This is a genomic window from Alitiscatomonas aceti (genome assembly GCF_025567195.1).
In the GTDB taxonomy this organism is placed as follows: domain Bacteria; phylum Bacillota; class Clostridia; order Lachnospirales; family Lachnospiraceae; genus Alitiscatomonas; species Alitiscatomonas aceti.
Window position 1 is genome coordinate 1 of record NZ_JAOQJF010000001.1, and the last position, 115,343, is coordinate 115,343.

The window sequence follows — 115,343 nt, forward strand, 5'->3', positions numbered from 1 at the left end:
CAAAACCCCCTTTTTCTTTTTATCATACCAGAAAAAGGGGATTTGTTCACAATTTATTTACTCATGCGTTTGTCCTGGGACTAAATCGTATCTTCTTCCTGGTTTTCCGCCTTTTTTCTCAAAAGCTCCTCCAGGAAGAGCTTTTCCTTTTTGGAGAGCACCGCTTCCTCCAAAAGCTCCGGCCTCCGTTCCAGGGTCCGGATAATGGACTGCTCCCGTCTCCATTTTTCAATATTGGCATGATGGCCAGAAAGAAGGATCTCCGGCACCTTTTTTCCCATAAATTCCTCGGGACGGCTGTACTGGGGATATTCCAGGAGATTATCGTGGAAGGATTCAAACTCCGCCGAAACGTCGTTATTTAAAACGCCGGGCACCAGCCTGGAAATACAGTCGATCATCATCATGGCCGGCAGCTCGCCGCCGGTGAGCACATAATCTCCCGCAGAAAGATAATCGGTGGCGATCATTTCCAGGACCCGCTCATCCACGCCCTCATAATGGCCGCAGAGAAAAACCAGCTCCTCTTCCTTTGCCAGTTCCTCGGCGATCTTCTGGGTAAAGGTCCGTCCCTGGGGCGTCATGTAAACCACCCGGGGCCTGTGGCCGATGCGGTCGCAGAGTGCCGTATAGGCGCGGTAAATGGGCTCCGCCTGCATGACCATTCCGGCGCCTCCGCCGTAAGGGTAGTCGTCCACCTTTCCGTGGCGCTCCAGGGTGTAATCACGGATGTTGATGGCCTCAAAGGCCAGAAGCCCATTGGAGGCGGCCCGTCCCAGGATACTGGTATTTAACCCGTTCATGACCATTTCCGGAAACAATGTCATTACATGAAAATTCATGGTCTTCCTCCATTACAGATCCAGGAGGCCGTCCAGCACATGGACCAGCATCTCCTGTTTTTCCAGATCCACGTTTAAGATGCAGTCTTTAATGGCCGGCAGGAGAAGCTCCTTTCCGTTCTCCATTTTTACGCAGTACACGTCGTTGGCCCCGGTCTGGAGCACATCCGTAAGAGTACCCAGGACCACCCCTTCATCTGTTACGGCTGTAAGGCCAATGAGGTCAGCAATGAAGTTTTCGTCCGGCGCAAGCTCCACTGCCTGGTCCCTGGTGATCAGAAGATCCCTCTGACGCCACATCTCCACGTCATTCTTATTGTCAAACCCCTTGAATTTTAAAATGACCATGTTTTTAAAAAATTTCACATGCTCGATCTCCAAGGGTATTTTTTCTTTTCCTGTGTCCATGAGGACGTGTTTTAATGTCTTGAAACGGCTGTTATCGTCCGTAGTAGGGAATACCTTCACTTCTCCCCGGACACCGTGAGCCGATGTGATCACACCGACGCGAAGCAGATTTTCCATTGTTCCATCCTTTCAAAAGCGGAACCGGCGCACAGCGGCCCATGTCCCTGGCGCGCGGTCCGCAGTCGTACAAAAAAGACTGTGATCAAATTTCTCTGACCCCAGTCTTTTATGAACGTTACTGAATCTCAACCATAACCTTCTTTTCCAGTCTGGAAGATGCGGCCTTGACAACGGAGCGGATGGCCTTTGCGATCCTTCCCTGCTTGCCGATGACCTTTCCCATGTCAGAAGGAGCAACCTTGAGCTCGATGACTAATTCGTCGTCGTTCTCAGATTCTGTAACCACAACCTCGTCTGGATTATCAACCAGTGCTTTGGCGATAACTTCAACCAGTTCCTTCATGAAAACACCTCACATTACTGGGTGATGCCGGCTGCCTTTAAGAGCTTGCCAACGGTCTCAGTCGGCTGTGCGCCTGTTGCTAACCACTTCTTAGCTGCTTCCTCGTTGAATTTGATGGTGCTGGGCTCAGTGTTGGGATCGTAGATACCAACCTCCTCGATAAATCTTCCATCTCTCGGGGAGCGGGAATCTGCAACTACGACTCTATAAAAAGGAGCCTTCTTCTGACCCATTCTTCTTAATCTCATCTTTACTGCCATTGTACTTTTACCTCCATGATTATTTAAAAAAGTTTTTATAAGCCATGCATAAAATGCATCTGCTGTCGTTTCTGCGGGCTAAAACGGCATCTTGAATTTGCCCATCATGCCCGAAAGTCCTCCCAGCCCGCCTTTGCGCCTGCCGCCCATCATACCGGGAAGCTGCTTCATCAGCTTTTTGGACTGTTCAAACTGCTTGACGATCCGGTTGACCTCGGCCACCTCCACGCCTGCTCCCCTGGCGATCCTCTGCTTCCTGGAAGGATTTAAGATCGACGGGTTGGCGCGCTCCTCCTTTGTCATAGAAAGGATAATGGCCTCCACACGGTCCATGGATTTCTCGTCTATATCAACATTTCCCTTCAGCTGGGACATTCCGGGCATCATATTCAGGATGCTGCCCATACCGCCCATCTTTTTGATCTGGTTCATCTGATCCAGGAAATCGTTGAAATCAAATTCGGCTTTGCGGAGCTTCTGGCTCATTTCCTTTGCCTTCTCTTCGCTCACCTCAAACTCGGCTTTTTCGATCAGGGAAAGGATATCGCCCATTCCCAGGATCCTGGAAGCCATCCGGTCGGGATAAAACTGTTCCAGGTCGGAAAGCTTTTCTCCCATACCCACATACAGGATGGGGCGGCCTGTGACAGAGCGGATCGAAAGCGCCGCGCCGCCTCTGGTGTCGCCGTCCAGCTTTGTGAGGATCACGCCGTCAACACCGATCTTATCATTGAAGCTTCCGGCCACATTGACTGCGTCCTGGCCCGTCATGGCGTCGACCACAAGAACGGTCTGATCCACATGGACCGCTTCCTTGATCTGGACAAGCTCCTCCATCATGGCCTCATCGATCTGAAGCCGTCCGGCCGTATCCAGGAATACCAGGTTACAGCCTTCTTTTTTTGCATGCTCCACCGCTGCTTTTGCGATATTCACCGGAGAATTGTTCTCTCCCATGGAGAATACGGGAACACCCACCTTTTCACCGTTGACCTGCAGCTGCTTAATGGCTGCCGGGCGGTAGATATCACAGGCCGCCAGCATGGGATTCCTTCCTTTGGCCTTGAATTTTCCCGCCAGCTTTGCGGTGGTGGTCGTCTTACCAGCACCCTGGAGACCGATCATCATGATCACGGTGATCTCATTCTGGGGCTTTAAGGCGATCTCAGTGGTTTCGGAGCCCATAAGTTTCACAAGCTCCTCGTTTACGATCTTTATCACCATCTGTCCCGGAGTCAGGCTTGTAAGAACATCCTGTCCCACTGCCCGTTCCTGTACAGAACTGATGAACTGTTTTACGACTTTAAAACTTACATCCGCCTCCAGAAGCGCCATTTTCACTTCCTTCAGTGCGGTCTTTACATCGGCTTCGGTTAAACGCCCTTTGCCTCTTAAGTTTTTAAAGACATTCTGCAATTTATCGGCTAAGCTTTCAAATGCCATTTAACCTCTCCCTTTATGGTCACAGCTGTCCGATCTCCTCAGAGATCGCTTCAATCCTGTCGATCAGGCTCATATCGCCGTTTTTCTTATACGTACCGGCCAGCGTTTTGATTTCTTCTACCATCCGCTTCGTCTGGTTGAACTTTTCCACCATTCTGAGCTTTTCCTCATAACCGGCCAGGATCCGGTCGCACCGTTTGATGAGATCGTGAACTCCCTGGCGGCTGATCCCCTGTTCCTCGGCGATCTCACTCAAAGACATATCGTTAAAGACCACGTCCTCGTATATGTGCCGCTGGTGGTCCGTCAGGAGCTCTCCATAGAAATCATACAGCAGGCCCTGTTCCACAATTTTTTCCATATCAGGTCACCTCGCATATGATACTATAAAATGCAGGGGCTGTCAAGGGTTTTTTCTTGACACACAAAAAAATATCATAACCGCCCAGCCATGCATCCTCCTGTCCGGATCTTTGCATGACTGAACGGTCACAGATTATTTTTTCCCATCCTTCCCCGCAAACCGGTTCATAAAAAAATCTGTGAAGGCGGCCAGCTCCTCCGCCTGCTCCACATACACATACAGCTTCTCATCCTCCAGCCAGTCGTAGGCGTTGATGCCGATATACCCTTTCTTATCCGGATAAATGATGAATGCATCCGTCGGATATTTATTCCGGTAGGCCTTAAGGATCTCTGACCGGCGGTACAAGACCGGAGTGCCGCAGCCGGAAAGATCCGGTACTGTGGGAACTACCGCGATGGTCTGGCTGTCCTCGTTCCAGCCGACGATCAGATTCCCGATCTTTGTCCGGCTTCCATGGACGAATCCGTAATTGAACCGGCTTACATCCTCCGTATACCCAAAGATCAGCCGGTAAGCATCTCCGTTTTCCACTGCCTGGTTAAAGAGAAGGCGCATCTTTTCTGCATTCTTCCTGCTCTTTTCCATGTCGATCTCCGGTCCCTTAAACAGCTTGCTGAAAAATCCCATAATAGTTTCCTCCTGAATTCAGATGTTTTATATGAAGCTGCCGGATCTGTCCGCAGCGCCATAAACAAGATTCCCTCTCACGCTTAAATAAGAATACGATTTATTTTTTGTTTTTATTTTATTTAAAAGAAGACCCGTCTGGATATCATGCCGGAACACCGTATCCAAACGGGTCGTCAGACTTCTCTCCCTTATATTGAAGAACTGTTTTTCATAGCCTCCAGGGCATCTGTAATGGCTTCGATCTGGAACTCGACCGTCTCGTCCATCGCTTCAGGGACAAAAAACGGAAGCGTATGGGGGACTGCCCTTCGTATGACCATGGCCGTCAGGCTCAGATTCGTAAACAGGCTGATCCGTTCTGTACTGGAGGCAATCCCAAAGCATTCCAGGATCTGTCCAAAAAGACGGCGCTGTTTCTCGCGGAAGATCTGGCAGTTCTCCCCGGAGAGCCGCTTAAAAATCTGCTGCTGCTCCTCGATCGTCAATACGGCGATCCCCTTTTTTTCTCCATAACAGCAGTCATGAAGGAATTTCCAGACCCCCTCCCGCCAGCTCAGGCCAGGATCGTTCATCAGCTTCCGCGCGTATTCAAGGACCCTCGGCTGCTGCAGGTACAGGGCCTCAACGATCAGATCCTCCTTGGCCGGAAAGAAGGAATAAAAAAATGTGCGTGAAATGCCGACTTTTTTATAGATCTGTTCCACAGTCGTATGCTGGATCCCCTGTCTGGACATCAGCTCAAGCCCAGTCTTCACCAGCTCGCTCCTGATCCGCTGCCGGTCCTCTTCCGAATATGCGACCTTCGGCATCTCACCCCACCTCCCGGAAATAATAAAAACTCTTTCATAGATTTATTCTTATCTTATCATATGAACCGTTCCGCTACAAGCATAAAATTTCCACTGACCCTAAAAAGACGGAAGCCCATTACATCACCCTTCCTAACGCCAGCCGGAAAACCAGAAGCAGGCCCGCCTGGGCGGCAAGGACAGCGGCCAGTACATACATGACCGTCCGGTCAAAAAATCCACTGGCCAGAAATCCCAGATACAGGAGGAGGAACATGGCATATCCGGAATACGCCCAGCTCCTAAGTCCCAGGAGCCGGTTTCTCTCATCACACTCCTCCACCCTTCTCTTCTTTAACGCTGCCTCATCCTTCAGATATCTCCGGTTCTTCCAGACGGATGCAGCCCCTCCGGCCATAAAGCCGATCCCGATCCAGGTATAAAATTCCTGGATAAAGCTGTCTCCAGCCACAGTCCCAGAATTTCCATAAAACCATGCGGCCGCCACTGAAAGAAGACCCAGCACCGCCGCAGTCTTTCCCACCAGGATCCGCAGCCTGCACCTTTTTTCAAAATCCACCGGTTCTTCCATAAATAATGCTTTCAGCTTCATGTGCTATTCCTCCTCGTCAAATAAAAAAATGTCTTCAATGGTACAGGAAAAATATCTGGCCAGCTTGTGGGCCAGCACCAGGGAGGCATTATATTTTCCATTTTCCAGGGAAATGATGGTCTGCCTGGTGACTCCCACCGCTTCCGCCAGATCCTCCTGGCGGATCTTCCTCTCCTTCCGCAGCTCCTGGATCCGGTTTCTCATGTGCACCTCATCCCTTCGTGATAAATATGTAATGTTTGCTTTACATTTGTACTATAAATCAGAAATTCAAAAATGTCAAGTTAGTTTTACATGTATTTTTTGCACGAGAGTTTACATAATAATATTATGTAAACTACAATCATGAAACATCTGTCATCGCATCAGCCGCAGGCCATTCTGACCCTCCCAGGATCTGCGGCGCCCCAGGCTTGCCTTTTTTCCCAAATCGGGTATAATGAAAGAAAACAGATGTGGGGCAAAAGGATTTTTGACCTTCTGACCCTGGTATCGAAAATACAGATAAAAGGAGCCAGAGTATGGAATATAATATGATCTGCGGAAAACGCCAGCTGGAATTTATGAAACAGTTTGATTATATCCGGGAAGCCGGAACCGATGGTGAAGAAAAGGCCGCCCTGGAGATCCAGAGGGAGCTTAAGAGCTTTGGCGTGGACAGCCGCCTGGAAGAATTTGAGATCGATACGTGGAGGATCCTTAAAGCTGAATTCACTGTGACGGAACCCTTTGAAAAAACATATACAGTGGCTGGATACGGCCGCTGCGGCAGCACTCCGGCGGATGGGATCGAGGCCCCGTTCCTGTACGCGGAAAACGGCGATGATATTAATCTTTCCCAGGCAAAGGGAAAGATCGTCCTGGTAAACAACCCTGTCAATAAAGATATGTATAAGAAGCTGGTCCATGCAGGGGCTGCCGCCTTCCTCTCCATCACCGGAACTCCCATCGACGAAGGCCCGGACCGCCTCCTCTATACACGGGGAGTACCCAAAATGGAAGAGACTCCCATCCAGGGGCTGGTGATCCATCACCGGGATGCCATGGAGCTGGTAGAGGCCGGAGCCTGCCGCGCCCGGCTGACCTTACTGCAGGAGCCAGAAAAAGCCGTTTCCCACAACGTGATCGCGCGGATCCAGGGAACGGAGGTCCCGGATGAGATCCTGACCTTGACTGCGCACTACGACTCTGTTCCCCAGGGCCCCGGAGCCTACGACAACATGGCCGCCTGTGCCATCATCCTGGAGCTGTGCCGGTACTTTAAGGCCCATACACCCCGCCGTACCCTGGAGTTCATCTGGTTCGGAGCCGAGGAAAAGGGACTTTTAGGCAGCCGGAACTATACGGAGGTCCATAAAGAGGAGCTGAAGCAACACTGTTTCAATATGAATGTGGATCTGGCCGGACAGCTGGTGGGAGGAACCGTCATTGGCGTCACTGGCGATCCCTCCATCTGCTCCATGATTGAATATATGGCCCATGAAACAGGTATCGGAATGGTCACAAGAAATGCCATCTGGGGCAGCGACTCCAACACCTTTGCCTGGAACGGCGTACCGGCCATGACTTTAAACCGCGACGGCTTCGGAATGCATACCCGCCACGATATCGTGGACTATATCTCCCCCTGGTCCCTGGAACGGAGCGCAAGGCTTCTGGGACATATCGCAGAAAGCCTTGGAAATATTCCGGTCATTCCATTTAAACGGGAGATCCCCGAAACCTTCATGAAGGAGCTGGACCGTTATTTCGGCAGATAATACATACTGCGGCCAGCCCCGGAGATAAACCGATAAAAAAGCCTTCCGTCTTTCCCGTTATGGAAAAAGCCGGAAGGCTTTTTAAACATTAAATTTTATTCCGCCAGCTCCTTTAAGGCCTTCACTGCCGCGTCGATCTCCTCTTCCGTATTAAACCAGGAAAAAGAAAAACGTACCATGCCCTGGTCCACGGTTCCCATGGACTGATGCATTAAGGGCGCACAGTGAGCGCCGGGACGGGTGGAGATCCCGTATTCAAAGGAAAGCTCGTCGCTGACTTCAGAGGAATCATACGTTCCCAGGTTCAAGGCCACCACCGCAGCCCTCTGATCTGTGGAAAAATCCCCATAAAGCTTAAGACCCGGAATATCCTTTATCCCATCCAGGAAGCGGCGCATGAGACCGATCTCCTTTTTATGGATCGTATCTGTACCTGTTTCCTTAAGGAAGCCCAGGGCCGCATGGAGCCCGGCCACTCCGTGGCCATTTAAGGTTCCAGCCTCTAAGGCTGTGGGCATCTCGTGGGGATGCTCCTTCAGATAGGTGTGGATCCCGCTCCCGCCGGATTTCAGCGGCCGTACCGTAATTCCCGGCCGCACGCAGATCCCGCCGGTCCCCTGGGGGCCGTACAGCCCCTTGTGGCCTGTAAAGCACACCACGTCGATGTTCATGGCCTGCATATCGATGGGGAGAACTCCTGCTGTCTGGGAGGCGTCCACCACAAAAAGCAGTCCATGGTCCTTACAGAACCTTCCCAGATACATAAGGTCATTGGCATTTCCGGTCAGATTGGACGCATGGGTACATACCAGGGCCTTTGTATTTTCTTTAAGAAAACTCTCCAGAAGGTCTGTTCTCAGCCGTCCCTTTTCGTCACAGGGAACGAAGGACACCTGGCATCCCTTTTCCTCCAGACGGTATAAAGGCCTCAGCACTGAATTGTGCTCCATGACTGTGGAGATGATATGGTCGCCCGGATCAAAAAGACCCAGAATCGCCGTATTCAATGCCTCCGTGGAGTTTAATGTAAAGGCCACCTGTCTGGGATCCCCCAGGTTAAAAAGCTCCGAGAGCATTTCTCTCGTTTCGTAGATCAGCCTGGAGGCATCCAGGGACGCTTCATGGGCCCCCCGGCCGGAATTTCCCATATGCCTCATGGCGTTTACCACCGCGTCGATCACACAATCCGGCTTCTGCATGGTAGTCGCCGCATTATCCATATAAATTCCCATAGTATCACCCCTTTCCCATCTCTAATATAACAGCTCTGCCATATCCTCACATTCAATGGAGCATTCCTTTAAGAATGTCTCCATATCCGCCCGGTCAGCCGGGACTGTACACCAGGCCAGGCCGCACCCGGCCGAAAGCTCCCTGGGTACAGGGATCATACGGCCGGATCTGCCCGTCTCCTTGCATGCCTTTTCAAAGGCAATGGCGTCGGAGGTGGTGTGAAATGTGATGATCAGTTTCCATTCTTTTTGTCTCATGTTACCGTCTCTTTCTGAAAGATCCGTCCTTACTGGATGATGAGCTCAAATCCATCGCCTGTTTCCGTCACAGTCACGGTCTTTCCCTGGCTCCTGGCAAATTTCTCCACGTTAGCCTTGGAATGAGGCTCTGTCACCAGGACCTTTACCGTATCGTTTCCATGACTCTTTAAGGCAGCCTGGGTCAGCATCACCGGCTCCGGACAGGATAAACCTCTTGCATCTACTTCGTACATAATGATTCCTCTTTTCTCTGCAATTAATTCTTTTTATTCTTCGGCATAAATCCGATGATGAACAGGATCACGATACATGCGATCACAGCCACCTGGCCGTTGATCCCCGGACCGCCTGCCACTGCCGGAGCGTCTGCGGTTGCTGCAGCTGCAGCAACGCCTGCCAGTCCGAAGTTATGGCAGAAAGCGGCTCCAACAAAAAGACCTAAGAAGGTCACTGCGGAATCGGAGGACCCCTGGCCTGCCAGCACCAGCTGTCTTAAGGGGCATCCGCCTGCCAGAACAGCAGCAAATCCCACGGCGTACATGCCAAGGATATTCCAGATATGCTGGGCATGGGCCACCGGCTGTCCTGTAAAGGACAGGTTAAAGTTTCCTGTGGCGATGTTGTAGATCACCATAACCACGAAAATACCGCCTACGATGGTCAGAAGATCATAATTCTTCATTAAGATGATATCGCGGACACACCCTGCAAAGCAGCTTCTGCACTTCTGGGCGATGGCTCCGAATAAAAGGCCACCGATGAGTGCGATAAACACCGGTGCGTGCATGCTTCCGGGCCCCTTTTCACTGCTGACGAACAGTGTTGTGGTCAGGCTTAAAACAAAGAGCACCACCATGGCGATGGGAAGGATCGTGCCGGAGGCTTTATCCACCGTATAGGCTCTTCCCAGAGAGAAGCCGCGCTTTAAGGCCAGGGTCCCTGTAAATACTCCGGCCACAAAGCCGATCAGGGCCACATAGGCGTTCAGATCGCCGGCAGCCATACGGAGCACCATACGCAGCGGGCAGCCTAAGAATGCCAGGGAGCCGATCATCATGATCATACCCAGCACAAAACGCACCATGGGGGAGGAGCCGGCCGTGGACCGGTATTCCTTTGTGACAACAGCGATCAGAAATGCGCCGCAGATAATACCGATGATCTCCGGACGCACGTACTGGACAACAGCTGCCTGGTGGAGCTTCATGGCTCCGGCTGTGTCACGGATAAAGCAGGCGATACACATGGCCATGTTCTTGGGATTTCCCATATAGGCCAGGACTGCTGCTATGGCTCCCAGGAGCACGCCTGAAAGCGCCAGCGTCTTTTTGTTTGCAGTTAAGTTCATACTTACTACCCCTTTTCTGTTTTGTAGATTATGGACAAAAAATATAGAATTTTCATCCATCTCACTTAAGTTTATCAAACCAGACAGGGGAAGTCTAATTAAAAATATTATTCCAGAGAATCGATTGTATAGCTTTTTTCTATGGAAGAACGGACAGCCCTAGAGCTGCCCGTCCTCATGAAGCTCCCTGGATGCCTTTTCCCGGACGAATTCCAGGAAATGCTCCGCAATGGGAGATAAGCAGGCCCCTTTGTTGTGGGCCAGATAAAAACAGCGTTTTTTCTCCAGGCCGCGGATGCGGAAATAGCGGATATTATCCTGCTCCGCCGTCCGCTTGATGACCTGCTCGGACACGATGGAAACGCCCAGGCCTCGGCTTACCACCTGCTTGATGGCTGCCGGATTGCTCATACGGGCGATCACATCCACGTTTTTAAACACAGGCTTCCCATAAACCAGGGCCTTTTCCATCTCCTGCCGGGTCCCAGATCCGTCCTCCCGCATGATGAAGGGTTCATTGATGAACAGCTCCACCGGGATGGCCTCTCCATTCTGGTAGATCCGGTATACGTCCGTGTCAGGAGTGATGAGTACCATCTCATCGTAGAACACAGGCTCAAAGCACAGGCCGCTGTTTCCCTTGTAGCCGGTAAAGCCCAGCTCCCCCCGCTGGTTCATGAGGTTCTCATTGACCAGCCGGCTGTCAGACTGCTCCACATAAAACCTTACCCGCGGGAAGAGCTCATGGAACTCTTCCATGACCTGGGGAAGATAAAAATACCCGGGAATGGAGGAGGTCTGGATCTCCAGGATCCCGTCCAGGTCCTCCTTCAGATTCTTCATGGACATAACGGCCCTGGATCTGGTATTCAGAAGCTCCACCGCATAAGAGTAGAACTCATGGCCGTGGGGGGTCAGGCTGATCTCCCGGCCAGACCGGTTCAAAAGCCGTACTCCCAGCTCATTTTCCAGGTTGCTCACATGGGTACTGATGGTAGGCTGGGTTAAAAACGTAGCGTCAGCCGCCTTGGAAAAACTTTTGTATTTTGCAGCATTTACAAATGCCTCCAGCTGTCTGAACTCCATAACGTCTCCTTATTTCAGCAGAACACGCACGTCGCCCTGGAGCTTTGTGATCTTCTGCTGGTCCAGATGATCCAGGATCAGCAGCACATACTTTCTGGACGTACCTAACATATCCCGGAATTCTGCCAGGGACATGGTATCGTGGGATGCAAAATACCCCCTCAGAAGCTCCATGGCCTTTTCATAGTGATCCTTGTAAAGATAAGCACCTGGGTTCAGCTTCACCAGCGTGCCGTCCTTAAACAGGTCAGAAAGCACCTGCTTTGCCTGTTTTTTATCCTTAAACTGAGCCATGACCTCATCCGTGGACGGAGCCTCAAAGCCGGCCGCCGCATACGTCTTTATCATGGTCTGGCGCATATCGGAATGCTCGTCAGAATACTGGGCAGAGAAGCCAGCCGCCGCCACCGTGCTGCTGGAAGCGCTGATGATCCCGCGCTTTAACAGCTCGTTTAAGAGCACATCGCCTTTTTTGGCCTCCTTCAGATAAAAGCTTTCCAGGATCCGGCTCTTGAACTCTTCCTTTTCCATTCCGGCTGCAATGGGATTGGCCTGGTGGAAGGCTGTCAGCATCTCTGTGGTCTTTCCTGTGACCCGTTCCCAGAAATCCTTGTGGAAGAAGTTTCCATCGTTTAAGGAAAGGGCCTTCTTCTGCTTTTTCAGCTTCTCCAGCCGTTCCTCTGTCTCCCTATCCGTCCAGTTGAGCTTGGCTGCCAGCCGATGGACCGACGGGAAGCGGATGCTCTCCTCCTTCAGGACCAGCTCCAGCACTTCCTCGTCCGTTCCCGTCTCGCGGATGGCCAGGGCATTGATAAGCTCCTCCTGATGGCGCTTGTGCTTTCCAGGACAGGCATCCAGGATGATGCCTCCGCCAAAGGTCTCCACCGGAGAATAGAACCGGATGATGAACCGGTCGGTGCGCTTGACGGCCAATGGCTCGTCAAACCGGAGCTGCACAAAGGCGCTCTCGCCTGCACCGATGGAATCCTTATCTAAAAGCACCGCCTTGGCAATGGTCTGGGCAGATCCATAGTTAAAGTGGATCCGGTCCCCATTCTTTAAAAGCCGGTCCGTGGTCTTAAAAAGACTGATCTTCACATCCAGGAACGTGCTGTTGGTAAGGCTTCCGGGAGCCGCCAGGACTTCTCCCCGGCTCAGCTCTTCTTTTTTTATGTTGGACAGATTGATGGCTGTACGCTGTCCGGCATAGGCAGCCTCTTCCTTGGAACCATGGCTCTGGATCCCGCGAATCTTAAGGATCCGCTCTTCCGGATAGACCATGACCTCTTCTCCGGCCTGGCAGCTCCCTTCCAGAAGGGTTCCAGTCACCACTGTACCGAAGCCCTCCATGGTGAATACCCGGTCAATGGGCAGCCGGAACAGCTCCGGCTCACTGCGGCGCATCCCCACGGAGCGGACCTTATCCAGGATCATCTTCTTTAATACGTCGATGTTCTGGCCGGTGAAGGCAGAAACACGGATCCGGTCAGCGTTTTCCAGGAAGCTTCCCTCCACCAGCTCGGAAACGTCCTCCTCCACCATTTCAGCCCAGTCCTCATCCACCAGGTCTGCCTTGGTAAATACAATGATGCCCTGGCGGATATGAAGCATCTTTAAGATTTCAAAGTGCTCCACGGTCTGGGGCATGACACCCTCATCCAGAGCGATCACCAGAAGCACCAGGTCGATGCCTCCGATGCCCGCCAGCATGTTTTTAACAAATTTTTCGTGGCCCGGCACGTCGATGATGCCGATGTGAAGCCCCTCGTCATTGGGAAGGTTGGCGAATCCCAGCTCAATGGTGATCCCCCTCTTCTGCTCTTCCCTCAGCCTGTCGGTCTGGATCCCTGTCAGCGCCTTGATAAGACACGTTTTTCCATGATCCACATGACCGGAAGTTCCTACAATGACGTTCTGCATTCAGCTGTCACTCTCCTTAATTTACTCCTGCCTGGGCAGCCGCAAATAAAACAGCGCTGGCAGCAGTCTCGATTTCCTCTTCTTTTATGGTCCTTACAGAAAGGAGCACCTTATCGTGGGCTACCCGGACGATCACCGGCGTCTCAGCCCTTCTGAACAGCCGTTCCAGCCGCTCTGCCGGTACTGTATCAGAGGCAATGGAAACGGCGATGCCGTTTAAGCGGACTGTGGGTGCGGAGCCGCCGCCCACCTGGTCCTTACAGGGCTCGGAGCCCAGGGTAAATGCGTCTGTCCTAACCTTGATGGCTTCGATGAGCCGGTCGGCCTTATTCTGAAGCTCTTCCCCGGAAACAGTGATCATCTGGAGCACCGGTATGGTCTTCTTTGCGTTCTCCATATCCAGATATTCAAAGAATGTGGCCTCCATGGCTGCCAGGGTCATCTTATCCACACGGAAGGCCCGGGCCAGAGGATGCTTCTTCATTCTATCAATATATTCCTTTTTACCGATGAGGATGCCGCCCTGGGGGCCTCCCAGAAGCTTGTCGCCGGAGAAAAGCACCACGTCTGCCCCGTCGTTCACCGCATCCAGGACTGTGGGCTCATCCACGCCGTAGCGGGTCAGATCGGCCATGAGACCGCTTCCCATGTCGTAGATCACAGGAAGGTTCATTTCCTTACCCAGATCTACCATTTCCTTCAGGGTCACCTCCTGGGTGAAGCCCAGGATCCGGTAGTTGCTTGTATGGACCTTCATTAACGCGCCGGTCTTTTCCGGATCATAGGCGTTCCGGTAATCCGACGGCCTCGTCTTATTGGTGGTCCCCACCTCTTTTAAATGGGCGCCGCTCTGCTCCATGATCTCCGGGATCCGGAAGGAGCCGCCAATCTCCACCAGCTCGCCTCTGGATGTGATGACTTCCTTTCCAAAGGCCATGGCAGAAAGGCACAGCATGGTGGCTGCCGCATTGTTGTTGACTACCATGGCAGCCTCTGCTCCCGTGATCTTTGCAATAATCTTCTCCACATGGTCGTGGCGCAGGCCCCTGGCTCCCTTTTTCAGGTCGTATTCCAGATTGGAATAAGAATCAGCCACAGCCGTAACGCTTTCCACTGCAGCCCTGCACAGATTGGAGCGGCCCAGGTTGGTGTGGAGCACAACGCCGGTGGCGTTGATCAGCGTCCTTAAGTTTCTCTTTTTCTTTCCTGTGATCCGGTCGCAGATCTCTGCGATCAGTTCATCCTTTTCGGGGGTGTCCTCTCTTTCTCCGGAAAGGATCTCCCTTCTCAGCTCATCAATGATCTCCCTTGCAGCGTCCACCACAACGGATCTGGGCGTGGATTCCATAAAAAAAACGAGCTGCTCATCCAGTAGCAACTCGTCTATTTTAGGAAGACCACGCAGTAATAACTGCCTGTTATCCATAATAATATTCCTCCTACTTCGATGAATCGAAAAAACGGAGGAGGTGGGAATCGAACCCACCCGAAGGGCTCCTAACCCTTCACAACGGTTTTGAAGACCGCGAGGCACACCAGCAACCTATCTACCTCCAAATTCACATCGCATGACTTGTTTATAATAGCACAGCGTCCTGCATTTGTCAAGGCGAATTTTGTAAATTTTTTATACAAAACATATAATTTCCCCGAAACAGGGAGACAGACAGTCTCTCCGCCTGTCTCCCGATCCGGGCATCCGGTCATTTAGCCAACATAACCGGCATTCTTTAAGATCTCGTAAGCCTTGTCCTTCTTGTCTGCAGCCATCAGAACGATCGGGCCAGTACAGCCCATACCGCTTTCTGCGTAGATTCCCTCTTTCCAGAGTGCCTGTACAGCGTCTTCCAGGTCCATAACCTCGATACCCGGAATCTGTGCAGTACAGATCTCCTTGGGGGGAGCTGTTACAGCTGCAGCCGGAGCTGCTTCTTTCTTTCCAGCATTCTTTAACTCGTCGATGATCGCCTCAAAGCCGGCCTTCTTTGCTTTTGCAAATTCGTCGTCTGCGATCTTCTTCCAGTTATGCTTTACAAGATTTGTGGCAAACTCCATAGCCCCTGCGATCACAGGAGCGCCGGAAGCACGGGAAACGATCATAATCAGACGATCATAACCATCGCCGATGCCCGGACCGTAGCCAAAGCCCAGGGACTCATAGCTTCCGCCAGTGGTATATGCAGAGAAGATCTTCATCATGAGGTTTCCTGTTAAGGAGTCCATAACCATGATATCCGGAGTTCCGGCTAACAGGTCGTTGCCTCTCATGACGATTCCGCCGTCTGCACGGGCAGATTCTGCGAAATTGATATCATATCCCTGCTCTTTTAATTTTAACAGAGCCTTTTCTGTCTGTCTTGCACCGTCGATGTTGGCAATACCAACCGTCGGATTCTCGATCCCGTCTGCCTTTGCGGCGATGATGCCGTAAATGGCATTCTTTACCATACCAGCGATACGGTCTGTATCAGACGTACCTGTGGTGGTGGCAAGATACATGGGCTTTCCAATGCCGGGGGTAATTACCTTACCAACGGTGGAAACGCCGATGGGGAATGGGTAGTGCATGGTAACTGCAGCGTCGATCTCACCGGAATCCAGAAGCTTTTCCATCTCTTTGTGGATGTCTTCTCCCTCGATGAGACGGGCGTCTAAGCCCTTGTACGCAGCCAGCTCCATGGCTCTCTTAATATTGTCTTCTCCATGCTCACTGCCTTCGGAGGCAAAGCCGATCACCGGCTTTTTGCCGTACTGTCCTGTTTCCAGGGCATCCGCAACTTCCAGGAAGGTATCTGCAATGAGCGTCTTAATTCTCTTATCTGACATAACGCACCTGTCCTTTCTGTTTACGGATTATTCTTCAGAGCCAAGAAGGCCGTTGGCAAACTCACGCATTGCCTGACCGATCATAGCTTTTACCTTAGCCTCATCAAAGCCAGCCTCACCGCCGTTGGCAGCAGAGCCGTCGTTGGCCTGTACAACGAAGGAAACACCGTCGAACAGGTTTGTCATTCTACCAAGGAAAAGGCTTCCCTTACCGATGATCATGGCACGCTTTGTCTCACCTGCGAGAACTTCCTCGCGGAGCGGTCCGATATACGGAACACCAGACGGGATGTGACCCTGTGTGGGAGCCCAGCCGGTCATACCGTGCTCTTTTACGAAGTTAGCGATATCGGTTCTTGCGATCTGGCCCTTCTTAACAGCAAGAGCAGCGATCATCTTATAGTTTGCTTCCGGAACATCGCCAGCGCCAGCCGGTTTTGTGATATCCGGGTTCTGCATCTCCGGAGAGTATTTATCGATATCAGTCATAAGGAGACCTGCGCGCTCTAACGGATCTGCCACCAGGGAGCCGATTACGTTCTGCGGAGCGGAACCTGTTCCGATGGTATGTCTTCCGATGATATCGGTGCGGATCTGCGGGCTTACGCCGTCGTCTGCGCTTACAAGAACAGAGAAGCCTGCGATGGCATCCTCAAGGATCGGAAGGCCTTTCTTCACATGGTCTTTACCGTTCATACCAAGCTTTGCAGTACATCCGCCAGCAGTTACAACAACGTTCTTGAAGGTTCCTGCCTTAACAAGAGCAGCAGCATGCAGCATAGCATGAGCCGGTCCGGCACAGAAGCCACGAACGTCAGAACCAGTTGCGTTGGTGTAGCCTGCGATCTCAGCAGCAGCCTTGGCGAAGTTTCCGCCGCCGCGCTGGTTCATATCGCCGCATGCTTCCTCACAGCAGTCGATCACATAATCAACCTCATCCGGGTTTACGCCGGCTTTCTTTACCAGTTCGATCAGGGAAAGAACGTTGGAAGCCTTTGTAACCAGGTTTTCGAGCATAACATGGGCAGACAGGTTTACGTCTACGTCATGAGCGCGCTTTACAGCACCAACCAGCTTATGCTCAAAGTATAACGGCTCAGCATGCTCGTCGTTTACAAGAGATGCGATCTTCGCATCATCGTTTTCACTGTTTTTATCAAGAGCTGCCAGCTGATCCTCTTTTAAAAGGTTCTGTGCAGCCAGTTTTTCTTTTACAGAAGCAGCAAAGCTCTTTTCGAGCATTACTAACTCAAATACGTCGCAGATCTGGATAAGGCCGTAGAACTCGTCCTCCGGCATGATCTGGCCGTACTTACCATCGCGGGAAGCGTTCTCCCACTTTTTGTCATAGAACGGAAACTCTGTTGCAGCCAGGTCAGCCGGCTTTGCATTTCCGATATATACCTGGTTCGGGATATAAGAAACTGCATCCTCGAAACTTCTTAAATGGTTCGGGAGCTCCTTTAAATATTCGGACTCCGGATTAACGATCATTTCTGTGGTCTGTGTTGTACCGTTATGGATTACCATATCCGGTGTAATGGCCAGAGTATAGCTGGCCCCCTTAAGTACTGGATACCCGTTCATGAAACACACCTCGTAATTTTAAAAAAATGGGGCGCCGGACGGCGCCCCTACACCTTGTTACAGGTATTTACAGAACTCGTCGCGGATGGAAGACATTTCGTTAGCGATGTCATCTACATCCATAACCATTTCCATCATGCTGATCTGTTCGTCGTAAACACCAGCATCAACTTCTGCTTTGATTTCATCCTCACAAATGTGATATACAGTCAGTCCCAACTGGACTCCTGCTAATGGGCCTGCGAAAGTCGGATCTCCTGCAGTAACGGTCTCAGCTGCTAAACCTGCAGCCTCCCCCTCAGCGGCGCCGAGAACAACAACAACGTTCTCCGGTCCATACTGCTCTGCGAAATCTTTTACTCTCTTCTGGTTTTCCAGGTCCATAGCACCCGCGGATGTTCAGACAAAGCATTCAGTAGAAGAATATACTACATCTGCTCCGGCTGTCTTCACACAGGCTTCAATGGCTGGTCCCGGAATACCGTCACGGTCTCCGATGATAACAACTTTCTTGCCATTCAGAATAGCCATAGCATCATTTCCTCCTTATTTTATTTTGTATATAGCAACAGACATTTCTGTCCATATTGCCCGATCTTAGATGTGGGCTTTGATCATAGCCTCGATGTTCTCTACGGTAGCGTCATCCTTCACGCACTCAGCAATCTTCTCGCCGCCCTTGTAAAGAGCGATAACCGGAAGGCCAAGGATCTTCTGTCCGATAGCCAGACGACGAGCCTTTGTGGTGTTGAGAGCTGTGAATTTGATGTCCTTTCCGTAAACATCTTCCATAGCATGTACATGCGGCATAAGAGCCTGGCACGGAACGCATCCGTCACCGTAGAAATCTACAAGAACGGTTCCCTCTGCCTCTAAAACTTCAGCTGCGAAAGTGTCTTTTGTTAACTCTACCATGACTAAAACATCCTTTCTTAATGAAAAATATTAAAGAAATTAGTTCTCGTGCTCAGATACATACTTTTCAGCCTGCATAGCTGCAATGGCGCCGTCAGCGGCAGCCGTAACAACTTGACGCAGTGCCTTTACGCGGATATCTCCAGCGGCAAATACACCCGGGATATTGGTGTGCATGTTGTCGTCGGTCTTGATGTATCCGTGGTCCATATCAAGCATTCCCTCGAAGAGCTCGCTTCTGGGATTGTAGCCGATGAAGCCGAACAGGCCGAATAAGCCGTCTTCCTCATCAGCATCGATACGGGTAAGCTCGCCAGTCTTGGTATTCTTAACGATCATTCCGCTTAAGATATCCTCACCCAGCAGCTCGTCTACAACAGTATCCCACATGAAGTGGAGCTTCGGGTTCTTGAATGCCTTCTCCTGGATGGATTTGGCAGCACGGAGCTCGTCTCTTCTATGGATGATAGTAACCTTTCTTGCGAACTTTGTCAAGTACATAGCTTCCTCAACAGCAGAATCGCCGCCGCCTACTACATACACTTCAAGGTCCTCGAAGAAGTTGGCGTCACAGGTAGCGCAGAAGGAAACTCCCTTGCCCATGAACTCGCCTTCTCTCTTGCATCCGATGGGACGCGGGAAAGCGCCTGTGGCGATGATCAGTGTCTTACACTGATATGTATCTTTGGTTCCGTAAAGCTTCTTTACGGGGCCTTCCAGCTCGACCTTTGTGATGGTATCGCTCGCGCGCTCAGCACCGAACTTTTCAGCCTGTGCTGTCATTCTGGCGATCAGGGACGGGCCGCTCTCGCCTTCTACCATCTGGCCGGGATAGTTTTCAATTTCGTCAGTAATAGCAATCTGGCCGCCATCTTTTGCCTTCTCGATGATAAGAGTAGACAGGCGGTATCTTCCGGAGTACAGGCCGGCAGCTAAACCTGCCGGACCTGCGCCCAGGATAATCACGTCATAGAGCTTATCCATGGATATATCTCCTTATTATTTCCATTCAAATACAGTCTGGTCATCAACCGGAGTCTGTAAAGCTTCCAGTGCTTTAGATACGATCTTTGTTCTGATTTCCTTCTCTTCCTCACGAGTAAGAGCGGGGTTTCCTAACGGATGCGGAATAGCTACAGCCGGAACAATACGGTTTGCGCCTACTGTCTGGGAAATCGGAACTACGGTCGCAATATGAACAACCGGAATACCATAAGCTTCAATAGCTTTAACCATCGTTGCACCGCAACGAGTACAGGTTCCTCAGGTAGAGGTCAGGATCACGGCATCAACATGGTCATCAACCAGCTTCTGTCCGATCTCCGTCGCAAACTTTTTCGCATTGGCTACGGCAGTACCGTTACCAACAGTTGTGTAGAAGTATTTGTGAAGGCTGCCGATCTTTCCTTCCTTGATGAACTCGTTGATCACATCAACCGGAAGTACGCGGTCAGCGTCTTCGTTTGCATATACCGGGTCATATCCGCCGTGAGCTGTCTCGTAGGTCTCAGCTGTCAGATCGGTTACGCCTTCGATATCATACTGGCCATACTTGGAAGCACTGGAGGACTCGATGTGGTCCGGGTTGCCCTTCGGAACGATACCGCCGGAGGTAACCAGTGCGATCTTAGCCTTGCTCATATCCTTGATAGCTGCGCCAGGAGCTACACGGTCAAAGCTGGGCATTTCGTACTCAGTCTCGAATTCCTTGCCATTTAACTTCTTAATAAGCATCTCAACTGCACGCTCAGCACCGCGTTTCTTCTCGAAGAAGTTCTTACGGATACCGTTGGGCAGGTAGCCCTCTTCAGCAGATGCGCCGATAGCCTCTCCCTTAGCAACCTTTAATGCTAACGGAGCCATCTTCTTAACGGCGTCTCTCATGCCGGCAGCACTGTTCTTTGTGGAAACGATGTACACTTCCTTCTTGAACATGTCAGCGCCCGGGTTCTCTTTGTACATACCGGTGATTACCGGGATACCTTCTTTCTTAACAGCAGCAGCTACGGTACCGCAGGCTACGCCGTAACGACCAGCGTTGAAGGCCGGTCCGCAGATTACTAAGTCCGGATTCTGGCTCTTGATCATATCAAGAACAGTGGCAGTGGCAGAATCTACATTCTCATTGAAGTAGGAGTCACCACAGATTACAGTGGCAACGATCTCTGCCTCCTCGCCAAAGCTCTGCTGGAACGCAAGACCAGGTCCTACGTTGCCTTCGCGAAGCTCCGGCTTATAATCAGCTTTTTCCTCGCCGCCGATGTTGGCGAAGAACTGATTGATATAATGAACAACTCTTAACTTCGACATCATTTCCTCCTATTATCTGGCACTTAACGGATTGAAGCCCATCTCGTTTGTTGCACCTGTGATAACCTGAAGCTCAGCGACGATGGAACCGTCAGCCTGAAGGCTGCCATCGAAACCGCCGGCAATGATATCCGCAACTTCCGGATATCCGATTACCTTGTCCATCTTCGGAAGGTGGATCACTTCATTTGCGTTACCGCCTGTTACAACAGCGTTAGCTGCAGCATCAGCGTCTGCTAAAGACTGGGAAGCGCCGTCGCGGCCTGCGTACTCATCTGTGATGATTACAGTCTTAACGCCCTTGCCCTCGATCTTCTTGCAGTTCATGATCAGGTCAGTATCCGGGTTACCGAAACCTTCCTGAGATACGATAGCGCCGTCTAAGCCAAGCCACTCGCAAAGTTTGGAGGACCAGTCAGAAGAACGCATCTTATCTGCCAGATATACATTCTCGTTGGTGATGATAACGCCAACGAAGTTTAAAGTCTTTCCATGCTGGGCAAACAGATCTCTGATTACCGGGTTATTCAGATGGTGGTAGGTTGTGTTCTTGTCGCAGGCAGATACACAGTTACCGCTTACGATCGCACCGTCCATGATCTCTGTCGGCATGATGATTGTGGACAGGGACTGCTTTGCGTCAACACCGTACACATATGTATCATGCATAAGACCCTGGCTCTGTAACATAAGAACATAGCCAACTCTCGGCAGCTCCGGCCACTTCTCGATACCTTCTTTAACAGAAACAGTCTCGAAAGTCTCAACCTCTTCTGCTACGATATCTTTTGCCAGCTTACCGATATAATCGGCAGTCTTTAATCCGGCCATACGAACAGCCTTCTCATGTGCATGCTTTGCAAGTCCATCGATCGGCTCACAAACAACTACAAGGTTGTTGAGTTTGGAGAATGGTGTGTATTTGGATCCCTCTCCTGTCATGTCGATGATACCTTCCTGGAAGCCCACGATCTTACCAGTTGTAACAACTGCGCTGCCGCGAAGTACGTTTGTACGTCCGCTTCCCACAGGAGCTACCTTGGAGATCATTCCCGGGAACATAGCACCCTCACCGCTTACTTTTACACGGGGCTCGATAACGTCTTTAACCGGCATGATACGAACGCTCTCGCCAGGTCTTGCGATATCAAGCTCAACGGATTTCAGGTTCTCGTCCTCAAGAATAAGGGCTTTCAACTCGTCGGCATTCACATAGATGGTACCGTTTTCCACCTTGGATTCAGCTCCAAACTGAATGTCGTTAATCGGAATGATTCCTAATTCGAGTTTCATTGTTTACGCTTACCCCGCTTTCTTAAAAACTACAAGATTTTTTGAATCGCTCCCTCGATCAGTGACAGATCCACTGCCTGGAAATCTTCCAGGAGGTTCTGCGGCCAGTCCGGAGTCTTCCGGATCGACTGGAACTTACGGCAAGCCGTGATTCCATTTTCAATGGTGATCTCCTGCTGGTAGAATTCTTCTTTGTCCACAGGACGGTCAGATACCATCACAGATTTATAAGGAGTCTGATTGGGCTTCAGGCTTCCCGTCATCGGATGCGTTTCCAAACACCAGCCATTCTGGATATAATCCCGGACTTTCACGAGTACGTCCATATAACTCTGTCCATCCAGGTATTCCACCTGTATCTGGTCACCGTATTTTACCAGACACATCTGGTTATTTGTAATAATCCGATACATTTTTCCCTCACCCTTTATTGATACAGGAATTTCCTGTTTCAACCATTTTATTTATTAATCATAGGAATACCTTGTATTGATATTTCCTATATATAGAATGTACCACATTTCTTTCCAAAAGAAAAGGGGTATGAAGTTTTTTTCTTAATTTTTTTTCCTTGTGTATGAAATTTATTTCTTGATTTTGAAAAACATTTCATATATAATTGTATCATGATTGGACAATTATTGAATATTTTGTACAGAAAGGCCGGATCATGGACAATAAAACCTTTAATTCCGCATACTATATGGAGACAAAATCCCCCTCCTATGCAAGAACGCTCCTGGACTGCAAGCGGGTGGCCGCCTCCAATGCCAACGTTCTCCTGATCGGGGAATCCGGAACCGGAAAGGATGTGGCCGCCCAGTATATCCACGCCTTAAGCCGGCGGTCCGACAAGCCCTTTATCGCTGTCAACTGCAACGCCTATACAGAATCCCTGCTGGAGCCGGAGCTTTTCGGCGTGGAGCCGGGGATCTTTTCCGACACCATCCGCCGCCGGGTGGGAAAATTCGAGCTGGCCGACCACGGAACTCTCTTCCTGGATGCCATCGGCGACGTCAGCATGACCACCCAGGTAAAGCTTCTGCGGGCCATCGAGACCAAGGAGATCGAGCGTCTGGGCGGAAATAATAAGAAGGTTCTGGATTTCCGCCTGATCGCAGCCACCAGCCGGGATCTTCCCACCAAGGTCATCAACGGCGAATTCCGCGAGGATTTCTTCTACCGGATCAGCACCATTGTGATCCGGATCCCGCCTTTAAGGGAAAGGAAGGAGGATCTGGAAGGAATGATCCATTTTCTGCTGAAAAAAGCCCAGGAGGAAAACGGGATCCGCATCGACCGGATCGAGGATAAGGTGTGGGAGTTCCTTATGAATTATGATTATCCTGGGAACGTCAGAGAATTAAAAAACACTCTGGACCGGATGGTGGTTCTCTCCCAGGATCATGTGATCACCACGGAGGGAATCCCGATCCTCTATAACCTGAAACGCATGACGCCCGTCACCACCTATTCAGCCCACCAGCTGGTCACCTGGAAAGAATTTAAAAGGCGGAGCGAAAAAGAATATCTGGAGTGGGCCCTTCGCCAGACCGACTGGAATATTTCCGCTGCTTCCCGGGAGCTTTCCCTGAGTACCCGCCAGATTTTCAACAAGATCAACGAATATGATATTGAAAAGCCATTTTAGATGACATTTTTCTGAATTTTTTCTTACATACATTGAATCTTCTCTCTTTATATGATAATCTGAAATCAACAAAATGGACGATGTATTTTTGAAGGGAATGGTTTTATGAAAAAGAAACGATCATCGAGATTTTCCGCATCTGTGCTTCTTCCCATGGTCATCGCCTTATGCCTGGGCCTTACAGCCTGCGGAGCCAGTGCGGCCGGCGGAAAAAACGAGGCGGAAACGGTCATGGAAACAGCGGCAGCCGCCGGAGACACGCAAGGTGAAACTGTAACAGAAGGCGGAGACAGCCTTACAAGTCCGGCTTCTCTCTCCTCCCCACAAACGGCCGGTCGAAAGCTGATCCGGAACGTGGACCTCTGGGCTGAGACCGAGGATTTTGAGGGCCTCTTAAGATCCATCCATGAGCAGGTCGCCTCTCTTTCCGGCTATGTGGAGCAGTCCGATGTTTCGGGCAGCAGCATCCAGCGCGACAGCCGTCCCTCCAGGCGGCACGCCTCTATCACTGCCCGGATCCCGGCAGATCAGCTGGACTCCTTTCTCCAGGTGGTGGAGGACCAGGCCAATGTAACTGAGCGGTCGGAAACCGCCACCGATGTGACCCTCCAGTACAGTGACCTGGAAAGCCGGAAAAAGACTTTGACCACAGAGCAGGAACGGATCTGGGCGCTCCTGGAAAAGGCCGATACCCTGGAGGCTGTCATTGCACTGGAGGAGCGGCTGTCAGAGATCCGGTATCAGCTGGAATCCATGGAATCCCAGCTGAAACTCTATGACAACCAGGTGGATTACAGCACCGTATCCATCCATATCTCTGAGGTGGCCGTTTATACGCCCACAGGTTCCCAGTCTGTTGGAACACGGATCCAGGATGGCTTCAAACGAAATCTTACCTCTGTAAAAACAGCAGTCGTGGACCTGTTCGTCCTGGTCGCCTCCACTCTTCCCATCTGGCTCCCGGTGATCCTGGTGTTTGCCGCGGCAGCCGCAGGGATCCGGTATAATATAGGAAGAAACTCTTCTGGTGAGAAAGGGAAAAAGGACGAAAAGCCAAAGAAAAAGCTGGATGATCTCCGCCCTGGTGGAACTCCTCCAGGCGGCCCTTCGGATCCTTCCGCCAAATAAAAAAACATGGCGCTGCAAAGGGAAATTTCGATCCCTTGCAGCGCCTTATTTTTATTGACCGGTCTAATTCTCTTTCTTCTCCACTTCCACCGGCCGGTTCACTCTTCCGGCAATCTCCTCTTTCACATCAGAGATAAAGCTGGAAAGCTCCCTGGAGCCCTCGTCTCCCTTGAAGCGGCTTCTTACGGAAACCGTACCGTCGGCCTCCTCCTTCTGTCCTACGACCAGCATATAGGGGATCTTCTGGGTCTGGGCCTCGCGGATCTTGTAGCCGATCTTCTCAGAGCGGAGATCGATCTCTGCGCGGATCCCGGCCTCATCCAGCTGGGCCTTTACGGACTTTGCGTATTCCTCATACTTCTCAGAGATGGGAAGCACCTTTACCTGTACCGGAGCCAGCCAGGTGGGGAATGCACCGGCAAAATGCTCGATGAGGATACCGATGAAACGCTCCACAGAGCCAAAGGCCACACGGTGGATCATGATGGGTCTGTGCTTCTCTCCATCCGCACCGATGTACTCCAGGTTAAATCTCTGGGGCATCTGGAAATCCAGCTGGATGGTTCCGCACTGCCAGGTCCTTCCGATGCAGTCAACCAGATGGAAGTCGATCTTGGGACCATAGAAGGCGCCGTCACCCTCGTTGACCACATAGTTCAGGCCAAGATCATCCAGGGCGCCCTGGAGCGCACTTGTAGCCATCTCCCAGTCCTCGTCGCTTCCCATGGAGTCCTCCGGTCTTGTGGACAGCTCCACATGATACTCAAAGCCGAACAGCTTGTATACGCTGTCGATGAGCTGGGCCACGCCCTTGATCTCATCGCGGATCTGCTCCGGCATCATGAAAATATGGGCATCGTCCTGGTTGAAGCAGCGCACACGCATGAGGCCATGGAGCTGGCCGGATTTTTCGTGGCGGTGTACCAGACCGATCTCTCCCATACGGATGGGAAGATCCCGGTAGGAACGGGGCTCAGACGCATATACAAGAATACCGCCCGGACAGTTCATGGGCTTTACGGCATAATCCTCGTCATCAATGACCGTCGTATACATGTTGTCCTTGTAATGATCCCAGTGACCGGAATTCTCCCAGAGCTTCCTGTTCATGATGATCGGGGAGGAGATTTCCACATAACCGGCCTTCTTATGGATCTCACGCCAGTAATCCAGCAGTGTGTTCTTTAAGATCATTCCCTTGGGAAGGAAGAACGGGAAGCCCGGACCAGCCTCATGCATCATGAACAGGCCCAGCTCGCGGCCCAGCTTTCTGTGGTCACGCTTTTTGGCCTCCTCCATCATGGTCACATAGGCCTCCAGATCCTCTTTTTTCTGAAAGGCAGTGGCATAGATCCTTGTGAGCATCTTATTTTTTTCACTGCCGCGCCAGTAAGCGCCTGCAATGTTCATGAGCTTGAACGCCTTGCCGATCTCCTTTGTGGTCATCAGATGGGGGCCGGCGCACAGGTCTGTAAATTCGCCCTGCTTATAGAAGCTGATAACGGAATCCTCGGGAAGGTCCTCGATCAGTTCCACCTTATAGGGCTCGTCCTTCTCCTTCATAAGGGCGATGGCCTCGGCTCTGGGGAGCTCGAAGCGCTCCAGCGGCAGGGCCTCCTTGATGATCTTCTTCATTTCAGCCTCGATCTTTTCCAGATCGTCAGCAGTAATGGGATTCACCGGATCCACATCATAATAGAAGCCATCGGCAATGGACGGACCGATGGCCAGCTTCGTATCGGGCCATAAACGCTTAATGGCCTGGGCCATCACGTGGCTGGCTGTATGGCGGAGGGCTGCCAGGCCCTCGGCGTCCTTGGCAGTCAGGATATTTAACTGGCAGTCAGAATCCACCACAGTCCTCAGATCTGCCTCTTCCCCATTGATCTCTGCCACACAGGCCATTCTTGCCAGGCCTTCGCTGATATCTTTTGCAATGTCAATGACAGCCATGGGCTGTGCGTACTCTTTTACAGAGCCGTCCTTCAGTGTAACTTTCATTGTATCTCTCCTTTTCAATATATGGAAAACAGGCACCCGCTTTTTATGTCATAGGGTGTACTTGCTTATAACATAAAAAATCCCCTGCCACAGACGTTCTGTCTATGGCAAGGGACGAGTTTACCCGCGGTTCCACCCTGCTAGCACGAGCCGTATATAAGGCCCATACCTCTTATTTCTGATGATAACGGAATCACCGTTCCCGATTAAGGGACACTCCAGGGCGGTCTTCAGCCAAAGGTCCTGTAAAGCGCTTTCAGCACAGGGCGCTCCTCTCTGGACATTTCCTAAAGCTTACTCTTCCTGTCTTCGTGTTGCTGTTTGAACTTATGCACTAGTATAGCACTTGCTGGGGATTTGTCAAGTATTTGTTTCCCGCATTTCCAGGCAGATGCCTTCCGCGGCTCCCCCACTCCCTGTCCGTAAAACGGTCCCTGCCAGCCATATCCTGTCTCGGCTACGCTCCCGGAAGGACCTCCAGAAGGTGTTTAAAATATTCCGGAAGCGGGGCCGTAAATTCCATATACGCTCCTGTCGTGGGATGGATGAAGCCCAGGATCCCGGCATGAAGGGTCTGGCCCTGGAGCTTATACGGGCACCTGGCCGGTCCATAGACCTGGTCTCCCAGCAGAGGGTGTCCCAGGCTCGCCATATGGACACGGATCTGATGGGTACGGCCGGTTTCCAAACGGCACTCAATATGGGTAAAGCCCGAAAAGCGCTTCAGCACCCGGTAATGGGTCACCGCAGACTTGCCGTTCTGGTGGTTGATGCACATTTTTTTCCTGTCCTGGGGATGGCGGCCAATGGGGGCGTCTACGACACCCTCGTCCTCCTTCACCACTCCATGGACAATGGCCTGGTACCGTCTGGTTATGGAATGCTCCTTCAGCTGGGCGGCAATGGAATTGTGGGCCTGGTCATTCTTGCAGGCGATGAGGACACCAGTGGTATCCATGTCAATGCGGTGGACGATCCCAGGACGCAGGACGCCGTTGATCCCGGACAGATCCTCCCGGCAGTGGTACATCAAAGCGTTTACAAGCGTGCCCGTATAATGCCCGGCCGCCGGATGGACCACCATGCCCTTGGGCTTATTCACCAGGATCACATCGCGGTCCTCATAAAGGATATCCAGGGGGATGTTTTCAGCCAGGATCTCCGGCTCCACCGCCTCCGGCACCTCAAAGGTCAGCCGGTCGCCTTCCGATACCCTATAACTGGCCTTTACCGGACGGCCGTCTGCAAAAACGCCGCCGGATTTCATGAGCTTCTGGAGAAAGGAACGGGAATATTCCTCACACTGCTCCGACAAAAATTTATCGACCCGGTCGCCGGAGGCCTCCTCCGTCACAAAGATCTCTTTCTTCACCTAGCCTTCTCCTTCCCGGAAAAGAAGTCCAGCTCCCCTTCCTTATAGTAAAAGCCAGTCAGAAGGACCAGAAGGACGGCCGCAGTCACCACGTAGCAGTCTGCCACGTTAAAGATCGGGAAATCAATGAGACTGAAATAGAGGAAGTCCACCACATATCCCTGGACGGCCCGGTCGATCATATTTCCCACGGCCCCGGAGGTCAGGAGCACCATGGAAAAATACAGCGGCATATACCGCCGGCTCCATGGCATCCGGTAAAGGAACAGAAGGACCACAACGATCACCGCCGCAGCCACCAGGAAAAAGAAGGCGTGCTTTCCCTGAAGGATCCCGAAGGCTGCCCCCCGGTTTTCCGAATACAAAAGCTCAAATACTCCATCCCAGATCACAAAGGGGCCGTTCCCCATTAAATTCTCCACAGCCAGCCGTTTCGTCCACTGGTCCAGTCCCACCGCCAGGGCCGTCAGGAGACCGAAAAGCCCATACCGTTTCCACAAGCTGTTCATGTCATTCTCCTTATCTGAAATCCCGGGGCAGGATTATTTTTCTCCCGGACGCTCCATAACAGCGTCCAGAGCGTCCTTCATTTCCTCGTCGGTCACAGTCCGGTCCACATAGGCGTGGCCCAGGCGGTCCAGAAGGATGAACTTGATGACCCCGGCCTCCATTTTCTTATCATTCTTTGTAGCCGCCACCACAGCCTCTTTTGTAAGGCCGCCTACGGATACAGGCATATCAAAGTATTCCATGGTCTCCCTGTACCGGTCAGCCTCTGCCTCCGGCACCATTCCCCGCTTCACACAGATATCCAGGGCCGCCAGGGCTCCCAGGGCAACACAGTGGCCATGGAGCATGGAAAAATCCTTTAATTTTTCCACTGCATGGCCCAGGGTATGGCCGAAATTTAAAACGGCCCGCTCGTTCTGCTCGGTGGGATCGGCCTCCACCACCTGCCGCTTGATCCGGTTGCTCCCGCAGATCAGCCTCCGGCATACAGAAAGCTCACGGTTCCGGACTGCCTCCTTATTTTCCAGGATCCACTCATAATACTCCCGGTCCCGGATCAGCCCATGCTTGATGACCTCGCCCATACCGGCGGAAAACTGCTCCGGAGGCAGGGTCTTTAAAGCCGACACATTGGCATACACCAGCTTCGGCATATGGAAAGCACCCACCATGTTTTTATAGCAGTCAAAATCCACGCCTGTCTTTCCGCCGATGCTGGAATCCACCTGGGAAAGCAGGGTGGTGGGGATCTGGATAAAGTCCACGCCTCTTAAATAGGTGGCCGCAGTAAATCCGCACAGGTCGCCTGTGACGCCGCCTCCAAGGGCCGCCAGCCAGTCCTTCCGATCAAATCGGTTCTGGATCAGGTGTTCGTAAACGCGCTTCACCGTATCCAGGTTTTTATGCTCCTCGCCTGCGGGAAAAACGTAGGACGTCACCTGGCTGAAGCATCCGGAAAGGAGCTTTTCCACCGCCTCCAGATACAGGGGAGCCACGTTGGAGTCTGTAACGATACAGAGCTTTCTCCCCTGGCTTCCCAGCCTTTCCATTTCCTCCGGGAGACGGTCAAAGCTGTCCTCCAGGACGATGTCGTAGATGGGAGCTCCATCCCGGCATACCTGCATCCTTCCCTCTTCCATTTCTAAAACCGCCATGATAGTTCCTCCTTCTGTCTTCATCGGTATTTTAAGAACGTGACGGAGATCCGCCCCTTTTTCGTCTGTCCTCCGTTCCTTGAAAAGAGGAATTTTCCCACACCGCGGATGGACAGGATCTCTCCGGGCTCCATCTGACGGGAGGGAGAAAGAACAGCCTGGCCGTTGATAAAAACCTTCTCTCCGGCGATCAGACCGGCAGCCTTCGTTCTGGATACGCGGCCGCAGAGGGCCACAATGGCATCCAGGCGCACGGAGCTCACCGTTCCCGCCACCTCTTCATATTCCGGCTCCAGGAGCTCTTCTGCCCCCTCCCAGACCGCAGCCTCCACAGCTGTGCGGCCCACCGTATCCAGATTCTCCAGCACGTAGCGGCTGATCTTTTTCAGGACCATCACATATCCGTCCAGGTCCTTTACCACGATATCCCCGATCATAGCCCTCTCGATTCCCAGGTTCATCAGGGCCCCCAGGAAATCCCGGTGGGTCAGCTCCCCGGAAAACTTTTTATTCCGGGCCGAGATCCGCAGGCATTCAAAGGGCGGGTCCTCCAGCTCCTCCTCGTAGGATGGAAGAAAACAGACAACCTTCCTTTCTGCCCCTGGGAAGCCGCCGGCGAGAACGTATCTCACCGGCGGCAGCGTGCCAGAAATGCTCTGGAAAATTGTCTGCTCATTTAAATTCAGGAAATCCGTATTGGAGGGCATGTCTCTGTGGAAACACAGCTCCGCCAGCTCCAGGACTCTTTTTCTGAAAAGCTGTTCTTCTTTTTCCATGGTCATCCTATAAGTGGATATTGAGACCGGACACGTCGATGTTTCCGCCGGAAAGCAGATCCTGGAAGTCTCCGGAAAGCTCAACAGACTGCGGGGTTGCGATAAATATGTAATTGGATATCTTCTGAAGATTTCCGTCCATGGAATAGGTGGCTCCAGAGGTAAAGTCGATGATCCTCTGGGCTGTCTCCGTGTGGATCCCCTCCATATTGAGGACCACAGCCTTTCCGGCCAGAAGATAATCACAGATCTCTCTGGCGTCCTCCAGGGATGTTGGCTTGATCAGGGAAACCTCCATCCCCCTGCGCATGGGAACCACCTTGTTATTGGATGTGGCTCTTGGCAGGAACCTGGGTTTCTGTACCTCCGGCTCGTCATAATCGTCCTCGTAGCTGTCCTTCTTGAACAATCCCTTTTTCGCAGGTTTATCGTCATCCTCATAGTCGTCATCTAAGAAGTAATCGTCATCACTGTCTTCGCTTAACCGCATAGAATCCATCAGTTTGTTCAGGAAACTCATTCTTTCTTCTCTCCAATCTGTCTGGAACCAAAAATACCGGTCCCTACTCTTATCATGGTGGCTCCTTCTTCCACAGCGACCTCAAAATCACCGGTCATGCCCATAGAAAGCACACTCATGGTACCATTATCAATGTTTTTACTTTTGATGTCAACATATAATTGATATAATTTCTTAAAATGTTTTCGATTTTCTTCTGGATTTTCGACATTGGGAGCGATGGTCATAAGTCCCCTTACCCGGACGTGAGGGAGGTTTTTTACCTCTTCCAGAAGGGGGATCACCTCCTCCAGCATCAGGCCAAACTTACTCTCCTCCCTGGCCACATTGACCTCCAGAAGGATGTCTGCGGTCAGATCTCTCTTTGCCGCCTCCTGTTCGATCTTTTCTGCCAGATGCAGGCTGTCCACGGAATGGATCAGAACTGTCTTTCCCACCACCTGCTTCACCTTGTTGGTCTGCAAATGGCCGATCATATGGAATCTGGCGTCCTCCGGCATCTCCGGATATTTTTCCAGGATCTCCTGTACCTTATTTTCCCCAAAATCCCTGGCTCCGGCCCCGTAGGCCTCCTGGAGCATGGACAGGGGCTTTGTCTTGCTGACCGCGATCAGAGTGACCTCCTCCGGCCTTCTTCCCGCCCGTTCACAGGCAGCGTCCACACGTTCTCTTATTGTTTTTAAATTTTCTGCTACTGACATGATTCTCCTCCGGTTACTGATAAATGACGACGCCATTGGCTCTTACAGCCCTGGCATCCAATACAATATGGTCATAGACCGAAAGGCCGTAATCCGTGCCCCTGGCCACAATGTCGTACTCGTCGCTGGACGTCAGGATCTCGACCTTTCTGAAATCCGTATAGCCCTTATTGATGTTGTAAACTCCTGTTACCGCAGCCTTGGCCCCTATCTGGTACCGGTCCTGGGAGTTTTCCTTCACCAGATAATCTCCAGGCTTAAATTCGCTGTTCTCCCCGGCATCCACATAGTAATACGTATCGTCTGCATTATAGATATCGCAGGACACAAGAACGGCTCCAGCCCCGTTTTCCGTATACGTTTCCTTTAAAAAGCCCTTGCCGCCTCCGGCCAGGAATTCTTTAGGGATCAGATAAAACTCCACATCTGTGACGGCGCTCTTTGGGATCTTAAGCCCGGTCACCTCCTCGGTGATGATCTCAAAATCCACAAAACGGTCTGAAATGAACTGCTCCATATATTTGGAAAAATCCAGCTTTCCGTAGGTCTTCCCGTCCCCTCCGGTGATCATGGAAAATGCGCCGGGGGTCTTCAGATCCTTCCCAGCAAATTTCACAGTCAGCGAGGTCTTCCCGTTATAAAGAGCCGCGTCCTCCTCGGTCATCTGGAAGACCAGGGACCAGTCGCTGGAAGTGACCAGCTTATAGGCCGGTTCCCCCACGCCCACCAGCTTCCCGGATTTCAGGATATTCTTCGTATAACCAGACCGGTCGAACATCTCCTCCGTTACCTGGTTCGGAGCCACTCCCTCCAGGGAATCCACCATATACGAAACGATCCCCGACTGGTCGGCCCTTACCTGGACAAAGTTCACGCCCATTTCCTCCACAACGCTGTCCAGGTTTTTCAGGGCGTCCACGCTGACGTATTCCAGGACCTCCGAATCCAGCGTATACCTGGTATCGTAAACGGTCTTAAAATCGTTTTCCGTAAAGGTCTGGCTGAAGGAGGAAAGCTGTTTTTTTAAAGACGTAAGGTTGTCCCTGGATAAGGCCACTGAGCCGTCGGTCTTTTCTGCCAGAAGCTCCGAAAGCTTTCCCGTCTCATCCACCGAATAGACCCTGGTGCCCACTGCGGCCTTTTTTCCCTCCCGCAGATAGAAATTGACGTTCCCTGCCTGCTCCGTATATTTTACAGTTTCCGTCCGGAACGCAATGCCTGTGTGGCGTTGGTCGTTGACGATGCTGCCCTCAGGCACCTCATAAAACTCGATCTTTTCTCTCCGCACATACGTATATACATAAAAGGCCATGTACGCGAAGATAAGGGCGAAGATGATCATTCCCACATTTATATTCAAGGGCCGGCGGTACCGGATCACCTTTTTGTTCTTTTTCTTTTTTGCCAACTGCTCCCTCCGTTCAGAGTGCTTTTTTCATATCTTCCCTATTATATATGGATTAACTGGAAAGTTCAAGTTTCTGGGGAAATTCCGCCAAAAAAATGGCATAAACAATTTCTTGTTCATGCCATTTGTATTCTTACGAAGGAGCGGTTATTTTATAAGGCCACCAGAACCATATCCTTTGCGGAAGCAGGAAGCTCTTCTCCGTCCATAGAAATGCTAAGTACAAAGTTTACATGGTATTTTGTACTTACCTGGTCAAGCTCAGCCAGGGTTGCAGAAATATCTTCGCCCTCCAGACCGGCAAGCTTTAAGAAGCTGTCCAGATACATAACCTCCAGATCATGATCCTGGGAAATGATTCCGCAGATAAAACCAACAAAAGCCTCAGCGCTATGTACCGGGAACTCCGCAACATTGATCAGACGGATCTTGTTGCTCAGTTCATACATATGCTTGGAGCTTTTATCTAAATATACGATAGAACCCTTGGATTCCTTTACGGCATTGTTAGCCATATCCAGTAAATATTTTGTTTTGCCTTTTCCTTTTTTTCCAGCGATAATCTGCACCATAACGATCTCCTCCTTGGATTTTATATAATTTGTATAAAAAATCGTTTGATTATGATATGATTATAGACTATTTGCTTAAAAATTGCAACGACTATTTGTCAATTTTGGAAATAATATTTGTCATGTCCTCATAAAGGTGCGCCCGGCTGTCAGCTCCCATGATCACAGAGGCGTATTCTCTCCCATCCTCTGTCCTGGTCCCCATAATAAGGCAGTACCCGGCCGCCTTTGTTGTCCCGGTCTTTCCGCCAAAGACCGCCAGTCCCTCCGGCGTTTCGGCCTTTCCATTCATATAATAATTCCCTACGGTCCAGGAGGCCGTTTTCTGGCTTCCATCGCTGCCCATATAGACTGCCGTATGATCGTGGGTCCCGATGATGGTCCGGAACGTATCGTAGGACAGTGCCTCATGGAACATCAGATACAGATCGTAGGCCGTGGTATAATGGTCCGGATCCGTAAGGCCGTTGGCATTGACAAAGTGGGTCCCCGTGGCTCCCAGGCGGGCCGCCTCCTGATTCATCATGGATACGAAGCCCTCAATGGAGCCTCCCACATGGACGGCAATGGCATTGGCCGCATCGTTGCCCGAGGGGATCATCAGCCCGTAAAGCAGGTCTTCCAGGGACATCTGGTCTCCAGGGACCACACCGGCCATGGAGGAGCCGGATTCCGTTATGACGGCTTCCTCCGGTACCGTCACAAGATCCGACAGATTCCCGTATTTTAAAGCCACGATGGCCGTCATGACCTTGGTGGTGCTGGCCGGATTCATCCGTTCTGTCAGAGCCTGCTGGTAAAGAGCCGTTCCTCCATCCAGGCTTAAAACTCCGGCAGCCCTGGCCGAAAGAGCCGCCTCTCCCTCTCCAGGGCTGTCGTCTCCTTCTTTTGGCACGGCCAGTCCAGCGGCAAAGCCGGGAGCCCGGCCATCTCCATCCTCTGCCGTAAAGCGGACGGCACGGTCGTCATACGAATACGCATGCTCCAAGCCGCTCTTCTTCCCGCAGCCGGTGACCAGAATTACAAGGGCTGTGACAAGAAGAACGGCTCTGGGTCGTCTGTGCTTTCCGTCTATGATCATTTGTACATTTCCCGCCATTCCAGATCTCCCCGGTCCAGGGCCTTAATGAGCAGCTCTGCCGTGGCCAGGTTGGTAGCCAGGGGAACGTTGTGGATGTCACAGAGCCTTACGGCCTTATTGACGTCTGGCTCATGGGACTTGGGCGATAAGGGATCCCGTAAAAAGATCACCAGGTCCATATCGTTGCTCTCGATCTGGGCTCCCATCTGCTGCTCTCCGCCCAGATGTCCGGGCAGGTATTTATGAACGTTTAAGTTGGTGACCTCCTCGATCAGCTTACCGGTGGTACCGGTGGCATAAAGGTTGTGCTTACATAAAATACCCTTGTAAGCAATGCAGAAATTCTGCATCAGTTTTTTCTTGGAATCATGTGCGATCAATCCTACATTCATACGGTTCCCTCCTAAAATTCCAATTTTCTTTGCTGTAAGCCGACATTGAGTAAAATACCTATTCCTATATAAAGACTTGCCAGGGAGCTGACACCATAGCTGATGAACGGCAGTGGAAGGCCTGTGTTGGGAAATACGCCGGTGGCAACTGCAATATTGGTAAAGGACTGGAATCCCACCAGGGCCGCCATACCAGTACAAAACAGCCTCCCGGCCATGTCCCTCGCCCTGGATGCCATCCTCAGGCACTCAAAAACAAACAGGAGGAACAGCAGCAGGACGATCATACAGCCGATAAAGCCCAGCTCTTCGCCGATGACGGAAAAGATAAAGTCTGTATGCTCTTCTGACAAAAAATTTCCATTTTTAACTGAAATGGCTGTGTCGTTAAAAAGCCCTTTTCCGTAAAGACGGCCAGAGCCGATGGCCATTTTGGAATTATCCTGCTGGAGGTTCAGCTCCGCATATTTTCCGGGATTGATAAAGGCCAGGATCCGGTTTATCTGATAAGGCTCCAGAAAGGGCATCATATTGTGTTCTGCCAGCCAGACCACCAGGGCCAGGGAGGGCACCGCCACAGCCAGGGCGCCCGCGATCCACTTATAGCTGATCCCAGCCATATAGATCAGGCAGAGGATAAAGAAAACGATCACGATGCTGGTGGACAGGTCCGGCTGCTTTAAGATCAGAGCCAGAGGCACCGCCGCCAGCACTGCCGCCGTCACCAGCACCGATGGCCGGTTGATCTTCTCCTGGTTCTTCTGAAGGAACCAGGAGAAGAAAAAGATCAGTCCGATCTTCACAAACTCCGAGGGCTGGAACCGGCCGATGACAGGCAGGTCGATCCACCGTCTGGAGCCGCCCCCAAAGCCGCCCAGCTGGCCCGCATCGATCACCGCCAGGAGAATTCCCACACAGCCGATATACACCAGAGCGCAGCATTTCATCAGCTTCCGGTAATCCATCAGCGAGATGGCGATGGCTAACATCAAGCCTCCGAACATGCCGATGAGCTGGCGGTTCACGTAGCTTCTGTCACCGCCTACGGCGCTGTTTATGACCACAACGCCCACAAGATTCAGGGCCAGCACATAAAACAGCAGCCGGAAATTATAGTTTCTGAAATTGTACTCTGAAAACATTTAAAGAAAAGTCCCCTTTGTGCTGAGGACACGGATGGGGATGCTGGCATAGAGGACCGGAATACGTCCACAGGTCCCGGGCCCATCCATCTGGGTGATCTTGATCTCCAGCCCATCCGTATCGATCTCCATGTATTTTGATATGGCTTTTATCATATCGTCCTTGATCATTTCAAGGATCTCCGGCGTACATCCCGCCCGGTCCGAGATAAGTAAAAACTGGAGCCGCTTTTTTGCGATGGTCCCGGAGTTCCTCTTTGTCAGGATTTCCAACAGATTTACCATTCCCTAGGCCCGTTTAAGAAATCCCTGGAACCTGGAAAAGATCCCCCTGCTCTTCTCAAGATCCATCAGGGGTACCTCCTGACCAAGCACCCGTCTGCAGATATTGAGGTAGGCCTGTCCCGCAAATGGGTTCATGCCTACGATCGGCTCTCCCTGGTTGGTGGAAACGACGATCTGGGCGTCGTCGGGAATGGCTCCCAGGATCGGGATCCCCAGAATGTCCGTCACATCCTCAATGGACATCATATCGCCTCTCCGCACCATATCCATGCGGATCCGGTTGACGATGAGATCGGTCTTAGTGATCTCGCTGGCCTCCAGAAGACCGATGATCCGGTCGGCATCACGGATGGCAGAAACCTCCGGCGTAGTGACCACAAAGGCCCTGTCGGCTCCCGCAATGGCATTTTTAAAGCCCTGCTCGATCCCTGCCGGACAGTCCAGAAGAATAAAATCGAATTCCTCCCTCAGATCGTCCACCAGCTTTTTCATCTGGCCCGGGGACACGGAAGACTTGTCCCTGGTCTGGGCAGAGGGAAGTAAAAACAGGTTCGGATATCTTTTGTCTTTTATAAGGGCCTGCTTCATACGACAGTTGCCCTCCACGACGTCCACCAGATTGTAGACGATGCGGTTTTCCAGTCCCATGACCACGTCCAAGTTCCTGAGGCCGATATCGGTATCGATCAGTACGACCTTTTCCCCCAGCATGGCAAGACCAGTTCCAACATTCGCAGAGGTCGTCGTCTTGCCTACACCCCCTTTACCGGATGTAACAACAATGACTTCACTCATAAGAATATCCTCCTGTATTCAGTTGTGGCAGCAGCCGTCCAGGATCTGGAGGACAGTTACTGCTTATCTATTCTATTTTACATGATAAACAGAAAATTTTCCAGTCCTAAATGAAATTTAGTGCACTTAAAAAGCTCTTTTTTATGGGTTCCGAACAAATCCGCCCATTTTTGACAAGAATCATCATGGGCCCCCAGCCCAGGAGCCGCCCCTTTTCTGCCTTCTGGAACGCAAGATCCGAGATCCTTACCTGGGAGGGCGCCATCTCCATGGCCACCACCACGGCATTCCTGTTTCCAGACAGGCCTGCCTGGGCCGTTCCCTTTAAGGTCCCAAGGATAATGATGTTTCCCTTGGCCGATACCCTGGCCCCGCAGTCCACGTCGCCGATGACGACGATGCTGGCCTCGGATTCCAGGACGTCCCCGTTCCTCAGATTCCCTTTATAAAACTGGCCCGTGCTGGCAGAAAGCTCCATGAGCTTTTCATTTAACGCCTTCTCGCACCTGCGGATCCGTTCCGCATCCGCGTCGATGAGGCACAGGATCTCGATCCCGGAATTTTCTGTGATGGCGTTGACCACAGAAAATTCCTCCTCCGGCGACAGCCTCCTTCCCTCCAGGGTCAGGGTCATCTGGGCAGAGCCCCAGAACCGGGCCGTCTCCCTGAATTTCTTTTTTACCGCCTCCAAAAGCTCTGTAAAGGGAAGGGCCGGATCCAGGTACACCGTCATCCCGGCCTTATTTCCCTTTATGACCACTGGGTTCTGCATGAAAGAAGCCTCCTTTTTACTATAAAAGTCCCGGATCCCTTGTCATCATTCTCCGATCTCCACGTTGGAAACGTTCAGAGCGCTGTTGTTTAAGATATAATCCAGATCCGTGTAGCCGTAGTAATACCGGTAGATATTCTTGGCCGCCGTGGCCGCATTGGATGAGGAATAGCCGTAGGGAATGTTGACGGTCACAGCGATCTCCGGATCCTGATAGGGCGCAAAGGACACGAAGAAGGCATGGTTGATGATATGACCGCTCTTCAACTCCTCGGCTGTACCCGTCTTACCAGCAATATCCACCTCCAGATCACTGAAGATCTTCTTGGCCGAGCCGTCGGAGATCACCTTTCTCATACCGCTGTGGACCACATTCCAGGTGGAATCGGCAATGTCCACGGTGGACCGTACCTCCGGCGTATAATCAGTGATCAGATTCCCCTGGGAATCAGTGAGCTTATCCAGAAGGCTCAGCTTAAACACTGTTCCCCGGTTGGCAATGGCCGTGATATAGCGGGCCAGCTGTACATTGGAGTAGGAATGGTTGGCCTGGCCGATGGAGGAGGCCTCCGGCTTTTCTGTGGTCATCTGGGGGCTCTTTTCTGAGATCTCAATGCCCGAGGTCTCGTCCAGCCCGAACATGGCCGCATATTTCCGGATCTTTTCGATTCCCAGCTCCGGAGAATATGTGCCGTTCTCATCCATAGAGAGCCGGTGGCCCATGTCCGCAAAGAACACGTTGCAGGAATTCATGATACCGTGCTCCGCATCCAGGGGGCCGTGCTGGCCCGGATAGATCCAGCACCGCACATGGGGGGTGATCTCCTGATACATACCTGTACAGTTGACTGTATCAGAAAGACCGATGGCCTTTTCCTCCAGGGCGGCCACGGCCATGATGGGCTTAAACGTGGAGCCCGGGGCTTTCTGGGCCTGGGTCGCATTGTTGAACAGCGGCAGGGACATGTCGTTGTTCAGCTTATTATAGTATTCCGCATCCACTGTACCAGAAAACTTATTGTTGTCATAGCTGGGATATGTCACCAGGGCCCGTACCTCTCCCGTCTTCACATCGGTCACCACGCATCCGGCCGAACAGGGATCCAGGGCCAGCTGGGCCGGGGTGATCTCAATATCCGAGATCTTCTGGCGGATGAACTGGAAGGCATACTCGTCTCCGTTGGCCTCCAGCATCCGGACCTCCGCCTCATCGTAAGCCAGGATATTCTGGGAATACAGGGCCAGGCACAGCTCCTTTCCTGTGACAGAGCCGCCGTTTATGAGGTACTTATAGATCCGTTTTGAAAACTCGCTGTCTGTTTCCAGATCCCCGATCACATAATCCACCAGGATCTGGTAAATGTGGTCAGCGTCGGAATATTTATCCTCCATCTTAAGCTTCGTGGTGTCGATCCAGTTTTCAGCGATCCCCTTATACAGATACTCCCTGAGGCTCACCGTCTCCGCCGCCCATGCCTGGTACGCCTCGGAATCCCGGTCGATCCGGTCTCTCACCACCACCTCCTGGGACACCAGGTAGGAATAAATATACTGCATATAGGATTTCTGGTCTTCACCCAGAGAGACCATAGGAGCCGCATTCTCGTTCAACAGCTCCGACCGGATCCAGGAAAGGGTCTGCTCCCTGGACTGGCTGTACTTGGCATAGATGGATTTTTCCACCTGGGACGCTTCCGGAGCAGAAAACGCGTCCATGTCCAGCACATTGTTGTTGATCAGCTGGAAATACACATCCTTCACCGGAATGGGGATATTGGAGCCCTTTTTGTAATCCGTCTCCTCCAGGTCCCGGTTCACCAGCTTGTTGGTGATGATACCGGCCAGCTGCTGCTCCAGAAGATTATAGATCCCGATCTGGAGATCCCGGTCGATGGTCAGATACACATCGTTTCCAGCCTTAGAATCGGTCTTCTCCACGATCTCCACGATCCGGCCCGTGCTGTTCACATACATGGTCTGGGAGCCCTTTTTCCCCTGGAGCTCCGGCTCCAGGGAGGCCTCGATGCCGGTCTTTCCCACCAGATCCGTCAGCTCGTAATCGGGATTGGTCTCCTTGAGCTTTTCCAGCTCATCATCCCATACCTTTCCTGTGTAGCCGATGATGGGTGCAAAGTAAACGCTGTCATTGTAAACACGGAGAGTGGTCTCCTCGATGGCCACGCCCTTAAGATCCGCCGAGTTTTCCAGAACGTCGGTCATGGTCTCCCGGCTCACATTGGAGGCGATGGTGGTGGTCATATATTTCTGGTAGGCCGTAAAGCCCATGGTATAACGGATATTGATGATCCCCAGAGCCTCCTCGTCCGTAAGTGTCACAGGATCTCCGTTCTCATCCGTCAGCTTATCCAGCCCATAGTCCTTAAATTTGGCGTCGAACATCTCCCTGGGGGTGATATCCGAGGGCGTGCTCCCGTCCTCGGCATCCAGCTCCGAGAGGGCTTTTAAGCCGTAGTAGTCGCTGATGAACCGCTTTCTGGCCGTCTCGCTGGAGGTGGTGTAGACCATTTCCCCGGAGGGCTCGATGGCCACGGCAAATTCTCCCCGGACCTTTTCTCCGTGGCGGTTTAAGATCTGCACCAGCAGAAGGAGCATCCGGTTTCTCTCAGCGGTGGTGGTATAATCGCCGTTGTCCTGGATCGTCACATTATAAGCCAGCTGGTTATAAGCCAGGAGATTCCCGTTGCGGTCATAGATATTGCCCCGGGTCCCCGCCAGCATGATGGTCTTTTTTGTTTTGGTCATGTAGTTTTCCTGGTATTCCTCGCCCTCGATGATCTGGAGCCGGAAGATCTGGACGGCCAGGATCCCGAACAGGAATACAAAAAACACCCCCAGGATAAAGGTCCTGGAAGCCAGAAGCTTTTTCAGTGACTCCTTCAGTATCTCATACAGGTCGTTAAGCAATGGTCGTGTCTCTCCTTTTTTTCATCTCTTCCAGCTTCCTGCTGATAAACAGGAACAGGCGGTAAACGGCCAGCGTCGTCACCACCGTGAACACGGTTTCCGGGAGGATGATGTTTATAAGGTAATACCCAAAGCCCAGGCGTCCCCGGAACAGAAAGCCGAATACATACAGGTACAGGTTGTATGCCAGTTCATTGACCACGCTGAGGGCCAGGGGCAGCGTGATATAATCCTCGTAATAATATCTGGTGGCAATGCCGTTTAAATATCCCATCCAGATATAGAACAGCGTATAAAATCCCATGGGGCCGCCGGAGGAAAGGTCCATCAGCAGTCCGGCCACCAGTCCGTAGCACATGCCCGACGCGCTTCCCCGGATAAACCCAAAGGAGAAGATCAGGATCAGCATCAGGTTCGGGTAGGCTGAAAGGAACGGCAGCAGCGGGAACACGCAGGTCTGGACCGAAAACGCCAGCAAAAGCAGGACAAGGTTCAGCGCGATCTGTTTTAAATTACTATTCATCAAATTCAGGCCCTGCCTCCTTTAGATCTGTGATCACCAGCACCTCCTGGAGACGGTCGAACTGGGCCACCGGGATCACGTAGCCGGATTTCGTCAGGTTGTCATTGTAGTCCACCGTGATATCCGTAGCATAGCCGATGAGGATACCCGGCAGGAATTTTTCACTGATGTTGGAGGTTACGATCATATCCCCGTCCCGGATATCGTCGTCCTTTTCCATATATCCCAGGTTCAGCCGCCCCTCCTTGAACAGCTTAAGATCCCCGGACACCATGCACGTATCCCCGGACTGCTGGGCCATGGCGCTGACCTGGCTGGAATCGTCGATGATGGACCGGACCGTGGCATAGTTGGCTCCCACATCCGTGACGATGCCCACTAAGCCGCCGCCGGCAATGACGTTCATATTTTCCTTAATACCGTCGTCCGCCCCCTTGTCGATGCGGAACACAGAAAACCAGTTTCCTGAATCCTTGGCAATGATCCTGGCCCCCACCTTCTGGTACTGCATGTACTGGGTATCCAGCTCATAAAGCTCCCGGAGCCGCTCCAGCTCCTGCTGCTCTGCCCGGAGCCTTGTATTCTCCTCTGTGAGTTCATCCACCTGGGCCTTTAAGGTCTCGTTTTCCTTCATGGTGTCCTTTAAGCTCCCCAGGGCGCTGGCCTCCTTATAGATGCTTCCGCCCACGGCGTTGATCCCCGACTGGATCGGGACCAGCACATAGCCCACCGCATTCCGCAGCGGATTTAAAAGACTGCCGTTTAAGGATGTAATGCCGATCATGCAGACACAGACTGCCGACAGTCCGAATAAAAAATATCTGGTGTTTTTCATTGTTACAGAATTCCCCGTTCTTTCAGGCTCACATAGGAAGTATCCCCGATTATGATATGGTCTAACAGCGGGATGCCTATCAATTTCCCGGCCTCCTCCACCCGCTTTGTAAACAGGCAGTCCTCCCGGCTGGGGGCAGCGTCGCCGCTGGGATGGTTATGGAGCAGGATCACCGAGGAGCCCCGGTAGCGGAGAGCCTCAATAAACAGCTCCCTAGGCGTGGCCAGGGAGGCGTTGACCGTCCCCTTGGAAATATCCACATCCCGGATCAGCACATTTTTCGTGTTGAGCACCAGGAGCTTCACATGCTCCTGCTCCATATGACGCATCTCCTCCATAAAATAATCGGCGATCACCGCCGGATGGTCGAAGACCAGCTCCCTGCCGGATCGGACCGCCTTCCAGATCCGTCTGGAAAGCTCCCCCACTGCCGCCAGCTGGATGGCCTTCACGTTTCCGATGCCCCGGACTGCCTTATAGTCCGGCAGCGTATGATGAAGAAGGCCGGGAAGTCCCGGAGGATCTCCCAGCGTCAATATCTTCTCTGCCAGGGCCCTGGCAGAAATATCCTTTGTACCGGTCCTCAGGATCACAGCTAAAAGCTCCGCATCCGATAAGACCTCCACGCCCTGTTCCATGGCCTTTTCATAGGGCCGTTCAGAAACAGGCAGGTTTTTCATGGTTTCGGTTCTCTTTTCATTCATTCTGGTACACCTGGCCTTTCCGGCTCTCCAAGTACCTTACTTCTCCCGGTGTCAGATGAAATGATACGTCAGAATGGCGATGATCACGCCAATGATGCTGGCCATGGTGATCCGGATGCTCAAGCCAAAGGTAATGACCAGGATCCCAAGGTTCAGTACCAGGGGATCATTTAACCCAAAGGACTGGCCAAAGTTCAGCCAGGATAAAAACGGCACTCCCGACGCCGCCTCCCCGATGAAGCCGCCTAAGACGATACCGGATAAGACCATGAGCAGAAGCACCCAGGAATTTTTGCTTCTCATGATACTACCTCGCGTATGCTACACAATATAACACATTTTTCCATTCAATACAATGCGTCCGGCCAGAAACCGCCGCCGTCACTTCTTAAAAGTTTCTTTAAATTTTTTAAAGATTTACGATCCCCGCGTCACAAAGCTTCTGTAAGGACATTAAGATCCCCAGCTTTGCGTGGTACCAGGTAAGACCTCCCTGGAAGTAAACGGCATAGGGCGGCTTGATGGGCGCGTCGGCAGAAAGCTCGATGGAGGCTCCCTGGATAAAGGCCCCGGCTGCCATGATCACATCGGAATCATAGCCCGGCATGGCCCAGGGCTCCGGCGTTACAAAGCTGTCCACCGGTGCTGCCGCCTGGATCCCCTCACAGAACCGGATCACGCCCTCGGGAGTCCCGAAGGTAATGGCCTGGATGATGTCGTGACGGCTCTCGCTTCCGTTGGGAACAACGCCAAAGCCCAGCTTCTCATACAGGTTTGCGGCAAATACTGCGCCCTTTAAGGCCCCGGCCACCACCGTGGGGGCTAAGAACAGGCCCTGGTATAAGGACTGGCTGACGCCCAGGCTGGCACCTACCTCTTTGCCCAGGCCGGGAGCCGTCAGACGGTAAGCTGCCCGCTCGATGCAGTCCTTTCTTCCCACGATATAACCGCCGATGGGAGCCAGGCCGCCGCCGGGATTTTTGATCAGAGAGCCGACGATCATATCCGCTCCCACATCTGTGGGCTCCAGGGTCTCCACAAATTCGCCGTAGCAGTTGTCCACCATGCAGATCACATCGGGCTTTATGCTCTTTATGAAGGAGATCAGCTCTCCGATCCGCGCCACGGAAAGGGTGGGACGGGTGGCGTAGCCCTTGGACCGCTGGATCTCCACCAGCTTCGTCCGCTCATTGATGGCCTTCCGGATCCCTTCAAAATCAAAGCTGCCGTCGGGAAGCAGATCCACCTGGCTGTATGTGATGCCGAACTCCTTTAAGGAGCCCACGGAATCCCGGATGCCGATAACCTCTTCCAGGGTATCGTAGGGCTTTCCCACCGGGGACAGGATCTCGTCTCCAGGTCTTAAGTTGCCCGAAAGGGCCACCGTCAGGGCATGGGTCCCGGAGATCAGCTGGGGACGCACCAGGGCGTCCTCGCCGTGAAAGGCCCTGGCGTATACCTCTTCCAGGGTATCCCGGCCCAGATCGTTATAGCCGTAGCCGGTGGTGCCTGCAAAATGGATATCGCTGACCCTGGCCTCCTGCATGGCTTTAATGACCTTCAGCTGATTATACTCCGCCACCCCGTCGATCTCCTCAAACCGCTCCTTTAAGGCAGCCTCCGTTTCTCTGGCAAATTTAAGCACTTTCTCGGAAATTCCGAGCTGTTCATACATTCCTGTAAGTTCCATGACTTTATTTTCGCTCCTTCTTCTTTCCTCCGGCCCTGCCGCCGGTTCCCGTTACTTTATGATCTTCCGTTCCTTAAGATCCCTGGTCATCCATTCCAGGATCTGATCCCGGTCAAAGGAAAACCGTTCCTGGTCCACCCAGGTCACATCCCGTTCCCGCTTAAACCAGGTCAGCTGCCGCTTGGCAAAATGCCTGGTATCCCGCTTGAGGATATAGACAGCCTCCTCCAGGCTGGTCTCCCCGGAAAGGCAGTCCAGGATCTCTTTGTAGCCCAGGCCCTGCATGGACACCAGATCCCTGGTGCAGCCCATGGCCTTCAGCCTCTCCACCTCGTCCACCAGGCCGTTTTCCAGCATCTCGTCCACCCGCCTGTCAATGCGGGAATAAAGCCTTCCCCGGTCCATATTAAGGACGTAATAGGCAAAGTTGTAGGGCGAGGTCTTCTCTCGCTCTGCGGCGTTGTGGGCGGAGATCTTTTCCCCGGTCTTTTCGTAAAACTCCAGGGCGCGGATCACCCGCTTCACATTGTTTTCATGGATGGCCTCTGCCGATTCCGGATCCCGCTCCATTAACATCTTATGGAGGACCGGCGGCCCTTCCTTCTCTGCCAGCGCCTCCAGCCTGTGCCTGTATTCCATATCGCCGTCGTTTTCCGTAAAATCGATGTCGTATAAAAGGGCCTGGATATAAAAGCCCGTCCCTCCGGCCACAATGGGGATATGGCCGTTTTCCCGGATCCTTTTCATGGCCTTTTTCGCCATATCCTGGAATACCACCACGTTGAAGGCTTCCTCCGGATCCAGCACGTCGATGAGGTAGTGGGGGATCCCGTCCATCTCCTCTTTCGTCACCTTGGCAGAGCCCACGTCCATATGGCGGTAGACCTGCATGGAATCGGCGCTGATGATCTCACCGCCGATGCGTTTGGCCAGGGCCACAGAAAGCGCCGTCTTTCCCGACGCCGTGGGCCCTGTCAGTATGATTAAAGGCTGTTTCATCACACGATCCTCTTAAATTTCTTTTCCATTTCATATTTGCTGATGGAAATGATGGTGGGCCGTCCGTGGGGACAGGCATAGGGATTTTCCAGGCCCAGCAGCTCGTCGATGAGCCTGTCCGCTTCCTGTTCTGAAAGGCGGTTGTTTCCCTTGACCGCCGCCTTACAGGACATGGAGGCGATCCGGTCGTAAACGGCCTCCGGCCCTGCGGCCCCGCTGTCCTCGGAAAGTCCGTCCAGCATTTCCATCAGAAGCTCCTTTTTGGCCAGGGAAAACAGGTTGTCCGGCACAGCCCGGACGGCGTACTCGTTCCCGCCGAAGGGCTCGATCTCAAAGCCCACCCTGGTAAAGACGTCCATGTGCTTCTTTAATAGCTCCTCCTCCTGCATGGAAAGGGTCAGGATAATGGGAGGGCTGATGAACTGGGAGGTATATTCCCTGGACTTTAAGGACCGGAACGTCTTTTCAAACAGCACCTTTTCATGGGCGGCGTGCTGGTCGATGATATACAGGCTCCCGTTATATTCCACCAGCCAGTAGGTGTCGAACACCTGTCCGATGAGCCGGTGGCGGCTCCTGGCCTTTTCTGAAAGCAGGCGGTCATCGAACATCTCCATCTGCTCTGCGGCCTGGGACGGAGGTTCTGTACGATGGACCTCCGGCTTAAGCTGCCGGGCTGACGGCTCTGCCTGGCGGGACGGTTCCCTGGCCGGACGGACTGGCTGCTCCATTGGGCGGGACGGCACCTCCGCCGGCTGGACCGGCTGCTCTGTCCCGCGGCCCTGCAACCCCGCGGCCCGGACGGACGGCTCCGTTTGCCGGACTGGCTGTTCCGAAAAGCCCGTGGGCTTTCCCTCTGGCCGCCCGGACCGTGCCGGAGCGGGGCCGGAGCCCACGGACGGCATCGCTGTCCGGCTTCCAGTCCCGGCTCTCCGGTCCCCATAGGGAGACCGTTCCTCCAGGACCCCCATGGCGGCCATCCTTTTTTTCTCAAAGGGCTCCGGAGCCCGGTGGGAGGTCTCTTTCCCGGAAGCCTCATTCCCGGCTCCGGATCTTCCCGGCTCCTTCTTCTCCTCATCCCTTCCTGTGATCTCCACCTGGGGGATCAGCTCCCGGCCGGACAGGGCCCCCTGGATCATCTGGCAGACGGTCTTATACAAAAACTCCCCGTCCTTGAACCGGAGCTCCATCTTGGAAGGATGGACGTTGACGTCGATGTATTCCGGCTCCACCGTAAAGTGCAGCATGGTAAAGGGATATTTATGCTGCATCATATAGCTCTTGTAGCCATCCTCAATGGCCTTGGCGATGAGGCCGCTTTTTATGTACCGGCCATTGATGAAATAATTTTCAAAATTCCGGTTGCCCCGGGCGATGGAGGGCTTTCCAATGAATCCAGACACCTGGAACATCTCCGTTTCCACGGAGACCGGCAGAAGCTCCGCCGTGATCTCCCGGCCATAAATGGTGTAAATAATATCCTTCAGGTTATGGTTTCCCGAGGTATGGAGCTTATTCTGGTTATTGACGATCAGACGGATGGAGATCTCCGGATGGGACAGGGCGATCTTTTCCACCAGATCCGCCACATGGGCTCCCTCCGTGGCCGCGGTCTTTAAGAACTTCCGCCGGGCCGGGGTATTGAAGAACAGGTTCCGGGAAATAAACGTAGTGCCGTCGGGCGCTCCCACCTCCTCCAGGCTCTTTTCCTGCCCTCCCTCGATCTGGTACCGGCAGCCGGTCAGGCTGTCTCCCGTCTTCGTGATCAGCTCCACCTGGGAAACAGCGGCAATGCTGGATAAGGCCTCGCCCCTGAAACCCAGGGAGGAGACTGTCAGAAGATCCTCTGCCGACCGGATCTTGCTGGTGGAATGGCGGAGGAATGCCAGCGGAAGCTCCTCACGTTTTATCCCGCAGCCATTATCGGTGATGCGGATAAAGCCGATTCCTCCCTCCCGGATCTCCGCAGTGATGGCCGTGGCCCCTGCGTCAATGGCGTTTTCCATCAGCTCCTTCACCACAGAAGCCGGCCGTTCCACCACCTCTCCGGCGGCGATCTGGTTGATGGTATTCTGATCCAGCACCTGGATCGGCATAAAGATCCCTCCCTTTCCCGGTACGGCCCCTACTGCCAGCGGTTTTTCAGCCTGGTCTGGAGCCGGTATAAGGTATTTAACGCGTCAATGGGGGTCATGGTGGAAAGCTCCAGATCCCCCAGCTCCTTTATGATATCGTCGTCCTTTACTGTATCAAAAATGGACATCTGATTTAAGTCCACCTCATCGGGCTTTGCCACGGCCTTATGCTGGACGGAGGACGCCGACATCTGGGCGATCTCCCTGGCGTGGGCCGTGATATCGGCGCTGGAAAGCTCCTCCACCAGTTCCTTGGCCCGCTGGATCACCGAATCCGGCACCCCGGCCAGCTTGGCCACCTGGATGCCGTAGCTCTTATCGGCCCCGCCCTTTACAATCTTCCGCAGGAATACAATATCGTCGCCCTGCTCCTTGACGGCGATACAGTAGTTGTTCACGCCGTTTATGGTGCCCTCCAGCTCGGTCAGCTCGTGATAGTGGGTGGCGAACAGCGTCTTGGCTCCCAGGAGCCTGGGATTGCTGATGTGCTCGATCACCGCCCATGCGATGGAAAGTCCGTCAAAGGTACTGGTCCCCCGGCCGATCTCGTCCAGGACCAGGAGGCTGTTCTTTGTGGCGTTCCTTAAGATATTGGCCACCTCCGTCATCTCCACCATAAAGGTGCTCTGGCCCGAAGCCAGGTCGTCGGAGGCTCCCACACGGGTGAAGATCCGGTCGCAGATCCCAATATTGGCCTCATCTGCCGGCACAAAGCTTCCGATCTGGGCCATGAGGACGATCAGGGCCGTCTGGCGCATATAGGTGGATTTTCCGGCCATATTGGGGCCTGTGATCACTGAGATCCGGTTCTTTCCGTTGTCCAGATACGTGTCGTTGGCCACGAACAGATCGTCCCGCATCATCTTCTCCACCACTGGGTGGCGGCCGTTCCGGATATGGATGACGCCCCGTTCATTGATCTTCGGCTTCACATAGTTGTTCCGCATGGCCACCGCAGACAGGGCGGTGAACACGTCGGCTCCGGCAATGGCCTTGGCAGTGCCCTGGATCCGGACCACCTCTCCGGCGATCTGGTCCCGGACGCCGCAGAACAGCTCATATTCCAGGGTGTAAAGCCGGTCCTCGGCCCCCATGATCACGTCCTCCAGCTCCTTTAACCGGTCGGTGGTGTACCGCTCGGCGTTGGTCAGGGTCTGCTTCCGGATGAAATAATCCGGCACCAGCTCCTTAAAGGAATTGGTCACCTCAAAATAATAGCCGAACACCTTGTTGAACTTGATCTTCAGATTCCTGATCCCTGTTTTTTCCCGTTCCTGGGACTCCAATTCTGCCAGCCATGCCTTCCCCTCGGTCTTGGCCTTCCGGTACTGGTCTGCCTCTTCGCTGTACCCGTCCTTAATGATCCCGCCTTCCCGCACCGTAATGGGCGGCTCCTCCACAATGGCCCGGTCCACCAGGTCATAAAGATCCTCCAGGGGATCCAGCTCCTCATGGATCTCCTTTAAAAGGTCACAGGAAAACTCATTTAACAGGCGCTTGATGTGCGGCAGCATGGACAGGGAGGTCTTAAACGCCAGAAGATCCCTGGGGTTGGCAGTCTTATAGCTGATACGGCCCAGGAGCCGCTCCAGATCGTAGACGGAATTTAAGTATTCCCGGATCTCCTCCCTGGAGATAAAGTTCATGTTCAGCTCCTCCACCGCAGCCTGGCGCTTCTCGATCTCTGCCTTCCGGACCAGCGGCTGCTCGATAAAGGACCTGAGCATCCTGGCTCCCATGGCCGTTCTGGTCCGGTCCAGGACCCAGAGAAGGGATCCCCGTTTCTGCTTTTCCCGCAGCGTCTCCACCAGTTCCAGATTCCTCCGGGTGGAGGTATCGATCATCATAAACTGGCCGGAGGTATAAGGCGTGAGCTTCGTAAGCTGGGACAGATCGTTTTTCTGTGTCTCATAAAGATACTGGAGCACACAGCCGGACGCGATCATACCGTTTTCATAATCTCCCAGGCCCAGCCCCTCCAGGCTTAAGACCTTAAAATGCTCCTTTAGTACCTTCCGGCAGACGTCGTCAGAAAAGAACCGGCTGTCCAGGGACGAGACTGCCATCTGATACCTGTCCCTTAGCTCCTCCACGTTGAGGCCGGACATATAAAGGGCCTCGTTGCAGATCAGCTCTGACGGCGAAAACTTATTGATCTCGTCCAGGAGCGCCCGCTCGGAGCCTGTCTCCGTAACAAAAAAATCGCCGGTCGTAATATCGACCGTCGCTATCCCATAGTTATTTCCCGTATAAACAACGGCCATCAGGTAGTTGTTCTTTGTTTCATCCAGTGCCTGGTCGCTTAAGATGGTGCCAGGAGTCACCACCCGGATGACCTCCCGCTTCACAAGCCCCTTCGCCTGCTTCGGATCCTCCATCTGCTCGGCAATGGCCACCTTGTAGCCCTTCTGTACCAGGCGGTTTAAGTACGTCTCCACGGCATGGTGGGGGACGCCGCACATGGGCGCCCGCTCCTCCAGGCCGCAGTCTTTTCCTGTCAGTGTCAGTTCCAGCTCCCGGGACACGGTCCTGGCGTCCTCAAAGAACATTTCGTAAAAATCCCCGAGACGGTAAAACAGGATGCAGTCGGGATATTCCTTTTTCGTCTCCAGGTAATGGGTCATCATTGGTGATAATTGTGCCACTTTCTTACCTCTTATCTCTTTGTTCCCATGAAGTAAAAGCCCCTGGCCTCATCCAGAGACACGTCCACGATCTGTCCGATCAGGGAAGCGTCTCCCTGGAAGTGGACCACCGTGTTGTTGGAAAGACGGCCGGTAACATAGCCCGGTTCATGGGTATCCATTTCCTCCACAAGCACCTTCCGGATCGTTCCCTCATCCCGCTTCACCACCTGGGCGGCAATGTCCTGGACCTCCTTTAAAAGCCGGTCAAACCGGTCCTTCACCACGTCCTCCGGGACCTGGTCCTCCATGGCCGCTGCCGGTGTCCCGGTCCGTTTGGAGTAAATGAACGTAAAGGCACTGTCGTAGCGCACCCGTCTCACCACATCCAGGGTCTCCTGGAAATCCTCCTCAGTCTCTCCCGGGAAGCCCACGATGATATCTGTGGTCAGGGAGATATCCGGCACGGCAGCCCTAAGCTTATCCACCAGCTCCAGGTACTGCTCCTTGGTATATTTCCGGTTCATCTGCTTTAAGATCCGGCTGCTGCCCGACTGGACGGGAAGATGAAGATGTTTACAGATCTTTCTGGAATTTTTCATCACTTCAATCAGTTCATCCGAAAGATCCTTGGGATGGGAAGTCATGAACCGGATCCGCTCCAGTCCGTCGATCTGCTCCACCCGCCGCAGAAGCTCCGCAAAGGTGATGGGCTCCTCCAATGTCTTTCCATAGGAATTGACGTTCTGCCCTAAAAGCATCACCTCCACCACGCCGTCTGCCACCAGGCCTTCGATCTCGTGGATGATGTCCTCCGGATTCCGGCTGCGCTCCCGGCCCCGCACATAGGGAACGATACAGTAGCTGCAGAAATTGTTGCAGCCGAACATGATGTTCACTCCGGATTTGAAGGGATACTTCCGCTCCACCGGCAGGTCCTCCACGATAGCGTCGGTGCCCTCCCAGATGTCCACCACCATCTTTTTTTCTGTCAGGCGGCGAAAGATCAGCTCCGCCAGCCTGAAAATATTGTGGGTCCCGAAAATAATATCCACATGGCGGTAGCTCTTCCTTATCTTCTCCACCACCTGGGGCTCCTGCATCATGCAGCCGCAGAGGGCAATGAGCATATCCGGATTTTTTCTTTTCAGACCGCCCAGATAGCCCAGACGGCCGTAAACCTTCAGATTGGCATTTTCTCTTACGGTACACGTATTATAAAGCACAAAATCAGAATTTTCATCCGCTCCCTGGACAAAGCCGGCTTCCTCCAGGATGCCTAAGAGCTTTTCCGAATCCCTGGCGTTCATCTGGCAGCCGAAGGTCTGTATGAAGGCTGTGGGGCGGCGTCCCTTTTTCTGTTCAAATTCCCGGACCCAGCCCTGGCATTTTGCCATAAAATAATACTGGCGGGCAGGCTCCTCTGCGGGAGGCTCTCCGGCTATATCAATTTTATTTAGGTGAATTTCGTTATACATTTCTCTTGACTTTTTTCCCTTTCTAGCATACAATACATAAAAAGAAGCGGGTTTTTTACCGTACAGCTTTATGGCTCAAGCGGGGTGCTCGTTTCTTTTTTTATGTTTATAATATCATATAAATACAATTTTCTATTTTCAGAATGTCTTATGACCAGCTCTGCATGAAATACATTATACCGCAAAACATCATTATTTTCATCAAAAATCGGAATTGCAAATCTGGAATCATATCGATACCAGCCGTATTTCGCATTTTTATTATGTTTCCTTTCCAGATTTTCCTGAAAGCGTCTATTCTCCGCAATTTCTATCATCTCTGGAATTCCCTGCGCGGCATTTGCTTTCGCCTTTGCCAATGCTCCTTTTAATTTTGCAGTATAATTTGAACCGGAATATTCATCAGGCAAATCACTGCCAATATAGATAATTTCTTTACTTCCTGCAATCTCTATGAATTCACCAACATATTGTTTTAAATACTGCTCAACTTCATCCCAATCTATATTTCGTTTTCCTTTAAATCGAATGTCATTCACAATAACGATCTGATTCCCTTTTACATCTTTGATAACACTTATGTTTCTTTCCATAATCCTCCCTTGTATCCTGTCTTACAATAGCATTTCAGAATCCTGTTTCCTCACATGTTCTGACAGCTGAAGGTCTGCATAAGGGCCGTAGGGCGGCATCCGGCTTTCTGCTCCATATAAAAACAAAAGCCGGACGTTCCCATATTATATATCAATGTACATGCAAAAGCAAACAGAAAAATCCCGTCCCGGCTATTTCCGGATCTGTCCGTTTCCGTAAATGATATATTTGGTGGAGGTCAGGGCCAGAAGTCCCATGGGTCCTCTGGCATGAAGCTTCTGGGTGCTGATGCCGATCTCTGCCCCAAAGCCGAACTCAAAGCCGTCGGTGAACCTGGTGGAGGCGTTCACATAGACCGCCGCCGCATCCACCTGGTCCAGGAACCTCTGGGCGTTTTCATAGCTCTCTGTCACTATGGTCTCCGAGTGGCCGGTGTTGTAGCGGTTGATATGGCGGATGGCCTCATCCACAGAATCCACGATCTTACAGGAAAGGATATAATCCAGGTATTCCTTTCCCCAGTCCTCCTCCGAAGCCGCCGCAAATTCCGGGACCACGGCCCGGGAGGCCTCGTCTCCCCGGATCTCCACCTGTTTTTCCTCCAGCTTCTCCTTTAAACGCGGGAGGAAGCGTTCTGCCGCGTCCCTGTGGACCAGCAGGGATTCACAGGCGTTGCAGACGCCGATGCGCTGGGTCTTAGCATTGAACACAATATCCAGGGCCATATCCAGGTCTGCGGACTCATCCACATATACATGGCAGTTTCCCGTTCCTGTCTCGATCACAGGCACTGTGCTGTTTTCCACCACGCTCCGGATCAGCCCCGCTCCTCCTCTGGGGATCAGCACATCCAGGTATCCGTTGAGGCGCATGAATCCTGTGGCCGTCTCCCGGCTGGTATCGGTGATGAGCTGGACAGAGTCCTCGGGGATCCCGCATTTTTTCAGTCCGTCCCGGATACAGGAGACCATGGCACGGTTGGAATTTATGGCGTCGCTGCCTCCCCTTAAGATCACGGCGTTCCCTGTCTTAAAACACAGGGCAAAGGCGTCGGCCGTCACATTGGGCCTGGCCTCGTAAATGATCCCCACAACGCCCAGAGGCACCCTCTTCTGGCCGATGAGAAGGCCGTTGGGCCGTTTTTTCATAGAAAGGACCTGGCCGATGGGATCCTCCAGATCTATGACCTGGGCCATGCCCGTGACGATCCCTTCGATGCGCTCCGGGGTGAGCAGCAGCCGGTCCAAAAGCCCCTGGGCCATGCCCTTTTCCCTGGCAAGACGAAGGTCCTCTTCATTGGCCCTTAAGATCTCCTCCCGGCGTCCTGAAAGCTCTGAGGCCGCCGCCCGGAGGCCTTCGTTCTTTCTCTGGGAGTCCATGGTCCCAAGTATGTATGAAGCGTCCTTTGCTCTCTGTCCGATCTCTTTTAAATCCATCATTTTTTCCTCGCTTTCCCTGCTGTCCGTTATTTCCCTCTGTGACGTCCGGAAAAAAAGATCTGCTCCGGCGTTATGACCATATCCACCGGCCGGTCGTGCTCTTCGCCCGGAAGCGTTTCCACCATCTGGAAGCCATAGGCCAGGGCCAAGGTCTCATGGTCCGGCTCCCGTTCCAGGAAGCAGTCATAATAGCCGCCTCCCTTTCCCAGCCGCCTTCCGTCCGGCGTAAAGGCCATGCCCGGCACCAGCACAGGCGCTGTTCTCCAGTCTGCCTTCGGACAATGCCCGCCAGGCTCCAGAATATGGAAGGCACCTTCTTCCAGATCGTCCATGGACCGGATCTCAAAAAAAACCATCCACGGGCCTTTTTCCTGGCTGTTCTTCCCATCCATGACGACTCTGGGCAGGGCTACCCGCTTTCCCTCTCTTAAAAGTTTCTCCAGAAGCTTCCGGGTCCCTGTTTCCCAGGAAAGGGCCATATAGCCAAGGATCCGGTCCGCCCCGGAGATCTCCGGCCGGGAAAGGACACGGCGGCAGACCTCCCTGTCCCAGGCCGTCTTTTCCTCCGCAGATACAGCCTTTAAAAGGCCGCGCATCTGTTTTCTCAGATCAGCTTTCTGTGTGTCCCACATTTCCATACTTCTTTCCAAGATCTGTGATGGTCCCGTCCTTTTCCTTGATGGAGATATTATTTAAGCTTCCCCTTAAATTCCTCCGGACTGCCTCGATGTATTCCTTTCTGAGGGCTGCCTGCTCGTTCTTTTCTTCCTCTGTCAGTCCCACAGACTGGGATTTATGGTAAAGGGCATTGATTCTGTCGATCTTTTCTGCATCCATTCTGTTTTTCTCCTTCTATGATTGAATCCGTCCTGGGGCGGTCCTTCCTGTGATCCGGTCCCGCCTGCGGGCTCTGTTCTGGTGTTATGGGTGTACGCTCTCGATATAATCAAGGAGCGTGAAATCCGGACTCCTGTGGGCCGTGAACAGGGTCCCCACTTCCCTTCCCTCCAGGATATCCCAGATCACTCCCACATCATCTCCGTTGGCAATGACCATGTCTGTGCCGCTGCCGGCGGCGATCTTTGCCGCGTAGAGCTTTGCCGCCATGCCGCCGGTGCCCACATCACTTCCGGACGTGGATTTTCCCATGGACATGAGCGCGTCGGAAAGCTCGTCCACCTGGCTGATGAATTCCGCATCCGGATTCATCTTCGGATCATCGGAATAAAGGCCGTCGATATCTGAAAGAAGGACCAGAAGATCTGCGCCGATGAGGGCAGAAACAATGGCAGAAAGCCGGTCATTATCGCCAAATTTGATCTCATAAGTGGAAACCGTGTCGTTTTCATTGACCACCGGCACAGTTCCCAGCTTTAAAAGCTGGTCGAAGGTATTCCTGGCGTTTTCCCTGGAGGTATTGTCCACGATGGTATTCTTTGTCATAAGGACCTGGGCCGCCGTCTGGTTATACTCAGAAAAGATCTTCTGGTATACCATCATGAGCCTGGCCTGGCCCACAGCCGCATAGGCCTGCTTTTCCGCCACCGTCTGCGGCTTCTGGCAGCCCAGGGCCTGACGGCCCGCTGCAATGGCTCCCGAGGACACCAGGACCACCTCTTTTCCCATGCCCCTCAAGTCGCTGATGACCCGGATCAGCCGCTCGATCTTAACAAGGTTCACGTCCCCGGTCTCTGGATGGGTCAGGGAGGAGGAGCCGATCTTTATGACGATCCTCTTTTTATTTTTCAGTTCTTCTCTTGCTGTCTTTTTCATGTTTCATCTCTCCAATCCCAGGATTTTCTGTAACCAGCCTCATATCCTTTTCCTGCTTATGCCGGGCAGTACCGGCGGATGATCTCTTCTGCCACCTTAAGGCCGTCCATGGCTGCCGACGTGATCCCTCCGGCGTACCCGGCCCCTTCTCCGCATGGGTAAAGCCCCTTGACGCTGCTCTCCAGGTTCTCGTCCCTTATGATCTTTAAGGGCGAGGAGGTGCGGCTTTCGATCCCCGCAAGAAGCGCATCGGACCGGTCAAAGCCCCGGATCTTTTTTCCGAACTGCTCCATTCCCTCTATAAATGCTGTATTGAGCGCCTCCGGCATCAGTTCCCGGAGATTGGAAAGGGCATAGCCGCCGCAGAACTGGGGCGCCACGTCTCCCAGGGCCTCCGATCTCCGGTCCTCCTTAAAGTCTCCATAAAGCTGCACCGGGATCCTTCCATTCCCCAGTAAAAACGCCTTTTCCTCCAGCCTCCGCTGGAACTCCACTCCGCCCAGGGCGCCGGGAACCGGGAAGTCCCCAGGAGTCACAGAAACGATGATGGCGCTGTTGGCGTTCTCTCCGTCCCGCCGGAAGTTGCTCATACCGTTGACGGCCAGTCTTCCCTTTTCCGATGAGGCATTGACCACATAGCCGCCGGGACACATACAGAAGGAATAGACCCCGCGGCCGCTTTTTGTGCTGGCCGTCACCTTATAGGGAGCGGCTCCCAGCTCTCCCGCATCCTCCCTGCCGTATTGGGAGAGATTGATCATTTTCTGGGGATGCTGGACCCTTAGGCCCACGGCAAAGGCCTTGGGCTCCATAAGGACCTTCTGCTCCCACAGGGAGGAAAATAGCGCCCTGGCGCTGTGGCCCACAGCCAGCACCACCGTCCGGCTTTGGATCCTTTCCCCTCCGGCCAGAAGGACGCCTCCGGTCCTTCCGTCTTCCATCAGGACCTGCTCCACCCGGCAGCCAAACCGCACCTCTCCTCCGGCGTCCTGGATCCGTTTCCGGATATTTTTCACCACCTCCCGGAGAACATCAGTCCCGATATGGGGGCGGCTGTCATACAGGATGGAACCGTCCGCCCCGGCCTCCACGAAGGTCTCCAGGACCTTTCCGTTCCTTCCGAACACATCCTTTACCAGCGTGTTCAGCTTTCCGTCAGAAAAGGTCCCGGCGCCGCCTTCCCCGAACTGGACGTTTGAGTGGAGGTCCAGGCTGTCATCCCCGTTCCTCCAGAACGCCTCCACCTTCTCTGCCCGCACCTCCACCGGATCTCCCTGCTCTAAAAGAAGAGGAGCAAAGCCATTCTCCGCCAGGGCCAGGGCCGCAAAAAGCCCTGCCGGACCGGCTCCGATGATCACCGGACGGTCCTTTAAGACTTCCTTTCCATGGGCCGGATACCGGTACCGGGCTTCTGTTTCTATCTGGATGTTGCGGCTGTCCGCCTTTTTCACAGCCGTCTCTTCCTTTTTCTTTTCCGCAAGCTTTACATCCACGATGTAGCTGTACAGGATCCTGTCCTTTTTCCGGGCGTCGATGGAGCGGCGCACCACATCCACCCTCCGGATGGAGGTCTCCGGCACCTTTAAAAGCCTGGCCGCCTTTTTCTTAATGGCCCCCGGGCCATGGCCCACCTCCAGGGCCAGCTGATTGATTCGGATCATATGTAATTACTCCTTACCTGTGGCGCTGGCTCCGGCCGCATAGCCGCTGGACCAGGCCCACTGCAGATTATAGCCGCCGCAGATCCCGTCCACATCCAGGATCTCACCGGCAAAATAAAGTCCCGGCACCAGCCTGGATTCCATTGTGCAGGGATCCACATCCTTTACACGGACTCCGCCCATGCATACCTGGGCCTTATCGAAGGAATTGGCTGCCGTCACCTCCACCACTGTGCGCTTTATAAGCTCCGCCGCCGCCAGGAGCTTTTTATCTGAAAGCCTTCCAGTCATTTCCTCTCCCCTGATCCCGGCAGCCTTTAAAAACAGGGCCGCCAGCTTTTTATGAAAGATGCCGTTTAAAAAGCCCTCTGCCTTCCGGTCTGACAGATACATTCTCTGCTCCTTTAAAAGTAAGAAAAGCTCTTCATCCTTCAGGGATGGGAAAAAGTCCAGGACTGCAAGCACCCGCTTCTTCCGGTCCAGGGCCTCGGAGGCATACCGGCTCACCTGGAACACCGGGATCCCGGAGATCCCGTAATCCGTAAGCTGCAGCTCCCCCCGGTCGGAGGCCAGAAGATCTCCCAGCTCCCCATGCTTCCCGGCCGTATAAAGGCTTACCTCTGCCTCCGTGCGGACGCCGGCAATGGATCTGAAAAAATCCCCCCGGCATTTCAGCTGTACCAGAGCCGGAAGGGGCTTTACGATCTTGTGGCCCAGGGAAGCTGCCAGATCATAGCCGCTGCCGTCGGAGCCTGTGGACGGAGCCGCCTTGGAGCCTGCCGCCAGGATCAGGAAATCTCCCCGGAAAGCACCGCAGGAGGTCCGGACGCAGAAGCCTGTCCCGTCCCTCTCCACTGTTTCCGGTCTGCATTCCGTCACGATCCGGATCTCCAGGCTCTCTGCCTTTTCCCTCAAAGCGTCCAGCACCGTCTGGGCCTGGCCGGAGGCCGGGTAGACATACCCATTCCGGTCTGTGACCACCACGCCCAGACGGCGGAAAAAGGAGACCGTGTCTGCCGCAGAAAACCGTCCGATGGCCGTCATGGGGAAATCCGCGGTCCCGCAGCGGTAGCAGTCCGGTCTCATATCCAGGTTGGTCAGATTGCACTTTCCGTTTCCTGTGGAAAGGATCTTCTTTCCCACCCGGGGCATATGCTCCAGGATCGTCACCCCTGCACCGTTTTCTGCCGCCGTAATGGCCGCCATAAGTCCGGCGGCTCCGCCGCCGATGATGATCCCTTCTGGTCGTCCCATAGCTTCCTCCTTGCATGCCATTGCTGTAAAAATGTTATTCCTAGTATATCCACCCGGCGTTTAAATTGCAAGTCTTAACTGGTGTAAGATTCCAGATAGCTGAAAATTTCCGCCATGGTGGGAAACCAGATCCCCTCCATGAGCCTTTCCTGTTCCACCGGCGGAAAATCCGCAAGGGGCATATGGGTGAAAAGATTCACCGTTGCCAGGCTGTCGTCATAAACAATGAGATACCCCTCCTCCGCCACCAGGCAGAAGCTGTCCTTTACAGGCTCCGGCTCCACTGCCTCCTGGTTCAGCACCAGGTGGGCCATCTCCTCCTCTCCGCTGCCTTCCGCCAGGGCCGGCTGTTCCACGGATTCGGTCATCTGCACCTCTGCCGCCTGCTGTCTGGGCGGATCAATGGTAAGGACAAACAGGGACACCAGGCAGCCTGCCGTCAGCACCAAAAAGAAAAGAAAGCAGGATACATATTTTTTCATTGGAAATCACTCCTTCTGAAAACAGTATCTGCTTTCTTTCCCTGTTTTAAACAGCTTTTACGGATTTTCTGCCAAAGTTTGGCCTACATGAGCCGCAGCTTCCGGAACATCTGCAAAAGCCTGGTCCCGCCGGGCATCTGGTGCAGCTCGTCCTCGTCCAGGCAGCCAAGCTTCACCAGAAGGACTCCGTAGACCGCCACGGCAGCAGCCACGGCCCCCAGGGTGCAGACTGCGTTGCTCTGGATCCCCAGGTGTATGAGCTTATAGACGCCCACTGCTGCCGCACCCATGACCGCCGAAGCCGCAGCCGGCAGGAGGATGGTCTTTTTCACCTCCTGGCGGTAGCCCAGGATCTTCCGTATGGATCTGTGGTTTAAAAAGCACATGATCACTGCAAACAGGATATTGGCAAATACCATGGAGAAGATCCCCATATGGAACACCAGGACCATGACCTCCATGGCCGCCAGATGCAGGACCAGGGCAGTCAGGGCATGGACGATGGGCAGCCGCATCCGGTCGATGCCCTGTAAAATGGCATTGGTCACCGTGGACACAGAATAAAAGACCACAGCAATGGACCCGTACAGGGTCATCTGGACTGCCAGGTCATTATCGCCCGAGAATAAAAGGTTATTCACCGGCCCCGCCAGGACCGTAAGGCCCACGGCGGACGGAATGGCGATCAGGAGGGAAAACCGGATCGCAGCGGCCACCTTCTTTTTCACCATGCGCCGGTCCCCGGTGGCCACAGCCCGGGACACCGACGGGATCAGCGACGAGGACAGGGCATTGGAGACAGCCATGGGAACGTTGATCAGAAGATGGTATTTTCCCGTGTACACGCCCCACTGGGAGATAAACTCCTCCTCCATGCCCAGGCTCTTGAAATTATAGGCCAGGAGACCGTTGTCCAGGACGCTGTTGACATTATAAATGGCAGAGCTCACCACCACCGGGACCACTGTAAAAAATAAGATCTTAGTAATGGTCCCATAACTCTCCAGGGAGCCGGACCGGTCCCTGCGTACCTTCTTCCGGATGGTCCTCTGGTAAGCGGCAAACAGAAGCAGCAGGAACACCAGGGCCGTAAAAGCGCCTGCGCCTGTTCCGATAGTGCCTCCGGCAGCGCCCCAGGAATTGGAATAGCCGGAGCCGGACTCCCCCCTTAAGATCTCTACCTTTATGGCCTGGTTAAACAGCCAGCTTCCGGCGGCCACGCTGACAATGGCGTTTACGATCTGCTCAAAGACCTGGGACAGGGCCGTGGGAACCATGGTCCCCTGGCCCTGGTAATAGCCTCTGAACACGCCCAGATACGCCATGATCCAGACAGTGGGAGCCAGGGTCTTTAACGCAAAGGCCGCATAGGGCATAAAAAAAACTTCTCTTGCAAAGAAGTCGGCTCCGAACCAGATAACGGCCGCTGCCAGGGCTCCCACCACCGTGGCGTAGACCAGGGCTGCCCGCAGGATCCGGACAGAATTCCGGTACTGCTTCCTGGCCAGCCGGACGGATACCATCTTGGATACGGCCAGAGGAAGGCTGTAAGAGGACAGGAGCAGGGCAATGTTATACACGTTAAACGCAGTCCCGTAATAGCCCATTCCCTCGTCGCCAATGATGTTTATCATGGGGATCCGGTAGGCGATGCCGATGATCCTCACCACAATGGAGGCGATGGCCAGGATGCTGCCCTGGACCACAAAATTGGATTCTCCCCCCGTTTTCTCCGGCCGGGAGCCGGCCTTTTTCCGGCTGGCTCCCCGCTCTCTCATTTCTTTACTTTCCATAAATCTCAGCCTTATCATACCGGTCTGCACCAATGATGCAGATCCAGGTCTTTCCCTTGTTTAATGTGATCTCATTGCCGTCCAGGTCATAATACCGGGTCACACCAAATTCCCCGTCCTTTTTCCAGGTGATCTTCTGGTATTTCCCGTTGGTGAAATAGTATCCCTCACGGCCCTTATGTACATTGATATTCAGATAGGGAGTAGAGGCATAGTGGCCCCATTCCACATACTGGAAGATAATGTTTTTAACGGCAATGAGTCCCTCGTTTCCTTTATGATGGCTCCCATACTGGAACCGGTGGTACAGGCCGTCCGACTCCTGGTACTCAAACCAGGGCTTGTTCATGGGATAGCCGGGAACCACCTTGAATGCGTCGTCACTGTCCGGAACGATCTGCTCCTTTCCCCTGGCAAACTGGAAATGGCCCTCATAGGAATCCCCGTAGCCAGTGCGGTAGCCCAGCTTTTCAATGGCCTTATTGACCCGCTCTCCGCTGGTATAGGCGTTATGAGGCGCTTTCCGGTCCTTGGTACGGTAATAGGCCGTACCGCCGATGCCGTCCAGGCCATTGATATTGTCCACATTGTTCAGATATTTCTTTGCAAAGGTGCTCTGGCCGTAGTGGGCAAAAATAGCGTCGTACTCTCTGGCAAAATAGGTATAGCAGGTGCGGGCGCTCCGGACCGACCCGATCCGCTCCAGGCCGTCATAGTCCTCGATCAGGGCCATATAGCGGTTCATTTCCCCCTCCACCGGCACCTCATAGACCACTCCGGCCCGGTTGATGCCGTACTGGGGCAGGGACTCCTTATCGTTGCTCATCATCACCGCCAGAGGACGGCGGTTTCCGATGGCCACATCCACCATTTCCCCGGTGAGATAGCTCCGGATCTTTCCATCCACCTCAACGCGCTCCACCGGCTCCTCTGGTTCTGTCTCCGGCGGCTCCGTTTCCGGCTCAGTCTCCAGGACCACCACCCGGGTAGGTTCAGCCTCTGTCTCTGCCGCCGTGGTCACCGCTGCCTCCTCATATTTCTTTCCGCACCCGGAAAGAGTGGCCGCAAGAACGGCTGCCGCCAGCACCATGATCCCCTTTCTGCCATGCCTTCTCATCTCCTGTAACCCCTCCGTTCCAGAATCTCCCTCTGTTTTTCTTCCATATCCAGCCGTTCCTCATCCTCCATATGGTCATAGCCGCTTAAATGGAGCATGCTGTGGGCCACTAAAAAGGCCAGCTCCCTGGTCTCCGAATGGCCGAATTTTTCCGCCTGTTCCTTTACCTTTTCCACAGAGATCACGATATCCCCCAGCATCAGCTCTCCCGTATCCGGATTGAAATACTCCTCCGGTGTCTCCTCCAGCCCGTCAAAATCTCCTGGTGTCTCAAAGTCGCACATAGGAAAAGAAAGTACGTCTGTGGGACGGTCGATGCCCCGCATGTCCAGGTTGATCTGATGGATCCCCTCATTGTCCGTCAGGACCACGTTTACCTCCGCGTCGTAAGGGCACTCCACGTAGTCCAGGGCTTCCTCCACCACATTGCGGATGATCTCCTCATAAGGAACTTCCAGCCTCTCTTCGGCCTCATACTCGATGGTTACTGTCATTTCTTCCGTCCCTTCCGGCCTGGCGGTCCGGCTTTTTTGCGCCTTTGCCGCGGGCCTCATATTCATCATATGCTTTTACGATCTTCTGTACCAGCGGATGGCGCACCACGTCGTCGCTGGTGAAGTAGCAGATCCCGATATCGTCGATGTTCTTTAAGATCTTAAGAGCCGTATCCAGGCCTGAGACCGTTCCATAGGGAAGGTCCTTCTGGGACTGGTCGCCGGTGATGATGACCTTGGAGCCGAAGCCGATACGGGTCAGGAACATCTTCATCTGGGCCTGGGTGGTATTCTGGGCCTCGTCCAGGATGATGAACGCATTGTCCAGGGTGCGTCCCCTCATATAAGCCAGGGGAGCCACCTCGATCAGTCCCTTTTCCGCGTTGTGCAGATAGGACTCGGCGCCCATGATCTGATACAGGGCGTCGTACAGGGGCCGCAGATACGGATCGATCTTGCTCTGCAAGTCTCCCGGCAGGAAGCCCAGCTTCTCTCCGGCCTCGATGGCGGGCCTGGTAAGGATGATCCGGTTCACCTCTCCGTTCTTAAATGCCTGGATGGCCATGGACATGCCCAGATACGTTTTTCCCGTTCCCGCCGGGCCCACGCCGAACACGATCATCTTTTTCCGGATCAGGTCGATATACTGCTTCTGTCCCAGGGTCTTGGGCTTTACAGGCTTCCCGTTGATGGTGCGGCAGATGATATCCTTATCGATCTCCAAAAGGGCTTCATCCTTCCCCTCAAAGGAAAGGGCCAGGGCATAATCCACATTCTGCTCTCCCACCTCTTCTCCCCGTTTTGAAAGCTCGATGAGGGTGGAAAACACGCTTTTGGCCTTCTTCACCGCGTGGTCCGGGCCAATAATCTTGATCTCCCCGTCCCTGGCGATCATGGACACATGGAGCGTCCTTTCAATCTTTTTTAAGTAGCAGTCGAACTGTCCGCAGACCTTCCGCTCATGTTCCGCGGGAACGTCTATGATTGTCTCAATTAAACTCATTTACTGTCTGATTCTCCTCATGTTTTTCCGGTATGGGGACGGGCCCCGCAATGTCCTCGATCACGGTTACTGTCCCCTGGATCTTCCAGCCGGATTCACCTTTTTCTATTTTACCATCATTTGCAAGGATTTGTATACCTTTTTCCTGTAATTTTTCCATATATTCCTCCATATACCGGTCTTTTTCGGCAGAAACCTCCTCTTTTGTATAAGCCCGCTCATAGGGAACGTATTCCAGAGCCGTCACGAGCCCTCCGTATACCGGCAGACAGAAGTCCTCAAAAAGCCTAAGCTGCCTCTCCTCCATAAAAAATTCCCAGGAAGCATCCCCGTAGGCCGGCATCAGGAAATAAAAGGTCCTGCCAAAGATACTGAAAAATGCCCCGCGCCTGACCCTCCCCGTCCGGCTCTTTACCTCATAGGTAAGGGGAAGCTTCTTTTCCGTCTCATATACAGTCCTTGCATAGACCTCCGCGTCTGCCCGGATCTCATGGGAGCTGACCAGGTTCTCTGAATCATCGTAAATGGGGATCGTCCCGGCCACCAGAAGATCCCCGGCGGCCACCGGATCCCCGGCCCTCACCTTGAGAAGGCCGTTCCGGACCACGCACCGCTCGATAACGCCGTCCTTTTCAGCCGTCAGATCGCAGGGCGTCCGGTCTGGCTCCACAGGCGACAGCATGGCCTCGTTCTCCTTGATCCGCACTGTGAGCCTGGTCCCTTTGATCTCTGCCGATACCCAGGTGATCTCTGCAAACTGGTTTCTCAGGCTCTCCTCAAGTTCTTCACAGGAGACTGCGGATTTTCTCATGCCGCAGGCCACTGGCAGCGTCTCCATATAGTGCAGGAGCGTCTGGTCCGTGAACCTTAAGTTTCCCTCAAAGGAAATGTCCCATATAAAAAAGGACAGGCCGTACAGCAAAAGGAAGAAGCAGATGAATCCGGCAGCCAGTGGCTTCCGCTTTCTGTTCCGGAAAAGAAAAAAGGGAAGTCCGTACTTTTTCCTTAAAAAAAGGCGAACGCCGGCCTTTCTTGCCGCCGGCTTCATTTTTTTATAATCCTCGCCTGTGGTCCAGAACAGGACGTGTCCGTCCCGGTCTGTCCCGATCCCTGTTACAAAAAGCTCCCGGCGGGCCGCAATGTTAAAAAAACGCTCCCGGCCAAGACCTGTGATCTCCGCCTGCACCCCGCCCTTAAAAAAAAGACGCCTCTTTTCCCTCAAAGTCCGTCACCTCTCATCAAAGCCGATGGCATCTATATTCCCTGTGATCTCCATCTCATCCTTATCATAATAGCGGATCCGAAGGTTCCTTCCGTCGATGGAAAGCCTGTATTTTCCAGCCTGGATCTTTAAATATGTATCTGAGTATACCAGGATGCTCCTGTAATTCTCGATCCGGACCATGGACCGCCCCACAAAGGTCAGGATCGTCTCTCCCCGGCTGGCGTCCAGCGGAAGCCCCAGGGACTCTGCCAGCCCGTTCATTCCGTCTCGTTTCCTTTTCAAATCCTGTCCCCGCCTTTGGTGGATTCATGCTACTATATGCAGTTCCGGACAAAAAAAGAAGATATCCCTGTTACGGAATATCTTCTTCATTACGCGTTTCATTCAATGATTAGTTGTATTTACGCTTTCTTGCCGCTTCAGACTTTTTCTTACGTCTTACGCTGGGCTTTTCATAATGCTCTCTTTTACGGATCTCCTGCTGAATACCAGCCTTTGCGCAGTTTCTTTTGAATCTGCGTAAAGCGCTGTCCAGGCTCTCGTTATCTTTAACGATTACGTTTGACATAGCTCACACCTAACCTCCCTCCAGTTGTGTAATTGTGCATAATACAACTGTTTGGGTATTTTTTAGCACTGGTATGATTATATCATAAATTACACATTCGTCAATAGATTTTTTTGGAATTATGAAAAATTTGTAAAAAACTGGCTGATGCCGGGTTATCTTACCTGGGATTCCACCGTTTCGGCCACCTTTGCCAGGGCCTCGTCCACGCCTGCGGGGTTCTTACCGCCGGCCTGGGCCATATTGGGACGGCCGCCGCCGCCTCCGCCCACCAGACCAGCAATGGCCTTGATGAGGTTTCCGGCATGGGCTCCCGCCTTCTGGGCTCCGTCTGTGGCTGTGGCCATCAGGTTCACCTTGCCGTCCAGGACGGAAGCGATGACGATGACGCCCTCGCCCAGCTTTTCCCGTTTTCCGTCGTAGTACTAGGAAAGTTCCGTCGTTTTCTTCTCGTCATTTTTTTATCTCTTTTCCTGCATCTCGATTTTTCCTTTATTTACAGCAAATTTTCAATGCCCTTTTGGGGCTTTTTTTATTGAAAAAATTTTTTTGATATGTTATAATAATAGTACTCTATAGCACTTTGTTCGGAGGTCGGTTATGGCATACTATTTAAGAAAAGAGAACAAGAAAAAAGGTACCTATTTGCAGATGTATGAATCCCACTGGGATAAAGAAAAGAAACAGCCGCGTTCAAAAAGTGTCATGGCTTTTGGCTATGTGCACGAGCTCGTCTCTGATGAGATCCCCGATCCTGTCGCTTACTACACAGACTTTGTTGCAGAAAAAAACAAAGAACGTGCCGCCGCATTCACAGAGGAAACCCGCCCGCGTGCCTTTGTTGCCCCTGTGGAATATAACCTGGGACAGTTTCTTCTTTATACGCTTTTAGAAGAACTCAACATCAGGGAAGTAATAGACATCCTGGCTGCTCAAATGCGCTTTCAGTTCCGCATATATGATATGATTGCACAGCTTATTTTTTCCAGGATCATCTATCCATGCTCAAAATCCAAAACGGTTTCTTCCGTTTTCCCTCATCTTTACAACAGCTCTCCAATCTCGGAAGATCAGGTTTACGATGGATTATCCTTTATTGGTGGATCTTATAAAAAATATATTGAACTTTTTAACCATTGCTATGAGCAGCATTATCAGAGAGATTTCAGCAATGTTTTTTTCGACTGTACGAATTACTATTTTGAAATTGACCTTCCCTATGAAGATAAACAGAAAGGGCCTTCCAAAGAAAACCGACATGACCCTGTTATCGGACAGGCACTTCTCCTGGATGCAGATCTGGTGCCGGTTGCTATGCAGATGTACCCTGGTAATGAATCTGAAAAGCCGTATATCCGAAAAGTCATCGAAGAAATGAAAAGCCGCTATAAAGTTTCCGGGAAAACAGTGCAGGTCGCTGATAAAGGCCTCAACTGTGCCAGAAATATTTATGCTGCCGTGAAAGAAGCCAATGATGGATATATTTTTTCCAAATCCATACACGGCAGAAATTTAAGTGAAAAAGAAAAGAAATGGCTCTTATTGGAAAATGAGCAAAATATATGGAAAGACTACAGGGATAAAGACGGGAATCTCTTATACCGCCTCAAGTCCTGCACAGACAGCTTTTCCTATCAATTCAAGGAAATTGATTCTGAAACGGGCAGGGATGTGGTAAAAACTTTTTCAGTAAAAGAAAAAAGGATCGTATCTTATAATCCGGCACTGGCTAAAAAACAAAAGGCGGAGATCCAGAAAATGGCGGACAAAGCTGCCAGCTATGCTGCTTACAAAGCAATGACAAGAGAGGATCTGGGAGATTCTGCAAAATATGTAAAGATTACCAACAAAGATGAGAACGGGAAAAAGATAACTCCTGTGATAGGAATTGATAAAGAGAAGGTTAATGAGGATCTGAAGTATGCAGGATACAACCTTATGGTCACCTCAGAGCTGGATATGGAACCGCTCCAAATCTATCAGACCTACCACAGCTTATGGAAGATCGAAGAATCCTTCCGGATCACAAAGTCTTATCTGGATGCACGCCCGGTTTACGTGCACAAAAAAGAAACAATCTATGGGCATTTTTTAATCTGCTACCTTAGCTTGTTTCTTTTAAGAGTGCTTGAGATTAAAGTTTTTAAAAATCAGATTAATTCTTATGATCTGATTGATTTCATACGGGACTTCCGGGTTGTCAATAAAGGAGATGGCTCTTATATTAATATTTCCCGAAACCAGACAGTAAACGAAAAAGTCAAAAAAGCTACCGGCCTAACGAATCTTGATGCTTTGTTTCTCACTGAAAAAGAAATCAACAATCTTTTTCAGAACTGTATCCTCCTGGACTCCTGAGTACTATGTTTTGAGAGAAACGACGGAAGTCAGGTTATATCAACTGTTATTCTTTTTTTTCGTATGTTTTTTCTTCCATCTTCCGGTCATACCGGCAGAATTCATAGCAGAGGCTGAAATACGTCTGCTCATCGCTTTCCGCCGTCACCTGCCAGTCCGGATCCTGGTCCAGGTCCGGAAAATGGGTATCGGCCTCATAGGCATAATCTATCCTGGTCACATGGGCCGTCCGGCAATAGGGAAGGAACTGGCGGTAGATCTCCTCGCCGCCGATGATATAGATATCGTCGTCTGGAAACTGTTTTAAAAAGGAAAGGGCCTCGTCCATCCCGTGGACCGCTGTCACTCCCTTTTTTTTATAATCCCTGTTCCTTGTGAGGACCACATTGGTACGTCCCGGAAGGGCCTGGCCTCCCGGCAGGCTCTCCATGGTCTTCCTTCCCATGACGATGACCTTTCCCAGAGTCTCCTGGCGGAACAGCTTCTGGTCCTCCGGGATCGTCACCAGAAGACGGCCTCTGTTTCCAATGGCCCAGTTTTTATCTGCTGCTACGATCAGATTCATTTTATCGCCTCCATTTATGATGTTTCATTCTATCACGTTTTCCGCCTCCCGTCCACACCTGCGTCCGGGCCACGATTTTATACTTGATGGTTTTTTCGTTTCCATATATAATGATGCCAGGGATCAGAGACTGCGAAACATACAGGACTTCCGGCTCCGGCCCCGCCAAGAGAGGAGAATCGACCATATGATAAAATTTGAGCGCACAAGCGTCATGAACCTGGAAAACGCCATCCGCGGCGCCAGAAACCCCATGAACAGCTGGGGACGGATGGACAGCGCCTACGATGAAGATGGAAATTATATCCTGGGACCCAACGATCTGGATCTGGCAAAGCGGCTCCGCAGAGCCGGCAGCGACCACAGGAAATACGTCCGCCAGATCTTTGTCTCCGTGGACATCACCGCCCCCCTGTACTGGTGGAAGGAATACGACACCTACAAGGTAGCCACCGTGGCCAATTCCACCAGCACCATGCACAAGATCCACTCTAAACCCTTTTCCATCGACGATTTCAGCCACGACCACATGACGCCGGAGACCCTGGCCTTCATGGAGACCGTCGTTGGAAAGCTGGAGGCCATCCGGCTGAAATATATGGAGGAAGGAAAAAATAAGGAGGACTGGTACGACATGATCCAGCTCCTTCCCTCCAGCTACAACCAGATGCGTACCTGCACCATGAATTACGAGACCCTGATCAACATCTATTACGCCAGAAAAGCCCACAAGCTGGAGGAGTGGCACTCCTTCTGCCGCTGGATCGAATCCCTTCCCTATGCAAAGGAGCTGATCGTCGCGGCGGAGGAATAGCCCTCCCTGCATCCTGTGATCCCGGTATTTTTAAAATACCGGGATCTCTTTCTGTAACGCCAGGGAATAAAGAAACGCCTGCCGGACCGTTTTTCCTGTGATCTGCTCCAGGGCCCGTCTGTAATAAATGAGCTGCAGCCGGTAGCGGTCCAGGAGCACCGTCTCCTCCCCCTCTCTGATCCGGTCTGTTTTATAATCCACCAGCACAGCCCCGTCCCCGTCCTCAAACCAGGCGTCGATGATGCCCTGGATCAGCACCAGCTCGTCGGAATCAGCCTCGTCCATCTCCCGGGCGGGGATCCCCACCACAAACTGCTGTTCCTTTTGGAGCCTTCCCTCTTCGTCCGCCCTTCTCATCCGTTCTGCCAGGGGCGTCTGGAAAAACCTCCAGAGAACGCCGGGCTGTACCAGCCGCAGGGCCTCCTCTGCCATAAGTCCCTGGGCTTTTATGGCATCCAGCTGCGCCTTCAGATCCCCAAAAGAGACCGCATCCTTAAAGGACAGAAGCTCCAGGGCCCGATGGTAGGCCGTTCCCCGGACTGCGCCGCCGGGACGGGAAATACGGCCCTGCTCCCGTTCCTCTTCCTCCCCCTTCCGGAGAAAGGCCGGGACCGTGGGAAGGAAATCGCTTTCTCCGTCGTCTACAAACTGTCCCTGCTCCTTCAGCTCTGAAACCGACATCTTGGCATGGAGCCCGATGTCCGCCTCATGGGGATAGGGACGGCAAAGCTGCTCCAGGACCTCCGGAGGACAGGACTCCCCCTCTTCCCTGAGCCGCTTAAGCTCCAGGTACGTCTCCGCCTTCCAGGCCTGGCTCCTGGCCGCCTCCTTCAGAAGCTCCTCCGCCGGAACATGGGTGACGGAAAGGGAGGCCCTGGCATTTTCCGAGGCCATTAAAAGCCAGTCCAGATAGGAACCGGCAGTGCTTAAGAATGTAAACGGCAGCTCTCTCCTTCTGGAGATCCCGCCCCATTTTTCCGCATGGCGGCCCAGATACCGGTCTCCGGCTGTGATGAACAGCTTTTCCTTTGCCCGGGTCATGGCCACATAGAGGATCCGCAGCTCCTCCCCCATGCTCTCCAGGTTCATCTTCCGGCTCAGGACATTTTTCTTAAGGGTAGGGGCCTTCACCTTCCGTTCCAGATCCAGGTAGTCCGTGGCGATCCCCAGTTTATCGTCAATCAGAATCTTTCCCCTGGCGTCCTGCCGGTTGAATTTCTTTCCGGCCCCGGCTAAAAATACCACGGGAAATTCCAGTCCCTTGCTTTTATGGATGCTCATGATCCGCACCGTATCATCGTTTTCCCCGGCCCTGGCCGCCTCCCCGAAATCTGTATTGTATTTCTTCAGCCGCTCGATATAGCGGATAAAATCAAACAGGCTCTGGTAGCTGGTGGTCTCAAAGGCACAGGCCTTTTCCACCAGCATATCCAGGTTGGCCTGGCGCGCCTTTCCCGCCGGCATGGCAGAAACGTAATCGTAATAGCCGGTGCGCTCGAAGATCTTCCAGATCAGCCGGTGGACCGGCAGATATCCGGCCTCCTTCCGCAGGATCTGAAGGAGTTTTTGAAATTTTTCCAGTTTTTTATATAATTCATCCCCAGCAAAGGCCTCTGCACCGGCCTCCAGGAAATGCCGGACCGCCCCGTAAAAGCCGGGATCCTGGCCCTTGTCCGCACACCGTTTAAATTCTGCCATGACCACCGCCAGATCATGGTCCGTCAGCCCGCCTATGGGCGATCTAAGGACTCCGGCCAGAGGGATATCCTGCATGGGATTGTCAATGACGGCCAGCATATTTAAGACCGTCTCCACCTCCACAGCCGTGAAATATCCCGTCCTGGAATCAGCAAAGGCCGGGATCCCCTCGGCGCTTAAGACCCGTAAAAATTCCTCAGCCCATCCGCTTAAGCTCCGCAAGAGGATGACGATATCCCGCCGTTTTAAGGGCTCATACCGTCCCTCCTTTCCGTTCCATACCTTCATCCCCCGGTCCGGATCCGTCAGCTCCCGGATCTTTGAGGCAATGAGTCTGGCCTCGGCCTCCTTTTCCGTCAGATCGGCCTTTTCCTCATCCATGGAAAGGAACAGGTCCTCCCCGGTGTCCAGAAGGAGCAGCTCCGTCCTGGCCTGGCCCTCTCTCTCCGTCTCCGGATATCCCGCCCCCGGATACAGGGCCGCGTCCTCCGTGTACTGGATGTTCCCCAGGCTCTTTGTCATGATGCTGTAAAAAATGTCATTGACAGAGGCCAGCACCTCCGGGCGGCTCCGGAAGTTTTTGTGAAGCTCGATCTTCTGGTACGGCCCCTCCTCTTTTTTATAGGACTCATATTTCTCCATAAAAAGCTCCGGTCTTGCCAGGCGGAATTTGTAGATGCTCTGCTTCACATCCCCCACCATGAACACGTTGGGCTTCCCGTACCGCTCCCTGGAGATCAGGCGGATCAGTGTTTCCTGGACCTCGTTGCTGTCCTGGTACTCGTCCACCAGGATCTCCTCGTAAAGCCCTGCCAGCTCGTCGGCCGCCGGGCCGGCGCTGTGGTCCCGGGAACCGGCAGTGAGGATATCCAGGGCAAAGTGCTCCAGATCATTGAAATCCACCAGGTTTTTCTCCTCCTTGGCCTCCTGGAACCGGGCCGTAAACTCCTCTGCCAGCTCCAGGAGCATGAGGACCGGCTCCCGGCTGTTTAAAAGGTCCCCATAGATGCGTTCCGGGTCCTCCGGCACATAAAGGGCCTTCATCTTCTTTACGCCGTCCTTGACCCGGTTCCGGAGCTCCGAAACGGCCTCCTTTTTCTCCGGGTCCACATCCTTTCCCCGCACAGCGGCCAGGCGGCCGAACATGGGGGCGGAGAGGATCCCGCAGATCTCTTTATACGTTTCTGCCTCCGAAAGCCGCTCCATGGCCCGCAGATCCTCCTGGAGCATGGGGATATACGCCTGGGGGCCGTTCTCCTCCCCGGCAGTCTCCAGGGCCTCTGACAGCTGCTCTGCAAACTCGCCCGCCTGCCTTTTCACATCCCGCACCAGAAACCGCATCCATTCTGCGTTCTCCAATCCGTCCAGGTCCCCGTCTGTCTCCTCTGAAAGCTCTTTTTTACAGGCGGCGATCCACTGGCCCGGCCAGGGGTTGCTCTGGGAAAATCTCCACACCTGTAAAATATAATCCTCCAGGCCGCCGTCGGCCTTTCCAGAGGCATAGGTGTCCACGAACCGCAGGAACCGGCCATCCTCCCGGCCATAATAGTCCTCTAGGAGCTCCTTCATCACGTCGGCCTGGAGGAGCAGAAGCTCTCCCTCATCGCCGATGCGGAACCCCGGATCGATGTCCAGCTCATTAAAATGCTCCCTTAAGAGCTTCAGACAGAAGCTGTCGATGGTGGTGATCCGCGCATGGTGAATCAGGCTGGTCTGGCGCTCCAGGTTCCGGTCCCCGGGCTCCTCCTCCAGCCGTTTTTCCAGGGCATCCCCGATCCGCTCCCGCATCTCTGCCGCCGCCGCATTGGTAAAGGTCATGACCAAAAGCCGGTCAATGTCCACCGGATGGTCCGGGTCCGTCACCATGCGGACGATCCGTTCCACCAGCACCGCCGTCTTTCCGCTGCCCGCCGCTGCCGACACCAGAAGATTCCTTCCCCTGGCGTCGATGACCTGCTGCTGCTCCTTCGTCCATTTCATTTCAGCCATTTTCCGTTCCTCCCTCCTGGTCCATGGTCTCCTCCTCCGGTTCCTCCTCTTCCAGCTCCTTTTCGATCTCCTTCCAGATCTCCTCCGGCTTCATGGATTTAAATCTCCGGAACCCGTATCCGGAGGTCTTAAGGTCAAAGCCGCAGATGCTGTGGTAGGGGCAGTAATCGCAGGCAGTCCTCTGGCCCTGCTTCCAGGGATTCACTGAAACGACACCGGAAAGGATCTCGTCTCCCATCTCCCGGAGGCTTCTGGAAACGAAGGCGGAAAGGGCCGAAAACCGCTCTCCCCCAGCCACCGATGACCGGGTCTCCTGGATGATCCCGTCCTTTAAGGCCACTGGGATCACATCCGACTCCTTTTCGATCTCCCGGTCCAGATGGCGGATCACATCCAGGCTGCTGTTGACCAGCCCGTTCATCCGGAGCTTTTTAAGGATCCCCGCTTCGATCTCCTCCGGCGTCATGTCTCCCTGCCGCTCGATCACCGGGTCGTCGATGTGATAATAAAAGATCCCTGCGGGAACTGCCTTTTTCCCCGGATGGAGCCTTTCCTCCAGCCTGAGGGCCGCGTCCATATAGACCACCAGCTGGAGCTGGAGTCCATGGTAAAGCAGGGACAGGTCAAAGGAGGTGCTCCCGGACTTATAATCCATGATCTTTACCAGGACCCGGTCCTCCTCCTCTAAAATGTCCATCCGGTCGATCCGTCCCCGCAGGTTCAACGCCTCCCCGCCCCGTAAGGGGATCCGGGTGCTCACATCCACCTCAAACTCCTCCGGCTCAAAATCGCCCTTCCGCAGCTGATGGATCAGGGCCCGGATGGTCCGGTCTGCGATCCGCTCCACCTTCCGCTCCAGATAGCTGTTTCTGGCAGAGCTCTTTAGGATCGTATTCCTGTATTCCAGAGCCACCTGGCTCACACATTCCTTCACCAGGGCTCTCCGCTTTTCGTCGCTGATGGCGCAGAAATCCATGCCTCTGGCCCTTACCTCACTGAAAAACAGGTCGATGGACCGGTGGAACAGGTTTCCCATGTCCGAAAAATCCAGCTCATACTCCCGCCGTTTCTTAAGCTCCAGTCCATGGCTCAAAAAATGGGCGTAGGCGCAGGCTGCATATCCCTCCATTCTGGTGACGCTGCCGTTTAAAATGGTCCCGTAAAGAGCCCTGGCCGCCTCCCGGCCGATGCCATGGTCCCTGTACGAATAGGAACATGCCTCCGCCAGTGCTTCCATCCTCTCCTTTTCCAGATCCTCCCGGGACAAAAGCCCGTAGAGCATGGCCGCCTCCCGGTCCCGTTCCATGGACTCCGGATCCTGGAGCCAGCTTATGACTGCCCGCTTTGCTGCGGTCCTGTGGATGGCCGCCTCCTTAAGCTCTGAGGCCCCCTGTACGGGAACCGCCGGAAACCGTTTTTTCATCTGGCCTATGAGGCTGGAAGGCCGCAGGGTCTTCCCAGAGGCCGAAAGCACCGGATAGGAAAGGGTCAGAAGCTCCGACGGCTTCGTCATCATCAGATACAGGTAAAACCGCTGCATGAAGCCCTCTTCCCGGGCTGTGGGCGCCAGCTCCAGGTCGTTCCTTTTTAAGATCTCCCGTTCCTGCTCCGTGAGGATCCCGCCTTTTCCTGTGTCTGCCGGGACAACGCCCTCGTTTACCCCCACAAAAAACAGGGCGCGGATCCCCGAAAGCCTTGTCCTTTTCAGATCTCCCGCCACCACCCGGTCGGCTCCTGCCGGAATCATGCCCACCTTAAGCTCCGAAAGCCCCGCGCTTAAGATCTCCAGATACTCCTTTCTGGACACCGCCTCGGTCCCCAGGAGCTCATAAAGCCGTTCAAACAGCTCCATGACCAGGCCGTAGATCTCCTCATACTCCCGGGCCTCCTTTTCCATTCCCTGGCTGCGGAACTGCTCCGCCCGGTCCAGAAGCTTCCGCTCCACCTCCAGAGACTGGAGAAGCTCCGCCAGGGCCTCCGTCACCGTGCCAACCGGTGTTCCGCGCTCTCCGGCCTTTTCCTTAAACGCTTTCAGCGGCCCCAGGATCTCTTCCTTAAATTCATTTAATTCCTTCAGGTTCAGGCGGCTGCCGCCCTCAAAGGTCTTTTCCCACTGGCCTTCCCAGTTTTTTAGGCCCCGGATCCCCATGGCCCGCACATACGTTTCCAGGCGGTCGGTCTTTTCCTCTTCCTCCGTCACCAGCCCGGTCCGCAGATACTGGAACATGCTTTCATAATCAAAGCCCCTCCGCAGGATCTCCAGGGCGCTTTTCATAAGCCTTATAAAGGGATTCCCGGACACGTCCTTTTTGCTGTCCAGGAACAGGGGGATCCCGTTCTCCTCAAACTGGTGCAGGATCTCCTTTTCATACCCCGGCAGATCCCCGCAGACAATGGCGATCTCCCGGTAGCGGAACCCATCCTTCTTCACCAGCCGGTGGATCTGGTTCACCACAAAATCCACCTCGTCCGCAGGATTCTCCGCCTGGACCAGACGGATCCCCTCCGCAGGACCTCCCCAGGGACGGTAGGGATACCGGAACATGGTCCGCTCCAGATGATCCAGCTCCGGCCGCAGGGAAAACCGTTTCAAGGGCCGGTCTGCCAGACGGATATCCTGCCCCACAGCCACGCCGTTCTCCTCGGCCAGACGCTTTAATTTCCCGGCCATCTTCCGGCTCATATCGAACAGATCCGCCTCGTCGCCGGGGCCATAAAGATCCGTGTCCCCGGTGGCTGTGACCGTCACATACATCTCCCGGCACAGCTTAAGGAGCTGGCCCAGAAGCCGGTACTGGACCGGAGTAAAGCCCGTATAGCCGTCCAGGACCAGAACGCTGTCCCTTAAAAGCCTGGAGCGCTCCGCCACCCGGCACAGCACGTCCAGAAGCTCCTCCGCCGTAATATACCGTTCCCGCATAAATGCCTGGAACGCCCGGTAGATCACATTCATATCCGTGAGCTTTCCCTGGAGGACCTGGCCCATGTCCCCCTTTTCCATCTGCTCCTTTAAGGCCTCCGGCGTGACGCCGTACTGGTAAAATTCCGACAGCATGGACTTGATCTCATCGATAAAGCCCGTCTGATTCAGATGGGCAGAAAATAAAAGAAGCTGGTCCTTCTGCTCTCCCGCCAGCTTCCGTAAGACCATGGTCTTTCCCGTATCGTCCAGGATCTCCGGCTGGGGCAGGGAAAGCTCCCCGAAGATCCGGTAGGCCAGACGCTCAAAGCTGACGATATCTATGTTCATGGTGCCCCGGCGCGGATGCAGTCGGACGATATCCTTCTGCCCCTGCATGGTGCTCTGCTCCGGTACGATGACAAAAAACTGCCTCTGGGGCTCCTTCATGGACCAGTCGATGACCTTCTTATAAATATATTCCGTTTTCCCGGCTCCCGAGCCGCCAGTGATCAGAGAAAGTGCCATGGATACCTCCTGTGTGGTCGTTTATGGTGTCGCGGTGTGCGATGGTATAATACCTGTTTTCCAGACATTATACCGCGGTTGGAACCTCCAGTCCACTGGCTGGGGCTGGATTTTTCGGCTCCGTGTATATTTTCCAGAAACTGGGGAGCGCTGTCTGGCCTGGCTCCCGATTGGATCCATATATCTTTTCTATCGCTGTAACACAAGATTCTCCAAAATCACTCCAACATACTCATCATAGCCCTTTTCAATGTCCATAATGAACAATTTTTCGCCGATCACCATAGCGTAACAATCGAACCAGTCGTATTCCGAACCTGGAGCGTAATAAATACGTTTTCCCCCTATTTCCTCTTCCGTAAACAGGTTCGGATTGCTTTCCATGATTTCCTCCAGCTGCTGTTTCCCATTATTGGATCTGTATGTACACAGTTCTAATTTGAACGTATCCTCATTTACCTCACATTCATACGTCACAGCGATATAGCTTATCGCAACAGAAACGCCGGTATCAGCCGCACTAAAGCCAGCCGTGTTTGAAGGCGCCGTGCTTCTGTCCGCCGCCTGGGAATCTAAAACGAAAACGCCTTCATCGCTGTCAGCTAAAAAACCTTCAATAGAATCATACTCTGTATTTGCAAGTGATTCATGGATCACTTCATTCTGGAGCAGCTGGTCCGGGTCAGAAGCTGACATTTCAGCGCTGTTCTGGCAGCCGGTCAGTCCCAGGACCAGCAGAATAGACATTCCTATAAGTTTTTTCATGTTTGCTCCTCCTTTCGATTCCTGGTACAAAAAACCGGTGAGATAAAATATCCCATCGGCTAAGTTCGTGTATCTGGCTGTGGTTCTGATCACCATATGAAACCGTACTTTACTCCTCGCTCCGCGCTTTCCTGCGTTTCAACGCTTCTAATATGGTATCTGCATTTTCGGTATTTGTAACCTCCGGATAGTCCGCTTCAAACTGCACAAGCAACTCCTTTGACCGTTTTTCTTCATCACGGACTGCCTGATAGACTTTTTCAAGATCACCTGCCTTATTATTACTGTATCAGTCAACCGTGATATTGTCAATAATTTTAATACCTTTGAATTTTTTATAAAAAGGCCAGCGTGGAAAGCATTTCTGCCTTTAACGCTGGCCTTTGCCTTTGTAACGTTCATATAGCTGATGTCTAATCGTTGTTTTCAGATTTCTTCCTTATTGGGCATCAGCATCTCTGCGTCTCCCTTTCCCCAAAGCCTGTGATCACTGGCTGCGTTTACTGGATCCAGGCTCCGTCCTTATCTACTTTGTAGCCATCCGGAGTCGTGGTGTCATAGGCCATGGCTCCCAGAGAGCTGTCGTTCACTTTGCTGAAATAGTACCACTTGCCGCCGATCTCATGCCAGCCGGTGAACATATAGCCCCGGTTGCCGTCCGCCTGCGGATACAGATAATACCAGTTGTTCTGCCAGTGATGCCAGCCGGTCACCATATAGCCCTCACCGTTGAAATAGTACCACTGGTAGGTGTCCTTCCAGGGCAGGTATACCCAGGAATTGGAAGGCCAGGTCCCGTCGTCGTAGCTGTACCACCATCCCTTTTCGTTCATGACCCATTTTCCATTTTTGTAGAAGTCAGCCTTCACTCTCGCCCTTCCGGAGGAGTGGGAATTTCCGCTGCTGCTTCCGCCGCCGGACGGACGGCTGGGCTTCTTCACTGCCTTCACATCAAAGGCACCCAGCTTTGTAATGGTGATCTTCACCGTTCCCTTTTCTCCATCCACGTCTGCCTTATCAACGCCCTCTACTTCATAATTATAGGAAGCGTTGCTGTAAGATGCGATAAAGTAGTCCGGGATCTCCACGGTCATGGTCACAGGAGCCGTCAGCGTTTTCCTCTCCTTGCCGTTGACCAGAAGCCTTACAGAACCTCTTACCCGGGCATTGCTGGAGGTGGCGGGCCATTCTGTCGCGTACTCAATGGTCACCTTTCCGCCGCCCTCTGCAAAATCCTCAGAGGTAAGTCCTGCTGCCGCGATGCCGCCCACAGCGTCTGAAGGCTCGGTTTCAATATTATCCGCTCCGTAGACAGCCAGATAAAGGGCCTCGTATTTTGCCACCTGGTCGGCTGTGAGCTTTGTAATATCGATCTTTGTCTTTAAGGCCTCTGTCTGCATGTCAGCCGCCTGTTCCTTCTCGTCCTGGCTCATAATGTCCGCATTTGCGATGACCTTATCTGCCTGGGCCAGAGCGTCGGCTGCGTTGCTGGGGGTTGCCAGGATCACCTTTGCCTCCGTGATCTCGCCATTCTCATCGGTGGTGTAAGTCACACCGTTGAGCGTAACTGTCTTCCCCTTTACCTTGTGTCCATTTTCTGCAACTAAATAGCTTTTCCCCTGGGCATTTACCACGCCGTTCACTGCCATGGCGCCGTCTGCCCCAACCCATACCTGCTCAGTACATCCATTTCCTTCGGGACAAGTGATCCACTGGTTCTTCACCAGGGAAGCTGGATCCTCTGTCTCGTAGAAATACCATTTGCCGTTCTGCTGGTGCCAGCCGGGCTCTACCTCTTCGGGAACGATATCCTCCTCTCCCAGAAGCTGGATCTCTGCGGGCTTATAGCCCTTATACATCATTTCCAGATAAACCCGCGGATCCCTCTCCTCCGCGATATCCCGCACCTTTCTATCCATCAGACTCTTATATGCTCCATTGGTATAAAAACCAATTCCTGTTGCCGTATACCCCTGCAAGCGCAGCATATTGCCCGTCTGTTCCATTCCATCAAAGACAGCTTTAAAGGTATCGTCAGGCTTCGCCTGAGCTTTAATGTCTCTCTCTGAGAGTATCGTTTCCATGTAATCACGATCCATCGGTTCACGGTATACCGCCAAAGGAACGCTTGCCGTAATCCTGGGACCAACATACACAGATAAATACACATCTTCATATCTCTGGTTATTGAACGCATAGGAAACATAGATACGATATATGCCTGTTTCCAGCGGCTTTGTGGCACGGAATACTCCATTTCCATCGATTGAAAACAGGGCCTTATCAACCTCTTCATTATTAAATCTTACTTCATCTATCGTCAGTCCCTGTACGCCGGAATATCCATGATCCTTCCTGTTTTCCATTTCATATATGGTCAGCTGTTTATTGGGAAGCGCACCGGCGTTGTACATCCCAGTTACACCAGTACAGGACTCCTTAAACGCCAGCCGTTTCCTTGAGAATGCACTCTCATACAGTTCCGCCCGGAGCCCCTTAAATACTGCATCCAGCTTCAGATCACTGTCTGCCATTATAGACCACTGCTGATAATATGGATCGTCAATCTCCATGGGGCTTCCATTTACAGAGGCCGATTGCACGAATGTCCGTATCTCCTCCGTCTGGGATGTCTGATAAGCGATCTGATTCGCGGTTATATCCAGTTCTACTCCCTTTGGGACCTCACTTACCTCTCCGATCGGAAGACATACCTCATTTCCTGTCTCCTCATCGAAATAGCCGACTTCCAGATATCCCCCCTTCACATTAGGAACCGTGACCTTCACAGTCTCCGCAGCCAGGGAAGAAAATCCGGCTGCCAGCGTCATGGCTGCTGCACACACCGGCAGAAGCCATCGCTTCGTACATTTTCTCATAACCCTTCCTCCTTGTACTTATTTTGACGTAAAAATCAGAATTTCCAATTTTTACATACTATTTTAAGTATAGTCGGAAGGTTCCGGTCTATCAAGGTGTACCGGCAACTGTACCACCATCTTTCAGACCATCCCTGTATTTTCTGACGATGGCCTCCGTCTCCTCCCTGGAGTACACCTCCCCATGGTCCCGCATTCCACGGATATATGTGTCAAACGCCTGGGTAATGGACGGTTCCTGGATCAGGAGCTGATGGAAGCCCTGTTCCGGGTCGTACAGGACCAGACTGGCTCCCACGGCGCTGCTGACAAAAATATTCAGCATTTTTGTCAGATGAAGGCTCTGTTCCTTTACGATCCCCATATCACAGCCCGGCCGTTCCATATCTGCCAGCATCCCATCCAGGATCCTGACCCTTTCCTCCCTTGTCAGCGCCCGGACGTACTCCTCCGGATAATCGGCGAACCGGCCGTTTTCTGCAAATTCCCGGAGCCCGTCCTCCGTAAAATAATGGATCAGCTCTGCTCCGGAAGCAACCTGCTCCCTGCGTTTCATGATCCCATCGATCACCAGGCTCCTGCCGGGAAGCCCCGGCGCTGCCACACGCTCTGCCAGCTCCCGGTCTGCCCAAAGGACAAAGCATGGCTGGTATTCCAGAAAACAGCGGCTCACGGGGCCATTGTCGCTTTTCAGCATCCAGTCCAGTACCTGGAAAATGTCACGGAAGTATCTGGCAAGACAGCCGTTCCTGCCATTTTTATACACCTTAAAAAAGCTCCTGCGGTACGCGTCCGTCACCTCCGGCTCATAGGCCACCACCGCCTGGTCCATATTGCCGGAAAACAGGATCACCCGGTCGTCCAGGATCCCGTAATACGGATATAAAACTGCCTCATCCCGGCCGCCGGATGGATGATCATGATAATAATACCAGGTTTCATAAGCGGCACCGGCCTGGTAATAGGTGGGGATCAGATTATAAACGGCCCTCAGGTTATGATAGTCTCCGGCGCTGTCCTCCGCTCTCTTGGAAAGCCTCACCAGCTGGACGATATTCAGATGCCCCATGGCAGAGCGGCCGTCCAGTGAAAACGCCGGCAGCAACCTGGCCAGGATACAGCTTTCCGCAGGCACATAAAAATACGCATTCTTTCTCCCGGCGCTCAAGTTCTCCCAGATGGCACCCCAGAGATACCGTTCCACAGCGATCACTCCGTTTATGGTCCGCATTCCCGGAGAACTGGCCTGGCCCGGAGGTTCCGGAGTCATTCCAAAGCCGGCCTCCATCCCGCATATATTTCCCGCCTCCTCCAGCATCCGGCGGATCATGCACCGCATAAAATAAACGTCGTCTCCGTCCATAGCCCGGTAATACGCCTCCTGCAGCTCCCTGTGCTCCCGGACACCCAGCCGCAGCTCCCGGCGGATCGCTTCAAAGATCTGTGGATCCGGCAGCCTCGTTCCGGCCAGATACCGCTGGATATTCACCCGGTTGATGCCCGTGATCCTGGCAAATTCATAATTCGTATACCCGCTGGTCCTTAAATGGGCCTCCAGCAGCTCATGAAATCTCCTGTTTTCCATACTGGCTCCCCTCCCCGCAATTAAAGCCCCCCAGAAAGCAAAAACGCCTGCCGGAAGACGCATCTTACCGGCAGGACATTCTATTCTAGCAGCATAATTCAGTAATCACCTGCGCAAAGATCTTCGCGCTCATTAAAAGCTCATCGATCACCGCAAACTCGTCGGGACCGTGCATGTTATTTTCTGTTTCCGGCATGGCCGCGCCGAAGGCAACTCCGTTCTTTAAGTGGTGGACATACGTTCCGCCTCCGATGGCAATGCACTCTCCCTTTCTTCCCGTGTACATCTCATAGCTCTTAAGGAGCGTCTGGACAAACTGGGAATCTCCAGGAACGTGGTGGGGCGGGTTCATGGAATCATTGTTTAAAGAGATCCCGTACCCGGCCATGGCCGCCTTCGCCGGCTTTAAGGTATTCTCCTCATTGGAGCAGATGGGGCAGCGGCTGTCAAAATCACCGGAAAGGCTGGTCTCCGTGATCTCCAGCATACTGAAGGTCAGGGTCAGCTGGCCGGATTCCTCGTCCTCCATGGCGATCCCCAGGTTCTTTCCGAACCAGTCGCCATGGGGCATCAGCTTATTCAGGGCACGGATCTTTTCCACCTGTCCGCACTCAGCCAGCTCCAGCTTTTCGATCAGTGCAAGAAGTCCTGTCAGGGCATTTTTCCCCTTCCAGGGGGTAGAAGCATGGCCGTTTTCCCCAAAGGCCTCGATCTTCATATAGCCGCCCTCAGAGGTTACGTCAAAACGGATCCCCAGCTCGGCCTCTAAAGTGTGGGCAAAGGCCTCTGTATCGGAGCCGTCCAGTCCCTCAAATAAGGCCTCTGCCTTGGAGGGGACCACGTTGGACTTGGTGCCGCTCTTAAAGGATACCATTCTGGGAAGGGCCTGGCTCTTTTCAAATTCCGCCGTGAACTGGCCGTGGAGGCTGCCCTTTTCAATGTTGATCACCGGGAAGCTGGCGTCCGGAGAGAAGGTCATGGGGGCCTCCTCCTCCACACTGTAATAGTGGCGGATATCGGAGCTGCCGCACTCCTCGTCGGTTCCCAGGATCAGACGCACGTTCTTCTTCACCGGGATCCCCAGCTCCTTCACAGCGCGCATGGCGTAGAGGGCTGCGATGGCCGGACCCTTATCGTCGGCAGTTCCGCGGCCATAGATCTTTCCGTCCTTTACCACCGGTACAAAGGGCTCTGTCACCGTCCATCCGTCTCCAGCCGGAACGATGTCCAGATGGGCTAAGATATCCAACTGCTTTTCCTTATCGTTCAGATCCACCGTTCCCACATAGTTGTCGTAGTTGTTGATGGAAAATCCGTAGCATTCTGCAATGTGGAGCGCTGCGCCCAAGGCCTCAAAGCAGCCGTCTCCGTAGGGCCTTCCTGCCCGGTAGGAATCCTTGGTGCTGTCGATCTTACAAAGCTCCGCAATATCCTCCAGCATTTCTGTTTTATGGGCATCGATAAATTTATCTATTTTTTCTCTGTACACGTTTCTGCCTCCTATTTCATCATTCCGGCCAGCACTTCATTGACCACTTTTCCGTCTGCCTTTCCCTTTACCAGGGGCATTAAGACCTTCATGATCCGTCCCTTATCTTTGGCCGTCGGCGCTTCGATCTCCAGCTCCTTTAAAACTCCGTTTATGATCTCTGTGATCTGGTCCACAGTCAGGTCTGCCGGAGCAAACTCCTGGTATACCTCCATCCGCTTTCTGGCCTCTTCGATGATGTCAGTCCGGTCTGCGGGGGCCGTATCCATGGTCTCCTTGGTCTGCTTTAATTCCTTTTTGATCACTGCATTGGCCTCGTCCTCGGTCAGGGGAGAACGCTTGTCGATCTCCGCATTCTTTAAAGCAGATAAAAGCATGGACAGAGAATCCTTCCTGTCCTTATCCTTGGCCTTCATGGCCTCTACCATAGCCGCACGTACAAGCTCGATCTTGCTCATAGGATCCTTCCTTTCCTTATTATATCATGATCGTTCAGACAGCCCTGCAATTAGTTCCGTCCGAACTCCGCCAGCCTTAAGCCCGGGTTTCTCTCTTCCACCATCCCGACACTCCAGCTGTTGATGAACAGGAGCAGCGGATTGCCCTTCAGATCACAGATCCGCTTCATATCGGAGGTACCCTGGATCCTGGCCACATCCACCTCGCCCGGATTCTCGACCCACCGGATATACTCAAAGGGAAGCTGCTCCAGCTTTACCTCCACGTTGTACTCGTTCTCCAGGCGGTAGGTCAGCACCTCAAACTGCAGGACGCCCACAACGCCTACGATGATCTCCTCCATGCCCGTATTGAACTCCTGGAAGATCTGGATGGCTCCCTCCTGGGCGATCTGGCTGATGCCCTTGATAAACTGCTTTCTCTTCATGGTATCCATCTGGCGCACCCTGGCGAAGTGCTCGGGAGCAAAGGTGGGGATCCCCTCAAACTGGAATTTCCCGCCGGGAGCGCATAAGGTATCTCCAATGGAGAAAATACCCGGATCAAATACGCCGATGATGTCTCCGGCATACGCCTCCTCGATGATCTTTCTGCTCTCTGCCATCAGCTGCTGGGGCTGGGTCAGACGGATCTTCTTCCCGCCCTGGACATGGTTCACTTCCATTCCAGCCTCAAACTTTCCAGAGCAGATCCGCATGAACGCGATCCTGTCCCTGTGGGCCTTGTTCATGTTGGCCTGGATCTTAAATACAAAGGCGGAAAACTTTTCATCAAACGGATCCACCTGGCCATCCAGAGTCTTTCTGGGAAGCGGGGAGGAGGTCATATTTAAGAAATGCTCCAGGAAGGTCTCCACGCCGAAGTTGGTCAGAGCCGAACCGAAGAACACCGGAGAAAGCTCGCCGCGGTTTACTAACTCCTGGTCAAATTCATCGCTGGCTCCGTCTAAAAGCTCGATATCATCCCTGAGCTGGGCGTGGTAATCCTGGCCGATGATGGAGTCCACATCCGCGCCCTCCACGTCGAAGGTCCTGCTGGCCACCTCCTTCTGGCCTCCCATGGCGGCCGTGAAGGTGGTGATCTGCTTTGTCTGACGGTCGTATACGCCCTTAAAATTCTTTCCGCAGCCGATGGGCCAGTTGATGGGGCAGGTATGGATCCCCAGAACCTCTTCGATCTCGCTCATCAGCTCAAAGGGATCCCTGGCCTCCCGGTCCATTTTGTTCACAAAGGTAAAGATCGGGATATGGCGCATCACACAGACCTTGAAAAGCTTGATGGTCTGCGCCTCCACACCCTTGGAGCCGTCGATGACCATCACCGCCGAATCCGCAGCCATAAGGGTCCGGTAGGTATCCTCCGAGAAGTCCTGATGGCCCGGCGTGTCCAGGATATTGATGCAGTAGCCTTCATAATTAAACTGTAAAACCGAAGAGGTAACGGAAATTCCCCTCTCCTTCTCGATCTCCATCCAGTCGGAGACCGCATGCTTTGTGGCCTTCCTTCCCTTTACGGTTCCCGCCAGATTGATGGCTCCTCCGTAAAGAAGGAATTTTTCAGTCAGTGTCGTCTTACCGGCGTCCGGGTGCGAAATGATCGCAAAGGTGCGCCGTCTCTTTATTTCATCTGCAAAAGCTGCCAATGGAAAACCTCCAATTCAAACGTCTTAAAATCACAACATCCTTATTTTGCCAATAAATTCACCATTCGTCAAGTATAATCTGGGCCAGACCCGTTCCGTCTTAAAAATCCTCCGGCTCCTTCCTCTCCATTCCAAAAACAGCGTCCAGGATCCTTCCGGCCACGTCCTCCTTGGACATCTTGGGAAGCTCCGTCTCCTTCTCCCTGGTGATCAGCGTCACCACGTTGGTATCGGTGCCGAAGCCGGCCCCGTCCACCTTCAGGTTATTGGCCACGATCATATCCAGCTTCTTCTTTTCCAGCTTTGCCCTGGAATTTTCCAGCATATGTTCCGTTTCCATGGAAAAGCCGCAGAGGAACTGGCCCTTTTCCTTATGCTCTCCCAGCCACTTTAAGATATCGTCAGTGCGCTCCAGCTGGATCGCCATATCCCCGTCCTTTTTCTTCGTCTTTTCCGTATTGACGAATTTCGGCCGGTAATCGGCCACCGCTGCTGCCTTTATGATGGCGTCCTGTCCTGCGCTCCTGGCGGTCACGGCCTCAAACATCTCCTTCGCGCTCTCCACCGGCACCAGGTCCACGAACATGGGCGGCTTTTCCTCCGCCGGTCCTGTGACCAGAGTCACCTGGGCTCCCCGGTACGCAGCGGTCTTCGCAATGGCGTATCCCATCTTCCCGGTGGAGTGGTTGGTGATGTAGCGGACCGGATCGATGGCCTCCCTGGTGGGACCGGCGGTCACTAAGATCTTTTTCCCGGCCAGATCCTTCTCATACCGGATCTCCTTTAAAATATACTGGAGCAGCACCTCCGGCTCCGGCATTTTCCCGGCTCCCGTATCCCCGCAGGCCAGATAGCCGCTGGCCGGGGAGATCACCTCCATCCCGTACCGTTCACAGATCCTTAAATTATCCTGGGTGATGGGATTTTCAAACATCCGGGTGTTCATGGCAGGGCTTATGATCTTTTTGCAGGTGCAGGCCAGAACGGTGGTAGTCAGCATATCGTCAGCCAGGCCATGGGCCAGCTTTGCGATCACATTGGCAGAGGCCGGAGCCACCAGCACCACATCCGCCAGCTTTGCCAGGGAAACGTGCTCCACAGAAAACTCAAAATTCCGGTCAAAGGTGTCCACCAGGCACTTGTTCCCGGTCAGCGTCTCGAAGGTAATGGGATTGATGAAATTGGTGGCGTTTTCTGTCATGATCACATGGACGTCGGCCCTTAGTTTTTTCAGTGCGCTGGCCAGATAAGCGATCTTATAGGCCGCAATACTCCCTGTCACGCATAAAAGCACTGTTTTTCCCTTCAACATTTTGGAATCCTCCGTTGTATTTCCGATTATTTTGTGGTAAAATCACTTTCATTAAAAAATAATGATCGTACATAGCACTTAATTATATCACTTACGATTCAAATGTGAAAGGAGTTTTCTTTATGATTTTAGCCGTAGACATGGGAAACAGCAATATCGTCGTGGGCGGGCTGGATGACCAGGCCACATATTTTGAAGAGAGGATCACCACCGACGACCGCAAGACCAGCCTGGAATACGCCATCATGCTGAAAAACATCCTGGAAATACACAAAATAAAACGAAGCGACATCGAGGGCTCCATCATCTCTTCCGTTGTACCGCCCTTAAACGCTCCTCTTTCCTCGGCCGTAAAAAAGATCACCGGAAAACGGCCTTTTTTAGTGGGCTCCGGCATGAAGACCGGCTTAAACATTAAAATGGACAACCCCAAGGCCGTAGGCGGCGACCGGATCGTGGCTGCGGTGGCTGCCATTGCAAGATATGAGGGCCCCATCATCATCATCGACATGGGGACCGCCACCACCATGGATGTGGTGGACAAGGCAGGCTCCTACATCGGCGGCGTGATCCTGCCCGGCGTCAAGGTCGCCTTAAATTCCCTGGTGTCCAATACGGCCCAGCTTCCCAGGATCAACCTGGATGTTCCCAAACGGACCATCGGAAAAAATACCATCGAGTGTATGAGAAACGGCATCATGTACGGCAACGCCGCCATGCTGGACGGTCTCATCGACCGGATGGAGGCAGAGTTAGGAGAACCGGCGACCCTGGTGGCCACCGGAGGCATGTCCCGGTTCATCACTCCCCTCTGCACCCATAAGATCATTTACGACGCGGATCTCCTGCTGCGGGGCCTTCTGATCCTTTACCGTCAGAACATGCCGGAATAACGCGCTAAAACAGGCCTGCAGAATTTACCAGCCGGCCTCCGGTATAATCCTTACCAAAACCGTACATCATTCTCAATATAGCAAAATCCAGAGAATGACCCAGGAGGTAAGGATATGTCCGGTTATAAGGTTGAAATATGCGGAGTCAATACAGCAAAGCTGCCGCTGCTTACCACAGAAGAGAAGGAAGAGCTTTTTAAAAGGATCCTGGCCGGCGATAAGCAGGCCAGGGAGGATTACATCAAAGGAAATCTGCGTCTTGTGTTAAGCGTCATCCAGCGTTTCTCCGGAAATAACGAAAACGTGGACGACCTGTTCCAGATCGGATGCATCGGCCTCATCAAGGCCATCGACAATTTTGACATCACCCAGAACGTCCGTTTCTCTACCTACGCGGTCCCCATGATCCTTGGGGAGGTCCGCCGGTATCTCCGGGACAACAATTCCATCCGTGTCAGCCGCTCCCTGCGGGACACTGCCTACAAAGCCATCTACGCCAGAGAAAATCTCATGAAAAAAAACATGAAAGAACCCACCATCATGGAAATTGCCGATGAGGTGGGTCTGAGCAAAGAGGAGATCACCTACGCCATGGACGCCATCCAGACGCCCATGAGCCTTTATGAGCCTGTCTATACCGACGGCGGCGATCCCCTTTATGTCATGGACCAGATCAGCGATAAGAAAAACAGGGAGGAAAACTGGATCGAGCAGCTTTCCTTAAACGAGGCCATGAAACGGCTCCCGGACCGGGAGCGGAACATCATCCGCATGCGCTTTTATGAAGGTCGCACCCAGACCGAGGTGGCGGAGGAGGTAGGCATCAGCCAGGCCCAGGTCTCCAGGCTGGAAAAAAACGCACTGAAGACCATGCGGAGCTATCTGGCCTGACCCTTTCCCTTCTTTTATACGGTTTCTGATCCCCGGAGCTTTTTAAGGACCGCCTCCTCCGATGGGATGCTGGGGATCCCTCCGGGTGTTTCTGTGGACAGGCTGGCCGCTGCGGATGCGAAAGCACCCATGGCGGCCAGCTCTTTTTCATCCAGCTCCTCCGGCGCTTTCCCGGACTTTAAAAGCCAGGCCACGGCGCTTCCCCCGAAAATATCCCCGGCTCCTGTGGTGTCCACCGGCGTCACCCTGGGGCAGACCGCCCGGGCGGCCGCCTTTTCGCTGGACAGATACGCGCCCCTGGGGCCCATGGTCACCATGGAAAGCTTTACGCCGAATTCCTTCTGGAGCTTTTCAGCCGCCTTCTCTTCGTCGGTGATCCCCCAGAGGAATTCCACCTCCTCGTCGCTGATCTTCACCACATCTGCCTGGGAAAGTCCCCAGAGGATCTGCTCCCTGGCCTCGTCCGGCGTGTTCCACAGGGGAAGCCGCAGGTTCGGATCGAAGGTGATCCACTTTCCCTTTTTCCGGGCGTATTCCACCGCCCGTTTCGCAGCCGTGCGGACTGGCTCGTCTGTGAGGCTTAAGGTTCCGAAATGAAAGACCTTTGCCTGGTCGATGAGCTCCAGGTCCAGCTCCTCAAAGGAAAGCTGCGTATCTGCCCCAGGCTTTCTGGCGAAGCTGAAGGACCGGTCTCCTCCGGCGTCAAAGGTAACAAAGGCCAGGGTCGTGAACACAGAGCTGTCCTGCCGGATCCCCTTTGTCTCGATCCCGGCCTCCTTAAGGGTATTTATGAGCAGCCCGCCAAAGGCGTCCGTTCCCACCTTGCCCAGAAATGCCGTCCGGAGCCCGTATTTACTTAGAGCCGCCAGGAAATTTCCCGGCGCCCCGCCTGGATTTGCCTTCATGGTGGGATATCCGGCCGCGTCCGTATCCCTGGCTGCAAAATCGATCAGAAGCTCTCCAATGGCTGTCACGTCGTACATGGTAAATTCCCCCTTGTGTGGTAGATTTTAAAGAAATTATAGCAGTGGACGGGATCAGATTCAAGAACGAATGATGGGGGGCAGAAATGCTTTCTATATTTTAGAATGATATGATTTCCATATATTTCCATTTTATTATGTAATATAAGATATTTAGAAAAAGGAGGCCACCATTGGATACATATACGGTTGATCTGGAATCAATGGGAAAGCGGATCCGGGAACTCAGAAATACCCAGAACAAAACCCAGGAAGTGTTTGCTGATATGATACATATTTCATCGTCTTATCTCGCACTGATTGAACAGGGAAAACGTACTGCCAGTCTGGATGTAGTTGCCCAGATTGCGTATACCTGCCATGTCTCTGTTGATTATCTTTTATTCGGAAAACAGGAATCCCCTTCATCAGAAAATTATAAATTTTTCAATATACTCTGCCGCCAGTATTCTGATACAGAAATCAAGCGTGCCTTGAAACTCTTCGCCTTCTATCTTCAGCTTGATAAAGAAAAAGAATACCCATAGACCAGACAGCCGCATCTTCTCTCCCATACGCAGCTGCCCCTTATTTTTACAAGCACAGTAATCCTAAGATTAGATATGGCTAAACACCGGAAAATGTTTGTATTTAATTCATGGATTATGCTATACTGTATTTTAGAAAGGGGCAGCAATTATGAATATACGAAAAATTACTTTTGGGAACTTTAAGTCCCTGTATAACGCAGCCTTCGAACCTGGTAAAGTCAATGTATTTATCGGTGCCAACGGTTCTGGAAAAACTACGATCCTGGAAGCGATCGGTTTATTAAGTGCGGCTATGACCGACCGTGTCGATTCTTCCAGCCTCCAGCGCAAAGGCGTGCGCCTCAGTATTCCCTCGCTTTACAAATCCAGTTTCAAGGATCTTAAGAGACAACGATCCATGATCGATCTTTCCCTGGAATGGGAAGATGACTGCTGTACAGATAAATTCCGTTACGATGTACATCTGACAACTCCTACTGATACCGACTATTGGAAATACCACTCTGAGGCATTTCTTCAGAACGGAGAAAAAATATGGGGACGCAGCAATGCCTCCCAGCAGCAGTCCAACAGTTATATCGGCTTCTTTCTCATTGATAATGACCCAGAACTGACAACCGGCCACAAAATCGCGGAGGATTTTTCATCTTACGGTATTTTCCAGCCAAACACCTTGACTTTGAGAGGCACGATCCCAGATCCCAATCAGGTTTCTCCTGTCGGATTGAATGGCGGACGTCTGGCCGAGGCGATCCGGACACTGATCCATGAAAACGACGGGGATCTGTTTTTCGGAAATTTATATATGGATGACATCCTTGACATGATCGACTGGGCCTCCGATATATCTGTGGATACGCCAAAAAAAACAACGATCAACGCCAATATCCCCACAACACGCCAGGTCATTGAATTTACAGACCGCTATATGAAGGATACCGCTCGTTTTACCGGTTATGATGCCAGCGAGGGAGCCTTATATGTCCTGTTCATGCTGACGCTTGCCATGCATCCCATGGGTCCATCTATTTTCTCAGTAGACAGCTTTGACCACGCGTTAAATCCCCGCCTGGCAAAAAAAATGATCCAGGTGTTCTGTGAACAGATTATCCAGAATAATAAGCATGTTTTTCTGACCACCCATAATCCGCTGGTACTGGATGGACTGGACCTGCAGAATGACGATATACGGCTGTTTGCCGTAGACCGTGACAGTAACGGATATGCCCAGATCCGGCGGATTTCTGTTTCCCAGGAGCTGATCGATGAAGGTCTTCCTTTATCCAGGCTCTGGATCAGCGGAAGACTGGGAGGTGTTCCATCACTGCTATGAAAAATATAGGGATTATTTGTGAAGGTCCAACCGACTACATCATCCTTAAAAATGTTATTAATCTTATAACCGGAGATACCAACTATTTTGTACTGCTTCAGCCTGAGCCTGATCTGCGCGGACAATACGTGAACGGATGGAAAGGCGTCTGGAAATGGTGTCATGATTACGCCAGTATCCGGATGCAGCTTATGGATAAAATTCAGCCCACGTTGGACTTTCTGGTCATTCAGATGGATGGTGACGTATCCAGAAAGGAGAAAGTCTCCCATTGCGGGTGTGGCTCAGTGAAATGCCCCCTCCAAAATATCCGGAATCCTTTGGAGTGTGACATTAAACCAGAATACCGGAATAACTGCCCTGTCTTGCTTCCCTGCCCTGAGCACAACGCACCCGTTTCCAGTTATATGGAACACCTGAAGTCTTTGATCCGTTCATGGTTAAAAGAAATAGACCGTACCTGCATCGCTATCCCCTGCGACAGCACCGAAGCCTGGATCGCTGCCGCCTACGATAACCTGCCCGAAATTGAATTTATGGAAAACCCCTGGGAAAATGTCATCGCTAAGAAGAAGATATATCATGGTATACGAATTTCCGGAAAAAACAAACGAGCCCGGATTTTTGAACAGTTTGCCCCAGTTGTCTGTAAAAACTGGGACCGGGTAACAGAACTCTGTCTGAGCGCCCGGGAATTTGAACGAGATATCTCTCTTCTTGGCAGATAAATAAAAAATAGCAGCCGCACCGGATTTCTCCGATGCGGCTGTCCTCTCCTACTTCTCAAAATAACAGTCTCCCAGATAATGGAGGGCTGTATTTTTATTAAACTGGAATCCCTTAAGATCTGCCCTTCTTCCCACCATATTGCTCTTATAATACAGCGGCACCCACGGACAGAGCTCATTTAAGCGGACCTGGAGGTCCCTATATGTCTGAAGCCTCTTCTCCCGGTCTGTTTCCATGCTGGCGGCGTCGATCATTTCATCCACCTTTTCATCCCTGAGATATGCCCGGTTTCCGTTCATGCCGCAGTTTTTTGAATGGAACAGCGGCGTCACACTGTATTCCGGATCACAGGTGGTATTGGTCCAGCCCAGGATCAGGAGCTCATGCTCTCCGGCGTTGATCGCATCCTGGAACGCGCCCCACTCGTAAACGTTGATGTCCACGTTGACGCCGATCTGGGCCAGCTGGGCCTGGACCACCTGGGCGGTACGGTTCCTCACGTCTCCGGATACGTACATCTTAAGATCCAGCCCGTCCCCATAGCCTGCTTCTGCCAGAAGCTCCTTGGCCTTTTCCAGATCCTGGGGATACGGCTGCACTTCCTCATTCCACCCCGGCAGGGTCTTTGCAATGAAGGAGCTGGCCACCTCGCCGCGGCCTTCTACGATCGTATCCACAAATTCCTGGCGGTTCATGGCATATGTAATGGCCTGGCGCACCCGGACGTCATCCAGTCCCTTTTTCGTGGTATTGAACGCCATGAATTCCACTGAAGCCGACGGCCAGCTTTCCAGTACCAGCTCATCATTGGCTTCCACGTTGGCGGCGTCCACCGGATCCACCGTTAAGATCACGTCGATCTCTCCCGTTTCCAGGGCAATGGTCCTGGCGCTCCCCTCGGGAATGATCCGGTTGGTGATGGAAGTGGCTGTGGCCGGTCCGTCAAAGTAATCGTCAAACCGCACCAGCGTCCAGTGATCGTTGGGGACCCATTCCTTAAACATGAACGGTCCCGTTCCTATGGGCTCTTCCCCGTATGTCTCCCCGGCCTCAGTCACAGCCTTCTCCGACAGGATCTTCATGCTGGTGTCATTGAGGACATAAAGAAGGGACGGATATGGACGGGAAAGATGGATCGTCAGGTCATAATCCCCCTCCACAGAAACATGGTCGATGGCCGACGCGTTGGACATGGCCTTGGGCATGGTCTTGGCCCGCTCCAGGCTGAATTTCACATCGCTGGCCTTCAGTTCCTCCCCATTATGGAACTTCACGCCTTCCCGGAGCTTAAATTTATAGGTTTTGTCATCCACCATCTCAAAGCTCTCCGCCAGGTCCCCTACGACCTCCCGGTTCTCATCGATCTTTACCAGGCCGTTATAAATGTGGCGGTTCAGCGTTGCAGACGGAGAATCCACTCCCACCTGGGGATCCATGGACCGGATATCGCTGGTGTTGGCAGAAATAATATCCGTCCGCCCAATGGACGGCTCCTTCTCCCCCTGGCTGGCTTCCTCTAACGCCTTTTCCGTCTCCGTCCCCGCTAAAGCCGTCGTTTCCCCCTTTGGCTCCGCCGCTGTTCCAGTATCTCCCCCGCTGTTTCCGCAGCCCGACAGCGCCATGACGCCGGCCACCGCCAGCATCGTCAGTTTCCCATACATACCTTTCCTCATACAGTGCTCCTCCTTGTATATAGTTTTTACATATTCCCCTCTTGATTTTCCCACCGGGCGGTCCACCTTCTGCATATCTCCAAAACCTGCTTCATCTGCCCTGTGAGCCGGTTCCTCTGACGCACGAAGCGGGTCTGCACCGCCAGATAATATTCCTCTTCCGTATTTTCCCGGGTCAGTCCCTCTGCCATGGCAAGCCCGGAAAAAACAGGAGCCTTCACCGCCGGATCCTGGTGGTACGGACTGGACGCCGTATAGGTGATCCTCGCCAGCTCCCCGGCAGTCTCCAGAATGGCGTCATCTGTATTTTCCTGGCCTTCCATGGACGCTTCAAGGTCCATGACCGCCTCCCTCAGCCTGCCAAGCACCGGCCACACCGGAGAAAGGTCAAAGTCTCCGCCAAGCCTCTCTTCAATGGCGCGGAGGCGGGACTCCATAAAGTCCACAAAGCCGCTCATGTCTGCCGGGAGCTTCCCGCAGTTCGCGAAGAATGCCGCCAGCTCCCCAATGACCCTTGTATCCCGCAGCGCCACCTCCGGATCCACCTTATCAAAGGTATCCTCTCTGGTGTGCCACCAGTAAAACATTTCATGATCCTTTTTTATAAACTTCGGCATAATGGCAAAGGGAATATCCGCTCCCCAGAAGGTCTGGTCTGCAAACCGGGTCATGGACACCGGCGGATCCGGCTCCCCCTCGTTGAATCCCCTCAGGAATTCCCGGTCAAAGTCTGCTCCTTCCAGCATGGACGTCTGGAACCCCACCACATCAGAGCCCTTGCAGCCACAGATATCCATATTGATATGCGCCACACAATTTTCCTTCAGCTCCTCCCAATGGTGGTCGTAATACCAGGCGGATCCGGCATAACGGCCGTCTGAATGGCCGGACCACCAGGCGAACACCACTGACCGCTCCAGCCGCTCCCGGTTCTCCTGGAACACTCTGGCAAGCTCCATCATGGCGGCGTTGGCCACTCCGTTATCCGTGGCCCCCTCATACCAGGAATCATAATGGCCGGAGACGAGTACAAATTTTTCCGACCTTCCCTGGATCCGCGCCACTGGCATGGTGCTGGAAACGATCCCCTGGCACATCTCAATGCTGAGACGCACGGTCAGCGGACCGGACTCCAGCCGTTTTTGCAGCTCCTCCCCGGCGCTTTTCCCGATCTCCGCAAACGGGATCCCCGGATAATGCCAGACCAGGTCCTCCGGCTCCGGCGTTCCCCAGACTCCCCCCAGAGTCCCATGGTGCGCCAGGTCCGCGTGCCAGATGGTCAGCACCCCCAGGGCTCCGGCCCGTTTTGCCTCACACGCAAACGAAAAGCTGTTCTCATACGTCAGGACCAGTTTCCCGGAAAAACCGGCCATCCTGGCCCTCTGCTCTCTCTGGCTGCAGCCTCCGGCTGCGCTTGTCCGGTCAAAAACCAGCTCCGCCTCCAGATCCTTCGCTGTTCCGCTGTATACATACGGGGTCAGAGGCACCGCCGCCTCTATGCTGTCCCCCTGGACCCGCAGAGACGCCGCCCCGGGAAGGCTCCGGTATACCTGGTATTTTTCCCGTTCCACAGGGATCCCCAGCTCCTCCATCCGTTCCGCGATCCGCTCGGCCGCTTCCTCTCCGTCTCTGGAGCCCGTATACCGGTCCAGGCGGCAGAACATCTCCACATCCTTCATGATCCGCGACTTGTCCAAGGCTCCGCTGACCGCTTCTGAAAATTCGGTTTTTTCATACAAAATCCTTTTTTTATCTTTTATCTTCTTCATCCCCTTTTATAAATATTAAAATATTTTCATATATTCATAGTATCATCTGATTATTTTCTCGTCAATAGATTCATTCACAAAAACAAAAAGAAAGTGTACAGTTCCCTTTTTTACGGTTATCTGTACACTTTCTCTTATTCTGAATGAATCTGTCTCCCGGCGCGGCGTCCCGGTCTCCTTACCGCTTCACCAGCAGAGATTTCCCAGTCATCTCCTTCGGCTGCTCCATGCCCATGAGCTCGATGAGCGTCGGAGCAATATCGGCCAGGCAGCCGCCCTCTCTGAGGCCATACTCTGCGCCTGCATTCACCAGGATAAACGGCACCGGATTCGTCGTATGGGCCGTAAACGGTTCTCCGGTCTCATAATCCACCAGCTGCTCCACATTTCCATGGTCTGCGCAGATGAACATTGCGCCGTCTGCTTTTTCTATGGCCTCCACGGCTCTTCCCACACAGGCATCCACAGCCTCCACCGCCTGGATGGCCGCGTTCTCCACTCCCGTATGGCCCACCATATCCGGGTTGGCAAAGTTGATGATGATCACATCATATTTTCCAGAGCCGATGGCCTCCACCAGCTTATCGCACACCGCCGGGGCGCTCATCTCCGGCTGCAGGTCATATGTGGCCACCTTGGGGGATTTCACCAGGATCCGCACCTCTCCCGGATTGGGCTCCTCCACACCGCCATTGAAGAAGAAGGTCACATGGGCATACTTCTCTGTCTCCGCGATCCTGGCCTGGGTCATATGGTGATCCGCCAGGAACTGGCCCAGGGTATTGGTGATGGCTTCCTTTTTAAAGGCCACCAGCTTATTGGGGATGGTCTCATCGTAATCCGTAAAGCAGACGTAGACCAGCTCCAGTCTCTTATCCCGGTCAAAGCCTGTGAACGCATCGTCACAGAACGCGCGGGTGATCTCTCTGGCCCGGTCCGGACGGAAGTTGAAGAAGATCACAGAGTCCTTATCCTGGACCAGACCCACAGGCCGTCCGTTCTCAGTGATCACCGTGGGAACCACGAACTCGTCGGTCTTTCCTTCATCATAAGACGCCTGTACGGCCGCAGCGGCGCAGGGATCCTGCTTTCCCTCTCCCTTTGTAAGGGCCTTGTAAGCCAGCTCCACACGATCCCAGCGGTTATCCCGGTCCATGGCGTAATAACGGCCCATGACAGAGGCCACCTTACCGACACCCAGTTCCTTCATTTTTCCTTCCAGCGCCTCCACAAACTCCCGGCCAGAGGAGGGAGGCGTATCCCTTCCATCCAGGAAGCAATGGACAAACACCTTATCCAGTCCGTTTCTTCTGGCCAGCTCCAGAAGCCCGAAGATATGGGTCATGTGGCTGTGTACGCCTCCGTCGGATACCAGTCCCATCAGATGAAGGGCAGAGCCGTTCTTTTTACAATTCTCCACTGCCTTTAAAAACTCGCTGTTTTCAAAGAAATCCCCATCCTCGATGGCCTTTGTGATCTTCGTCAGCTCCTGGTATACGATGCGGCCTGCGCCCATGTTCAGATGGCCCACCTCAGAGTTGCCCATCTGCCCGTCGGGAAGCCCCACGGCCAGCCCGCTGGCATTTCCCTCCACAAAGGGGCATTCCTTCATCAGCCGGTCCATCACCGGGGTATTGGCCTCCAGGACCGCATTTCCCCGCTTTTCCTTATTTAATCCATATCCGTCCAGGATCATCAATACAACTGGTTTTCTGCTCATATATTTCTTCCACTCCTTTATTGGTCTGTATCCTTTAGAAACGCTTCTATTGTATATCATTTAACAAATTCCCGCAACTGTTTCATGGAAGTATCTGTTATTTTTATAACAGGGTACCTCTGGTATTTTTTAATTTTTCTTTTTTCTTCACACTTCCTTCACAGAGATTCCAAACTTTCGTCACATTTTTCCCGTATCCTATTATCTGTAACAAGGTACCAGACCTTTATACACTTTTTCATACTTGGCCGGCGGCTCATACCCGCCGGCTCCTCCCATTTATAAAGAGCTCCGGCGTTTTTACTGGATCCACATTTCTCCCTTTAGATTCTTGTTGAATTTTTTGAAATTTTTTGTATTTTCCTCTTGCTTTTTTTGAAACCCTGTGGTATTATTAATGAGCTCGCTGATACAGAGCACAACATCGAGGCGTGGCTCAGTTTGGTAGAGTGCTGCGTTCGGGACGCAGAGGTCGCAAGTTCGAATCTTGTCGCCTCGATTCCGGCCTGTTGGTCAAGCGGTCAAGACGACGCCCTCTCACGGCGTAAACCCGGGTTCGATTCCCGGACAGGTCACGATTTAAACCGGTTATCTGAAATTCAGATAGCCGGTTTTTTGTTTCCAGTATCCTGCCGAGCAGGACCTCCTTCGGAAAGCCCGGCCCCCACTCCTGTTCTTTAAAGCTCCTGGACACAAAATGGGATGCTGCCGGAGCCGGAAAAAAGCCCGCTCCACGCTGCATCCCATTTTTAATTTTATCTGCGGCTCCTATTCCACCTCGTCCTCGCTGACCAGCTCGTCGTACTCCGCGGAGTCCAGAAGCTCGTCAAAGGCATCTGCCACGATCTCATACTCCTCATCGCTGTCAATGTTCTCCAGATCCGGATTTCCATTGATATCTTCCACATAACGGTATAAGTAAACCTCTCCGTCTTCGGCCTCTCTGCCATCCAGGGGAAGAAGGGCGATGTACTCTTTCTCTCCAGCCTCAAAGATCGTCAGCACCACGCACTCCAGCTCTGTGCCGTCGTCCAGAGTCAGGGTCACTGTCATCTCTTCATCGTTCTCAGCGTCCGGGTTTACAGGACCGTTCTTTAAATTTTCGTTTGCCATAACCGTTCCTCTCTTTTTTCAAGTGTACCATATTTTATAAGGTAAATACAGCATATCAGTAAACCCCGTAAAAATCAATACTCAATTCCCTTTCTTGCCAAAATCCCCCGGTCATAGGGGTGTCTGACCTTTTGGATCTCCGACACATAATCAGCGGCTCCGAGGATCCGCTCCGACGGCGATCTGCCGGTCAGTACCACCTCCAGCCCACCGGGCCTGTCCTCCAGAAACTCCAGGACCCGTTCCTCGGGCACCATGCCGTAGGTCATGGCCGCCATGATCTCGTCCAGGATCAGAAGGTCCGCCCCCTCCGCCAGCTCCACGGCCCGGAAAAACTGTTCCAGATTCCACCGGGCTGCCTGCTCTCTGGTCTCCCGGTCCATGGCCGATACGAAGCCGAAGGTCCTTTCACAGGGGATCACCGTGATCCCTGGAATATGGCCCAGTACGGCCACCTCCCCGGAATCGTCGCTTTTTAAAAATCGCACCATCACCACCTTAAGCCCACGTCCGGCGGCCCGGACAGCCATTCCCACAGCCGCGCTGGTCTTTCCCTTTCCGTCTCCGCAGTAAATATGCACCAATGCCATCTGCTGTCCCTTCTCCTTCCATACACTGTCCTGTCCATACGGCTCCTCAGTCCATGCATTCCTTCACGAACCGGGAGATCTCCTGCTTTCTGTGATACCGTTCCTTCACCGCGCAGAGATGGAGCCGCTCCTTCGCCCGGGTCATGGCCACATAAAAGAGACGCCGCTCCTCCTCGATGTCTGCCGGAAGCCCCGCCTTGTGGTGGGGGACGATGCCCTCGTTGGCATCAACGACAAATACGATCCTGTATTCCAGCCCCTTGGAGCTGTGCATGGTGGAGAGGGTCACTCCCTCCGGCCTGCCCGGATCCTTTGCCTCTCTTCTCTTTTCCTTCAGCGTCTCCTCATACTGGCGGATGTGCTCCTTCCATTGCTCCAGGGTGGAAAAGCCGGCCGCGCTCTCTTCGATCTGGCTGGCAATATCGAAAAATTCCTCTGGCCGGATCCGCCGGAATGCGGCAAATTCCTTTAAATAGGTATCATAGCCAACGGCCTGGCGGATGTAGTGGATGGCAGGGCCGGGCCTCAGCCGTCCGATGGTCCGCAGATCCCCCTCCAGGTCCATGACCCGCTCCTGCATCCAGTCCCGGTCCCGGTAAAAATCCCTGACCTGGTCCAGGGACACCAGAGGCGTTTCAAAGGCGTCCCTGGAAAAATACCGGTTGGGCCGGTTCATGATCCGGAAGAAATCGCTGCGGGCCCGGCTCCCATGGCCCAGCTCCAGATACGCCATCAGATCCTTTGCAATCCAGTGACCGTAAAGGCTGGGGATCACATCCCGCATGGAAAAGGGGATGTTATATTCCATCAGTTTTTCTGCCAGAAGCCCCGTTCCGTTCCCGGTCCGGAACAGTACGGCCATGTCCTCAAAGGCAAAGCCCGCCTGGGCGTACTGGCGGATCCGCTTGGCCGTTCCCTCGGCCTCTGCCAGAGGATTTTCATACACGGATACATCCACGGGGCGTCCGGAGCCATGGACCGGAACCAGTTCCTTTTTAAAACGGACCCGGTTCCGGGATATGAGCTTTAAGGAGGTCTCCACGATCTCCCTGGAGGAACGGTAGTTTTCCGCCAGGAGTACGCGGCGGGCCCCCGGATAGTCCTTTTCAAAGCCCAGCATGATCTCCGGCTTCGCTCCCCGGAACCGGTAAATGGACTGGTCGTCATCTCCCACGATGAAAAGATTATTTTCCGGCAGAGCCAGCATCTTCACGATCTCATACTGGATCCGGTTAATGTCCTGGAACTCGTCCACCAGGATATACCGGAATTTCCGCTGCCAGGCGGAAAGGATATCCTTTCTCTGGGAAAACAGCTCATAGCACATGACCAGCATGTCGTCGAAGTCCAGCTTTCCCCTGGCCCGCAGCATATCCTCATAGCCGGTGTACAGCCGTTTGAACCATTCCTCCGGACAGTTCTGGGAATAGTAGCAGGAAAGGTCCATCTGGCTTCCCTTTACATAGCTGATCTCGTTGATCACGGCGGAGATGAACTCGCCCTCGTCCTCCACCTCCAGTTCAGAGTTTTCGAGAAATTCCCTGAAATACTGGCGTTTTTCCTCCTCACCCAGGACACAGCCCGCCGGAAACCGGTACGCCAGCTTAAGGATCCTGTAAAAAACAGAGTGGAAGGTACCAAAGGTCACCCTTCCACTTTCTGTATCGTTTTCTCTGACCGCCGGTCTCAGGGAATAGAACCGCTCCTCCATCTCCCTGGCCGACGCCTTTGTAAAAGTGATCACAAGGATCTCTGACGGGCGGACTCCTGCCCCCAGGAGTCCCGCGATCCTATGGGTGATCACGGTGGTCTTTCCGGACCCCGGCCCCGCCAGGACCATCATGGGCCCCGTCTTATGGGACAGGGCCGTTTTCTGCGCTTCATTAAATTTCATCATCTATTCGCTGACAGTCTCCCTGTAGATAAAATCCTCCTCCAGGTCGTCCATGCGGATCTTTCTCCCCCAATGGATGGAGGAATTGAAATTGCCCTCGGCAACTGTGACGAAGTCATCTCCAATGGTCAGGATGATCACCGAATGCTCTCCGCCCTGATTGTTATACATCCGGATATGGTCTCCCACCCGGAGCTCTCCCCAGTCCAGGCTGTCATACATCTCGTATGAAGCGTCCGGTCCATAAAGCTTATCCTGGACAATGTAAGCAAAGCCCAGGCAGCCGCCTCCGATGCTGTAGCTGTATTCGTAGGCGAAATTCCGGCGGAAGGTGTTGGAGTTGGTCCACCTCTTCCCCTCCGGATATTTCTTCTTCAGGGAAATGATCTTTTCGTATGCCTCCTCGTCGGTCATGTCTGTATTGACCGCGCCGCTCTCGATCTTCTCATTGTCCTCTGTCCGGACATCGTCGATCTCCACGGAATCCTCGTCCGCATCCTGGCGGTATTCCCTCCAGTCGTCTCCGTCCACGATATCCACGACACAGTGATCTGTTTTATCCATCACATAATAAACATCCTCAGACTCCGCATAGACCGTATCCTTTGCCTGGATCCCATTGTCATAAAAATAGTACTGGCTTCCGTCGATTTCCACCAGGCCGGTGGCCATATAACCGGATTCGTCAAAATAATACTGTTTGCTGGCGATCTTCTTCCAGCCAGTGGACATTTTTCCCTTGGAATCATAATACTGCTTTCCATAGCTGTCACTGATCCACTGATTTACCGCTGTCCCTTCCCGGGAGGCAGCCGGAGCCGGCTCCATGATCTTCGTCTGGACCACTCCGTTCACCGTCCACGCGCCGTTTTCATTGACGTCAAAGCCGTCTACCCTGGAGGAAGCGAACATCCAGCCGTTTCCATCAAACCGGTAGCTCTCCGCCACGCCGTTCTGATCTCCATCCAGCCAGAACCAGCCGTTGGCCGGATATGTCCCATCGTCGTTCTGGTACCACCAGCCGCTGGTGCCGTCCTGGGACGCCGGGCGGCTCAGATCCTGTTTCCATTCTCCGGCAAAGGCCGGAACCGTCATGACCACAGTCATGGCGGCAGCCAGACCGCAGACCCACATTTTTTTCATCTTTATTCCCTCTTTTCCTGTCCTACGCCTCCAGAAGTGCGATCCCCTTCCTGATCCGCTCCAGGGACTCCTCTTTTCCAAGTACCTCCATGATCTCAGTGGCTCCTGCCGGGGTCATCTGCTTTCCGGAAACCGCCGTGCGGATGGGCCACATCACGAAGCCGGTCTTTACGCCCTTTTCCGCCACATAGGCGGCCAGGGTCTCATAAAGAGCATCGTTGGAATAATCCTCCTGGGCCTCCAACAGCGGAAGCACCTCCTTTAAGGTCTCCAGGGAGGTCTCCTTTGTGGTCTTCATCTTTTTATGAACATACATCTCCGGATCATACTCCGGAAGCGTCTCAAAGAAATCCACCTGGGCCGCAATGTCCGGGAATACCTCGATCCTGGTCTTTACCATGGCGGCGATCTTCTTAAGATCCAGGGGCTTTGTGATAACAGCCTTTAAATAAGGCTCCGCCTGGGCATAGAAGGGCTCGAAGTCCATCTTCTTTAAATATTCCCCATTCATCCAGCGCAGCTTTGTCATATCAAACACTGCCGGGGATTTGCTCATGTTGTGGTAGTCAAATTCCTTCACCAGCTCCTCCAGGGTAAAGAACTCCTGGTTGCCTGCCGGGGACCAGCCTAAGAGAGCTACGAAGTTTACGATGGCCTCTGTTAAAAAGCCCTGCTCTAAAAGGTCCTCAAAGGAGGAATGACCGCTTCTCTTGCTTAATTTTTTATGCTCCTCGTTGGTGATGGTAGGACAGTGGACGTACACTGGCACCTCCCAGCCGAAGGCCTCGTAAAGACGGTTGTATTTGGGGGAGGAGGACAGATACTCGTTTCCTCTCACCACATGGGTGATCCCCATCAGATGGTCGTCCACCACGTTGGCGAAGTTGTAGGTGGGGTATCCATCGGATTTAATGAGGACCATATCATCCAGCTCCGAGTTATCCACACTGATATCGCCGTAAATGTCGTCGTGGAAGGTGGTGGTCCCCTCCTTGGGGTTATTCTGACGGATCACGAAGGGCATTCCGGCCTTCAGATTGGCCTCCACCTCTTCCTTGGAAAGGCCCAGGCAGTGCTTATCATAGGCCATGATCTCCTCTCCGTTGACGTTCTTCTTTAAGGAATCCAGACGCTCCTGGGTACAGAAGCAGTAATAGGCCTCGCCCTTTTCCACCAGCTTTTTCGCGTACTCCATATAGATCCCGGATCTCTGGCGCTCGCTCTGTACATAGGGGCCGTAACCGCCGTCCTTATCCGGTCCCTCATCATGGATCAGTCCCGTTTTTTCCATGGTACGGTAGATGATGTCCACCGCTCCCTCCACGTACCGCTCCTGGTCCGTGTCCTCGATGCGGAGGATGAAATCCCCGCCCTCATGCTTGGCGATCAGATATGTGTAAAGCGCGGTCCTTAAATTTCCCACATGCATCCGGCCTGTGGGGCTCGGCGCAAACCTTGTTCTCACTTTTCCCATTTTTTTCTTCTCCTGTCATTTCCATAGAATTTTAAGGGGCTTTCCCCATGTTTCTCTTTTATGCCGCCATATCCAGCAGATGGCAGGCCAGATTAAAGTATACCATCAGACTCACCGCGTCCACGATGGTGGTGATCATGGGCGACGCCATAATGGCCGGATCCAGCTTTAATACCTTGGCCCCGATGGGCAGGGTACAGCCGATGGTCTTGGCCGCCACCACAGTGGCAAACATACTGATGACCACCGTAACGCAGATCATGGTGTTTCCCGGATACTGGATCATCAGGCGGATAAAGTTCACCACCGCCAGCACAAAGCCCACCATAAAGCCGACCCGGATCTCCTTCCATAAGACCTTTAATACGTCCGACGGCTCGATCTCTCCCAGGGCCATGCCGCGGATCACCATGGTGCTGCTCTGGCTTCCCGAGTTTCCGCCGGTATCCATTAACATCGGGATAAAGCTTACTAACAGCGGCACCGCCGCAAAGGCAGTCTCATATTTTACCAGGATCGCACCAGTGATGGTGCTGGACAGCATCAGGATCAGAAGCCACGGGATCCTGTTTTTTGCAAGCTGGAACACGCTGGTCTTTAAATACGGCTTTTCACTGGGCAGCATGGCGGCCATCTTCTCGAAGTCCTCGGTGGCCTCTTCCTCCATGACCTCCATCACATCGTCTACGGTGATGATCCCCACCAGACGATCCTCGCTGTCCACCACAGGGATACATAAAAGTCCGTATCTGTTCATCATATCCGCCACAGCCTCCTGGTCCTCGGTGGTGGTCACCTTGATCACATGGGTGTCCATGATGGTCTCTAGGCGTGTCTCATAGGCGTTCATCAAAAGCTCCTTGACCGTGACCACGCCCTCCAGATGGCGCTTTTCATCCATCACATAGCAGGTATAAATGGTCTCCGAGTCCACGCCGTGATGACGGATATAGGCAAAGGACTGCTCTACGGTCATGTTCTTTTTCAGGCCCACATACTCGGCCGTCATGATGCTTCCGGCGCTGTTCTCCGGATAATTTAAGAACTGGTTGATGAGCTTTCTCGTATCCGGCGTCGTATTCTTCAGAACGCGGCGCACCACCGTCGCCGGAAGCTCCTCCAGCATATCCACCGCGTCGTCCACATACAGGTCCTCCACGATCTCTGAAAGCTCCTTATCGGTGATGCTGTTGATGATGTGGCTCTGGCTTTCCGCCGGAAGCTCCGCAAATACGTCCGTGGCCAGGGCCTTGGGCAGCATACGGAACACGATCACGGTCTTTTCCGAATCCAGTTCTTCCATAAATGAGGCGATATCCACCTCGTTGATCTCCAGAAGGGCTTCCTTTAACTGCCGGTACTTTTTTTCCTCCGCCAGATTTAAGAGCTTCTCCTTCTCTTCATTTTCCATAACTTCGTTTGACATCGTTTCTTCCTCCACTCCATATTTTCACCGGCATGGAGGCAAAACGTCCATTAAGAACGGCAATACACATAATGGGACTGCATTATGTCTATTGCCTCAGGTTCCGGGTGGGCGTCTGCCTCTGTCTTGCAACTTCGGCCTTCCATTATGTGCTCACATCCTTTCTTTTCTGGTCTGCCTTTCACATTATAAGTAAATTTTATCCAAATGGCAACCGCTTACGCAGGATTTTCCCAAAAACTTTGTATTCATCCAGCCGTGCGGCAAAGCTCTCCCCTTACTTCTGCTCAGGAATGTAAAATTCTGCCTTTCCGCAGTCCTCGCACCGGAGGACCTGCACGTCCAGTGATCCGCTGGCAAGACGGTTCCAGTCACTGAAAAAGAAGGTCTCCTCCCCCAGCTTAAGCTTCATGGATCCCAGATCCAGCATCTCCCCACCGCAGCGGAGACATGTTTTCCCGGTCCGCTTCTGTTCCCGGTCCTCCCTCTCCTTCTCCTGCTTTTCCTCTCTGGTCCTTTCCGCCTGCTCCACAAATTCCCGCAGCTCCTCCCGGGATTCTGCCCGGCCCGTTTCCCAGGCCAGAAGGCCCCGCTCCACATTGGTCATGGGAGAATATTTCTCATAGCATTCCTTACATACGGTCTGGGTCCCATTGCCGCAGTACAGGGATTTTCTCTCCCACCGCCCCAGGGATCTTCCGCAGAAAATACAGATCTTTTCCATATACATGCCTCCTTCCCGCTCTTTTCTTTATCCTATCACACTGGTCGGCTCCTTTCAACTGCGGAGGCAGTCCAGGCGGTTGACTTATGGCGGAATTTGCCGTATAATAGCCACAGAAAACGACCATCTACACAGGTCGTTTTTTTGTCTGGCTGTACCCCGGCCGCCGTCACGGCCCGGGATGCCTTCATACAGACCTTACATAAAATTACGAGAGGAGAACCAAACCATGTCATCTGAAAACAAAATGGGGGTCATGCCCATCAACAAGCTGATCCTGTCCATGTCCATCCCCATGATGCTGTCCATGCTGATCCAGGCCCTTTATAACATTGTAGACAGCATGTTCGTGGCCCAGATCAGCGAAAACGCCCTGACGGCCGTATCCCTGGCCTTCCCGGCACAAAACCTGATGATCGCCGTAGCTACTGGCACAGGCGTCGGCATCAACGCCACCCTTTCCAGAAGCCTGGGCGAAAAAAACTTCCAGAAGGCCAACCGCATCGCCATCCACGCCCTGTTCCTGGCCTTCATGAGCTTTCTGGCTTTCGCTGTTTTCGGCCTGTTTTTCGCGGAGCACTTTTTCCTGGCCCAGACCAGGGACCCGGAGATCGTGGAGATGGGCACCGTCTATCTCCAGATCTGTACCGTCCTTTCCTTTGGGCTCTTCGGCGAGATCGCCTTTGAGCGGCTCATGCAGTCCACCGGCCGGACCTTTTACTCTATGATCATCCAGGGAACGGGAGCGATCTTAAATATCATCCTGGACCCCATTATGATCTTTGGTCTCCTGGGCTTCCCGAAAATGGGGGTAGCCGGAGCGGCCCTGGCCACTGTCACCGGGCAGATCATTGCCCTGATCCTGGGCTTTGTCCTGAATACCACCAGAAACCACGAGATCCATCTGGCCTTTAAGGGCTTCCGGCCGGAAAAGGAGATCATCGGCCATATTTATGCCGTGGGCATCCCGTCCATCATCATGGCCTCCATCGGCAGCGTCATGACCTTTGGCATGAATAAGATCCTCATTGCCTTCACTTCCACGGCCACTGCCGTATTCGGAGTGTACTTTAAGCTCCAGAGCTTCGTGTTCATGCCTGTATTCGGCTTAAACAACGGTACTGTTCCCATCATTGCCTATAACTTCGGTGCCGGAAGACCGGACCGGATCGTAAAGACTTTGAAGCTGTCCATCGCCTACGCCGTTTCCATTATGATCGCGGGGCTTCTGCTGTTCAACCTGGCTGCTGAGAATCTTCTAATGATCTTCAATGCCTCTGACTCCATGCTGGAGATCGGCGTGCCGGCCCTTAAGATCATCTCCCTGAGCTTTATCTTAGCCGGCTTCGGCATCGCCTGCTCCTCCCTGTTCCAGGCCATGGGCCACGGCATGCTGAGCCTGTGGGTGTCTGTTTTAAGACAGCTGGTGATCCTCCTTCCCGCGGCCTTTCTTTTCGCAAAGACCCTGGGGCTTTCCTACGTATGGTTCGCCTTCCCCCTGGCAGAGGTTTTTTCCGCCGGGGTCAGTGCCGTATTCCTGCGCCATGTTTACAAAAAGGAGATCCTTCCGCTGAAACAGTCCCTCAGCCGGGAGAAATAAGATGCAAAAGAAAAAAGCTGCCTCCGGGACCATGATCCATGGTCACCGGAAGGCAGCTTTTTCGTTTTATTTTTCCTCGAAGGGATATCCCAGGCGTTTAAACACCATATCATAGCCGTCGTTCCCATAATTTAAGGACCGGTTCACCCGGCTGATGGTGGCGGTGGAAGCGCCGGTGCGCTCGGCGATATCCAGATACGTTTTCTTTTCCCGGAGCATCTTGGCGACCTCATACCTCTGGGACAGGGACAGCAGTTCATTGACCGTACACACGTCCTCAAAAAACGCGTAGCACTCCTCCGGAGACTTTAAGGTCAGCACCGCTTCAAAAAGATGGTCCACAGCTTCCGTTTTTATCTTTTTATTCATGTTCAGACTCCCCTTTGTGAGACATATTTTTCCATTATCCGATGGTTTCCCAGCAGCTTCCCTGCCCGATACACAAGTAATATTTTAACACATTAAAGTTTTTAAGTCCAGTCATTTACAAAATATATTTATAAAAACCGCTGTTCTCCCCCCCTACGTCAGCAAGAACTGCTCCACCACCATTGCAACTCCGTCGTCGTTGTTGGAGGCAGTGATATGATCCGCCGCCTTCCGGACCGGAAGCACTGCGTTTTCCATGGCCACCCCCAGGCCTGCATACCGGATCATGGAAAGATCGTTATAGCCGTCACCGCAGGCGATCATCTGCTCCCTGGACAGTCCCGACACCTCCAGAAGCCGCTCCAGGCTCTGGGCCTTATCGATGCCCCTGGGAAGGATCTCCAGGAAAAACGGCTCTGACCGGTAAACGCTGAAGTTTTTTCCCAGGGCCGCCTTCACCCTGGGCTCCACCATGGCCAGATAATCCCCATCATCCATCATCAGGAACTTGGGAACTGGAAAATCCACATAGGACGCCAGATCTGCCTTCTCCACCACCTCCATGGAGTTGATGCGGCTCTCCAGCTTTCCATAGGGACATTCTGCGTTATTGGTGATGATGCGGCTGTCCTCATATGTCAAAATATCCACCCGGTGCTCCTCTGCCAGACCGATGATGGTCCGGTTGGACTCCACCGGCAGCTCCCGGGAAAATACCACTTCCCCGGTGGTGCAGTTCATGATCCGTCCGCCGTTATAGGACAGGATAAAGCCACCGTAGGCTTTCAGATCCAGCTCCTCCGCCAGGGGCATGACCCCCTGGGTCGGCCTCCCGGAGGCCAGCACCACCTTTTTCCCCCTGGCCTGGGCCTCCATCAGGGCCTTTTTCGTCCGGGGCGTGATCACCTTATCCCGGTTCGTCAGAGTGCCGTCCAGATCCAGCACGATGATCTCATATTGGTTCTGCTTCATTTCTAAACTCCTTGGTCATTTTCTGTTTCTTCCAGACAGATCTCCCGGATTCTCTTTCTCAAGGGCAGAAGGAAGGAAGGCGACACCGACAGCTCCCGGATCCCCATTTTCAAAAAGACTTCCGTAAGGGAAGGATCCGCTGCCAGTTCTCCGCAGATCCCGGCCCGGATCCCGGCTTTTTGGGCGTTTTCTGCCACATATGCGATGAGCCTCAGGACCGCCGGATGACGGGGATCGTAAAAATCATCCAGGCGGTCATTCTGCCGGTCCGCCGCCAGGGTGTACTGGGTCAGATCGTTGGTGCCGATGCTGAAAAAATCCACCTTTTCCGCCAGCTCTCCGCTTAAAATGGCAGCCGCCGGAGTCTCGATCATAATGCCCAGGTCCACATGGCCCATGGGGATCCCTTCCCGTTCCAGCTCCTCCCGAACCTGGAACGCCATGGCTTTGGCCTCCTCCACCTCCCAGAGGGAGGCCACCATGGGAAACATCACTGAGACCTTCCCATAGGCGCTGGCCCGGTAGATGGCCCGCAGCTGGGTGCGGAAGATCTCCGGCCGCTTCAGGCAGATCCGCAGGGCCCTGAAGCCCATGGCCGGATTGGCCTCTTTTTCTATGCCAAAATAGTCTGCTGTCTTATCTGCCCCAATGTCCAGTGTGCGGATGACCACCTCTCTTCCGCCCATGCGCTCTGCTGTCTGGCGGTAGGCAGAAAACAGCTCGTCCTCTGTGGGGTACGTCTCCTTTTCCAGATATAGAAATTCACTCCGGAACAGGCCCACGCCTGCGCCCCTGGATCCCAGGACCGCCTCCACATCCTCCGGACCTCCGATATTGGCGTAAAGCTCCACCCGGGTCCCGTCCCGGGTCACATCCGGCAGGTCCCGGATCTCCAGCAGAAGCCTTGCCGCTTCCTCCTGGCGGGCCTTTTTTTCCTTCAGCCTTTCAAGGGTCTCCGGATCCGGATCCACATAGAGGATCCCCTCCTCCCCGTCGATGGCCGCCAGTCTTCCGTCCCATTCCCGGGCCACAGGAACCGACACCAGGGCCGGGATCTCCATGGTCCTTGCCAGAATGGCTGTGTGGGAATTGGCAGAGCCCTGCTCGGTCACAAAGCCCAGGATCTTTTTCTTATCCAGAAGAACGGTCTCGCTGGGAGCCAGGTCCCTGGCTGCAAGGATCACCGGCTCTGAAAGGGCCGGTCCCCTTCCGCACCGTCCGCCGCCCTTTTCCTCTTCCTCCAGGATCCGCAGGAGACGATCCGACACATCCCGGATATCCGCAGCCCTGGCCCTCAGATACTCGTCCTCCATCTCCAGGAACAGACGGCAGAGCTCGTCCCCCACCGTTTCCACTGCAAAGGCAGCGTTGACCCTCTCTCCTGTGATCGCCCTGGTCACAGAATTTCTGTATTCCTCATCCTTAAGAAGCATCCGGTGGCCCATGAACACCGCAGCGCTGTCTGCTCCTGCCTCTCCCAGAGCCCTCTCATACAGGGCTTCCAGCTCCTTTTCCGCCTGCTCCAGGGCCCGCTCATAGCGCGAAAGCTCCCTCTCTGTGTCCTCCACCTGCCGCCGGACCACGCTCGGTTCTTCTTTCTCATAGTACTGGAGCCTTCCCACCGCAGTTCTTTTTAAGACTGATCTTCCTCTGACTATTTCCATACTCCGGTTCCTCCATCCTTTTATTCTAAACATATTTCCTCCAGGAATCAACACCTTCCCCCATCTATGCTGAAAAAAGTGATACTCTTCCGGAGGTCTTGACATTTTTGTCTCCAAAACTCATAATATAACCATACATACTCTTACAAAGGAGGACCTTATGAAATATTTAAATCAGCTGGATCATCCAGATATCCCGTATCCCACCGACGCCGCCACCGAGGGCAGCCGCTTCCACGATCTCTCCATTAAGGAGGCGGGCTGCGGCCTCTGCTCCCTGGCTATGATGGTGGACCGTCTCACCACAAAGACCATTTCCTTAAAGCGCCTGATCGCCCTTTCCTTAAAGCATAAGGCCAATCTCCATCCCGGAACGGATATGAAGATCCTGGGGCCCGTGGTGGCGGATCTGTACGATCTGGACTTTTCCACCACCAACCGCGTGAAAAAGGCCATGCAGCACTTAAAGAACGGCGGCAGCGTCATCGCCAACGTGGGCGGAGACCGGGAAGGCTATACCGGAGTATTTTCCCACGGCGGCCACTACGTCCTGCTTTTATCCGCCGGAAAGGACAGCATCTGTGTCCTGGATCCGTCTTTAAAGGAGGGCAAATACGAGGAACCGGGAAGAGAGGGAAAGGTGCGCCTGGACGCTCCCTTTGCCTACTGCTCCCCGGAGCTGATGGAAAAGGAAACAGATAACCGGAATCCCGGCTTTTACCTTTTCTCCAGAAAAGAGCCCTGCTAAAGCAGCGGTCACACCTCCGCCATCCTGCGGTGATACCGGATAAAAAGGATGGCCGATAAAAGCGCCGCCGCACAGACCCAGACCGCCCGTTCTGCCAGCACCTGGCAGAGCAGGGCGCTGGCGGCTGCACCGGCCACAAAGACCAGGTCGATCCAGTAATACCATAATCCGTACTTCCTCTGCTCACCGTTGTTTTCAAGAGTCCCCACGGCCAGAAGCTCGGTCCCGCTTCTTAAATTTCCTGTACACATGGTAGTGGCAAAGGCCATGCCGTGCATCTTCCGGAACGCTTCTACCTGCATGGCGCAGGAAAAACCGATCAGACAGTTCACCAGAGAATTCCACTTCTGGGGCATGAATCCGGCCAGGACCATCACCAGAAGCTCCAGCCACAGGATCCCCTCTTTCCAGTGGACCGTTCCGTTTTCACCCACCCGCATACGGATCCATTCTGTCAGAAAGATCCCCGCCGCATAGGCGGCCACCGGGATCAGATACCGTCCGGCCACAGCCAGATCTCCCCGGGCCAGGCTGATCCCCATAAGGGCGATATTTCCCGTTTCCGCAGTGGCAAATACCTGGCCCCGCACCAGATAGGAATACGCGTCCAGGAACCCGCCGGAAAACATCAGGATCGAACCCAGGCGTATGGATTCGGATACTTTTTTACTCGTCAGCATGTACTTCTCCTTGAATCCAAAGGCCCCACCGCCGCTGTGCAAAACGCGCAGGAAGGACAGTGAGGCCTTATCTGTACTTTCTTGTTTATTTATCCCGCCATTTGGCATAAAGCGTCATGGGACCGGTGACTGTATCCTTTGACAGATCCCAGGGGATCGTCAGATTTTCGTCTGTATACCAGCCCTCAAATACGCTTCCCTCCCGGACAGGCTCCTCCGGCACTGTCACCAGATCGCCGTACATCCGCTTCTGGCTCTCCACCACAGTCCCGCCCCGGGCGTCAAAATCCACCATGTATCCACGGTTGGCATAACCGATCCCAAAGCAGATCACCAGGGCTGCCCCCAGGACAATGATGATCCAGTTTAAGGACCGTTCTGAGATCTTCACATATTTATAAAGACCCCGGAATTCTCTCTCCGGCCCCTTGTCCTGTTCCGGAGAGCCTCCGTTTTCTCTCTTATCTTCCATCTCTTACTTCCGCACCAGATACTTACGCATATCAATGGCACAGGCTACCAGGATGATCAGACCCTTGATGATGTAAAGCATGTTGGGGTCAACGGAAAGGAAGTTCAGTCCGGCGAAGATGATCTGCAGCAGCAGAACGCCTACTACGATGCCGCTGATGCGTCCGATACCGCCGACGAAGGATACGCCGCCGATTACGCAGGCCGCGATGGCGTCACACTCATAGTTGAGACCTGTATTGGCGTTGGCAGATGCGATACGGGCACCGTCGAAGAAACCGGTGATGCCGTACATAACGCCGGCAAGCATGAATACCAGGATGATGGTGCGGGCCACGTTTACGCCGGATACATTGGCTGCTTCCTCGTTGGAGCCAACGGCAAACATATTTTTACCGAAGGTGGTCTTGTTCCAGATCACCCACATAACGGCTGTCAGGATCACTGCGTACAGAACGTATCTGGGGATGGCAACGCCGCCGATGGTGAATAAGGTTCCTGTGATCAGAGAACGGTAGCTGTCGGTCAGTCCGCTTAAGGTCTGTCCGTTGTTGACGCCGTTCATTAAGTACATAAGGATGATACCGTATGTGATCAGCTGGGTGGACAGGGTCACGATAAAGGGATGCAGCTTAAATTTCGCCACGCTGAAGCCGTTTACGAAGCCAACGGCAGCGCCTACGCCCAACACGATCAGAAGCACCACCGGAATGGGCATCGCAGATGTCATGTTGGGGAATACCTTAAATACAGTGGTCAGTAAGGAAGCGGAGATACACGCTGCCAGACCTACCACACGGCCTGCGGAAATATCCGTACCAGTCAGTACGATACAGCCGCCGATCCCCAGGGCGATGGGCAGCTTTGCCGCCGTCAGGGAAATAATATTTACAATTGAAGAAAGACTGATGAATTTGGGCTGTTTCACGGTGATGAAAATGATCGCGATGGCAATGATGATATACATCGCGTTGTTTAAGATCAGATCCCCAATCTTTCTCTGCTGGTCTTTCTTGGAAAGCGCTTTAAATTCCTGTGCTTTGGATGTTGCTTTATTGTCAGCCACAGTTCATTCCTCCTATCCTTATGCAAATTTCGCAGCGAGAGCCATGATCTCTTCCTGCGTCGTTGTTCTTGCGTCCACCTCACCGGCCAGCTGTCCGCCGGACATAACCAGGATCCGGTCGCAGACGCCCAAAAGCTCCGGCATCTCGGAGGAAACCATCAGCACGGTCTTTCCTTCCTTGGCCAGATTAAGGATCAGCTGGTAAATCTCATATTTCGCGCCCACGTCGATACCGCGGGTGGGCTCGTCCAGAAGGAGCACCTCCGGCTCCGTCAAAAGCCACCGGGCCAGGATCACCTTCTGCTGGTTTCCGCCGGATAAGGAACGGATCTGGGTCCTCTGGCTGGGCGTTTTGGTACGCATGGCCTTGATCCCCCATTCCGTGGCTTCGCTCATTTTCTTATCGCTGAGGAACGGACCCACCTTATATCTCTGGAAGCTGGATATGGTGGTGTTGGCCTGGATATCGCGGATGCCAAAAATACCAGTGGCACGTCTTTCCTCGGTCAGCAGGGCAAATTTATTTTTTATGGATTCCCTGGCATTGCGGTTCATCACCCGTTTGCCATGGAGATAGATCTCGCCTTCTTTTCTTGTGGCGATCCCGAAGATATTCTCCAGAAGCTCCGTCCGTCCGGAGCCGTCCAGGCCTGCAATGCCCAGGACTTCGCCCTTTTTCGCCACGAACGATACGTCGCGGAGCTTGGAGTAGGCGGCAGTCAGTCCCTTTACCTCCAACAGAGGCTCTCCTACCACATTATCCTTCTCCGGATACAGGTTTGTAAGCTCTCGGCCTACCATCAGCTTGATGATCTCGTTCATTGTCAGATCCTTCGCCGGCTTTGTGGCGATCCACTGGCCGTCGCGCATGATGGTAACGTCATCCGAGATCCGTAAGATCTCTTTCATCTTATGGGAGATATAGATGATCCCGCAGCCGCGGTCACGCAGCATATTGATGATCCGGAACAGATGCTCTACCTCTTCCTCAGTCAGGGAGGAGGTGGGCTCATCAAATACGATCACCTTGGAATTATAGGAAACCGCCTTGGCGATCTCCACCATCTGTCTCTGGGATACGGGCATGGTGCTCATCACGGTTTTCGGGTCCACGTTCACATCCAGTTCATCGAACAGCTTTTTCGTGGCCTCGTACATTTTGGATTCACTGGTCAGAGGACACCATTTGGAGATCTTCGGGAACCGGCCCAGCCACATGTTATCCATAACATTGCGCTTTAATGCCTGGTTTAACTCCTGGTGCACCATTGCCACTCCATTTTCCAGAGCTTCCTTGGAAGTCTTAAAGCTGACCTCCTTGCCGTCCAGGTAAATATGGCCTGCATCCTTGTTGTAAACACCGAACAGGCACTTCATAAGAGTGGACTTACCGGCTCCGTTCTCGCCCATAAGAGCATGAACCGTCCCGGCACGGACCGTCAGGGAAACATTATCCAGGGCCTTTACGCCGGGGAATGATTTGCAGATCCCCTCCATGCGCAGCAGCACGGGCTGGTTTCCCGATCCAGTGGCATTTGTTGTGTCTTTCATACTCAAATCATCGCCTCCTGATTCTCAAGTATTTCGCTATACGCCGTTTCGTCATACTGGAAACGTCATCTCCGTATGGCGCAGAACAGGACCTTTTTCTGGTCCTGTTCTTTCCCGCGGCAGCCGCCACATGAGCATGCGCACATGTTCATCTGGCCGATGCGCGCGTAAAAAATACGGCCGCACCGAAGTGCGGCCGCATCATCGATGACTTTATTCCTCGCCTGTGTACATAGCGTAAGGAATATTCACACGCCATGTTCCTACTACGTTGGCTGCATCGACACCCTCAAATGTTTCTGCGCTTGTCAGATAGTTTGCTGTGATCTGGGCGATGGTGTTGGCCATACCTTCAGCATCCTGTTTGATGGTACCTGTCATTGTACCGGCTGCGATCGCGTCCTTTGCAGCGTCAGTAGCATCTACG

General features: G+C 53.1%; 106 protein-coding genes, 3 tRNA genes and 1 pseudogene (1 of these 110 running past the window's edge). 14 read left to right on the top strand and 96 right to left on the bottom strand.

What is annotated here, in order from left to right:
• Positions 1-80: 80 nt before the first annotated feature.
• The 10 genes from trmD to OCV69_RS00050 all read right to left on the bottom strand — a co-directional run bounded on the left by trmD (position 81) and on the right by OCV69_RS00050 (position 6,018).
• The gene (gene trmD / locus OCV69_RS00005) at positions 81-842 is read right to left on the bottom strand and encodes a tRNA (guanosine(37)-N1)-methyltransferase TrmD (protein WP_158356873.1); all 762 of its coding nucleotides are present in this window, start codon (positions 840-842) and stop codon (positions 81-83) included.
• A gap of 12 nt (positions 843-854) precedes the next feature.
• Positions 855-1,367: a ribosome maturation factor RimM gene (gene rimM / locus OCV69_RS00010; protein WP_022274563.1), complete on the bottom strand. Its 513-nt coding sequence runs from the start codon at positions 1,365-1,367 to the stop codon at positions 855-857.
• Between the two features lie 118 nt (positions 1,368-1,485).
• The gene (locus tag OCV69_RS00015; protein ID WP_022274564.1) at positions 1,486-1,713 is read right to left on the bottom strand and encodes a KH domain-containing protein; all 228 of its coding nucleotides are present in this window, start codon (positions 1,711-1,713) and stop codon (positions 1,486-1,488) included.
• 14 nt (positions 1,714-1,727) lie between these two features.
• On the bottom strand, positions 1,728-1,973 hold the full coding sequence (gene rpsP, locus OCV69_RS00020; RefSeq protein WP_022274565.1) for a 30S ribosomal protein S16: 246 nt from the start codon (positions 1,971-1,973) through the stop codon (positions 1,728-1,730).
• Between the two features lie 78 nt (positions 1,974-2,051).
• Entirely contained in the window at positions 2,052-3,416 is a 1,365-nt protein-coding gene (gene ffh / locus OCV69_RS00025; protein ID WP_158356874.1) for a signal recognition particle protein, read from the bottom strand.
• 19 nt (positions 3,417-3,435) lie between these two features.
• On the bottom strand, positions 3,436-3,777 hold the full coding sequence (gene ylxM / locus OCV69_RS00030; RefSeq protein WP_022274567.1) for a YlxM family DNA-binding protein: 342 nt from the start codon (positions 3,775-3,777) through the stop codon (positions 3,436-3,438).
• A gap of 135 nt (positions 3,778-3,912) precedes the next feature.
• Positions 3,913-4,410, bottom strand: a complete 498-nt coding sequence (locus tag OCV69_RS00035) for a hypothetical protein (RefSeq protein ID WP_158356875.1) — start codon at positions 4,408-4,410, stop codon at positions 3,913-3,915.
• A 191-nt stretch (positions 4,411-4,601) separates the two neighbouring features.
• Positions 4,602-5,222 carry a TetR/AcrR family transcriptional regulator gene (locus OCV69_RS00040; protein ID WP_158356876.1) on the bottom strand — a complete coding sequence of 207 codons (621 nt, stop codon included), beginning with the start codon at positions 5,220-5,222 and terminating at the stop codon, positions 4,602-4,604.
• Between the two features lie 118 nt (positions 5,223-5,340).
• The gene (locus tag OCV69_RS00045; protein ID WP_158356877.1) at positions 5,341-5,814 is read right to left on the bottom strand and encodes a hypothetical protein; all 474 of its coding nucleotides are present in this window, start codon (positions 5,812-5,814) and stop codon (positions 5,341-5,343) included.
• Between the two features lie 3 nt (positions 5,815-5,817).
• Positions 5,818-6,018, bottom strand: a complete 201-nt coding sequence (locus OCV69_RS00050; RefSeq protein WP_022274571.1) for a helix-turn-helix transcriptional regulator — start codon at positions 6,016-6,018, stop codon at positions 5,818-5,820.
• Positions 6,019-6,335: 317 nt separating this feature from the next.
• On the opposite strand from OCV69_RS00050, the gene OCV69_RS00055 reads away from it, so the two are divergent.
• Positions 6,336-7,574: a M28 family metallopeptidase gene (locus OCV69_RS00055; RefSeq protein WP_158356878.1), complete on the top strand. Its 1,239-nt coding sequence runs from the start codon at positions 6,336-6,338 to the stop codon at positions 7,572-7,574.
• Positions 7,575-7,669: 95 nt separating this feature from the next.
• Here OCV69_RS00055 and OCV69_RS00060 read toward each other — a convergent pair whose 3' ends face one another.
• From OCV69_RS00060 to OCV69_RS00135, 16 genes are all read right to left on the bottom strand, one after another.
• The gene (locus tag OCV69_RS00060) at positions 7,670-8,806 is read right to left on the bottom strand and encodes an aminotransferase class V-fold PLP-dependent enzyme (protein ID WP_158356879.1); all 1,137 of its coding nucleotides are present in this window, start codon (positions 8,804-8,806) and stop codon (positions 7,670-7,672) included.
• A gap of 21 nt (positions 8,807-8,827) precedes the next feature.
• Positions 8,828-9,064, bottom strand: coding sequence for a putative Se/S carrier protein (locus OCV69_RS00065; protein ID WP_022274575.1), 237 nt, complete (start codon positions 9,062-9,064; stop codon positions 8,828-8,830).
• Between the two features lie 29 nt (positions 9,065-9,093).
• Entirely contained in the window at positions 9,094-9,300 is a 207-nt protein-coding gene (locus OCV69_RS00070; RefSeq protein ID WP_022274576.1) for a sulfurtransferase TusA family protein, read from the bottom strand.
• Between the two features lie 23 nt (positions 9,301-9,323).
• Positions 9,324-10,415, bottom strand: coding sequence for a YedE family putative selenium transporter (gene yedE / locus OCV69_RS00075; RefSeq protein WP_158356880.1), 1,092 nt, complete (start codon positions 10,413-10,415; stop codon positions 9,324-9,326).
• Between the two features lie 159 nt (positions 10,416-10,574).
• Positions 10,575-11,501, bottom strand: a complete 927-nt coding sequence (locus OCV69_RS00080) for a selenium metabolism-associated LysR family transcriptional regulator (RefSeq protein ID WP_215655376.1) — start codon at positions 11,499-11,501, stop codon at positions 10,575-10,577.
• 9 nt (positions 11,502-11,510) lie between these two features.
• Positions 11,511-13,421 carry a selenocysteine-specific translation elongation factor gene (gene selB, locus OCV69_RS00085; protein WP_158356881.1) on the bottom strand — a complete coding sequence of 637 codons (1,911 nt, stop codon included), beginning with the start codon at positions 13,419-13,421 and terminating at the stop codon, positions 11,511-11,513.
• A gap of 16 nt (positions 13,422-13,437) precedes the next feature.
• Positions 13,438-14,850 (bottom strand): L-seryl-tRNA(Sec) selenium transferase, encoded by a 1,413-nt coding sequence (gene selA, locus OCV69_RS00090; protein ID WP_262562906.1) that lies wholly within the window; start codon positions 14,848-14,850, stop codon positions 13,438-13,440.
• A gap of 32 nt (positions 14,851-14,882) precedes the next feature.
• Positions 14,883-14,976 (bottom strand) — tRNA-Sec (locus OCV69_RS00095).
• Positions 14,977-15,128: 152 nt separating this feature from the next.
• On the bottom strand, positions 15,129-16,247 hold the full coding sequence (gene grdD / locus OCV69_RS00100; RefSeq protein WP_158356883.1) for a glycine/sarcosine/betaine reductase complex component C subunit alpha: 1,119 nt from the start codon (positions 16,245-16,247) through the stop codon (positions 15,129-15,131).
• Between the two features lie 27 nt (positions 16,248-16,274).
• A complete protein-coding gene (gene grdC, locus OCV69_RS00105; RefSeq protein WP_022274582.1) occupies positions 16,275-17,834 on the bottom strand; it encodes a glycine/sarcosine/betaine reductase complex component C subunit beta in 1,560 nt (519 codons plus the stop codon).
• Positions 17,835-17,891: 57 nt separating this feature from the next.
• Positions 17,892-18,365 carry a glycine/sarcosine/betaine reductase complex selenoprotein A gene (gene grdA / locus OCV69_RS00110; RefSeq protein ID WP_158356884.1) on the bottom strand — a complete coding sequence of 158 codons (474 nt, stop codon included), beginning with the start codon at positions 18,363-18,365 and terminating at the stop codon, positions 17,892-17,894.
• Between the two features lie 66 nt (positions 18,366-18,431).
• Positions 18,432-18,749 (bottom strand): thioredoxin TrxA, encoded by a 318-nt coding sequence (gene trxA / locus OCV69_RS00115; RefSeq protein WP_022274585.1) that lies wholly within the window; start codon positions 18,747-18,749, stop codon positions 18,432-18,434.
• Positions 18,750-18,788: 39 nt separating this feature from the next.
• Positions 18,789-19,733, bottom strand: coding sequence for a thioredoxin-disulfide reductase (gene trxB / locus OCV69_RS00120; RefSeq protein WP_022274586.1), 945 nt, complete (start codon positions 19,731-19,733; stop codon positions 18,789-18,791).
• Positions 19,734-19,748: 15 nt separating this feature from the next.
• Positions 19,749-21,059: a glycine reductase complex selenoprotein B gene (grdB, locus tag OCV69_RS00125; RefSeq protein WP_158356997.1), complete on the bottom strand. Its 1,311-nt coding sequence runs from the start codon at positions 21,057-21,059 to the stop codon at positions 19,749-19,751.
• A 12-nt stretch (positions 21,060-21,071) separates the two neighbouring features.
• Positions 21,072-22,352, bottom strand: coding sequence for a glycine/sarcosine/betaine reductase component B subunit (locus OCV69_RS00130; protein WP_158356885.1), 1,281 nt, complete (start codon positions 22,350-22,352; stop codon positions 21,072-21,074).
• 29 nt (positions 22,353-22,381) lie between these two features.
• The gene (locus OCV69_RS00135) at positions 22,382-22,765 is read right to left on the bottom strand and encodes a GrdX family protein (protein ID WP_022274589.1); all 384 of its coding nucleotides are present in this window, start codon (positions 22,763-22,765) and stop codon (positions 22,382-22,384) included.
• Between the two features lie 257 nt (positions 22,766-23,022).
• On the opposite strand from OCV69_RS00135, the gene OCV69_RS00140 reads away from it, so the two are divergent.
• Positions 23,023-24,003: a sigma-54 interaction domain-containing protein gene (locus OCV69_RS00140; RefSeq protein WP_022274590.1), complete on the top strand. Its 981-nt coding sequence runs from the start codon at positions 23,023-23,025 to the stop codon at positions 24,001-24,003.
• Between the two features lie 105 nt (positions 24,004-24,108).
• Positions 24,109-25,131: a DUF4349 domain-containing protein gene (locus OCV69_RS00145; protein WP_158356886.1), complete on the top strand. Its 1,023-nt coding sequence runs from the start codon at positions 24,109-24,111 to the stop codon at positions 25,129-25,131.
• A gap of 63 nt (positions 25,132-25,194) precedes the next feature.
• Here the strand turns inward: OCV69_RS00145 and thrS are convergent, their stop codons facing one another.
• The 41 genes and pseudogenes from thrS to OCV69_RS00350 all read right to left on the bottom strand — a co-directional run.
• Positions 25,195-27,132 (bottom strand): threonine--tRNA ligase, encoded by a 1,938-nt coding sequence (gene thrS, locus OCV69_RS00150; RefSeq protein ID WP_158356887.1) that lies wholly within the window; start codon positions 27,130-27,132, stop codon positions 25,195-25,197.
• A gap of 457 nt (positions 27,133-27,589) precedes the next feature.
• Complete coding sequence (locus OCV69_RS00155; protein WP_158356888.1) at positions 27,590-28,504, bottom strand: RluA family pseudouridine synthase; 915 nt, start codon at positions 28,502-28,504, stop codon at positions 27,590-27,592.
• Positions 28,501-29,013, bottom strand: coding sequence for a signal peptidase II (lspA, locus tag OCV69_RS00160; protein ID WP_022274594.1), 513 nt, complete (start codon positions 29,011-29,013; stop codon positions 28,501-28,503). The genes OCV69_RS00155 and lspA overlap by 4 nt, the downstream gene beginning before the upstream one ends.
• 33 nt (positions 29,014-29,046) lie before the next feature.
• Entirely contained in the window at positions 29,047-30,168 is a 1,122-nt protein-coding gene (aroB, locus tag OCV69_RS00165; protein ID WP_252207867.1) for a 3-dehydroquinate synthase, read from the bottom strand.
• A gap of 20 nt (positions 30,169-30,188) precedes the next feature.
• The gene (locus OCV69_RS00170; RefSeq protein WP_158356889.1) at positions 30,189-30,944 is read right to left on the bottom strand and encodes a YlmH family RNA-binding protein; all 756 of its coding nucleotides are present in this window, start codon (positions 30,942-30,944) and stop codon (positions 30,189-30,191) included.
• 7 nt (positions 30,945-30,951) lie between these two features.
• Positions 30,952-31,464, bottom strand: a complete 513-nt coding sequence (locus OCV69_RS00175) for a cell division protein SepF (RefSeq protein ID WP_022274597.1) — start codon at positions 31,462-31,464, stop codon at positions 30,952-30,954.
• The gene (locus tag OCV69_RS00180; RefSeq protein ID WP_158356890.1) at positions 31,461-32,165 is read right to left on the bottom strand and encodes a YggS family pyridoxal phosphate-dependent enzyme; all 705 of its coding nucleotides are present in this window, start codon (positions 32,163-32,165) and stop codon (positions 31,461-31,463) included. The genes OCV69_RS00175 and OCV69_RS00180 overlap by 4 nt, the downstream gene beginning before the upstream one ends.
• Before the next feature lie 13 nt (positions 32,166-32,178).
• Positions 32,179-33,573 (bottom strand): biotin/lipoyl attachment domain-containing protein, encoded by a 1,395-nt coding sequence (locus tag OCV69_RS00185; protein ID WP_158356891.1) that lies wholly within the window; start codon positions 33,571-33,573, stop codon positions 32,179-32,181.
• Between the two features lie 152 nt (positions 33,574-33,725).
• Positions 33,726-34,145, bottom strand: coding sequence for a hypothetical protein (locus OCV69_RS00190; protein WP_022274600.1), 420 nt, complete (start codon positions 34,143-34,145; stop codon positions 33,726-33,728).
• 91 nt (positions 34,146-34,236) lie between these two features.
• The gene (locus OCV69_RS00195) at positions 34,237-35,244 is read right to left on the bottom strand and encodes a D-alanyl-D-alanine carboxypeptidase family protein (RefSeq protein WP_158356892.1); all 1,008 of its coding nucleotides are present in this window, start codon (positions 35,242-35,244) and stop codon (positions 34,237-34,239) included.
• Complete coding sequence (locus OCV69_RS00200) at positions 35,223-35,618, bottom strand: methylglyoxal synthase (protein WP_022274602.1); 396 nt, start codon at positions 35,616-35,618, stop codon at positions 35,223-35,225. The genes OCV69_RS00195 and OCV69_RS00200 overlap by 22 nt, the downstream gene beginning before the upstream one ends.
• Positions 35,619-35,629: 11 nt before the next feature.
• Positions 35,630-36,760: an FtsW/RodA/SpoVE family cell cycle protein gene (locus OCV69_RS00205; RefSeq protein WP_158356893.1), complete on the bottom strand. Its 1,131-nt coding sequence runs from the start codon at positions 36,758-36,760 to the stop codon at positions 35,630-35,632.
• Positions 36,761-37,045, bottom strand: coding sequence for a cell division topological specificity factor MinE (gene minE / locus OCV69_RS00210; protein WP_158356894.1), 285 nt, complete (start codon positions 37,043-37,045; stop codon positions 36,761-36,763).
• Positions 37,046-37,048: 3 nt separating this feature from the next.
• On the bottom strand, positions 37,049-37,840 hold the full coding sequence (gene minD, locus OCV69_RS00215) for a septum site-determining protein MinD (RefSeq protein ID WP_022274605.1): 792 nt from the start codon (positions 37,838-37,840) through the stop codon (positions 37,049-37,051).
• Positions 37,841-37,946: 106 nt separating this feature from the next.
• The gene (locus tag OCV69_RS00220) at positions 37,947-38,612 is read right to left on the bottom strand and encodes a septum site-determining protein MinC (RefSeq protein WP_022274606.1); all 666 of its coding nucleotides are present in this window, start codon (positions 38,610-38,612) and stop codon (positions 37,947-37,949) included.
• 45 nt (positions 38,613-38,657) lie between these two features.
• Complete coding sequence (locus tag OCV69_RS00225) at positions 38,658-41,537, bottom strand: penicillin-binding transpeptidase domain-containing protein (RefSeq protein ID WP_158356895.1); 2,880 nt, start codon at positions 41,535-41,537, stop codon at positions 38,658-38,660.
• Complete coding sequence (gene mreD, locus OCV69_RS00230) at positions 41,530-42,060, bottom strand: rod shape-determining protein MreD (RefSeq protein WP_158356999.1); 531 nt, start codon at positions 42,058-42,060, stop codon at positions 41,530-41,532. Before mreD ends, OCV69_RS00225 begins: the two co-directional genes overlap by 8 nt.
• On the bottom strand, positions 42,053-42,895 hold the full coding sequence (gene mreC, locus OCV69_RS00235; RefSeq protein ID WP_158356896.1) for a rod shape-determining protein MreC: 843 nt from the start codon (positions 42,893-42,895) through the stop codon (positions 42,053-42,055). The genes mreD and mreC overlap by 8 nt, the downstream gene beginning before the upstream one ends.
• A gap of 2 nt (positions 42,896-42,897) precedes the next feature.
• Positions 42,898-43,599, bottom strand: coding sequence for a RadC family protein (gene radC / locus OCV69_RS00240; protein ID WP_022274610.1), 702 nt, complete (start codon positions 43,597-43,599; stop codon positions 42,898-42,900).
• A gap of 51 nt (positions 43,600-43,650) precedes the next feature.
• Complete coding sequence (locus OCV69_RS00245; RefSeq protein ID WP_022274611.1) at positions 43,651-43,902, bottom strand: DUF4321 domain-containing protein; 252 nt, start codon at positions 43,900-43,902, stop codon at positions 43,651-43,653.
• A gap of 106 nt (positions 43,903-44,008) precedes the next feature.
• Positions 44,009-45,289, bottom strand: a complete 1,281-nt coding sequence (locus OCV69_RS00250) for a methionine gamma-lyase family protein (protein WP_022274612.1) — start codon at positions 45,287-45,289, stop codon at positions 44,009-44,011.
• 51 nt (positions 45,290-45,340) lie between these two features.
• The gene (gene miaA, locus OCV69_RS00255; RefSeq protein WP_158356897.1) at positions 45,341-46,288 is read right to left on the bottom strand and encodes a tRNA (adenosine(37)-N6)-dimethylallyltransferase MiaA; all 948 of its coding nucleotides are present in this window, start codon (positions 46,286-46,288) and stop codon (positions 45,341-45,343) included.
• A complete protein-coding gene (gene mutL, locus OCV69_RS00260; protein ID WP_158356898.1) occupies positions 46,288-48,384 on the bottom strand; it encodes a DNA mismatch repair endonuclease MutL in 2,097 nt (698 codons plus the stop codon). Before mutL ends, miaA begins: the two co-directional genes overlap by 1 nt.
• A gap of 29 nt (positions 48,385-48,413) precedes the next feature.
• A complete protein-coding gene (mutS, locus tag OCV69_RS00265) occupies positions 48,414-51,050 on the bottom strand; it encodes a DNA mismatch repair protein MutS (RefSeq protein WP_158357000.1) in 2,637 nt (878 codons plus the stop codon).
• Positions 51,051-51,079: 29 nt separating this feature from the next.
• A complete protein-coding gene (miaB, locus tag OCV69_RS00270; RefSeq protein ID WP_158356899.1) occupies positions 51,080-52,525 on the bottom strand; it encodes a tRNA (N6-isopentenyl adenosine(37)-C2)-methylthiotransferase MiaB in 1,446 nt (481 codons plus the stop codon).
• A 68-nt stretch (positions 52,526-52,593) separates the two neighbouring features.
• Complete coding sequence (locus OCV69_RS00275; RefSeq protein WP_158356900.1) at positions 52,594-53,118, bottom strand: hypothetical protein; 525 nt, start codon at positions 53,116-53,118, stop codon at positions 52,594-52,596.
• A 192-nt stretch (positions 53,119-53,310) separates the two neighbouring features.
• Entirely contained in the window at positions 53,311-54,555 is a 1,245-nt protein-coding gene (locus OCV69_RS00280) for a glutamate-5-semialdehyde dehydrogenase (protein WP_158357001.1), read from the bottom strand.
• A 29-nt stretch (positions 54,556-54,584) separates the two neighbouring features.
• Entirely contained in the window at positions 54,585-55,190 is a 606-nt protein-coding gene (locus tag OCV69_RS00285) for a 5-formyltetrahydrofolate cyclo-ligase (RefSeq protein ID WP_262562899.1), read from the bottom strand.
• On the bottom strand, positions 55,168-55,395 hold the full coding sequence (locus tag OCV69_RS00290; RefSeq protein ID WP_022273986.1) for a DUF896 domain-containing protein: 228 nt from the start codon (positions 55,393-55,395) through the stop codon (positions 55,168-55,170). Before OCV69_RS00290 ends, OCV69_RS00285 begins: the two co-directional genes overlap by 23 nt.
• Positions 55,396-55,479: 84 nt before the next feature.
• A complete protein-coding gene (gene proB / locus OCV69_RS00295) occupies positions 55,480-56,331 on the bottom strand; it encodes a glutamate 5-kinase (protein ID WP_022273985.1) in 852 nt (283 codons plus the stop codon).
• A gap of 56 nt (positions 56,332-56,387) precedes the next feature.
• Positions 56,388-57,992, bottom strand: a complete 1,605-nt coding sequence (locus tag OCV69_RS00300) for an NAD(P)/FAD-dependent oxidoreductase (protein WP_158356901.1) — start codon at positions 57,990-57,992, stop codon at positions 56,388-56,390.
• A gap of 6 nt (positions 57,993-57,998) precedes the next feature.
• Positions 57,999-59,246 carry a BaiN/RdsA family NAD(P)/FAD-dependent oxidoreductase gene (locus OCV69_RS00305; RefSeq protein WP_158356902.1) on the bottom strand — a complete coding sequence of 416 codons (1,248 nt, stop codon included), beginning with the start codon at positions 59,244-59,246 and terminating at the stop codon, positions 57,999-58,001.
• Positions 59,247-59,320: 74 nt separating this feature from the next.
• Positions 59,321-59,728, bottom strand: coding sequence for a hypothetical protein (locus OCV69_RS00310; RefSeq protein WP_158356903.1), 408 nt, complete (start codon positions 59,726-59,728; stop codon positions 59,321-59,323).
• An 83-nt stretch (positions 59,729-59,811) separates the two neighbouring features.
• Positions 59,812-61,521 carry a putative polysaccharide biosynthesis protein gene (locus tag OCV69_RS00315; protein ID WP_330599896.1) on the bottom strand — a complete coding sequence of 570 codons (1,710 nt, stop codon included), beginning with the start codon at positions 61,519-61,521 and terminating at the stop codon, positions 59,812-59,814.
• Positions 61,511-62,638 (bottom strand): DUF3048 domain-containing protein, encoded by a 1,128-nt coding sequence (locus OCV69_RS00320; RefSeq protein ID WP_158356904.1) that lies wholly within the window; start codon positions 62,636-62,638, stop codon positions 61,511-61,513. Before OCV69_RS00320 ends, OCV69_RS00315 begins: the two co-directional genes overlap by 11 nt.
• Positions 62,635-63,132 (bottom strand): rRNA maturation RNase YbeY, encoded by a 498-nt coding sequence (gene ybeY / locus OCV69_RS00325; protein WP_022273979.1) that lies wholly within the window; start codon positions 63,130-63,132, stop codon positions 62,635-62,637. The genes OCV69_RS00320 and ybeY overlap by 4 nt, the downstream gene beginning before the upstream one ends.
• Complete coding sequence (locus OCV69_RS00330) at positions 63,110-64,135, bottom strand: PhoH family protein (RefSeq protein ID WP_022273978.1); 1,026 nt, start codon at positions 64,133-64,135, stop codon at positions 63,110-63,112. Before OCV69_RS00330 ends, ybeY begins: the two co-directional genes overlap by 23 nt.
• A complete protein-coding gene (locus OCV69_RS00335; protein WP_158356905.1) occupies positions 64,122-65,357 on the bottom strand; it encodes a sporulation protein YqfD in 1,236 nt (411 codons plus the stop codon). Before OCV69_RS00335 ends, OCV69_RS00330 begins: the two co-directional genes overlap by 14 nt.
• 6 nt (positions 65,358-65,363) lie before the next feature.
• Entirely contained in the window at positions 65,364-65,642 is a 279-nt protein-coding gene (locus OCV69_RS00340) for a YabP/YqfC family sporulation protein (protein WP_252207865.1), read from the bottom strand.
• A 109-nt stretch (positions 65,643-65,751) separates the two neighbouring features.
• Positions 65,752-65,928, bottom strand: a complete 177-nt coding sequence (rpsU, locus tag OCV69_RS00345; protein WP_003504099.1) for a 30S ribosomal protein S21 — start codon at positions 65,926-65,928, stop codon at positions 65,752-65,754.
• Between the two features lie 155 nt (positions 65,929-66,083).
• Positions 66,084-66,347: pseudogene (locus OCV69_RS00350) on the bottom strand (DHHA1 domain-containing protein); the annotation flags it as partial.
• 181 nt (positions 66,348-66,528) lie between these two features.
• Between OCV69_RS00350 and OCV69_RS00355 the strand changes: the two are divergent.
• Positions 66,529-68,286 (top strand): IS1634 family transposase, encoded by a 1,758-nt coding sequence (locus OCV69_RS00355; RefSeq protein WP_158356906.1) that lies wholly within the window; start codon positions 66,529-66,531, stop codon positions 68,284-68,286.
• Positions 68,287-68,332: 46 nt separating this feature from the next.
• Here the strand turns inward: OCV69_RS00355 and OCV69_RS00360 are convergent, their stop codons facing one another.
• A complete protein-coding gene (locus OCV69_RS00360) occupies positions 68,333-68,851 on the bottom strand; it encodes a dihydrofolate reductase (protein ID WP_158358348.1) in 519 nt (172 codons plus the stop codon).
• Positions 68,852-69,038: 187 nt separating this feature from the next.
• Between OCV69_RS00360 and OCV69_RS00365 the strand changes: the two genes are divergently transcribed.
• Positions 69,039-69,665 carry a hypothetical protein gene (locus tag OCV69_RS00365; protein ID WP_158358349.1) on the top strand — a complete coding sequence of 209 codons (627 nt, stop codon included), beginning with the start codon at positions 69,039-69,041 and terminating at the stop codon, positions 69,663-69,665.
• 30 nt (positions 69,666-69,695) lie between these two features.
• Here OCV69_RS00365 and addA read toward each other — a convergent pair whose 3' ends face one another.
• The 9 genes from addA to coaBC all read right to left on the bottom strand — a co-directional run bounded on the left by addA (position 69,696) and on the right by coaBC (position 86,910).
• Positions 69,696-73,352 (bottom strand): helicase-exonuclease AddAB subunit AddA, encoded by a 3,657-nt coding sequence (gene addA, locus OCV69_RS00370; RefSeq protein ID WP_262562900.1) that lies wholly within the window; start codon positions 73,350-73,352, stop codon positions 69,696-69,698.
• The gene (gene addB / locus OCV69_RS00375; RefSeq protein WP_158358350.1) at positions 73,345-76,779 is read right to left on the bottom strand and encodes a helicase-exonuclease AddAB subunit AddB; all 3,435 of its coding nucleotides are present in this window, start codon (positions 76,777-76,779) and stop codon (positions 73,345-73,347) included. Before addB ends, addA begins: the two co-directional genes overlap by 8 nt.
• 189 nt (positions 76,780-76,968) lie before the next feature.
• Positions 76,969-77,544 (bottom strand): hypothetical protein, encoded by a 576-nt coding sequence (locus tag OCV69_RS00380; protein ID WP_158358351.1) that lies wholly within the window; start codon positions 77,542-77,544, stop codon positions 76,969-76,971.
• A gap of 500 nt (positions 77,545-78,044) precedes the next feature.
• Positions 78,045-80,423, bottom strand: a complete 2,379-nt coding sequence (locus tag OCV69_RS00385) for an N-acetylmuramoyl-L-alanine amidase family protein (protein WP_158358352.1) — start codon at positions 80,421-80,423, stop codon at positions 78,045-78,047.
• 91 nt (positions 80,424-80,514) lie between these two features.
• Entirely contained in the window at positions 80,515-82,008 is a 1,494-nt protein-coding gene (locus OCV69_RS00390; protein ID WP_158358353.1) for a helix-turn-helix domain-containing protein, read from the bottom strand.
• 85 nt (positions 82,009-82,093) lie between these two features.
• Positions 82,094-83,497 carry a dipeptidase PepV gene (gene pepV / locus OCV69_RS00395; protein ID WP_158358354.1) on the bottom strand — a complete coding sequence of 468 codons (1,404 nt, stop codon included), beginning with the start codon at positions 83,495-83,497 and terminating at the stop codon, positions 82,094-82,096.
• Between the two features lie 11 nt (positions 83,498-83,508).
• Positions 83,509-83,955 (bottom strand): GatB/YqeY domain-containing protein, encoded by a 447-nt coding sequence (locus OCV69_RS00400; RefSeq protein ID WP_158358355.1) that lies wholly within the window; start codon positions 83,953-83,955, stop codon positions 83,509-83,511.
• 50 nt (positions 83,956-84,005) lie between these two features.
• Positions 84,006-85,598, bottom strand: a complete 1,593-nt coding sequence (locus OCV69_RS00405) for a peptide chain release factor 3 (RefSeq protein ID WP_158358356.1) — start codon at positions 85,596-85,598, stop codon at positions 84,006-84,008.
• A 100-nt stretch (positions 85,599-85,698) separates the two neighbouring features.
• A complete protein-coding gene (gene coaBC, locus OCV69_RS00410) occupies positions 85,699-86,910 on the bottom strand; it encodes a bifunctional phosphopantothenoylcysteine decarboxylase/phosphopantothenate--cysteine ligase CoaBC (protein ID WP_022273792.1) in 1,212 nt (403 codons plus the stop codon).
• A gap of 122 nt (positions 86,911-87,032) precedes the next feature.
• On the opposite strand from coaBC, the gene OCV69_RS00415 reads away from it, so the two are divergent.
• Positions 87,033-87,803 carry a type III pantothenate kinase gene (locus tag OCV69_RS00415; RefSeq protein WP_158358357.1) on the top strand — a complete coding sequence of 257 codons (771 nt, stop codon included), beginning with the start codon at positions 87,033-87,035 and terminating at the stop codon, positions 87,801-87,803.
• 114 nt (positions 87,804-87,917) lie between these two features.
• Entirely contained in the window at positions 87,918-88,694 is a 777-nt protein-coding gene (sigG, locus tag OCV69_RS00420; RefSeq protein WP_158358358.1) for an RNA polymerase sporulation sigma factor SigG, read from the top strand.
• A gap of 14 nt (positions 88,695-88,708) precedes the next feature.
• On the opposite strand, the gene OCV69_RS00425 is transcribed toward sigG, so the two are convergent.
• Entirely contained in the window at positions 88,709-89,677 is a 969-nt protein-coding gene (locus tag OCV69_RS00425; protein WP_158358359.1) for a carbohydrate kinase family protein, read from the bottom strand.
• A 173-nt stretch (positions 89,678-89,850) separates the two neighbouring features.
• Here OCV69_RS00425 and OCV69_RS00430 point away from each other — a divergent pair, with 173 nt between their 5' ends.
• From OCV69_RS00430 to OCV69_RS00440, 3 genes are all read left to right on the top strand, one after another.
• The gene (locus OCV69_RS00430; RefSeq protein ID WP_158358360.1) at positions 89,851-90,204 is read left to right on the top strand and encodes a helix-turn-helix domain-containing protein; all 354 of its coding nucleotides are present in this window, start codon (positions 89,851-89,853) and stop codon (positions 90,202-90,204) included.
• Between the two features lie 151 nt (positions 90,205-90,355).
• Entirely contained in the window at positions 90,356-91,540 is a 1,185-nt protein-coding gene (locus OCV69_RS00435; RefSeq protein WP_158358361.1) for an AAA family ATPase, read from the top strand.
• Positions 91,537-92,268, top strand: a complete 732-nt coding sequence (locus OCV69_RS00440; protein ID WP_158358362.1) for a hypothetical protein — start codon at positions 91,537-91,539, stop codon at positions 92,266-92,268. Before OCV69_RS00435 ends, OCV69_RS00440 begins: the two co-directional genes overlap by 4 nt.
• 48 nt (positions 92,269-92,316) lie before the next feature.
• Here OCV69_RS00440 and OCV69_RS00445 read toward each other — a convergent pair whose 3' ends face one another.
• The 3 genes from OCV69_RS00445 to gpmI form a co-directional block, all read right to left on the bottom strand.
• Positions 92,317-93,942 carry an ABC transporter substrate-binding protein gene (locus OCV69_RS00445; protein ID WP_262562901.1) on the bottom strand — a complete coding sequence of 542 codons (1,626 nt, stop codon included), beginning with the start codon at positions 93,940-93,942 and terminating at the stop codon, positions 92,317-92,319.
• A gap of 26 nt (positions 93,943-93,968) precedes the next feature.
• Complete coding sequence (locus tag OCV69_RS00450; protein ID WP_158358364.1) at positions 93,969-95,711, bottom strand: M28 family metallopeptidase; 1,743 nt, start codon at positions 95,709-95,711, stop codon at positions 93,969-93,971.
• 178 nt (positions 95,712-95,889) lie between these two features.
• Positions 95,890-97,431, bottom strand: a complete 1,542-nt coding sequence (gene gpmI / locus OCV69_RS00455) for a 2,3-bisphosphoglycerate-independent phosphoglycerate mutase (protein ID WP_158358365.1) — start codon at positions 97,429-97,431, stop codon at positions 95,890-95,892.
• Positions 97,432-97,856: 425 nt separating this feature from the next.
• Between gpmI and OCV69_RS00460 the strand changes: the two genes are divergently transcribed.
• Both OCV69_RS00460 and OCV69_RS00465 read left to right on the top strand, forming a co-directional pair.
• A tRNA-Pro gene (locus OCV69_RS00460) sits at positions 97,857-97,930 on the top strand.
• 4 nt (positions 97,931-97,934) lie between these two features.
• Positions 97,935-98,006, top strand: a tRNA-Glu gene (locus OCV69_RS00465).
• Between the two features lie 193 nt (positions 98,007-98,199).
• Here OCV69_RS00465 and OCV69_RS00470 read toward each other — a convergent pair.
• The 7 genes from OCV69_RS00470 to OCV69_RS00500 form a co-directional block, all read right to left on the bottom strand.
• Positions 98,200-98,544, bottom strand: coding sequence for a DUF1292 domain-containing protein (locus OCV69_RS00470; protein ID WP_022272402.1), 345 nt, complete (start codon positions 98,542-98,544; stop codon positions 98,200-98,202).
• A gap of 74 nt (positions 98,545-98,618) precedes the next feature.
• Positions 98,619-99,134, bottom strand: coding sequence for a cob(I)yrinic acid a,c-diamide adenosyltransferase (locus OCV69_RS00475; protein ID WP_022272401.1), 516 nt, complete (start codon positions 99,132-99,134; stop codon positions 98,619-98,621).
• A gap of 46 nt (positions 99,135-99,180) precedes the next feature.
• Positions 99,181-101,028, bottom strand: coding sequence for an ATP-dependent helicase (locus OCV69_RS00480; protein WP_158358428.1), 1,848 nt, complete (start codon positions 101,026-101,028; stop codon positions 99,181-99,183).
• A 3-nt stretch (positions 101,029-101,031) separates the two neighbouring features.
• Entirely contained in the window at positions 101,032-102,171 is a 1,140-nt protein-coding gene (locus tag OCV69_RS00485) for a hypothetical protein (RefSeq protein WP_158358366.1), read from the bottom strand.
• 22 nt (positions 102,172-102,193) lie between these two features.
• The gene (gene gltX, locus OCV69_RS00490) at positions 102,194-103,645 is read right to left on the bottom strand and encodes a glutamate--tRNA ligase (RefSeq protein WP_158358367.1); all 1,452 of its coding nucleotides are present in this window, start codon (positions 103,643-103,645) and stop codon (positions 102,194-102,196) included.
• A 58-nt stretch (positions 103,646-103,703) separates the two neighbouring features.
• Complete coding sequence (gene mgtE, locus OCV69_RS00495; protein ID WP_158358429.1) at positions 103,704-105,056, bottom strand: magnesium transporter; 1,353 nt, start codon at positions 105,054-105,056, stop codon at positions 103,704-103,706.
• 292 nt (positions 105,057-105,348) lie between these two features.
• Positions 105,349-105,795: a hypothetical protein gene (locus OCV69_RS00500; RefSeq protein ID WP_022272397.1), complete on the bottom strand. Its 447-nt coding sequence runs from the start codon at positions 105,793-105,795 to the stop codon at positions 105,349-105,351.
• A 229-nt stretch (positions 105,796-106,024) separates the two neighbouring features.
• On the opposite strand from OCV69_RS00500, the gene OCV69_RS00505 reads away from it, so the two are divergent.
• A complete protein-coding gene (locus OCV69_RS00505) occupies positions 106,025-107,395 on the top strand; it encodes an MATE family efflux transporter (RefSeq protein ID WP_158358369.1) in 1,371 nt (456 codons plus the stop codon).
• Between the two features lie 66 nt (positions 107,396-107,461).
• Here OCV69_RS00505 and OCV69_RS00510 read toward each other — a convergent pair whose 3' ends face one another.
• From OCV69_RS00510 to ptsP, 3 genes are all read right to left on the bottom strand, one after another.
• The gene (locus tag OCV69_RS00510; RefSeq protein ID WP_022272395.1) at positions 107,462-107,764 is read right to left on the bottom strand and encodes a YerC/YecD family TrpR-related protein; all 303 of its coding nucleotides are present in this window, start codon (positions 107,762-107,764) and stop codon (positions 107,462-107,464) included.
• A gap of 153 nt (positions 107,765-107,917) precedes the next feature.
• Positions 107,918-108,736: a Cof-type HAD-IIB family hydrolase gene (locus OCV69_RS00515; RefSeq protein ID WP_022272394.1), complete on the bottom strand. Its 819-nt coding sequence runs from the start codon at positions 108,734-108,736 to the stop codon at positions 107,918-107,920.
• A 2-nt stretch (positions 108,737-108,738) separates the two neighbouring features.
• Positions 108,739-110,400 (bottom strand): phosphoenolpyruvate--protein phosphotransferase, encoded by a 1,662-nt coding sequence (gene ptsP, locus OCV69_RS00520; RefSeq protein WP_022272393.1) that lies wholly within the window; start codon positions 110,398-110,400, stop codon positions 108,739-108,741.
• Positions 110,401-110,560: 160 nt separating this feature from the next.
• On the opposite strand from ptsP, the gene OCV69_RS00525 reads away from it, so the two are divergent.
• Positions 110,561-111,148: a C39 family peptidase gene (locus OCV69_RS00525; RefSeq protein ID WP_158358370.1), complete on the top strand. Its 588-nt coding sequence runs from the start codon at positions 110,561-110,563 to the stop codon at positions 111,146-111,148.
• An 8-nt stretch (positions 111,149-111,156) separates the two neighbouring features.
• On the opposite strand, the gene OCV69_RS00530 is transcribed toward OCV69_RS00525, so the two are convergent.
• The 5 genes from OCV69_RS00530 to OCV69_RS00550 form a co-directional block, all read right to left on the bottom strand.
• Complete coding sequence (locus OCV69_RS00530) at positions 111,157-111,828, bottom strand: YoaK family protein (protein ID WP_262427470.1); 672 nt, start codon at positions 111,826-111,828, stop codon at positions 111,157-111,159.
• An 85-nt stretch (positions 111,829-111,913) separates the two neighbouring features.
• Positions 111,914-112,300: an InlB B-repeat-containing protein gene (locus OCV69_RS00535; RefSeq protein WP_158358372.1), complete on the bottom strand. Its 387-nt coding sequence runs from the start codon at positions 112,298-112,300 to the stop codon at positions 111,914-111,916.
• A 3-nt stretch (positions 112,301-112,303) separates the two neighbouring features.
• Positions 112,304-113,365 (bottom strand): galactose/methyl galactoside ABC transporter permease MglC, encoded by a 1,062-nt coding sequence (locus OCV69_RS00540; RefSeq protein ID WP_022272389.1) that lies wholly within the window; start codon positions 113,363-113,365, stop codon positions 112,304-112,306.
• 18 nt (positions 113,366-113,383) lie between these two features.
• Positions 113,384-114,916, bottom strand: coding sequence for a sugar ABC transporter ATP-binding protein (locus tag OCV69_RS00545; RefSeq protein WP_158358373.1), 1,533 nt, complete (start codon positions 114,914-114,916; stop codon positions 113,384-113,386).
• A 213-nt stretch (positions 114,917-115,129) separates the two neighbouring features.
• Positions 115,130-115,343, bottom strand: the 3' end of a protein-coding gene (locus OCV69_RS00550) for a galactose ABC transporter substrate-binding protein (protein ID WP_022272387.1). Its footprint extends 971 nt past the window's final position; 214 of the gene's 1,185 nt are visible here — the last part of the coding sequence; its start codon lies beyond the right edge, outside the window; its stop codon occupies positions 115,130-115,132.

Excerpts from the sequence above, each read along its gene's own strand:
- mutS (WP_158357000.1), bottom strand. The coding sequence starts at position 51,050 with ATGATGACCCATTACCTGGAGACGAAAAAGGAATATCCCGACTGCATC.
- OCV69_RS00315 (WP_330599896.1), bottom strand. The coding sequence starts at position 61,521 with ATGGAAAGTAAAGAAATGAGAGAGCGGGGAGCCAGCCGGAAAAAGGCC.
- OCV69_RS00135 (WP_022274589.1), bottom strand. The coding sequence starts at position 22,765 with ATGTATCGGATTATTACAAATAACCAGATGTGTCTGGTAAAATACGGT.
- ptsP (WP_022272393.1), bottom strand. The coding sequence starts at position 110,400 with ATGGAAATAGTCAGAGGAAGATCAGTCTTAAAAAGAACTGCGGTGGGA.
- gltX (WP_158358367.1), bottom strand. The coding sequence starts at position 103,645 with ATGGGAAAAGTGAGAACAAGGTTTGCGCCGAGCCCCACAGGCCGGATG.
- proB (WP_022273985.1), bottom strand. The coding sequence starts at position 56,331 with ATGAAAAAGACAGCAAGAGAAGAACTGAAAAATAAAAAGAGGATCGTC.
- OCV69_RS00180 (WP_158356890.1), bottom strand. The coding sequence starts at position 32,165 with ATGTCAGTAGCAGAAAATTTAAAAACAATAAGAGAACGTGTGGACGCT.
- mgtE (WP_158358429.1), bottom strand. The coding sequence starts at position 105,056 with ATGGAAAATGAAGAGAAGGAGAAGCTCTTAAATCTGGCGGAGGAAAAA.
- OCV69_RS00475 (WP_022272401.1), bottom strand. The coding sequence starts at position 99,134 with ATGGCATTGGTGCATATTTACTGCGGAGACGGAAAGGGAAAGACCAGC.
- OCV69_RS00330 (WP_022273978.1), bottom strand. The coding sequence starts at position 64,135 with ATGAGTTTAATTGAGACAATCATAGACGTTCCCGCGGAACATGAGCGG.
- OCV69_RS00300 (WP_158356901.1), bottom strand. The coding sequence starts at position 57,992 with ATGATCCGAATCAATCAGCTGGCCCTGGAGGTGGGCCATGGCCCGGGG.
- ybeY (WP_022273979.1), bottom strand. The coding sequence starts at position 63,132 with ATGACAGTAACCATCGAGTATGAGGCCGAAGAGAGGCTGGAAGTTCCT.
- rpsU (WP_003504099.1), bottom strand. The coding sequence starts at position 65,928 with ATGTCAAACGTAATCGTTAAAGATAACGAGAGCCTGGACAGCGCTTTA.
- OCV69_RS00195 (WP_158356892.1), bottom strand. The coding sequence starts at position 35,244 with ATGGCGGGAAATGTACAAATGATCATAGACGGAAAGCACAGACGACCC.
- OCV69_RS00205 (WP_158356893.1), bottom strand. The coding sequence starts at position 36,760 with ATGTTTTCAGAGTACAATTTCAGAAACTATAATTTCCGGCTGCTGTTT.
- OCV69_RS00200 (WP_022274602.1), bottom strand. The coding sequence starts at position 35,618 with ATGAATGTAGGATTGATCGCACATGATTCCAAGAAAAAACTGATGCAG.
- trxA (WP_022274585.1), bottom strand. The coding sequence starts at position 18,749 with ATGGTAGAGTTAACAAAAGACACTTTCGCAGCTGAAGTTTTAGAGGCA.
- OCV69_RS00035 (WP_158356875.1), bottom strand. The coding sequence starts at position 4,410 with ATGGGATTTTTCAGCAAGCTGTTTAAGGGACCGGAGATCGACATGGAA.
- trmD (WP_158356873.1), bottom strand. The coding sequence starts at position 842 with ATGAATTTTCATGTAATGACATTGTTTCCGGAAATGGTCATGAACGGG.
- OCV69_RS00065 (WP_022274575.1), bottom strand. The coding sequence starts at position 9,064 with ATGAGACAAAAAGAATGGAAACTGATCATCACATTTCACACCACCTCC.
- rpsP (WP_022274565.1), bottom strand. The coding sequence starts at position 1,973 with ATGGCAGTAAAGATGAGATTAAGAAGAATGGGTCAGAAGAAGGCTCCT.
- OCV69_RS00250 (WP_022274612.1), bottom strand. The coding sequence starts at position 45,289 with ATGGAACTTACAGGAATGTATGAACAGCTCGGAATTTCCGAGAAAGTG.
- OCV69_RS00040 (WP_158356876.1), bottom strand. The coding sequence starts at position 5,222 with ATGCCGAAGGTCGCATATTCGGAAGAGGACCGGCAGCGGATCAGGAGC.
- OCV69_RS00435 (WP_158358361.1), top strand. The coding sequence starts at position 90,356 with ATGAATATACGAAAAATTACTTTTGGGAACTTTAAGTCCCTGTATAAC.
- OCV69_RS00470 (WP_022272402.1), bottom strand. The coding sequence starts at position 98,544 with ATGGCAAACGAAAATTTAAAGAACGGTCCTGTAAACCCGGACGCTGAG.
- sigG (WP_158358358.1), top strand. The coding sequence starts at position 87,918 with ATGTCCGGTTATAAGGTTGAAATATGCGGAGTCAATACAGCAAAGCTG.
- OCV69_RS00290 (WP_022273986.1), bottom strand. The coding sequence starts at position 55,395 with ATGGATGCAGAAAAGATCGACAGAATCAATGCCCTTTACCATAAATCC.
- coaBC (WP_022273792.1), bottom strand. The coding sequence starts at position 86,910 with ATGTTGAAGGGAAAAACAGTGCTTTTATGCGTGACAGGGAGTATTGCG.
- OCV69_RS00360 (WP_158358348.1), bottom strand. The coding sequence starts at position 68,851 with ATGAATCTGATCGTAGCAGCAGATAAAAACTGGGCCATTGGAAACAGA.
- OCV69_RS00400 (WP_158358355.1), bottom strand. The coding sequence starts at position 83,955 with ATGAGCAAGATCGAGCTTGTACGTGCGGCTATGGTAGAGGCCATGAAG.
- trxB (WP_022274586.1), bottom strand. The coding sequence starts at position 19,733 with ATGGATAAGCTCTATGACGTGATTATCCTGGGCGCAGGTCCGGCAGGT.
- OCV69_RS00385 (WP_158358352.1), bottom strand. The coding sequence starts at position 80,423 with ATGAGAAAATGTACGAAGCGATGGCTTCTGCCGGTGTGTGCAGCAGCC.
- grdD (WP_158356883.1), bottom strand. The coding sequence starts at position 16,247 with ATGTCAGATAAGAGAATTAAGACGCTCATTGCAGATACCTTCCTGGAA.
- OCV69_RS00070 (WP_022274576.1), bottom strand. The coding sequence starts at position 9,300 with ATGTACGAAGTAGATGCAAGAGGTTTATCCTGTCCGGAGCCGGTGATG.
- OCV69_RS00060 (WP_158356879.1), bottom strand. The coding sequence starts at position 8,806 with ATGGGAATTTATATGGATAATGCGGCGACTACCATGCAGAAGCCGGAT.
- OCV69_RS00045 (WP_158356877.1), bottom strand. The coding sequence starts at position 5,814 with ATGAAGCTGAAAGCATTATTTATGGAAGAACCGGTGGATTTTGAAAAA.
- OCV69_RS00545 (WP_158358373.1), bottom strand. The coding sequence starts at position 114,916 with ATGAAAGACACAACAAATGCCACTGGATCGGGAAACCAGCCCGTGCTG.
- addA (WP_262562900.1), bottom strand. The coding sequence starts at position 73,352 with ATGGCTGAAATGAAATGGACGAAGGAGCAGCAGCAGGTCATCGACGCC.
- OCV69_RS00015 (WP_022274564.1), bottom strand. The coding sequence starts at position 1,713 with ATGAAGGAACTGGTTGAAGTTATCGCCAAAGCACTGGTTGATAATCCA.
- OCV69_RS00535 (WP_158358372.1), bottom strand. The coding sequence starts at position 112,300 with ATGGAAGATAAGAGAGAAAACGGAGGCTCTCCGGAACAGGACAAGGGG.
- addB (WP_158358350.1), bottom strand. The coding sequence starts at position 76,779 with ATGGCACTTTCTCTGATCACTGGCGGCTCGGGAGCCGGGAAAACGGAA.
- OCV69_RS00530 (WP_262427470.1), bottom strand. The coding sequence starts at position 111,828 with ATGCTGACGAGTAAAAAAGTATCCGAATCCATACGCCTGGGTTCGATC.
- OCV69_RS00365 (WP_158358349.1), top strand. The coding sequence starts at position 69,039 with ATGATAAAATTTGAGCGCACAAGCGTCATGAACCTGGAAAACGCCATC.
- aroB (WP_252207867.1), bottom strand. The coding sequence starts at position 30,168 with ATGGCGGTTTTAGAAATGGAAGAGGGAAGGATGCAGGTATGCCGGGAT.
- OCV69_RS00320 (WP_158356904.1), bottom strand. The coding sequence starts at position 62,638 with ATGAGAAGGCATGGCAGAAAGGGGATCATGGTGCTGGCGGCAGCCGTT.
- radC (WP_022274610.1), bottom strand. The coding sequence starts at position 43,599 with ATGAATGAAAAGAGAACCGAAACCATGAAAAACCTGCCTGTTTCTGAA.
- grdC (WP_022274582.1), bottom strand. The coding sequence starts at position 17,834 with ATGAACGGGTATCCAGTACTTAAGGGGGCCAGCTATACTCTGGCCATT.
- OCV69_RS00355 (WP_158356906.1), top strand. The coding sequence starts at position 66,529 with ATGGCATACTATTTAAGAAAAGAGAACAAGAAAAAAGGTACCTATTTG.
- OCV69_RS00280 (WP_158357001.1), bottom strand. The coding sequence starts at position 54,555 with ATGGATTTAAAAGAGATCGGACAGAGAGCAAAGGACGCTTCATACATA.
- minE (WP_158356894.1), bottom strand. The coding sequence starts at position 37,045 with ATGGTAAATCTGTTGGAAATCCTGACAAAGAGGAACTCCGGGACCATC.
- OCV69_RS00505 (WP_158358369.1), top strand. The coding sequence starts at position 106,025 with ATGTCATCTGAAAACAAAATGGGGGTCATGCCCATCAACAAGCTGATC.
- OCV69_RS00425 (WP_158358359.1), bottom strand. The coding sequence starts at position 89,677 with ATGTACGACGTGACAGCCATTGGAGAGCTTCTGATCGATTTTGCAGCC.
- miaB (WP_158356899.1), bottom strand. The coding sequence starts at position 52,525 with ATGTATAACGAAATTCACCTAAATAAAATTGATATAGCCGGAGAGCCT.
- selB (WP_158356881.1), bottom strand. The coding sequence starts at position 13,421 with ATGCAGAACGTCATTGTAGGAACTTCCGGTCATGTGGATCATGGAAAA.
- OCV69_RS00220 (WP_022274606.1), bottom strand. The coding sequence starts at position 38,612 with ATGCAGAACCCAGTGGTCATAAAGGGAAATAAGGCCGGGATGACGGTG.
- ffh (WP_158356874.1), bottom strand. The coding sequence starts at position 3,416 with ATGGCATTTGAAAGCTTAGCCGATAAATTGCAGAATGTCTTTAAAAAC.
- OCV69_RS00305 (WP_158356902.1), bottom strand. The coding sequence starts at position 59,246 with ATGGGACGACCAGAAGGGATCATCATCGGCGGCGGAGCCGCCGGACTT.
- gpmI (WP_158358365.1), bottom strand. The coding sequence starts at position 97,431 with ATGAGCAGAAAACCAGTTGTATTGATGATCCTGGACGGATATGGATTA.
- ylxM (WP_022274567.1), bottom strand. The coding sequence starts at position 3,777 with ATGGAAAAAATTGTGGAACAGGGCCTGCTGTATGATTTCTATGGAGAG.
- mutL (WP_158356898.1), bottom strand. The coding sequence starts at position 48,384 with ATGCCGATCCAGGTGCTGGATCAGAATACCATCAACCAGATCGCCGCC.
- OCV69_RS00275 (WP_158356900.1), bottom strand. The coding sequence starts at position 53,118 with ATGGAAAGAAACATAAGTGTTATCAAAGATGTAAAAGGGAATCAGATC.
- OCV69_RS00380 (WP_158358351.1), bottom strand. The coding sequence starts at position 77,544 with ATGAAAAAACTTATAGGAATGTCTATTCTGCTGGTCCTGGGACTGACC.
- thrS (WP_158356887.1), bottom strand. The coding sequence starts at position 27,132 with ATGAAAGTTACACTGAAGGACGGCTCTGTAAAAGAGTACGCACAGCCC.
- OCV69_RS00170 (WP_158356889.1), bottom strand. The coding sequence starts at position 30,944 with ATGGAAAAAGAAGAACAGCTTTTCAGAAAAAGAGTCCTGGAGCTGGCG.
- OCV69_RS00245 (WP_022274611.1), bottom strand. The coding sequence starts at position 43,902 with ATGAGAAGCAAAAATTCCTGGGTGCTTCTGCTCATGGTCTTATCCGGT.
- OCV69_RS00310 (WP_158356903.1), bottom strand. The coding sequence starts at position 59,728 with ATGAAAAAATATGTATCCTGCTTTCTTTTCTTTTTGGTGCTGACGGCA.
- OCV69_RS00130 (WP_158356885.1), bottom strand. The coding sequence starts at position 22,352 with ATGAAACTCGAATTAGGAATCATTCCGATTAACGACATTCAGTTTGGA.
- OCV69_RS00080 (WP_215655376.1), bottom strand. The coding sequence starts at position 11,501 with ATGGAGTTCAGACAGCTGGAGGCATTTGTAAATGCTGCAAAATACAAA.
- OCV69_RS00480 (WP_158358428.1), bottom strand. The coding sequence starts at position 101,028 with ATGAAATTTAATGAAGCGCAGAAAACGGCCCTGTCCCATAAGACGGGG.
- OCV69_RS00055 (WP_158356878.1), top strand. The coding sequence starts at position 6,336 with ATGGAATATAATATGATCTGCGGAAAACGCCAGCTGGAATTTATGAAA.
- OCV69_RS00510 (WP_022272395.1), bottom strand. The coding sequence starts at position 107,764 with ATGAATAAAAAGATAAAAACGGAAGCTGTGGACCATCTTTTTGAAGCG.
- OCV69_RS00415 (WP_158358357.1), top strand. The coding sequence starts at position 87,033 with ATGATTTTAGCCGTAGACATGGGAAACAGCAATATCGTCGTGGGCGGG.
- mreC (WP_158356896.1), bottom strand. The coding sequence starts at position 42,895 with ATGAAAAACACCAGATATTTTTTATTCGGACTGTCGGCAGTCTGTGTC.
- OCV69_RS00440 (WP_158358362.1), top strand. The coding sequence starts at position 91,537 with ATGAAAAATATAGGGATTATTTGTGAAGGTCCAACCGACTACATCATC.
- lspA (WP_022274594.1), bottom strand. The coding sequence starts at position 29,013 with ATGAACAGCTTGTGGAAACGGTATGGGCTTTTCGGTCTCCTGACGGCC.
- miaA (WP_158356897.1), bottom strand. The coding sequence starts at position 46,288 with ATGAAACAGCCTTTAATCATACTGACAGGGCCCACGGCGTCGGGAAAG.
- OCV69_RS00285 (WP_262562899.1), bottom strand. The coding sequence starts at position 55,190 with ATGTGGGACACACAGAAAGCTGATCTGAGAAAACAGATGCGCGGCCTT.
- OCV69_RS00500 (WP_022272397.1), bottom strand. The coding sequence starts at position 105,795 with ATGGAAAAGATCTGTATTTTCTGCGGAAGATCCCTGGGGCGGTGGGAG.
- OCV69_RS00525 (WP_158358370.1), top strand. The coding sequence starts at position 110,561 with ATGAAATATTTAAATCAGCTGGATCATCCAGATATCCCGTATCCCACC.
- OCV69_RS00515 (WP_022272394.1), bottom strand. The coding sequence starts at position 108,736 with ATGAAGCAGAACCAATATGAGATCATCGTGCTGGATCTGGACGGCACT.
- OCV69_RS00450 (WP_158358364.1), bottom strand. The coding sequence starts at position 95,711 with ATGAAGAAGATAAAAGATAAAAAAAGGATTTTGTATGAAAAAACCGAA.
- OCV69_RS00190 (WP_022274600.1), bottom strand. The coding sequence starts at position 34,145 with ATGGTGCAGATTATCGCTGGAAAAAAAGGAAAAGGCAAAACAAAATAT.
- OCV69_RS00445 (WP_262562901.1), bottom strand. The coding sequence starts at position 93,942 with ATGAGGAAAGGTATGTATGGGAAACTGACGATGCTGGCGGTGGCCGGC.
- OCV69_RS00390 (WP_158358353.1), bottom strand. The coding sequence starts at position 82,008 with ATGGAAAACAGGAGATTTCATGAGCTGCTGGAGGCCCATTTAAGGACC.
- OCV69_RS00175 (WP_022274597.1), bottom strand. The coding sequence starts at position 31,464 with ATGAGTTTCCTGAACAAACTGATGGATTCTATGCGGTTAAGCGAAGAC.
- rimM (WP_022274563.1), bottom strand. The coding sequence starts at position 1,367 with ATGGAAAATCTGCTTCGCGTCGGTGTGATCACATCGGCTCACGGTGTC.
- minD (WP_022274605.1), bottom strand. The coding sequence starts at position 37,840 with ATGAGTGAAGTCATTGTTGTTACATCCGGTAAAGGGGGTGTAGGCAAG.
- mreD (WP_158356999.1), bottom strand. The coding sequence starts at position 42,060 with ATGAATAGTAATTTAAAACAGATCGCGCTGAACCTTGTCCTGCTTTTG.
- OCV69_RS00050 (WP_022274571.1), bottom strand. The coding sequence starts at position 6,018 with ATGAGAAACCGGATCCAGGAGCTGCGGAAGGAGAGGAAGATCCGCCAG.
- OCV69_RS00140 (WP_022274590.1), top strand. The coding sequence starts at position 23,023 with ATGGACAATAAAACCTTTAATTCCGCATACTATATGGAGACAAAATCC.
- yedE (WP_158356880.1), bottom strand. The coding sequence starts at position 10,415 with ATGAACTTAACTGCAAACAAAAAGACGCTGGCGCTTTCAGGCGTGCTC.
- OCV69_RS00145 (WP_158356886.1), top strand. The coding sequence starts at position 24,109 with ATGAAAAAGAAACGATCATCGAGATTTTCCGCATCTGTGCTTCTTCCC.
- OCV69_RS00485 (WP_158358366.1), bottom strand. The coding sequence starts at position 102,171 with ATGAAAAAAATGTGGGTCTGCGGTCTGGCTGCCGCCATGACTGTGGTC.